This is a genomic window from Marmoricola sp. URHB0036, from assembly GCF_000426045.1.
Classification (GTDB): Bacteria; Actinomycetota; Actinomycetes; order Propionibacteriales; family Nocardioidaceae; genus Marmoricola.
Genome location: NZ_AUEP01000007.1, coordinates 167,868 through 257,995 on the forward strand (window position 1 = coordinate 167,868; position 90,128 = coordinate 257,995).

The window sequence follows — 90,128 nt, forward strand, 5'->3', positions numbered from 1 at the left end:
AGCCTCACGCCATGGACACCATCGGCTGGGGCGTGCTGGGGCCGGGCCGGATCGCCCGCTCGTTCGCGAGCGACCTGCTCGCCGTACCCGAGGGGCGGCTGGTGGCCACCGGTTCCCGCGACGAGCAGCGGGCCGCGGACTTCGCCGCCGAGTTCGGCGGGCGGTCCCACGGCTCCTACGAGGCGCTGGTCGCCGACCCCGAGGTCGACGTCGTGTACGTCGCCACCCCCCACGTGCTCCACGACGAGCACACCCGTCTCGCCCTGGCGGCCGGGAAGGCGGTGCTGTGCGAGAAGCCGATGACGCTCGACGCCGCGTCCACGACCGCGCTGTTCGCCGAGGCTGCCGACCGTGGGCTGTTCCTGATGGAGGCCATGTGGATGGCCTGCCACCCGACGATCCGGACGTTGCTCCGCCTGCTGGCCAGCGGCGACTACGGGAGCCCCCGGCAGGTGCACGCCGCCATCGGGTTCGTGGTCCCCGGTGCCACCGACGGGGGCGAGCAGTCGGGCCGGCTGCTCGACCCGGCGCTCGGAGGCGGAGCCCTGCTCGACATGGGCATCTACCCGCTGACCTTCGCCCACCTGGTGCTCGGGGAGCCGGAGCGGCTCACGGCCGTGGCCAACCTCTCGGCCCTGGGCATCGACCTCGACGTCTCCGTCGCCGGGCTCTACCCGGGAGGCGCCACGGCTGCCCTGACGGCGACCCTCACCTCACATCCCTCGGTGACCGCCACCGTGGCCACCGAGTCGGGCTGGTTCGACCTGCCGAGCCGCTTCTACACCCCCCAGCGCCTCCGGTGGACGTCGTACGCCGAACCCGCGGGAAGCAGCGAGTGGATCGAGCCCGACGAGCCGGTGATCGGGTTGGGCTACGGCAACGAGATCCAGGAGGCCCACCGGTGCCTCCGCGCCGGAGCGCTCACCAGCACGCTCGTCCCGCCCGGGCAGACGATCTCCCTGATGGGGCAGATGGACACCATCCTCGAGGAGATCGGCGTCTCCTACCGCAGGTAAGGTCCAACCGTGAGTCGAAGCTCTCGGAAACGCAGCACCTCCGACCTGGTCGTCGTCGCCAACCGCATGCCCGTCGACCGGGTGGTGGACGACGACGGCGAAGTCACCTGGCGGCGCTCCCCCGGTGGTCTCGTCTCCGCCCTCGAGCCGGTGATGCGGGCCAACAACGGCGCCTGGATCGGCTGGCCCGGCGACACCGGCTCCGACATCGAGCCCTTCGAGGACGACGGCCTGACCCTGGTCCCGGTCACCATGTCCGAGCAGGAGCACAACGAGTTCTACGAGGGCTTCTCCAACGCCACCCTGTGGCCGCTGTACCACGACCTCGTCGCCAAGCCGTCCTTCCACCGCGAGTGGTGGGAGTCCTACGTGACCGTCAACCAGCGGTTCGCGGACGCCGCCGCGAAGTTCGCCGCCAAGGACGCGATCGTCTGGGTGCAGGACTACCAGCTCCAGCTCGTCCCGGCGATGCTGCGCGAGCTGCGTCCCGACCTCCGCATCGGCTTCTACCTGCACATCCCGTTCCCGCCGGCCGAGCTGTTCTCCCAGCTGCCGTGGCGGCGCCAGATCCTCGAGGGCCTGCTCGGGGCCGACCTGGTCGGGTTCCAGCTCTCCGGCGCGGCACAGAACTTCGTCCGTCTCGTCCGGCAGCGGGTCGGGCACAAGACCCACCGCGACGCGGTCTACCTCCCGGACGGCCGCGTCGTGCAGGCCCGTGCCTTCCCGATCTCCATTGATTTCGCCGGCTTCGAGGAGCTGGCTCGGTCGGAAGGTGTCACAGCCCGCGCCGAGGAGATCAGGCGCGACCTCGGCAACCCGACCAAGCTGTTCCTCGGCATCGACCGGCTCGACTACACCAAGGGCATCTACGCACGGCTGCGTGCCTTCAGCGAGCTGATCGCCGACGGCGAGTTCAGCGTCGAGGACGCGATGTTCGTCCAGGTCGCGACGCCGTCTCGTGAGCGGGTCGACCAGTACCGCCTCCTGCGCGACGACATCGACCGACTGGTCGGCCGGATCAACGGCGACCTCGGGCGCATCGGCCGGCCGGCGATCTCCTACCTGCACTCCTCCTTCCCGCGCGAGGAGATGGCCGCGCTCTACCGCGCCGCCGACATCATGGTCGTGACGCCGTTCCGCGACGGGATGAACCTGGTCGCCAAGGAGTACGTCGCCTGCCGCTACGACAGCGACGGTGCGCTGGTGCTCTCGGAGTTCGCCGGCGCCTCCAACGAGCTGCGCCAGGCCTACCTGGTCAACCCCTACGACATCAACGGCATGAAGGCCCGGATGCTCGAGGCCTACCGGGCCGACCCCAAGGACCTGTCGCGCCGGATGCGGGCGATGCGCAAGACGGTCGCGGAGAACGACGTCTCCCACTGGGCCTCGGCGTTCCTCGACGCGCTCTCCGCCGTACAGCCGACGCACTCGAAGAGCACCCGGCCGGCACGGCGCTCATAGCTACTTGGCGGCGCTCCCCGATCAGGTGATCCCCGAGGTCCGGATCGACTCGTGGCGACTCGGCTTCTCGCCCTCGCCCTCCTCGATCGACCGGGTCTCGGCGCGGGTGCCTCCGGGTGCCATCAGCTCGGTGATCTCCTGGGCGAGCGCGGTGCCGAGGGTGCCCCAGCCCTCCTTGTAGCCGTAGACGGCACGCAGCGAGCGGGCCTCGTAGTCGCCGCTGAAGATGTCCACGTCGTCGGGGGTGATCAGGCCCGGGTGCGCGACGCCGATCGCTTCGGAGACCTTGACCAGCTCCTTGCGGAAGGTGCGGACGTACTGCGCACAGCGCTCCGCCTTCGACGCCGGGTCGAGGCCGTGCGCGAGCCACGGGTCCTGCGTCGCCACCCCGGTCGGGCAACGGTCGGTGTGGCACTTCTGCGACTGGATGCAGCCGATCGACATCATCGCCTCACGGGCGACGTTGACCATGTCGGCGCCGAGCGCGAAGGCCACGACGGCGTTGTCGGGCAGACCCAGCTTGCCGGAGCCGATGAAGACGACGTCGTCGGTCAGGCCGGCCTCGGCGAAGGTGCCGTAGACCCGGGAGAAGCCCATCCGGAACGGCAGCGCGATCGAGTCGGCGAAGACCGGCGGAGACGCGCCGGTGCCGCCCTCGCCCCCGTCGACGGTGACGAAGTCGACGCCCCGCTCGCCCTTGCCCATCAACCGGGTCAGCTCGTGCCAGAAGGTCATCTCCCCGACCGCGCTCTTGATCCCGACCGGCAGTCCGGTCTCGGTGGCCACCAGCTCCACGAAGTCGAGCAGGCTGTCCACGTCGCTGAAGGCGGTGTGGCGCGACGGGCTGGCGCAGTCCTGGCCCATCGGGATCCCGCGGATCTCGCTGATCTCCCTGGTCACCTTGGCGGCCGGCAGCAGGCCGCCGAGTCCCGGCTTCGCGCCCTGCGAGAGCTTGACCTCGATCGCACGGACCGGCGCCGAGTCGACGACCTCCTTGAGCTTGCTCAGCGAGAAGTTGCCGTCCTCGTCGCGGCAGCCGAAGTACGCCGTACCGATCTGCAGCACGATGTCGCCGCCCTGGCGGTGGTGCGGGGAGAGGCCCCCCTCGCCGGTGTTGTGCATGCAGCCGGCCAGCTGCGCACCCTTGTTGAGCGCTGCGATGGCGTTGCCCGACATCGAGCCGAAGCTCATCCCCGAGATGTTGATCAGCGAGTCGGGACGGAACGCCTTCGCCCGGCCCCGGGGGCCGCCGACGACCTTGGCGGCCGGCAGGCCGACCTTCTCCGCGTGGTCGTGGGGCAGTGACGCCGCGAAGGTGCGGTGCTTGATGATCGCGTAGCCCGGAGTGTGCTCGGTGTCGTTGTCGGTGCCGAAGCCGGAGTAGTTGTTCTCCTGCTTCGACGACGCGTAGATCCAGGACCGCTGGTCGCGGCTGAACGGTCGTTCCTCGTCGTTGCCGGTGACGATGTACTGGCGCAGCTCCGGGCCGATGGTCTCCAGCCAGTAGCGGGCGTGGGCGATCACCGGGTAGTTGCGCATCAGCGCGTGCCGCTTCTGCATCAGGTCCCGCGCTGCGACCGCACCGACCGCGAGCCCGACCCCGCCGACCACCCGGGAGAGTTTCATGAGGCATGCCTACTCCTGGCCGGGTGTCGTGTCCATGCATCGGACCTCGACTCGCACGATGTGCCCCCGGAGGGTCGAGAGGGTAATTTTCGCCCCATGGACTTGATCCCCAAGCCGGACCAGGTCGCGTCCGCCGCCAGCAACGTGGCTCACAAGCTGCTCTATGGAGGCCTGGCCGACCTCCGCCCGATGCCGCGGACCCTCATCGACGACGGCCCCCTGCGCGAGGTCTACCACTACCGCCCGCAGAAGAAGACCCGCGAGACCGGCGACCCGGTGCTGCTCGTCACCCCTCTCGCCGCGCCGGCACTCTGCTTCGACCTGCGCCGCGGCTGCTCGCTCGTCGAGCACTTCGTGCAGAAGGGCCGCCCCACCTACCTCGTCGAGTACGGCGAGATCTCCTTCAAGAACCGCCGGCTCGGCATGGAGCACTGGGTCGAGGAGGTCGTCCCGGAGGCCATCAAGACGGTCAGCGAACACGCCGGCAACCGACCGGTGCACGTGATCGGCTGGAGCCTCGGAGGCATCTTCGCCGCGCTCGCGGCCGCCGACCGACCGGACCTGCCGATCGCCTCACTGACCGTCGTCGGCTCGCCGTTCGACGTCAAGCAGGTGCCGATGGTCGCGCCCCTGCGCCCGATCCTGCGGCTGACCGACGGCGGCATCGTCACCCAGCTCTACCGGATGCTGGGCGGTGCCCCGAAGCCGCTCGTACGACGGGCCTTCCAGCTCAGCTCGGGCACCAAGATGATCACCAAGCCGATCGCGATCCTGCAGAACCTCGACGACAGCGAGTGGCTGGCCCAGATCGAGGCGGTCGACCGGTTCACCGACAACATGATCGCCTACCCCGGGCGGTCCTTCGGCCAGCTCTACCACCGGATGCTGAAGCACAACCAGCTGCTCGGCGGCAAGGTCGACCTGTCGGGCCACGAGATCGACGTCGCCAACATCAAGGTGCCGGTGCTGATCTTCGCCGGCAACACCGACGGCATCGCGCCGGTGAACTCCGTCAAGGCCATGGTCAAGCTGCTGACCAACGCCCACGAGGTGCGCTTCGAGATCGTCCCTGGGGGACATCTCGGCATGCTCACCGGGCGGGCCGCACGCGGGACCACCTGGGTGGTGATGGACGAGTGGATCGAGCAGTACTCCACGCCCGACGACCGCTCGGCCCGCACCACACGCAAAGCTCCCAAGAAGCCGGTGGCACCGCGGCCGCCGGCCAAGAAGAAGCCGACGCCCCGCACCCGGAAGCCGGCTGAGGAGGTCGCGCCCGACCGCTCGGCGATCGGGTCCAACCGCGAGCGCCGGTTCGCGTCCGCCTCCTCGAGGAACCTCGCCCGCAAGCCTTGAGGCTGTCCCTCCCGCACACTCCCGAGCAGGCGCTGCGCCTCGTCGCCGCGGTGCTCACGGTGGTGCTCGTCGTGTTGCTGGGTGGGCTCGGCACCCAGGACCCGGAGGGCCCGACGTACCACCACTACGTCGCGATGGGTGACTCGTTCACGGCCGCGCCGTACGTCCCGCTCAACGACGTCGCCTACGGCTGCAACCGCTCGAGCAACAACTACCCGCACCTGGTGGCGCGGGCCCTGCACATCGACGACCTCCAGGACAGGTCCTGCACCGGCGCCCAGACGGTCGACCTCTACGACCGCCGCCAGCGCACCGCCGACGGCCAGTCGGTGGCGCCGCAGCTCACCGCCCTCTCCCCCGACACCGACCTCGTCACCGTCGGCATCGGCGCCAACAACGGCCGGCTCTACGCCAAACTGGCCACCACCTGCCGCAAGATGACCAAGATCTGTCCGTTGTACGACGAGCGCGACTCGCTGCGGGCCACCGTCGATGCCCTGGGCCCGGAGCTCGTCCAGACCCTCGACCAGGTCAAGGAACGCGCCCCGAAGGCCCGCGTGCTGCTGATCAGCTACCCCAAGCTGCTGCCGCAGACCGGCGACTGCCTGCGCCTGCCGCGGATGCGACCGCAGGACCGGGCCACCTTCCGCTCGATCAACCTCCGGCTGCGCTACGAGATGCGCGACTCGGCCAAGGCCGCCGGAGTCGAGTTCGTCGACTTCTACCAGGCCTCGATCGGCCACGACGTGTGTGCCCGACACCCCTGGGTGCAGGGTCGCGTCGGCAGCCGTCACCGTGGCGCCGCGCTGCACCCGCTCGAGTCCGGACAGGCAGCTCTGGCCCGGCTGGTCGAGCACACGCTGAGCACCGAGAAGCCGATGACCGGCGAGGGCTCCTGAAGCGTCCGGCACCAGCCCGGACGGCTATCGGCCGAAGAACCCGGTCTCGAGGTCATGGATGATCGCGTCCAGCGGATGCCCACTCACGATGAGCGGCCCGCGCCACGGTGCCGTGAGGGAGAACAACAGCGCCATGCTCAGGCCCACGACCATGGCCAGACCCACGACGAGCACGGAGGTTCGCAGGCGACTCCGGAAGGTGAGCGCACCTGCGTTGGCGATGAGCGCCAGGCCACTCGCCACCAGGGTGCCGACGTAGAGGGCGGGAACCTGTCGCGAGGCGGCCGCGATGCGAGCCCGACGCGCGCTCGTGACCGCATCCAGGGAGGTCAGGAGCTCCGAGCTCGGTGGGCTGCCGAGCTCGGGTTGGGCCGCCTGTGCACGCACCACCTGCTCGAGCCTGGCAATCGCCCGGGTGGTGGCCGGGTCGTCACCACCTTCCTCGTCCTGGTCTGCCCACTCACGGGTGCGCGTCTTCTGCAGGTAGTGCTCGAGGGCCGAGTGGATGGATCCCTGGTCGACTCCCTGGCTGGTCGCTGCCCAAGCCAGACGCGAGGCAGCCGACGCCTCGTCACTCACCAGGCTCTCCGCCGAGCGCAGGTAGCTGGCCTCGCCAGCCAGCGTGAGGCCAGCGAAGATCGCGAACGCGGCCCCGAGTGCCGGCATCAGCGGCGCGGCGATCTGCGACACGTGCTCCGCATCACTCGCCGGCACCAGCGCACGGACAGCGAGTCGCCCGCCTGCGGCGACGATCAGTGCCAGCGCGAGCCAGCCCGCGACCAGGACGCCCGCCGGCAACGAGCTCATCCAGCTCACCTGTCTGCCGGCTTCGCGTCACCGCGGGCATCGCAGGGGGGCACGGCATCAGCGTGCGCGATCTGCATCTCCTGTTGGACCACCTGCAAGGCTCGCTCCATGGCCACCGGGCGAAGACCCCCGATGCCGTCGTGGAACGGGTTGTTCAGCAGGCCGAGCAGCAGCAGCATCGAGGTGACGACCGAGACCACCGTGCCCATCAGCATTGCCTGGACCACGGCTCTTTCTCCACTGTCGGCGAAGAACAGCATGTACACGAAGATGAGGCCGGACGTGAAGATCAACACCACCCACAGGGGCGCAGGGATCACGCCCACCGCTCCGTGCACGCGGTCGTTGCGCGCCGCCTCCCGAGCCTGCCGTTGGCTCATCCACGTGTCGTACGCCGACTGCTCGGTGGGCGTCCGCGGTTCGACGGTCTGCAACGTGCGGAACATCTGCCCTGCCCAGGGGTTGAGGTCCTCACCCAGCGTGCCGTTCTCCATCCGGTCCCATTGCACGCCGACCACCGATCGGGCGTAGCAGACCAGCTGACCGGTGAGCTCGCGGTCCGCGGGCGCGGGGAAGAACTGAGCGGTCTCCACCTGCTGCGAGACGATCAGCGCTTCGTCCTCCGCACCCGACCTCGCCGCGTCATAGCTGTCGAACGCCAGGAACACCACGAATCCGCCGAGTACGGCGAACCCGGTGGCCAGCACACCGAACACGCCTGCCGCGCGGTCGCCGTCGTTGAAGAAGCTGCCTTCGGGTGCGCGGCGTCGCACCACCAACATGGCCGTGATTGCCACCGCGGACACGCCGATGACGATGAGGACGTCCAGGAACAGGTTCATCCGGCGAGGCGGCGTCGTTCTGGGTCGAACGACTCGACTCTGTCCCTGCTCGTCATGGTCGGCTCCAAGCCGCGATCGGCGCCTGCGGCCACCCGACGGTCGCAGGCACAGATCGGCGCTACCTCCCCCGGGAGGGGTGAACCGTCCCGGGCGTGCGTGCGGCCCGCTCCGCAGGCCGAGCACAGCCGTCCAACCCACTACATTCAGCGCATGTCCCAGCCCCTGCCCATGCGCGTCCGCGCCGGCTACGGCCTCGGTTCGGTCGCGACCGGCACCTTCGGCACCGTCCCGGGGCTGATGCTCCTGCCCTACCTGACCGACACCCTCGGCATCGCTGCCGTGCTCGCCGGGTTCATCGTGTTCCTGCCGAAGGCGTGGGACGTGGTGCTCAACCCGGTCGCCGGACGGATCAGTGACCGGTCGACCGACCCGCGTGGCCCGAGGCGGCCCTTCCTGTTGAAGGGTGGGCTCACGCTCGCGGTGTTCTTCGCGCTGCTGTTCGCGGCACCCGACCTCGGCTCGAAGGCCGTCGACGCGGTGTGGGTGCTGGTGATGTTCGTGGCGTGCGCGACGGCGTACGCCTTCTTCCAGGTGCCCTACGTCGCCATGCCGGCCGAGATCACCGACTCCTACGACGAGCGCACGCGGCTGATGACCTGGCGGGTGGCGATCCTCGCCCTCGCCATCATGATCAGCGGCGCGAGCGCACCCGCGATCCGCGACGCGCTCGGTGGCCGGGCCGGCTACCGGGTGATGGGCGTCGTCATCTCGGTGCTGCTGGTGATCGGCGTGGTCGGGGCCTACGTCGGCACCCGGTCGGCACCGATCGGCAGGGTGGCGCCGGGTGCCGGCACCCTGCGCGAGCAGCTGCGCATCGTGGCAGGAGCCCGCGACTTCCGGCTGCTGCTCAGCACCTTCGTGATGCAGGCGCTCGCGACGGGCGCGATGCTGGCCGGCGTCGCCTACGTCTCGCGGTGGGTGCTGGTCGACAAGGGAGCGGCCACCATCCTCTTCGTCTGCTTCGTCGGGCCGGCGCTGCTGCTGACGCCTGCGTGGAGCGCGCTCGGCCAGCGGATCGGCAAGAAGAAGGGGTACGTCGCCTCCTCGCTCGTGCTCGCCACCGCTGCCGTGCTGCTGATCTGGTCGCGGTCGGCGCCCAGCTGGTGGGTGTACGCCGCCACCGCGCTCGTCGGGCTCGGGTACGCCGGGATCCAGGTCTTCCCGATGGCGATGCTGCCCGACGCGGCGGCAGTCGACGCCCGTCGTACCGGGGAGAACAGGGCGGGCGTCTACACCGGTGTCTGGACCGCCGGCGAGACCCTCGGCCTCGCCCTCGGACCGGGGATCTATGCGCTCGTGCTCGCCCTCGGCAGCTACCACTCGGGGACCGACCTCGACGACTTCGCGGCCCACGCGGCGTCCCAGCCGGACTCCGCGCTGACCGCCATCGTGCTCGGTTTCTCGCTGCTGCCGGCGGTGTTGATCGTGGCGAGCCTGGCGTTCCTGTCGCGCTATCGGCTCGATGCCGAGACCGTCCGCGAGATCGAAGGAGTCACCGCATGACTCAGCCCACGAAGAGCGATGTCCTCGCCCGGTTGAAGGAGCTCCAGGCCGGCGACGTGCCGGTCACCGGTGGTCGCACCCTGGCCTACGTCTACGACTCCGGGCTCGAGGAGGCCGACCGGGTGGGGCGCGAGGCGGTGGCGGCGTACGCCGGCTCCAACGGGCTCGACCCGACCGCGTTCCCGAGCCTGCTGACGATGGAGAACGAGCTGGTCGGCTTCGCTGCCTCGCTGCTCGACGGTCCGGCCACGACCGTGGGCACCGTGACCAGCGGCGGCACCGAGTCGGTGCTGCTCGCCGTGCAGGGTGCTCGCGACTCCCGACCCGACGTCGAGCACCCGCGGATGGTGCTGCCGGTGACGGCGCACGCTGCCTTCCACAAGGCGGCGCACTACTTCGGGGTCGAGCCGGTCATGGTCGGCGTCGACGAGGAGTTCCGGGCCCGGCCCGAGGCCATGGCGGCCGCCATCGACGAGCAGACCGTGCTCGTGGTGGCCAGCGCACCGTCGTACGCCCACGGGGTGGTCGACCCCGTGACCGAGATCGCCGCTGCGGCCGCCGCGCGTGGCGTCCGCTGCCACGTCGACGCGTGCATCGGTGGCTGGGTGCTGCCGTACTCCGCCCGGCTCGGTCGCCCCGTCAGGCCCTGGACCTTCGCCGTGGAAGGCGTCACCAGCATCTCGGTGGACCTGCACAAGTACGCCTACGCCCCCAAGGGCACCTCGATCCTGCTGCACCGCACACCCGCGCTGCGACGGCCGCAGTTCTTCGCGAGCGCCCAGTGGCCGGGCTACACGATGCTCAACCCGACGATGCAGTCGACGAAGTCGGGAGGACCCCTGGCAGGCGCATGGGCCGTGGTGAACACGATCGGCGACGACGGTTACCTCGCGCTCACCGAGAAGGTGCTCGACGGCGTCGACCGGCTGGTCGAGGGGATCGGTCGGATCGACGGGCTGCGGGTCGTCGTACGTCCTGAGTCGACGCTGGTCGCGTTCGCCACCGACGACAGCTGCGACGTCTTCACGATCACCGACGCGATGACGCGGGCCGGCTGGTACGTGCAGCCCCAGCTCTCCTTCGAGGGCGGCCGGCCGACCATCCACCTGTCGCTGAGCGCCGCGACCGCCGACCACGTCGAGGAGTTCCTCGAGGCGCTGGGCGCCGCCGTACGTGACGCGGCGGCGCAGGGCCCGATCGCCATCGACCCCGGCATCGTGGAGTTCGTGCAGGCACTCGACGCCGCCACCCTGAGCGACGACGACTTCGACGGGCTGCTGGCGGCAGTGGGCATGGCAGGAGGCGACGACGGCAGCCCGGGAGCCGGACTTCCGGAGTCGATGGCGGAGATCAACGCGCTGCTCGACCTCGCCGCCCCGGACCTGCGCGAGGCGCTGCTGTCGGCGTTCCTGGATCGGCTGCAGCGACCAGCCAGGTGAGGCGCGCCCTAGGGTGGGCGCATGGGCGCGCTCGCCGGACTCGTGGAGAAGGGGCTGGTCGCTCCCGACTGGGCGGAGGCACTGGCTCCGGTCGACGAGCAGATCAGCCTGATGGGGCAGTTCCTGCGCGAGGAGATCGCGGCCGGTCGCGGGTACCTCCCGCACGGTGACCACGTGCTGCGGGCGTTCAGTCGCCCCCTGAGCGAGGTCAAGGTGCTGGTCGTCGGACAGGACCCCTACCCCACGCCCGGACATCCGGTGGGACTGAGCTTCTCGGTCGCGCCCGGGGTGGCGCCACCGAAGAGCCTGGTGAACATCTTCACCGAGCTGGTCGACGATCTCGGCGCACCCCGTCCGACGAGTGGTGACCTCACCCCGTGGGCCGACGCCGGGGTGATGATGCTCAACCGCTGCCTCACCGTCGCTCCCGGGAGACCCGCGTCGCACCGCGGGCGGGGCTGGGAGCTGGTCACCGACCAGGCCATCCGCACGCTCGCGCTGCGCGTCAAGGAGGGTGTGCCGCTCACCGCGATCCTCTGGGGGCGCGACGCCCAGTCGCTCAAGTCCGAGCTGACGCCGATCCCCTGGATCGAGTCGGTGCACCCCAGCCCGCTGTCCGCGCACCGCGGCTTCTTCGGGTCACGACCGTTCAGCCGGGTCAACCGGATGCTCGAGGAGCAGGGCGGCACGCCGGTCGACTGGTGCCTCCCGTGACTGGAAAATAGTTGTTGCTTCAAGTAAAGTGGTACCCATGACCGACACCCGGATGCCCGCCCTCTACATCGGGCACGGCGCCCCGCCCCTGCTCGACGACCCGCTGTGGTCCAGCCAGCTGCGCTCGCTCGCGGCCGACCTCCCCCGCCCGAAGGCGATCCTGATCGTGAGCGCCCACTGGGAGTCGGCGCCGCTGATGCTCTCCGCCTCGGGCCCCGGCGTGGGACTGGTCTACGACTTCGGCGGGTTCGAGGAGCGGTACTACCGGATGACCTACGCGACCCCCGAGGCCAACGAGCTCGCTGCCCGGGTCGCCGCGATGATGCCGGACACCGAACCGGTGCACCAGCACCCGTCGCGCGGGCTCGACCACGGCGCCTGGGTGCCGCTGAAGATCATGTATCCCGACGCCGACATCCCCGTGCTCCAGATGTCCCTGCCGACGCAGGACCCCTACAAGCTGCTCACCCTGGGCAGCCGGCTGCGCGAGCTGCGCGACGAGGGCGTGCTGATCATCGGCTCGGGCTTCCTGACCCACGGGCTGCCCTTCCTGACCGAGTTCCGCATCGACGCGAAGGCCCCCGGTTGGTCGGTCGACTTCGACCTCTGGGCAGCCGATGCCCTGGCCCGCGGCGACGTGGCCGCCCTGGCGTCGTACAAGAGCCAGGCGCCGGGCATGCCCTACGCCCACCCGACCGTCGAGCACTACACCCCGCTGTTCGTGACGCTCGGTGCGGCCAGCGACCCCGAGGCCCCCGGCGAGCAGCTCTTCGACGGGTACTGGATGGGGCTGTCGAAGCGGAGCCTGCGGGTGGCGTGACCCATCGGCGGTTTGGCCGGGCGCCCGGCTGAACTTCAAGTGGAGGGGTGAAATTGCCACCCTCCAGTGACGGTTTGGCCGGGCGCCCGGCCAAACGGCAACCGTGCGGCGAGTACCTACCGAATCCCGAGCTTCCGCATCATCGCCAACCCCTTGAGGGTCTGGTCGACGTGCTTCTCGAAGGGCTCGTCGGCGGGGGCGTTGAGGACCTGCTTCTTGAGTACGGCGAGGTTGATGCCGTCGGTGTACTTGAGCAGGCCCTGGTCGCCGTGCCGGGCGCCGACGCCGGACTGCTTGACGCCACCGGAGGGCGAGCCCTTGGCGGCGTACGCCGTCGCGAGGATGTCGTTGACGTTGACGTTGCCGGCCTCGATCCGGCGGGCCACGTCGGTCGCCTTCTTGAGGTCACCGCCCCAGACGCTGGCGTTCAGGCCGTAGTCGGTGTCGTTGGCCAGGGCGACCGCCTCGTCGATCGTGGAGTAGCGGTGCAGCGCGACCACCGGCCCGAACGTCTCGCACTCGCCGGCGAGCATGTCCTTGGTGACGCCCTCGAGGATGGTCGGCTCGTAGAACGCCGGGCCGAGGTCGGGCCGCTCGCGCCCGCCGACCAGCACCGTGGCGCCCTTCTCCACAGCGTCGGCGACGTGCGAGGCGACCCGGTCCTTCTGGTCGACCGAGACCAGCGAGCCGACCTCCGGCTCATAGTCGTACGACGCACCGAGCCGGAGCGCCTTGGTGGCAGCGACGAAGCGGTTCTTGAAGTCGTCGTAGATCGAGTCGTGGATGTACATCCGCTCGATGTGCATGCAGATCTGTCCGGTGTTGCCGAACCCGCCGAACAGGGCGCCCGTCACGACCTCGTCGAGGTTGGCGTCGGGCAGCACGATCATCGGGTTCTTGCCGCCGAGCTCGAGGCAGCAGCCGATCAGGTTCTGGCCGGCCCGCTCGCCGATGAAGCGACCGGTCGCGGTCGACCCGGTGAACATCACGTAGTTGGCGTTGTCGATCAGCGTCGGGCCGACGTCGGGACCCTCGCCGCACACCACCTGGAACAGTCCCTCGGGCAGGCCGGCCTCGTAGAGCAGCGAGATGCCGTAGAGGGGTGAGAGCGCGGTCTTGTTGTCGGGCTTGAGCACCACGCCGTTGCCGGCCATCAGCGCCGGGATGGCGTCGGAGAGGCCGGTGGCGAACGGGAAGTTCCAGGGCGCGATGATCGCGACGACACCCTTGGGCTGACGGACCTCGGTCGAGTTGCTGACGACCGGCACCGGCCCACCGCGGGTCACCGGCTTGAGCAGCTTGGCGGCCCGCTTGAGGTAGTGCGAGGTCACCATCGCCGGGTCGCAGGTCTCGTCGAAGGCCATCCGCCGGGCCTTGCCCGACTCGGCCTGGATCAGGTCGACGATCGTGGTGTTGTGCTCGAGCAGCAGCTGGTGGAACTTCTTGAACACCCGGAGCCGCTTCTTGACCGGCCACTGCGACCAGTCCTTCTGCGCCGCACGCGCTCGCTCGAAGGCGGTCTCGATGTCGGCCGGGCTCGACTGCGGGAGGGTGGTGATCACCTCGCCGGTGTAGACCTCGGTCAGCTTCCAGACGCCGCCACCGGTCGAGACGACCCGGGCGGTGATCCGGTCGAGCAGCTCGTCGGTGAGGGTGGCGGGGCGGGTCAAGGTGCTCATCTGGACTCCTGTGCTCAGCCGTTGAGGATCAGGTCGGCGGCCTTCTCGCCGATCATGATCGCGGGCGCATTGGTGTTGCCGCCGGTGATCGACGGCATGATCGAGGCGTCGACCACGCGGAGCCGGTCGACGCCCCTGACCTTGAGGTCCGGTCCGACCACGGCCCTGTCGTCGACGCCCATCCGGCAGGTGCCGACACCGTGGTAGACCGACGTGGCGCGGTTGAGGATCTCGCGGCGCAGGTCCTGGCCGGTGTGCTGCTTGCCGGGGTGGATCTCGTCCTTGACGGTCCCGCCGAACGCCGCGCCTCCCATGATCTCGCGGACCATCTCGGAACCCTCGGCGAGCACCTCGAGGTCGGCCGGGTCGGAGAGATAGCGGTAGTCGATTAGGGGCGCGTCCATCGGGTCACCAGACGCCAGGCGCAGCGTGCCGCGGCTCTTCGGGTAGATCAGCGTCGCCAGCACGGTCAGCGCCGGGCGCGGGTCGACGTCGTGACGGATCGGCTCGTCCTGGTTGGGCGAGACGTAGGACCACGGCAGCAGGTGCAGCTGGAGGTCGGGTACGTCGGTCGCCTGCGACGTACGCACGAAGCCGACCGACTCGAAGACCGAGTTGGCGAGGAACGTCTTGCCCGGCCGGAGCAGCTCCTTGGCCACGCCCTTGGCGAAGAACCACGCGTTGCCGCGCATCGTCGAGCTCGTCACGTGGAAGGTCAGGGCGTGGAACATGTGGTCGTGCAGGTTGTCGCCCACCGGGAGGTCGGCGATCGTGGTGATGCCGTTCTCGGTCAAGTGGTCGGCGTGGCCGATGCCCGACAGCATCAGCAGCTGGGGAGACCCAACGAAGCCGGCCGAGAGGATGACCTCCTTGCCGGCCCGCACGATGCGGGTCGTGCCGTCCTTGTCGACGACCGCGACGCCCACCGCGACGCCGTTCTCGATGACGATCTTGGTGACCAGCACCTCCGACTGCAGCTGCAGCGAGGGCACGTCGAGGTTGTGGATGTAGCCGCGCGAGGCGCTGTAGCGCAGGCCGTCAGCAGTGTTCTGCTGCATCCGGGCGATGCCCTCCTGCTGCTCGGCGTTGTAGTCGTCGAGCACCTTCACGCCCAGCGCGTCGGAGGTGGCCTGGATGAACTGGAGGGTCCCCTCCTGGGGCATCTTGTTGCGGCCAATCTTGATCGGACCGCCGGCGCCGCGGTAGTCGTTGGCGCCGTCCTCGAAGTCCTCCATCCGCTTGTAGGCCGCGTTGACCGAGTCGGCGTCCCAGCCGGTGTTGCCCTCGGCCGCCCACGAGTCGTAGTTGGCGCGGTTGCCGCGGACGTAGACCATCCCGTTGATCGAGCTCGAGCCGCCGACGACCTTGCCGCGCGGCACCGGCATCCGGCGGTTGAGGAGGTGCTCCTGCGGGGTGGAGTAGTAGCCCCAGTCGACGCGCGCCTTGATCTTCGGCTCGGCGTGCATCGGGCCGATCATCCCCGGCTTCTTGACCAGGAACTGCTCGTCGCTCTTGCCCGCCTCGAGCACGATCACGCTCGCACCCGTCTGGGCCAGACGGCCCGCGACCGCGGCGCCCGAGCTGCCGGACCCGACCACCACGTAGTCGGCCTCGTTCAAGTACGGCGCCTGCTTGGCCATGCTCACCTCGTCGTCAAAGCGTCTGGGCACACCGCGGACGTGTGCCGCGCGCCACAACTATAACCTGTTCTAGTTTGGCCGACCAGATGGTCGAGGCGCGAGGATGGGAGCCATGGAGCTGCTCTCGATCCAGTCCTCGGTCGCCTTCGGCCACGTCGGCAACAGCGCCGCCGTCTTCCCGCTCCAGCGCCTCGGCATCGAGGCCTGGCCCGTGAACACGGTGCACTTCTCCAACCACACCGGGTACGGCGAGTGGCGCGGACCGCTGCTCTCCGCCGACGACCTGCGCGCCGTCATCCAGGGTGTCGAGGAGCGGGGGGCCCTCGCCCGCGTGGCCGCGGTGCTCAGCGGCTACCAGGGCGCCGAGGAGGTCGGCCAGGTGGTCCTCGACACCGTGGCCCGGGTCAAGGAGCTCAACCCGGCGGCGATCTACTGCTGCGACCCGGTGATGGGCGACGTCGGGCGAGGCATGTTCGTCCGGCCGGGGATCCCCGAGTTCATGCGGGACCGCGTCGTACCGGCCGCCGACGTGATCACCCCCAACCACTTCGAGCTCGACTTCCTCTCCGGCCGCGAGACGAGCACCGTGGCCGAGCTGCTCGACGCCGTCGACGCCGTACGCGCCACCGGACCTCGGACCGTGCTGGTCACCAGCGTGCTCACCGACGAGACCCCGGACGGCTCGGTCGACGTGGTCGCGGTCTCCGACGAGGGCGCCTGGTCGAGCCGCACGCCGCTGCTGCCGATCACGCCCAACGGCTGTGGCGACGTGACGGCCGCGGTCTTCCTGGCCCACTTGCTGCGCACCGGCTCCGCCGAGACCGCCCTGCAGCGCGTCAGCTCGACCGTCTTCGGGATCCTCGAGAAGACCATCGAGGCCGGCACCCGCGAGATCCAGCTCGTCGCGGCCCAGGACGTGATCGCCGAGCCGCCGGCCCGCTTCGAGCCGACCCGGCTGCGGTGAGCCCCGGTTTCACTGGGAGAAGTACCGCGTCGTGGCCCGGAGCTCGTGCCGCGTCAGCCGTCGCTCCTCGGCCGGCGTCAGTCGCCAGGCGGGCGGCAGTGCGACCCGGCACTCGTGGCGCCGGCAGTCGGAGTAGTCCCGGTAGAGGTCCTTCATGCCGGCGAGCACGGGCGCGTACCTCGGCACTCGGGAGAGGTTCATCAGCTCGAGGGGGTCGGTCTTGAGGTCGTAGAGCTCGACCTCCCCGGTCGAGTAGCGAGTGAGCTTCCAGCGACCCAGTCGCAGACCGCGGGTGTTCAGCGGCGACAGTCCGAGCCGGTGGCGTGCGGCGTACTTTCCCTCGGGCATCATCCCCTCGGTCACCACCGCGCGGTCCCACCCGGTGTCACCGTGGGCGATCAAGCGGTTCAGGGCAATGCCGTCGGCGCCGGGCATCCGCACTCCGGCGTACGACGCCAGGGTGGGTGCCATGTCGACCGTGGTCACCGGGTCGTAGCGCCGGCCCACCGGTACGCCGGGACCGGCGATGATCAGGGGCACGCGGAGGGACGGCTCGTGCAGGTTGATCTTGCCCTGTCGCTTGCGGTGCTCCCCGAGGTAGTAGCCGTTGTCGGAGGTGAACACGATGACGGTGTTCTGCAGCTGCCCGCTGGCGCTGAGCCGCGAGATGGTGTGGCCGATCTGGACGTCGAGCACGAACAGCGACTCGGCCCGCTGCCGGGTCACCTCGGCCTCGGCAGCGCGCTCGGCCAGGCTGAGCTCGGGCAGCTTCCGGAGGTAGCGCGGCTTGTCGCTGACGTCCTCCTCAGCCGAACCCGTCAAGGGCGTCCCGGAGCCGTGGGTGATCTGGCGGTCGAAGCGCCCCTTGACCCAGTCCGGACGCGCCGGGGTGACCCACGTGGTCGTGTGGCCGTCGCTGCGCAGGCTCGGTCGCGGGTCGTCGGGCTCGACCGGCGAGCCGTGGTGCGGCGCGATCGGCGTCCACCAGATGAACCAGGGCGCCGTGCCCCGGCCGAGCTCGGTCAGCAGTCGCCGCGTCTGCGACGCCGTCACGCCGGTGGAGTAGCGGCCCGGGAACGACTTGATGCTGCCGTTCACGTTCTCGGCCAGGTGGAAGTAGTCGTAGGTGTTTCCGCCGTAGGTCTCCCCCGGCTGCCACACGTGGTCGGAGCCGGCCAGCCACTGCGTCCACCCGGGTGGCTCGTAGTGCAGCGACGACCCACCCGTGCTGCGCAGCGGCTGCTGCCCGTACCCGTTGAGGTACTTGCCGACGAGAGCCGTCCGGTAGCCCGCCTTCTGCAGCACGGTGGCGATCGTGCGCCGGTCGTGGAACGACGCGAACCCGAACGGATCCTGTGTCGAGTACACGTGGTGGTTGTGGGCGTACTCCCCCGTGAGGAAGCTGGCGCGCGACGGGCAGCAGAGCGGGTACGGCGCGAAGGAGTTCTCGAAGGTCAGCCCGCGTCGCTGCAGCAGCCGTCGTACGTTCGGCATCCAGCGCAGGTCGTCCCACCGCATGTCGTCGGCCTCGATGACCAGGACGTTGGGCCGCGGCTGCTTCGGCTCCCGCACGGTCGGCGGCTCGGGCGTGATCAGGGTCTGGCGCGGATGCGGACGGTGCGGCGACGCGTCAGGACGGCTCGTCCCGCACGCCGACAGGAGGAAGGCCAGGACGCAGACAGCGGCCAGCACCGCGCACCCCCGTCGACCCACGAGCCGGTGACAGGAGTCGAACCCGCGACATCCTCCTTACAAGGGAGGCGCTCTACCAACTGAGCTACACCGGCAGGATCGCCCAGCCATGACTGGCCCGGCGACCGAAGCTCAATCCTAGGTGACTCAGTCCGTGGTGCTCAGGTCGAGCCGGATGTACGGCGCGACCGAGAGCTCGCCCGCGACGGTCACGGTCACCGGCTGGATGCCGACCGGGCGACCGTCCTTGTAGGTGACGAAGGTGAACTCGGCGTCGCGGCGCAGCTTGCTGCCGAGGGCGATGGCGTAGGCCGCCCCGCCGGTCGTGCCGTTGGTGTAGGAGTAGCCGACCTTCCCGTTCTCACCGACCACGCGGGTGGGTCCGACCTGACGGTGCAGGTGACCGGCGAGCACCAGGTCGGTGCAGCCGCGGGCCAGCGCCGTACGACCGAGGTTGGCGTCGTGCACGATCAGCGTGGCGATGCGCTCACCCTGCTTGTCCAGCTCGCAGACGTCGTCGCCGATCCGCTGCTCCACCTCGTCGAAGCTCAGGCCGGTCGCGTCGCGCCAGCTCCCGAGTCCGCTCGAGCGCGGGTCGTCGACGCCGGTGATCCGGACGTCCGCGAAGGGCGTGATCGCCTTCCCGGTCAGGTGGGTCCAGCCGAGCGAGGACAGGTGTCGCTTCACGAAGCTGCCGTTGTCGTGGTTGCCCTCGATGAAGATGCGATGGTCGTAGCCGTCGAAGGACTTGTCCAGCGAGTCGAGGCTGAACTCCTCCCAGGTCTCGCCGGTCGAGGTGTCGTCGCCCGCGTCCAGCACCACCGTCGCCCTGGCCTCGTCGGCCACCTTGCGGACCACGGGGTCCATGCCGATGTTGTCGTGCCGGTCACTGACCTCCACCGCGACCGTCTCGCCCTCGCCCGGCTGGTGCAGCAGACCCTTGATCGAGGGCACCTTGTCCTTGATGCCGGTGAAGAAGACCTTGCTCCGGTCGTAGCTGTCGAACGCGCTGGCGATCAGGCGGCGGGTGTCCGAGGTCAGCAGCCCGCCCTGGACCTGCCAGTCCTGGAGGTCCTGGGGGACGGGTACGTCGGGCAGGGCATCCTGCACCGGGAGCCAGACGTCGCTCGACGCCCGCTCGTGCTCGGGGCGCCACGGCTGCGTCACCAGCAGGGCCACGGCGCCGAGGAGGGCGGCCGCGATCGCTGCGGTGCGCACCTCGGCCCGCCAGTCGGGAGTCCGCACCCGGCGCCACAGCTCCCTGCGGCGACGACGGCCGACGAGCAGCCACACGCCGATGGGCACCAGCCCGATCCCGGCCGCTCGCAAGGCCGAGTCGCGAGCCAGCCCGATCACCTCCGAGGTGACCCGCCGCTCCTCGGCACCGGGACGGGCAGCCATCGCGGCGTACCGCTGCACGAGCTCGCCGGTGCTGTTGGCCGTCGTCTTCTCCAGCACCACCACGACGCCGATGCGGCCGCCGGTCCTCGTGCGCAGGTCCGGCACGTAGGGACCCATGTCGACGCGCACCCACCCGTCGAGAGTCGGGTGCACGACGGCGTCGTGGCTGGCGACCACGACGTCGGAGCTGGAGTGCGTGAAACCGATGACCCAGGCGGGGACGGCCACCACCAGCCACGCGAGCACGTAGCCGAGCGCGCGCAGGACGCGATGAGACATCAGCGAGTCGAGCGCTTTTCCTGGGCCCGCTTCTGGGCGACCGAGTAGAGGGTGACGCTGGCCGCGACGCCGGCATTGAGGGACTCGAGCGTGCTGGCCATCGGGATGGAGACCAGCAGGTCGCAGGTGTCGGCGACGAGCCGCGAGAGGCCCTTGCCCTCGGAGCCGACCACGATCACCAGCGGTCCCTCGGCCAGGTCGAGGTCGGGCAGGGAGACCTCACCGTCGGCGGCCAGACCGACGACCATGCAGCCCGCTTCCTGGTAGGCCTTCAGCTGCCGCGTCAGGTTGACCACCTGCGCCACCGGGACACGAGCGGCGGCACCGGCGGAGGTCTTCCACGCGCTGGCGGTCATCCCGGCAGCCCGTCGCTCGGGGATGACCACACCGTGGGCGCCGAACCCGGCGGCAGAACGTACGACGGCACCGAGGTTGCGCGGGTCGGTGACCGAGTCGAGCGCCACGATCAACGGCTTCTCCCCGTTGGCGGCGGCACCGTCGAGGAAGTCCATGGCGTCGGCGTACTCGTAGGCCGGGATGCGCGCCGCCAGTCCCTGGTGCACGGCTCCGGTCGTCATCCGGTCGAGCTCGACCTTGGGCACCTCGAGCAACGAGATGCCCTTGTCGGCCGCGGTCGCGAACACCTCCTTGAGGCGGCCGTCACGCTCGGCCCCCTCGGCGACGTACACCGAGGTGATCGGCAGCCCGGCCCGCAACGCCTCGACCACCGAGTTGCGCCCGGCGATCCACTCGGAGTCGCTGCCCTTGCCACCGGCCCGACGCGGCCGGGTCGAGGTCGCCTTCTCGGCACGCTTCGCCTGCTTGTGGGCCTTGTGGTACGGCCGGTCCTTGGCCTTCGGCGTCGGTCCCTTGCCCTCGAGCCCGCGCTTCACCCGGCCGCCGGAACCCGCGGTGGGGTTGCCCTTGCCGGTCTTCTTGATCGCGCCGCGGCGCTGCGAGTTACCGGGCATGTCGGACTCCTTTACTGACCGGGTGGGCAGAACGGTGAGTGGAGGGGTGATGTTTCAACCCACCACTGGCGGTTTGGCCGGGCGCCCGGCCGAACTGCGCGCCGCTCATACGCTCCACCTCGGGCCCTCGGGGGTGTCCTCGATCTCGATACCGGCCGCCTTGATCTGGTCGCGGATGGCATCGGCCGCCGCGAAGTCCTTGTCGGCCCGGGCTGCTGCCCGCTGCTCCAGCAGTCCCTTGACGAGCACGTCGACGACGCCGTGCAGGTCGTCGGCGCCACCGGTGGCCCAGTGCGGGTCCGCCGGGTCGAGGCCCAGGATCCCGAGCATCGCGCGCACGGAGGCGGCGTTGCCTCGCAGCGCGTCCGACTCCCCCTCGGAGAGCAGCTTGTTGCCCTCGCGCACGGTGTCGAAGATCGCCGCCACAGCCGCTGGTGTACCGAGGTCGTCGTCCATCGCATCGACGAAGTCGGCCCTGAAGATGCCGTCGTCGGGAACCCCGCCGAGCACCTCGCCGGCGCGCTCGAGGTAGGCCTCGATGCGGCGGAACCCCGAGGCCGCCTCCTCGAGCGCCTCGAAGCTGAACTCCACCATCGAGCGGTAGTGCGCGGCGACCATGTAGTAACGCAGCTCGATCCCGCGCACCCGCTCGAGCACGTTGGGGACCAGCAGCGAGTTGCCGAGCGACTTGCTCATCTTCTCGCCGCTGGTGGTGATCCACGCGTTGTGCAGCCAGTACGACGCGAACGGGTGCCCGGCCGCCCGAGACTGGGCCTGCTCGTTCTCGTGGTGGGGGAAACGCAGGTCGACGCCGCCGCCGTGGACGTCGAAGGCGCTGCCGAGGTACTTCTCCGCCATCGCCGAGCACTCGATGTGCCAGCCCGGTCGGCCGCGTCCCCAGGGAGAGGGCCACGACGCCGTGGTCGGCTCGGACTCCTTGTGGCCCTTCCAGAGCGCGAAGTCGCGCGGGTCGCGCTTGCCCCGGGGATCGGCGTCCTCGGCGGCCTCCATGTCCTCGACCTTCTGCCGGGTCAGCTCGCCGTACGACGGCCACGACCGCACGTCGAAGTAGACGTCCCCCGAGCCGTCCTCGGCCGCATAGGCGTGACCGCGCTCGATGAGCAGGGCGATCAGCTCGAGCATCTCGGGCACGTGACCCGTGGCGGCCGGTTCGTAGGTCGGCGGGAGCACGTTGAGCGAGTCGTAGGCCTGGTCGAGCTCGCGCTTCATCGCGTAGGCGAGGTTGTACCAGGGACGGTCCTGCTCGGCGGCCTTGATCAGGATCTTGTCGTCGATGTCGGTGATGTTGCGGATGAAGGTGACGTCGTACCCGCTCGCGACCAGCCACCGGCGCAGCACGTCGAAGTTCACCGCCGACCGGACGTGACCCACGTGCGGCTCGGACTGCACCGTGAGACCGCACACGTAGATGCCAGCCTTGCCCTCCTCGAGGGGGACGAAGTCACGGACGCCGCGCGCAGCGGTGTCGTAGAGGCGGAGAGGCACTCGCCAATCGTAGGGGGCGCCCGGGGGTGCCACGGACACCGGGCAGTTCGGGCGGCGCGCTGGGGAAATGTGACAAAACGCTACTTGTGTGACGCAAAGCAACTAGAGTGATCACGTGCCTGCAGCGCCCTCCTCCTCGCTTCGACCGCACGTCCTCGCAGTCGGCTTCCTCCTCCTCGTCGTGACCGGCGCGGTCCTCACCGACCCGGTCACCCCGGAGCGTGCTCGGCTGGCGGCCTCCTCCACCGCCAGCCAGCACGCGTTCCGCTCGTTCAGCACCGATGCCAACTTCGCGGCCGGCGCCAACGAGGGCACCCGCGTTGCCGGCGGCGCCGTGCTCATCAACAAGACGCTGGGCACGCTCAGCTCGGCCGGCCGGACGTGGGCCTGGTCCCGCTGGACCTCCCCCTGGGTCAGCACCAGCCACCCGTTCACGCAGCTGATCCCGAGCTGGAACGTGTCCACCCCACCGAACACCGCGGTGCAGGTGCAGGCCCGCATCAAGACCACCACCGGCGCCGTCGGCACCTTCAAGACGGTCGCCGCCTGGGCGACCCGCGACGACCAGTTCCACCGCACCAGCGCGGGACCGCAGAGCGGGCCACTCGTCCGGCTCGACACCGACACCCTCAAGGCGGCCTCGGGCGTCTCCTTCGTCGCCTATCAGCTGCGCGTGCTGCCGCTGCGGGTTCCCGGCACCACCGCGACCCCGGTCGTCCAGTCCGTGCAGGCCGTGGCCAGCCGACCGGCGACGGCGGCCCAGCCGACCAGCGCCCGGCTGTTCGGGGCCAGGGAGCTCGCGGTGCCGAGGTACTCGCAGATGACCCACCGCGGCCAGTACCCGAAGTACGGCGGGGGCGGCGAGGCCTGGTGCTCACCGACGTCGCTCTCGATGATCCTCGGCTACTACAAGCGACTGCCCACCAAGGCCAACTACGCCTGGGTCAACAAGTCCTACGCCGACCCGTGGGTCGACCACGTCGCCCGGGTCGTCTACGACTACGGCTACTCCGGCACCGGCAACTGGCCCTTCAACACGGCCTACGCCGCCAACCTGACCGGCAGCGCCTTCGTCACCCGGCTGGCCAGCCTGCGCGGCGCCGAGCGGTTCATCCACGCCGGTATCCCGCTGGCGGCCTCGATCTCCTTCGGCCGGGGTGGGCTGGACGGTGCACCGATCGGCTCGACGGCCGGACACCTCGTGGTGATCACCGGCTTCACGGCGGCCGGCAACGTCGTGGTCAACGACCCGGCGGCGCCCACGAACGCGTCGGTCCGTCGGGTCTACGACCGCGGCCAGTTCGAGCGGGCCTGGCAGACCAAGTCGGCCGGCACCGTCTACGTCGTCCGCGACGCCGCCCATCCCCTCCCGGCCCGGGCCGGCAGCACGTCCTGGTGACCAGGACCGGTCAGGCTCCGTAGCCGCCGTCGACGTCCAGCTTCTGCCCGCTGATGAAGCCGGCTCGGGCCGAGGCCAGGAAGCAGACCGCCTCGGCGACGTCGTGCGCGATGCCGAACCGGCGCAGCGGGATGTTGGCCCGGGCCGCGTCGAGCGCCCTGTCGTCGAGATCGCCGCTCTCGATCAGCCGCTGGGCCATCCCATCGGTGAGCATCCCGGGTCCGACACAGTTCGCGCGCACGCCGTAGCGCCCTTCCTCGACCGCCAACGCGCGCACCAGCGCCTCGACCGCGGCCTTCGGCACCGACGAGAGGCCGTCGCGCACCGGGAAGCGCGTGGTGGCGGCCGTGGTGACCGCGACGATGCTGCCCTCGACCGCCCGGAGGTGTGCGAGCGCCGGCTGGCTGACGTTGAAGAAACCGCCCGCGTCCTCGCCCACCTGGCGGGTCATCAGCTCGGGGTCGATACCGCTCAGGTGGGTCATCGGCACGTGCGGCCCGGCCGCGTGCACCAGCGTGTGCAGACCCCCGTGCCGCTCGGCGACGTCACCGACGACCCGCTCACAGGCGTGCGGGTCGGAGGTGTCCAACCGGTGCCGGCTCACCTGCACGCCGTACGACGTCGCCTCCTCGGCCAGCGACTCAGCCGATGCCTCGTTGCCGCGCCAGGTGAAGGCCACGTTGCTGCCCCGCCGAGCCAGCAGGCGTACGACGGCCCGGCCGATCCCCCCGCTCCCCCCGGTCACCAGCGCAGCACCGTCCCAACCGGAGAAGTCGTCCATGCCCACAGGCTAGGGCCCGACGGTTCAGAACTTGACGCCCTCGACGCCGAACCACCAGCGCGCCCCGGTCCACCACAGCACCACGATCGCGGTGAACAACAGGCCGCCCGCGACCGGCAGCGCCCACCCGGGGAGCCGCTTGGTGTGCACGAACACGACCTTGGCCGCGAACGCGCCGTAGAACGCGCAGCCGGCCACCGAGTGGATGAACGTCCTGGCCCGGAACGGATCGGGCGAGAAGCCGAGGCCGTAGAGACACATCCACGCCACCGGCAGCGACAGCAGGAAGGCCAATGACCCGGACACGCGATGGAAGGTTCCCAGCCACACCGGGACCCGACGGGCGCCCAGCTTGCCGTAGAGCCACAGCGCCGTGACCAGCTGCACCAGCGCGAGCACCAGCACGACGGAGGCAGTCCAGGACTTGAAGGCGCCCGGGCCGGAGAATCCCCAGGACGGCAGCGCCGCGAAGTCGGGGCTGTGCACGCGGCCGTAGACACCGAGCGCCACTGCTACGCCTGCGCCGAGGAGCAGCGCCCCGAACAACACTCCTCGGCGGGAGGCGACCTGTTCGGCCATGCCCTGCTCCTTCGTGGCCCTGCGCCTTCGTGGAGGGACTCCCGTCGGGCTCAGACTACTTCGCGTCGAAGGGGATGTTGTGCCATCCGGTGGCGCCGTTCGGCACCACGTCCGCCTTCACGGGGGTCTGGGTGTAGCCGGAGCTGTCGGTGGCGCGCACGAAGATCCGGTGCTCGCCGGCGGCGACGTCGGCGGTGCCGGACCACTGCACCCAGGTGTCCGCGCCCGGGACCCGTCCCAGCTCGGCCTCCTGCCACGGACCGCCGTCGAGCTGGAACTCCACCTTCTCGATGCCGGTGTGCTGCGCCCAGGCGCTCCCCCCGACGCGCAGCGTCCCCGCCCGCACGGTCGCTCCGTTGCGGGGCACGTCGATGCGCGACTCGGTCTTGACCGGCCCCTTCTCCGACCAGCCGCGGTCGGTCCAGTACGCCGAGAACTTGTCGAAGCTGGTCACCTCGAGATCCACGATCCACTTGCACGCCGAGACGTAGCCGTAGAGCCCGGGAACCACCATCCGCACCGGGAACCCGTGCTGCACCGGCAGCGGTTGGCCGTTCATCGCGACGGCCAGCATCGCGTTGCGCTTCGGGTCGGTGAGCGCTGCCAGCGGTGTACCGCAGTCCCAGCCGTCGTGCGAGGTCTGCCGGACGGCGTTGGCTCCCGCCTTCACACCGGCCTCGGCCAGCAGCTCCCGGACGAGTACGCCGGACCACCACGCGTTGCCGATCAGGTCACCACCCACCTCGTTGGACACGCAGCACAGGGTGACCCAGCCCTCGGTCAGTTGACGGTCCAGGAGGTCCTGGTAGCTGAACGTCAGCTCGCGATCCACCATCCCGTGGATGCGCAGCTGCCAGTCCTCGGGCGAGATCGAGGGCGGCGCGAGCGCGGTGTGGATGATGTAGAAGTCGTTGTTCGGCGTACGCCACGGCGCGATGCCGGCCACTCCGACCGTCGCGCCGACAGGGACGGTGCCGTGCTTGACGGGCAGGCGCAGCAACCGGCGCGCTTGCTCGACCCGACGGCGGCCGCTGCCCGCGACGCGGGCGGCCACGGTGACCACGGCGACACCACCGACGACGAGGGCACCGCGCACCAGGAAGTCACGTCGCCGCGAGTCGAGCTCGGCGGTGTGCGGGGTCTCGCCGAGCAGCGGTGCGGTGAGCAGCCGGAGCGTCACGATCCAGGTGATCAGGCCGACGATGAGGGCGAGCGGGGCCCCGATCCCCGGGTGCGGCAGGCGCAGCACGGCCAGCAGCCCGACCACGGTCAGGGCGAAGAACACCAGGTCCGGGAGCAGCGGGAACCGGCGCATCCACGAGGCGGCGTAGGCACAGATCGCGAGCACGACGAGCGTGGTGCCACCGATCAGCAACGGCTTGTCGGCGTGCCTGACGAGGTGCACCAGGAAGACCGCGATCGGTCCGGGTGTGAAGTCCCTGACCGCGGTGCCGACCGCCTCGACCGGGCTGGACTCGGCGCGCAACGCCATGGTGGCGGCCTGGCTCATGGCCAGGCCGGCGGCTCCGGCGACGAACCCTGCGAAAGCGAACCAGCCGCGGGAGACGGGTTCCGGGTGCGGGCGAGGAGCCTCGAGTGGTTCTCGCGGCAGCTGCCCGGTCGGGCTTCCGGGCGTGGGATCGGCCCTGTTCGTTCCCGGGCTCACCTCCCCATCGTGGCGCATCGGGGCAACCAGCACACGCCGTGAGCCGATCCGTCACGGATCCGTCACATGTTCGGTCGCCGATCGGTCATGATCGCTGGGTGACCCAGCGCATCGGCATCGGCACCGACGTCCACCGCCTCGCACCCGGTCGTCCGATGCGGGTGGCCGGACTCGACTGGCCCGACGAGGAGCTCGGGCTCGAGGGCCACTCGGACGGCGACGTCGTGCTGCACGCCATCTGCGACGCCCTGCTCTCGGCAGCTGCCCTCGGGGACCTCGGCAGCAACTTCGGTACGTCGGAACCGCAGTGGGCCGGCGCCGCCAGCGACGACCTCCTGGCCGAGACACTGACCCGCCTGCGCGCCGCCGGGTGGGAGGTCGGCAACGTGGCCTGCCAGCTGGTCGGCAACGTCCCCCGCTTCGGACCGCGCCGCGAGGAGGCCGAGCGAGGTATCTCCGAGCGGCACGGCATCGACGTCTCGATCAGCGCCACCACCACCGACGGGCTCGGCCTGACCGGTCGCGGCGAGGGCCTGGCCGCCGTGGCCACCGCACTCGTGACCCGCAGGGGCTGATCGACACGGCGTCAGGTGCCACCATGGCGGCATGCAGCCTGCTGCTGGTTCCCTGCTGATCGCCTCCGCGACGTTGGTCGACCCCAACTTCGCGCGCTGCGTGCTGGTCATCCTGGAGTCCAACGACGACGGCAGCCTGGGCGTGATCCTCAACCAGCCGTCGGAGACCCCGGTCGACGAGGTGCTGGACCAGTGGCGCGACGTCGTCAACCCTCCCGGCGTGTTCTTCCGCGGCGGCCCGGTCGAGCTCAACGCCGCCCTGGCCATCGGGTCGGTGGTCTCGCCCGACGACCCCCCGCTGGGCTGGCGCCAGGTGTCCGGGGCGCTCGGGATGGTCGACCTCGACGGCTCCCCCGACGACCTCCTCGGTCGGCTGGGCGGGCTGCGCATCTATGCCGGGTACGCCGGCTGGGGGTCCGGCCAGCTCGACGCCGAGATCGCGGAGGGCAGCTGGCACGTCGTACCCGCCCGGCCCGGCGACCTGTTCAGCGACCGGCCCGACCGGCTGTGGCGCGACATCCTGCGCCGGCAGCCACCGCCGCTCTCGATGCTGGCCACGCTGCCCGAGGACTCCAGTCTCAACTGAGTCGTTCCTGCGCCCACCGGCGCGAGCGATCCGGCAGAATCGGCCCGTCGCCGACCCGGAGAGGCAGATGCAGACCCACGACGGACACCAGCTGAGCGTGACGACGTACGGCCCGGACGACGCACCGCTCACCGTCCTGCTGGCGCACTGCTGGACGCTGAACCAGCAGGGCTGGCACTACCAGGTCCGCGACCTGCAACGCGAGTTCGGCCACGGCATCCGCATCATCACCTGGGACCACCGCGGCCACGGGGACTCCACCCCGGTGCCCCGGTCGCACGCCACCGTCGACCTGCTGGCACGTGACATGGCCGACCTCGTCGACGACCTGGCCCCGACGGGGCCACTCGTCCTGGCCGGGCACTCGATCGGCGGGATGACCCTGATGGCGCTCGCCGACGCCCGCCCCGAGATCTTCCAGCGGGTGGTCGGGGTGGCCTTGGTGTCGACCTCGTCCGGCGCCCTCGACACCGTCACGCTCGGACTGCCGGAGACCGGACAGCTGCTGCGCGCGCAGATCCCGCGGATGCTGGCCCTGCGGTCCCGCACGCTGTCCCGGCGACAGCGACGCCGGGCTCCGATCGTGGAACGGCTGGTGATGCGCCGGTTCGTGTTCGGCCGGCCGTTGCGTCTCGCCGACGCCGCGCTGGCGGTCGACGGGTTGATCAACTCGCCGGGTGACACCGTCGTCGGCTTCTACAAGGACTTCATGACCCACGAGCGCACCGACGCCCTGAAGGTCCTCGACGGGATCCCCACGCACGTGCTGGTCGGCACCCGGGACGTCCTGACACCGCCGTCGCACGCCCGCCGGATCGCCGACCACGTCGAGGGTGCCGTGCTCACCGTGGTGCCCGACGCCGGCCACATGCTCCCCCTCGAGCGCGACCAGCTCGTCTCCGGCGTCCTGATCCGGCTGATCCGAGCCGCCCTGTGACGGCCCGGGCGGCAGCGGTCCTGCTCGCGGCGGGATCGGGCACGCGGGTGGGCGCGGAGACCAACAAGGTGCTCCTCCCCCTCGACGGGATCCCTGTCCTCGCCCGCTCGGTGCGGACCGTGCTGGACGTCGATGGCGTGCACCGGGTCGTGCTCGTCGTACGCCCGGAGGACCGGGAGGAGGTCTCCAGCGCCGTCGCCCCCCACCTCGGGGCCCACGACCTCTGGCTGGTGGACGGCGGTGCGCACCGGCACGACTCGGAGTGGCAGGCGCTGCAGGTGCTGGCGGCCGACATCGAGAACGACGAGCTGGACGTCGTCGCCATCCACGACGCCGCACGACCGCTCGTCGAGGCATCCCAGTGGCGTGCCGTGATCGACGCCGCGGTCGAGCACGGCGGCGCCATCCCGGTCGTCGAGTCCCCGCAGCTCTCCCGCGCCGACGGCTCGTTGGCGCCCCGGGGGCTGGTCAGCGTGCAGACGCCGCAGGCCTTCCGCGCCCGCGACCTGCTCGAGGCCTACCGCCGGGCGGAGGCCGACGGCTTCCTCGGCACCGACACCGCCGCCTGCCTGGAGCGCTACACGGGGGTGCGGATCGCAGGAGTGCCGAGCACGCCGGCCAACCTGAAGGTGACCTTTCCCGAGGACCTCGGTCTCGCCGAGGCGTTGCTCAACCTGCTCCGCTGAGCGCGACCAGCACCTCGAGGTCGCCCTCCGACACGATCCGGCGTCCCAGCGCCGGGGCCGGCAGGTGACGCACCGGGAAGCGCTGCGAGAGCTGCGCCACCAGGGCGGGGAGGTCATCGGTGTCGAGGTGGTCGAGTGCGGCCACCACGGCAGCCGGCAGCACCACCGGCGAGGTGACGCAGACGAGGCCCTCGCGGTCGACGGTCGCGCCGAGCCGGGTCCCGTCGTACTCCTTGACGGTGTCGGTCACCGGTCGCACCCCGACCACCACGGCGCCGGTCCGATCGCACTCCGCAACCGCCTCCTCGATGAACGCGGCCGGGGTGAGCGGGCACAGCGGGTCGTGGATGACCAGCGCCCGGTCGGCGTCCTGCACCGCCTCGAAGGAGACCAGGTAGTCGAACAGCTCGACCTCGGCGCTGCTCAGCGCCCAGGACGCGGCCGCCACCAACGACTCCCCGTGGACCAGCGCGTAGGGCAGCGATCCCCGCGCGTCGGTGGGGACGATGCCCAACGGGTGTTGCTCCATGGTGGCCCCCTGTTCGACTGACGGTTCGGTCGGCGGTTCGGTCGGCGGTTCGGTCGGCGGTTCGGTCGGCGGTTCGGCCGGCGGTTCGGCCGGCGGTTCGGTCGGCGGTTCGGCCGGCGGTTCGGCCGGGCGCCCGGCCGAGTTCTCAGTGAGCGGGTGGAATTTCACCCCTCCACTGACAGTTTGGCCGGGCGCCCGGCCAAACCGCAGGTCCGGACATGCATCGAGCCCCCGGAGCGAATCACGGGGGCTCGACGGAGACTGCGGAACAGTCGGGTCAGGAGGCCAGAACCTCATCGAGGATGGTCTCGGCCTTGTCCTCGTTGGTGTGCTCGGCCAGGGCCAGTTCGGAGACCAGGATCTGGCGAGCCTTCGCCAGCATCCGCTTCTCACCGGCGGACAGACCGCGGTCACGCTCGCGGCGCCACAGGTCGCGGACGACCTCGGCCACCTTCATCACGTCACCGGAGTGCAGCTTCTCGAGGTTGGCCTTGTAGCGACGCGACCAGTTGGTCGGTTCGTCTGGTACGACGGCCCGCAGCACGTCGAAGACGCGGTCCAGGCCCTCCTTGTCGACGACGTCGCGGACACCGACGAGATCGAGATTGCACGCGGGCACCCGGACGACCAGGTCCTGCTGGGCAACGATGCGGAGAACGAGGTACTGCTTCTCTTCGCCCTTGATGGTGCGCATCTCGATGTCTTCGATGACTGCGGCCCCGTGATTCGGATAGACGACCGTTTCGCCGACAGTGAATGTCATATGTTGTGAACCCCTTTCGAGGTGACCAGTCTAACACGGTTGACGGGGCCCCCTATCCAGTGTTTGTGCAGGTCAGAGCCCTAATCCGGGCTTGACAAACCCGGTTTTCATGTGCCGCGAGGGGGTTCTCGCGGCACGGACCGGTGCCCGAAACGTTCCCGCCGCCGGGCCGCGATGCTCAATACTTCGGTCCATGACAGCGCAGGCCACCCGGAAGGCGACCCGGAAAGCACCGCGGGCTCCGGGACAGATCCGTTCCTTGCTGCGAGCGGTCCATCCGCGGCAGGCGCTGGCCTTCGCCGTGGTGGTCGGCACCTTGGTCGCACTCACCGGCCGACCCGGTCGCGAGATCGCGGTCAGCGCCGTGACGGTGCTCGTCGCGCAGCTGATCATGGGCCTGCTCAACGATCTGCTCGACCTCGACCGCGACCGCATGGGCGGGGCGAAGAACAAGCCGATCGCGGAGGGGATCATCCCGCCCGGCAACGCCAGCTTCGCCATCGCCGTACTCCTGCTGCTGGTGATCCCGCTCTCGCTGCAGAACGGCACCCAGGCGGGGCTCTACGTGCTGGCGACCCTGGTCGTGGGCGCCGTGCACAACCGCTGGCTGCACACGACGGCGCTGTCCTGGGTGGGCTGGGCGGTCACGTTCGCGCTGCTCACCTTCTTCGTCACCTACGGCGGCTGGGGCCGCGACGTGGACGGGTCGGCGCCGCTGACCACCTTCGTGGTGCTGTGCGCCCTCCTGGGCGTGTGCGTGCACTTCCTGACCTCGCTCCCGGACCTCGTGGTGGACAACCAGGCAGGCACCAAGAACCTCCCGCTGCGCGTCGCGTTGCGCACCGGCGCCCCCCGGCTGCTGGTGGTGGCGATCGCCGTGACCGTCGTGGTGGTGGTCGCGATCGTCTGGACCACGGCCCAGGCCGGAGCCATCGCCTCGTGAGCGATAGGCTCGTGCCCGCTGGTCGACCCTCGAGAGGAAGAGCATCGTCATGTTGACGTCCACCCGTCGTCGCCTTGCCGCCGGCGCCATGGTGCTGCTGGTCCCGGTGCTCGGAGCCTGCGGCTTCAGCGAGCAGACCGATCAGGTCTACCAACCCGCCGTCGGCACGGACGACCGCTCCGGCAACGTCGACATCCTCGGCGCCGTGGTGGTCAGCTCGCTCAACGGCGAGGGCACCTTCGTCGCCTCGCTGGTCAACAACAACCAGGACAAGGACGACACCCTGGTGACCATGACCGGAGACGGCCTCGACGTCTCGTTGACGGCCCCGATCAAGGTGCCGGCCGGCGACCTGGTGAACCTCGCGGACAGCGGCGCGGTGAGCGTCACCGGCGAGACCGTGCAACCGGGCAAGTTCGCCCGCCTCACGCTCACCTTCGAGAGTGGCCAGAAGACCGAGTTGAACGTGCCGGTCGTGCCCTACTCGGGTGACTACGACGACGTGCGGCTGGCCAGCCCCAAGAGCACCCCCGCTCCCTGACCGGCATGAGCGACCCCCGCACCCTGATCCTGCTCCGCCACGGCGAGAGCGACTGGAACGCCAAGAACCTGTTCACCGGTTGGGTCGACGTGCCGCTCACCGAGAAGGGCCGCGCCGAGGCCGTCGCCGGTGGCGAGCAGCTCGTCGAGGCCGGCCTGCTCCCAGACGTCGTGCACACCTCGCTGCTGCGCCGCGCCATCACGACGGCCCACCTCTCGCTGGACGCCGCCGACCGGCACTGGATCCCCGTACGCCGCTCCTGGAGGCTCAACGAGCGGCACTACGGAGCACTCCAGGGCAAGGACAAGAAGCAGACCCTCGAGCAGTACGGCGAGGAGCAGTTCATGACCTGGCGCCGGTCCTTCGACGTGCCGCCGCCTCCGATCGATGACGACGACGAGTGGTCGCAGGCCGGTGACGTGCGGTACGCCGACCTCGGCGCCGTGCTGCCCCGCACCGAGTGCCTCAAGGACGTCATCGAGCGGATGCTCCCCTACTGGGAGTCCTCGATCGTGCCCGACCTCGCGGGGGGCGACACGGTGCTGATCGCGGCGCACGGCAACAGCCTGCGCGCGATCGTGAAGCACCTCGACGGCATCAGCGACGAAGACATCGCCGGCCTGAACATCCCGACCGGACAGCCGCTCGTCTACCAGCTCGACGCCGAGATGCGCCCGCTCGAGCGCGGTGGTCGCTACCTCGACCCGGAGGCCGCCGCGGCCGCCGCCGAGGCCGTCGCCAACCAGGGCCGCTAGCGGAACTGGTGTGGGCGGCGCAGGAGCGCCGGCAGGTTGGCCGCACCCGGGGCAGCGTCAGTCGTGGCCATCCAGTCGCCGGAGTTGGTCATCTGGCAGCGCTGCAGTGAGAGGCAGCCGCAGCCGATGCACGAGTCCAGCCCGTCGCGCAGCCGCTCCAGCGCGGCGATCTGGTCGTCCAGCCGTCCCCGCCAGTGCCGCGTGATCCGCTGCCAGTCGGCGCGGTTCGGGACCCGTCCCGCGGGCAGTCGGTCGAGCTCCTCGCGCACCTCGTCGAGGGTCAGCCCGATGTTGGAGGCGGCCCGGATGAAGGCCAGCCGACGGAGCACGTTGCGCTCGAACTGGCGGCGTCCACCTGGCGTCCTGGTGGCCGAGATCAGTCCCTCGGACTCGTAGAACCGGAGCGCCGACGCGGCGTACCCACTGCGCTTGGAGACGTCCCCCATCGACAGCAGCTCACGCGAATCCATCGACACCCCTTGATCTCAAGTTAACTTTAACTTTAACACTGGGACGCATGACGACAACAACTCCTCCCACAGCACTGATCACCGGCGGCTCGTCCGGACTCGGCCTGGCCCTCGCTCGCGCGCTCGACGACGCAGGCTGGATCGTGGTCACCGACGCCCGCGACGCCGATCGCCTCCGTACCGCCCTCGAGGGCACCACCGTCCACGGCGTGCCCGGCGACATCGCCGAGGCCAACCACCGCGCCGACCTCGTCGACGTGGTGTCCGGACTCGGCGGGCTCGACCTGCTGGTGCTCAACTCCAGCACGCTCGGACCGCTACCGATGCGACCGCTCGCTCAGTACGAGCCGCTCGAGTTCGGCGAGGTCTTCCGCGCCAACGCCGGAGCCCCGGGCTCGCTGATGGTCGCCCTCACCGGACAGCTCCAGCAGCGCGCCGGCATGGTGATCGGCATCTCCTCGGACGCCGCGGTGCAGCACTACGAGACCTGGGGCGGGTACGGCGCGTCGAAGGCCGCCCTCGACCACCTGGTGCTCACCTTCGGGGCCGAGACCGGGCTGGCGACGTACGCCGTCGACCCGGGCGACATGCGCACCCCGATGCAACAGGCGGCGTTCCCGGACGAGGACATCTCCGACCGCCCGCTCCCCGAGGCAGTGGTGCCGAGACTGCTCGCGCTGGTCGACCGACGCCCGCCGTCGGGTCGCTACCTCGCCGCCGAGATCGCCCCGTCGACCACACGGCTGGAGGTGGCCGGGGCATGACCATCCTGAGCGAACACTCGCACGTCCGGTTCCACAACGCCGCGGAGTCGACCGCGCCGGCGCCACCCGAGATGCGCGGGGACTCCCGCGACGACGTACGCCTGCTGGTCGCGCGACCGAGCGGCATCGCGCACCACCGGTTCGCGGACCTGCCGGACCAGCTCGAGCCGGGCGACCTGGTGGTCGTCAACGACTCGGCGACGGTGAATGCCGAGGTCGACGCGGTCCGCCGCGGCGCCCCCATCGTGCTGCACGCGGCCGGTCGCCTCGACGACGACACCTGGGTGGTGGAGCTGCGCACCGCTCCTGACGCCGCCCAGCCGATCCTGGACGCCGACCCCGGCGAGACCGTGGGAGTGGGCGAGCTGCCGGTGACGCTGCTGGCGCCGTACCCCCGCGAGGACTCGTCGCCGACCGGGACCGGCAACCGGCTGTGGCGTGCTCGCGTCGAGGGCGACCTCCGCACGCTCCTGGACCGGCACGGTCGACCGATCGCCTACGGCTACCTGGACGACCGCTACCCGCTCTCGGCGTACCAGTCGGTGTTCAGCCGGCGTCCCGGCAGCGCGGAGATGGCCTCGGCCGGGCGGCCGTTCACCGACGCACTGGTCACGGACCTGGTCACGCGAGGGATTGCCGTGGCGCCGGTGACCCTGCACACCGGCGTCTCCTCCCAGGAGGCCGGCGAGGGACCGCAGCCCGAGTGGTTCCACGTGCCGGCCACGACCGCGCGGCTGGTGGCTCACACCCGTGCGCACGGCGGCCGGGTGGTCGCGACCGGCACCACCGTCACCCGCGCGCTCGAGTCGGCGGTCGTCGACGGGACGATCCGGGAGTCGTGGGGTTGGACCGACCGCGTGGTCACCCCGGCGCACCCTGCGGTGGTGGTGGACGGACTGATCACCGGCTGGCACGACGCCGAGGCCTCACACCTGCTGCTGGTCGAGGCGATCGCCGGCACCGAGCTCGCGCAGGCGGCGTACGACGGAGCGGTGGCCGGCGGCTACCGCTGGCACGAGTTCGGCGACTCGGCGCTGTTCCTGCCGTAGTCGCCGGCGAGCACCCTCAGGCGTACTGCGGGTGCTCGCCGGTGACCAGGAAGACCACGCGTCGCGCGATGGACACGGCGTGGTCCGCGATGCGCTCGTAGTAGCGGCCGAGGAGGGCGATGTCGACGGCCGGCTCGACGCCGTACTTCCAGTCCGAGCCGAGCAGCTCGCGGAAGGAGTTGCGCCGGAGCTTGTCCATCTCCTGGTCGACCTCCTCGAGCTCCTCGGCAGCGGCGACGTCGGAGTGGGCGATCACGTGCTCGACCTTGCCGATCATCACCTCGGCGACCGCGGCCATCCGGGCGATCATCGGGACGACCTGGTCGGGCACGGCGACGTCGGGGACGCGGAGGCGGGCGATCTTGGCGATGTGCACGGCGAGGTCGCCCATCCGCTCGAACTCGCTGACCATCCGCAGTGACGCGACCAGCATCCGCAGGTCGCCGGCGACGGGGTTCTGGAGCGAGAGCAGCTCGAAGCTGTGCTCCTCGAGCTTCTCGCGGAGGTTGTCGATCTGGACGTCGTTGCTGATGACCTGCTCGGCCCGTTGGGCGTCACCCTCGAGCAGGGCGGCCGTGCCCTCGGAGACGGCCTCGCGGACGAGACGGGCCATGGTCACGAGGTCGTCCCGGATCGAGTCGAGCTGGTCGGCGTAGGCATCGCGCATGTCCGTCAACCTACGGCGGCCAGGTGAAGTGTTGGCGTCGTTGCGTGAATCGAAGGTGAACAGTCCCGTAAGGACCAGTCCGAGAAGCCAACCTTGGGTGAAACCCTGCGTACGATCGAAGGCGTGAGCCCGACAGTCCAGGCCCTCCTCTTCGCGCTGCTCGGAGCAGTGCTGGGCGGTGGCGCCGTGCTGGCGTTCCGGGTGAGCGAACGGCAGATGCGCCCCGTCGAGGCGCCCGAGCCCGCCCTTCCTCCGGGCGTCGCGGCCGTGCTCTCCGTGCTGCGCAGCTCGGCCCTGGTCGTCGACGGTAGCGAGGCCGTGCTCAAGGCGTCCGCACCTGCCATCGCCATGGGCCTCGTGCGCGGTCACGAGATCACCGTGCGCGAGCTGGCAGAGCTGGTCCGGCAGGTACGCCGCGACGGGCAGATCCGCGAGACCGAGCTCCTCGTGCAGCGCCAGGGGATGCCGCCGCGCCACGTGACCGCCCGCGTCGCGCCGCTGAGCAGCCAGCTCGTCCTGGCCCTCGTCGAGGACCGCACCCGCGAGCGCCGCGTCGAGTCGATCCGCCGCGACTTCGTGGCCAACGTCAGCCACGAGCTGAAGACCCCGGTCGGCGCGATCAAGCTGCTCTCCGATGCCGTCATCGACGCCGCCGACGACCCCGAGGCCGTGCAGCGGTTCGCCGGGCGGATGCACACCGAGAGCGAGCGCCTCGCCCGGCTGGTGCAGCAGATCATCGAGCTCTCCCGGCTCCAGGGCGACGACCCGCTCGACGAGCCGGTCGCCGTCGAGGCCGACAAGATCATCGCCCGCGCCATCGACGAGAGCCTCACCGATGCCGCCGCCAGACAGATCGAGCTCGTCCAGGACGGCACCGAGGGACTGGTGCTCCTGGGCAACCGCGAGCAGGTGGCGGTGGCCGTCGGCAACCTGGTGGCGAACGCCGTGGCCTACTCCCCCGAGGGTTCCTCGGTCGTGGTCGGCGCCACCGGGCACGACACCGCCGTCGACATCACGGTCACCGACCGCGGCATCGGCATCCCGGCCCACGAGCTCGACCGCATCTTCGAGCGCTTCTACCGCGTCGACCCGGCCCGCCACCGCTCCACCGGTGGCACGGGCCTCGGCCTGTCCATCGTCAAGCACGTCGCGGCCTCCCACGGCGGCGAGGTGCGGGTGTGGTCGGTCGAGGGCCAGGGGTCGACGTTCACCCTGACCCTGCCCCGCAAGCCCGGGCCGCTGCCCAGCTCGGCCCACCACCCCGGCGCAGCCGGGTCACATGCCATCAATGAGGAGACCGCGTGAGTCGCGTACTGGTCGTCGAGGACGAGGAGAGCTACAGCGATGCCCTCGCCTACATGCTCCGCAAGGAAGGGTTCGAGGTGGCCATCGCCGCCACCGGCCACGAGGCGCTGGCGGAGTTCGACCGCGCCGGCGCGGACATCGTGCTGCTCGACCTGATGCTGCCCGGCATCCCCGGCACCGAGGTCTGCCGCCAGATCCGGCAGACCTCCAACGTCCCGGTGATCATGGTCAGCGCCAAGGACGACGAGGTCGACAAGGTGGTCGGCCTCGAGCTCGGCGCCGACGACTACGTCACCAAGCCGTACTCGCCGCGCGAGCTGGTCGCCCGCATCCGGGCGGTCCTGCGACGCGGCGCCGAGCCCGACCTGGCACCGCTGACCCTCGAGGTCGGCAACGTCCGGATGGACGTCGAGCGCCACATCGTGACCGTCGGCGGCGCGGAGGTGCGGCTGCCGCTCAAGGAGTTCGAGCTGCTCGAGATGTTCCTGCGCAACCCCGGCCGGGTGCTCACCCGCGGCCAGCTCATCGACCGGGTGTGGGGGTCCGACTACGTCGGGGACACCAAGACCCTCGACGTGCACGTGAAGCGGCTGCGGGCCAAGCTCGAGGACAACCCGGCCGAGCCCAAGCTGCTCACCACGGTCCGCGGGCTCGGTTACAAGCTCGACCTCTGAGCTCCCAGGGGGGCGCGGCTGGATCTCGACGTACGCCGACCGAAAACCGCGTGCTGCTTGTCGGTACCGGTCCCTAGGCTCGGTGCGTGACACCGAAGACCGCACCCTCGTGGCTGCCCTTGGCCGCCGTGTCCTGCACGCTCCTCTTCTGGGCGTCCGCGTTCGTGGCCATCCGCCACCTCGGCGACGACTTCTCCGCCGGTGCGCTCTCCCTCGGTCGCCTGCTCGTCGGCGCTGCGTGCCTGGCCGTGATGGCACTGTCCCGCGGGGTGCCGCGACCCAGCCGTCGCGACTGGGTGTCGATCGTCGCGATCGGGGTGCTCTGGTTCGGGCTCTACAACGTCGCGCTCAACCAGGGCGAGCGCTCCGTCGACGCCGGCACCGCCGCGATGCTGATCCAGGTCTCGCCGGTGCTGATCGCCCTGCTCGCCGCGATCTTCCTCGACGAGCGGTTCACGCTCCACCTCGGGATCGGCCTGGCGCTGGCGTTCAGCGGTGTCGCCCTGATCTCGCTGTCGACGTCGTCGGGCAGCAACAGCGACCTGGTCGGCGTCCTGCTCTGCCTGGTCAGCGCCGTCGCCTACTCGATCAGCCTGATCCTCCAGAAGCCGCTGGTCGGCCGGCTGGCCGCCGTCCACGTCACCTGGCTGGCCTGCACGATCGGCGCGATCAGCTGCCTGCCGTTCGCCGGCGACCTCGTCCGCGAGGCCAAGGACGCGCCCGCCTCGTCGCTGTGGTGGCTGGTCTACCTCGGGGTGTTCCCGACGGCGATCGCGTTCACGACCTACGCCTTCGCGCTCAAGCACATGACGGCCGGCAACCTCGGCGTGACGACCTACCTCGTCCCGCCGATCACCATCGTGCTCGGGCTGATCTTCCTGTCCGAGGCTCCGCCCACGATGGCGTACGCCGGCGGCGTGCTCGCACTGATCGGTGTCGCGGTCGCTCGACGCAAGCCGCGGCCGAAGGCTCCCGACCCGGCGCACCCCGAGGCCGCAGCGCTGCGATGACGGAATCCCCGGTCAACCGGGGATTCATGCACCCCTACTCGCCCTCGGGGGTGCCCAGCTCATCAAGCGCCAGCGGCCCCCGGAAGGCCTCGAGGTTGCGGATGGGTTCTCCCCGGGAGATCCGCCACTCCCACTCCTTGCGGATCGAGGAGGCGAAGCCGAGCTCGAGGATCGTGTTGAACGAGCCGTCGGCGTACTCCAGCACCGCGCCGAGCAGCCGGTCGATCTCCTCGCTGGTGGCCGAGGACAGCGGCAGCCGGGCATCGAGGTAGATGTCGCCCATCCCGTCGAGCCCGAAGGAGACGGCGTACATCTTCATGTTGCGCTCGAGCATCCAGCGGTAGACGCCCTCGAAGTTCTCGTCCGGCTTGCGGCACACGAAGGCGTGCACCTCGAGGGCGTGCCGGCCGACGTCGAAGCGGCACGGCGTCTGCAGCTTCTTCTCCCCCGGGAGCTCGACCATCAGCGAGGTCGGCGAGATCGCCTTGTACTCGAGCTCGCCGTCGTCGAACACCTGACGCAGGGCGGCCAGCGCCTGTGCGCGTTCGGGGCTCAGGGCATCGGAGGGGTCGTCGTTCACGGTCCCGATGATGTCAGGGCCGCACACACGCCTCAGAGGGCGATGCCGCTGAGGTCGGCGCGCATCTTCTGCTGGGCGGTCGCGTAGACACCGAGCATCACCTCGGCCGTCCGGTCCCAGCCGAACTGCCGGGCGTGGGACTCGGCCCCTGCGGCCAGCCGTACCCGCAGGCCCGGCTCGAACAGGACGCGCTCGAACGCGGCGGCGTACGACGCCGGCTCGTGGTCGGCGACCAGCAGCCCGGAGCTCTCGTCGCGCACTGCGGTGGTGAGGCCGCCCACCGACGCGGCGACCACGGGTGTCCCGGTGGCTTGGGCCTCGATGGCGACCAGCCCGAAGCTCTCGTTGTACGACGGCACGCAGACCAGGCTGGACGCGGCGTACCAGTCCACCAGGTCCTCCTGGGCGACCGGCGGCACGAAGCGGACCGACGAGGAGATGCCGAGCTCCTCGGCCAGGCGCACCAGCGAGTCGGGGCTGTCGAGCCCGGAGCCGGACGGGCCACCCACGACTGCCACGGTCAGCGACGAGCGCAGCTCCGGGCGCTCCGAGAGCAGCACCGCCACGGCGCGCAACATCACGTCGGGCGCCTTGAGCGGCTGGATGCGGCCGACGAAGGTGATCACCTGGCCGGAGTCGGGCAGACCGAGCCGCTTGCGTGCGGCGGCCATGCCGGGGTTGCGGAACATGGAGAGGTCGACACCGGGGTGCACGACCTCGACGCGACCGGGGTCGGCGTCGTAGAGGTCGATGAGCTGCCTGGCCTCGTCATCGGTGTTGGCCACCAGCATGTCGGCGGCGGCGACCACCTGCTCCTCGCCGATCAGTCGGGTCAGCGGCTCCGGGGTGTCGCCCAGGGCCAGCGCGGCGTTCTTCACCTTGGCCATCGTGTGCATCGTGTGCACCAGGGGCACGCCCCAGCGGTCACGGGCCAGCGCACCGACCTGGCCGCTCAGCCAGTAGTGGCTGTGCACGAGGTCGTAGTAGCCGGGCGGGTGGTAGGCCTCGGTGCGCAGCACCTCTCGGGCGAAGACGCACAGCTGGGCGGGCAGCTCGTTCTTGGTCAGGCCCTCGTAGGGACCGGCCGCCACGTGGTGCACGCGGATGCCGTCACTGACGTCGACGACCGGGGCCAGCGAGCTACCGGTCGCGCGGGTGAACACGTCGACCTCGACCTCGCGCGCCGCCAGCCGACGGGCCAGCTCGAGGACGTAGACGTTCATGCCGCCTGCGTCACCGGTGCCGGGCTGGTCGAGCGGGGAGGTGTGCAGGCTGATCATCGCGACCCGGCGCAGGTCACTCACCTGGGCCGGCGCGCCGTCGTACGACGAAGAGAACGCCATCCATACCTCCGAAGGACCCAACCACCGGAGGTTCCGGTCCATTCCGCTGCCTATCATGGCCGCCGCAGCCCCTATCCCAACAGGAGGCCCCATGCCCCGCACCGCCGTCGTCACCGGAGCCAGCAGCGGCATCGGCGCCGCCACGGCCCGCGCGCTCGCCGGCGACGGGTTCCACGTGGTCTGCGCGGCCCGGCGCCAGGACCGGATCGAGGAGCTGGCCGCGGAGATCGGGGGTGCGGCGGTGGTGTGCGACGTCACCGACGACGACTCCGTGCGGGCGCTCGCCGCAGCCGTGGACAGCGTGGACGTGCTGGTCAACAACGCGGGGGGTGCCGTCGACGCGGCCACGGTCGAGGACGCCGACGTCGCGGACTGGGCGCGGATGTTCGACCTGAACGCCCTCGGCATGGTCCGGGTCACCCAGGCCCTGCTCCCGGCCCTGCGAGCCGACGGTGGCGGGCTGGTGGTCAACATGGGCTCAACCGCGGGCCGGGTCGCCTACGAGGGCGGTGGGGGCTACACCGCGGCCAAGCACGCCGTGGCGGTGCTGACCAGGACGCTGCGCCTGGAGCTGGTGGCCGAACCGCTGCGGTTCACCGAGATCGCCCCGGGGATGGTCAGGACCGACGAGTTCGCGCTGAACCGGTTCGGTGGCGACACCGAGCGCGCCGACGCCGTCTACGAGGGTGTCGCCGAGCCACTGGTCGCCGAGGACATCGCCGAGATGGTCCGCTGGGTGGCCTCGTTGCCCGCGCACGTCAACATCGACGAGCTCGTCTGCCGCCCGCGTGCCCAGGCCGCGCAGCACAAGGTGTACCGCGAGACGTAGGGCTCAGCCGCGACGCCACCAGCTCTTTCGAGCGGGCTCCGGTTCGCGTCGGGCGGCCCCGGCCTGCGGCTGGCGCTTCTTCGGCGGGCGACGCACGCGCAGCAGCGGTCTGCCGGCCACCTGCTGGACCTCTTGGCGCCAGAACTCGCGCTCGTCGATCCACTGCGTCAGCACGTCAAGCCAGGGCTCGGTCTCGTCGAAGGTCGCGTAGAGCTTGTTCATCGTCACCGCGAACGGGCGCAGGTCCTGCGTGGTGGCCTGCCACACCGCCGCCGCGACGCCAGGAGTGTGCGGGGCACGGTAGTCGTCGAAGACGACGACTCCACCCGGCTTGAGCAGGGTTCGGGCTGCCGCGATGTCCTCGACCACGTGCTCGTAGAGGTGCGAGGCGTCGATGTGCACGAAGCGATGGGTCCCGTGCGGGGCGCGGTCGACGATCGAGGCGCTGGGACCGCGCACGACCACGGGGAGCGTGTCGTGGACGGTGAGGTAGTACTTCTCGAACGCCTCCTGCGAGAGCTCGGCGTACTGGTCCTCGTTCTCGGCCCGGTTCTCCTCGGCCGTGGCCTCCTGCTCGAACAGGTCCACCACGGTGAACGTCTCCCCCGGTCGCTGGTGCCAGCCGATCAGCGCCGCGCTCTTGCCGAGGTAGACACCGAGCTCGGCCAGGTCCCCGCCGCCGAGACGCGCCTCGGTCTGCCGCAGGAGCTGGTCGAAGACCTCCATGTCCATCCGCATGAACCAGCCGGGGATGTCGTCGATCTGCCGGTACGGCGGCCTGGGGTCCTGGGGAGTCTGGGCGGGTGTCTCCGTCATGGAGGGATGGTGTCAGAGACGGGCTACGGGCGGTTGAACACCGTCCCCCTGGTGGGCGGTGGTGGCTCGAACGGCTTGAGCGCGAAGCAGCTGGCGACGTAGGCCCCCGAGTCGCTCGGCCACTGCGAGGCCGACCCGGGATAGGCGCGCCCGGCGACACCGCCCTTCGTGGCGGAGACCGAGTCGAGCAGCGTCTGGCAGACCTTGTCGAGCCTGGCGTACTCGGCGTCGCTGAGCGCGACGTACGCCCCGCGGGCGCCGGTGCGCACGGCCCGCTTGCCGTTGACCTGGCCGTTCTCGATGGCGGTGTTCAGGATCATCTCGCCGATGTCCTCGGCCTGGTGGCGACGACTGCAGGGCAGGTAGGTGCCCGGCGTGTTCAGGCACACCCGCGCGGTGATCGGCACCTTGCTGGTCGTGATGTCGGCGAAGCGGAGGGTCCCGGGCCGGTCCTGCTCGAAGGTGCAGACGAACTTCTTCTGGCCCTGGGCCCACAGGTCGGCCGGGAACGGGTCCCATGCCACGTGCAGCCCGCCGTTGACGTTCAGCGACGGGCCGAGCTGCACCGGCAGCCCCCCTGCCTTCCGTTGCGCCTGCCCGTAGGGGGTGCCCGCCATGCACAGGTCGTTCACCTGGTCGCGCACCTTGCGGTACAGCTCGGACTTCTGGTCGAGCAGGTCGGCGTAGTCCTTGATCCGGGCGGTCAGCTGCGGCGAGACCTCGACGACGTTGTAGAGCTCGAGCGAGTGCGGCGAGGAGCAGTCGATCTCGTCGGTGAACGCCGCGTCGTCGCGCATGGCGTCGCCGAGGGTGGAGTCGCCTCCGGCGTACTTGTCCACCCAGGCGTCGAACGCCTTGGCGCCCAACGCGTCGGGGAGCTGCTGGTCGCCCCAGCAGGTGTCGGCCGTCAACGTCTTGACGGGCTGGTCGGCCGTCGACTCGCGCTTGGGCGCGGTGGCCTCGCTGCTGCAGGCGGTGAGACCGATCAGGAGGGCCGCGGCCGCGATCGTTCCGGCGACGCGTGTGGACATGGGCTCAGCGTCGCAGATAGGTCCGAATCCCCCGGACGACGGCGGCTGCGTAGCGCGCCCGGCCCGGGGCGGAGGTCATCCGGCGCGCGTCGGTCGCGTTGCGCATGTTGCCGATCTCGATCATCGCGACGGGGACGTCGGACATGTTCAGCGTGCCGAGGTCGCTGCGGACGTCCAGGCCGCTGCCGCCGCCGATGTAGTTCGACCGCGGGACCCCGCCACGGGTCAGCGACGTGCGCAGCACCTTGGCCAGCCGCAAGGACGCCGTGGCGATGTCGGTCGTCCAGGGCTTGCGGCGCGTCGGCGCGATCACGTGGAAGCCGTGGTCGGACGACGGCGCCCCGTCGGCGTGCAGCGACACCGTCAGGCGGGCGCCGACCCTCCTCCCGAACCGGCCGCGGGCATCGACGCACGGACCCCACTTCGTGACGCTGTTGGTCACCCGCGTCATCCGGACCCTGGCGCCGAGCGCCTCGAGCCGGCGCTTCACGGCCTGTGAGAGCCGGAAGTTCACGGTCGCCTCGGGTACGCCGCTGTTGGTGGCCGCACCGGTGGTGTTGCACGGCTTGGTGAAGCCGCCGGCCTGGACGGGGCGGTTGATCTCCCGGGTGTGCCGGCTGTTGCCGAGCTGGTGCCCGGGGTCCAGCGCGATGACCAGCCCGTGCAGGGGCTTCGCTGCGGCCCGGGCACTGCCGGCCTGGACAGCGGGGGTCGATCCCGTCGAGTCGGCCACGCTGGTCGCGGTGAGCGCGGGCAGCGTCGTACCCGCCACCGTCACGGCGACGAGCACGGCCAGCATGCGTGGCAAAACGGACACGCAGGCCACGATAGACTCGACGGCGCGCCTCTCGGCGCCGAACCCCATTTCCCCGACACCTGTCTGCCAGCGCGCCCGCGGGCGGGCAGACGGAAGGCCACAGGCATGAGCACCGCCGACCAGACCAACTCCCAGCGGCAGGTCCGCGCCGACCTGCGCAACGTCGCCATCGTTGCCCACGTCGACCACGGCAAGACGACGCTGGTCGACAAGATGCTGTGGCAGGGCGGCGCCTTCGGCGAGCACCAGCACGTCGACGAACGAGCGATGGACTCGGGCGACCTCGAGCGCGAGAAGGGCATCACCATCCTCGCGAAGAACACCGCGATCCACTACGCCGGCCCGTCCGCCGGCGGCAAGCCGATGACGATCAACATCATCGACACCCCGGGCCACGCCGACTTCGGAGGCGAGGTCGAGCGCGGGCTGTCGATGGTCGACGGCATCGTCCTCCTGGTCGACGCCTCCGAGGGGCCGCTGCCACAGACCCGGTTCGTGCTGCGCAAGGCGCTGAACGCCGACATGCCCGTCGTGCTGGTCGTCAACAAGGTCGACCGCGGCGACGCCCGCATCGCCGAGGTCGTGGACGAGACCTACGAGCTGTTCATGGACCTGCTCGACGAGTCGCACAGCCAGGACGCACTCGACTTCCCCGTCGTCTATGCCTCGGCCAAGGCCGGCCGGGCGTCGCTGGAGATGCCCGAGAACGGCGGCCTGCCGGACTCCGAGGACCTCGAGCCGCTGTTCAGGACGATCCTCGAGACGATCCCGGCGCCCGTCTACACCGAGGGCGCACCGCTGCAGGCCCACGTCACCAACCTCGACGCCTCGCCGTTCCTCGGCCGGCTCGCACTGGTCCGGGTCCGCGAGGGCACGCTGCGGAAGAACCAGACCGTGGCCTGGATGAAGACCGACGGCAGCAAGCAGAACGTCAAGATCACCGAGCTGCTGGTCACCGAGGCACTCGAGCGCAAGCCGGGCGAGTCGGCCGGTCCCGGCGACATCGTCGCGATCGCCGGCATCCCCGACATCATGATCGGCGAGACCCTGGCCGACGCCGAGAACCCGGTGGCGCTGCCGCTCATCAAGGTCGACGAGCCGGCGATCTCGATGACGATCGGCATCAACACCTCCCCGCTCGCGGGCCGCGGCCCGACCAAGAACACCAAGGTCACCGCGCGGCTGGTCAAGGACCGCCTCGACAAGGAGCTGGTCGGCAACGTCTCGCTCAAGATCCTGGACACCGAGCGCCCCGACGCCTGGGAGGTCCAGGGCCGTGGCGAGCTGGCGCTGGCGATCCTGGTGGAGCAGATGCGGCGCGAGGGCTTCGAGCTGACCGTCGGCAAGCCGCAGGTGGTCACGCGCGAGGTCAACGGCAAGGTGCACGAGCCGGTCGAACGGCTCACCATCGACGCACCCGAGGAGTACCTCGGCACGATCACGCAGCTGATGGCCGTCCGCAAGGGCCGGATGGAGCAGATGACCAACCACGGCACCGGGTGGGTGCGGATGGAGTTCCTGGTGCCGGCGCGCGGACTGATCGGCTTCCGCACCGAGTTCCTGACGGACACCCGCGGCACCGGCATCGCCCACCACGTCTTCGAGGGCTACGAGCCGTGGGCCGGCGAGATCAAGTCGCGCTCGCAGGGCTCACTGGTCGCCGACCGGTCGGGCGCCGTGACGGCGTACGCCATGACCAACCTGCAGGAGCGCGGCGTCCTCTTCGTGGAGCCGACGACCGAGGTCTACGAGGGAATGATCGTCGGCGAGAACTCGCGGGCCGACGACATGGACGTGAACATCACCAAGGAGAAGAAGCAGACCAACATCCGGTCCGCCACCTCCGACAACTTCGAGAAGCTGATCCCGCCGAAGAGGCTCTCCCTCGAGCAGTCGCTGGAGTTCTGCCGCGAGGACGAGTGCGTCGAGGTCACCCCCGACGCCGTACGCATCCGCAAGGTGCACCTCGACGCCCACGACCGGGCCAAGAGTGCTGCTCGGGCTCGGAAGGGCTGAGGCGGTACGGCGAGCTCGTCACTCGCCCAGCACCAGCCGCGCCAGCTCGCGGAGGTCCTCGGTCAGCTGGTGCTCGTGCACCAGCGTCTGGATGCTCAGGTAGCTGAATCGGTAGACGTAGCGGTCCGGGCGCGGCTCGTCGCCGCCGACGGCGCGGAAGTCGATGCGCTGCACCAGGCGGCGTACGGCGGGGGCGCGCGGGTCGGTGGAGTCGAGGTCGACGGCGCCCTCCTTGGTCATCCCGGCGAAACCTCCGCTGCGGGTGACCTGGACGACCAGGCCCGGGCTCGGCGTCGGGGTCGGTCCGCCGGTCGATGACCCCGCTCCGGTGACGCCGACGGTGTCCCAGGCGTCCTGCACGGCGCCGGAGTGCTCGCCGGCGGCCGAGACCGTGGCCGCGGCGAAGGTGGCGAAGTCGCTGTCGGCCGACAGGCCGGAGGTGAGGGCGGCGTACCAGATCCGGCCGGCGCCGCTCCAGGACTCGCCGCCGATCGCGCGGGCCGCCAGCACGAACGCACGGTTGGGGATGCCGCTGTTGAGGTGTACGCCGCCGTTGTCGTCGGTCGTGTCGACGTAGTCCGCCATCGAGCCGACCTGGGGGTCCTGGCCGATCTGCGGGTCGTCGTACGCCGTGCCGGGGTCGGACATCGAGCGCAGCGCCCGGCCTTTGATGCCGGGCAGGAAGATGCCCTCCCCGACCAGCCAGTCGGCGCCGGCAGCATCCTGGCCGAGGTGGCGCTGCTTGATGCAGGCGCCGAAGACGTCGGACATCGACTCGTTGAGCGCACCGGACTGGCCCTGATAGGTCAGGTCGGCCGTGAACTGCGTGACCGCGTGCGACAGCTCGTGCCCGAGCACGTCGATGGGCTTGGTGAACCGGTCGAAGACCCGGCCGTCCCCGTCGCCGAAGACCAGCTGGGTGCCGTCCCAGAAGGCGTTGTCGTAGTCCTGCTCGTAGTGCACCGTGGCGACCACGGTGGCCCCGCGGTCGTCGTACGACGAACGCCCGAAGTCGCTGAACAGGGCCAGCGACTCGGTGATGCCCGTCGCGGCCTCGTCGACGGTGACGTCCCCGCTGTCGGGCTGCCCGGCCGCACGGACCAGCCGACCGGGCAGGGTCGAGCCGTTGGCAGCGTCGTGGATCTCCCAGGCGCCGCTGCCAGCCGCTGCCGGGGCCACGGTGGGCCGGGCTCTCAGCTGCTCGTCGATGACCTGGGTACGGCGGCCGCACGCGGCCAGGTCCTCGTCAGGCGCCTGCGCCAGGCGCTCCAGCAGATATCCCGGGATGAAGTGACAACGCATGAGTGCCACGTTCCCCCGGGAACGCGGCCATCACAAGGTCAGCGGCGGCGGGTGACCGACGCCAGGGCCGGCCGGGCGTCGAGGATGTAGACGAACGCCGCCACGGTGCCCGCGAGCAGGAGCAGCAGGCTGGGGAGCAGCAGGTCGCAGGCCACCGCGAGGCCGAGGATCAGCAGCCACGCGGGCTTGGTCATCTTGCCCGCCGCCGGGAACGCGTCCGTGGGCCGCGTGGCGGCGTCGATGAAGGCAAAGACCTTCACCGCCAGGAGCGCATAGAAGACGATGCGCATGACTTCGCTCTCCAACCCGAACACGTTCACGCAGACCAGAGTACCGGCGGGACGCAGCATCCGGGCGCACCATCCGGACGCAGCAACGGGCCCCCGGGAAACCCGGGGGCCCGTCGGCCCGACTCTGGCGAAGGGAGGGGTCACCAGAGGTCGGACTACTCGTCACCCGTCGGTGACGAGCGTTCGATCAGGCCGAGGCGCTGGTGGCCGAGGCCTGCGTCGCGGTGGTCTTCTTGGCGGTGCTCTTCTTGGCAGCGGTCTTCTTCGCGGTGGTCGCGCCACCCTTGGCGCCGCCCTGCGCGGTCGCCTTCTTGGCGGCCGGCTTGGACTGGTTGCCCGCAGCCTTGGTCGCGGCGGCGTTGGAGGCCGGGGCGTTCCTGGCCGCGCCCTTCTTGGCAGCCTGACGACGCGCCACGGTGGACTTGGCCGGAGCCTTGCGTACGGCGGTGACAGCCTTCACGCCGTCCTTGCGGATGGCGGCCACGAGCTTCTCGCCACGGTCGGCGAGGTCGCCGTAGGCCTTGGTCAGCTCGGTGACGGCCTCCTCGACCTGCGCCTGGACCTTGGCCGGAAGGGCCTTGGCGTCCTTCTGCAGCTCGGTGACCCGGGCCTCGAACTTGGCCTGCGCGTCCTTGGCGTCCTTCTGGAGCTCGTCGATGCGGGCGTTGACCAGCGTGACGGCCTGGCCCTGGAGGGCCTTGGGGTCGCGCTCGATCTTGCTGACGCGGGACTGGACGCCGGTGAGGCGCTCCTGCGCCTGCTTCTGCGCCTCGGCGGTGTAGCCACGAGCGAGCTCGTAGGCGATCTCGGTCGCGCCGGCAACGGCGTACAGCGGCTTGACGGCCTCGGCCTTCAGCTGCTCGACATTGAACTGGGTCTTAGCCATGTCAATCTCCTTCGATGATGATGGTGGTGGTGTCGAGCCCCGGTTCCTCGATGAGAGGTGCGGGCTCGGATGCTGCTGTGTCGTGCACGTTCTCGGCGACCGTCCTGAACGACTGGTAGACGTCGAGGAGGGACTGCTTCTGCCGCTCGCTGAGCACCGGGTCCCCGAGGATGGCCAGCTCCACGGAGCGGACCTGACCGTCGTCAGGGTTCAAGATCCCCGCCTGCACGTAGAGCTGCTCGGCAGAGATCCGGAGTGCCTTGGCGAGCTGTTGCAGCACCTCGGCGGACGGCCTGCGCAGACCACGTTCGATCTGGCTCAGGTAGGGGTTGGACACGCCGGTCTGCTCCGCCAGCTGCCGCAGCGAGAGCTGGGCATTGACGCGCTGCTCGCGGAGGTACTCCCCGAGCGACTCGACGGTCTTCCCGACCTTGATCTTGGCCATGGCTCCATGGTGCTAACTCCTGCAAGCAAAAGCAACCGAGAACACGGTGAAGGTGGTCACAAAACCCATATCTCACGATGTAAACACGTCGTTTGAGGTGCTAGCCAGCAGCAAACGCGGAGGTCAGAGGGCTATCGGCACCGATCGTCAGGACGAGCTCGGGGCGACGGCCCGGATCTCACCCACCGGTCGCCCGCCGCCGAGCAGCACCGCCTCGCCCGTGCGCCGCACCGCGTCACCGTCCACACCGGGCTCAGCCGTCACGCCGAGCCCCTCGAGCAACGCCGCCATCACCACCGGCCGCGCGCGGGCCGCGCCGTCGTCGGTCTTCGTCGCGAAGGCGCGGCCGTCGGGCAGGGCGACCGCGTAGCAGGACTCGGCGCCGGCCTTCCCGATGGCGCCCGGGACGGCCCGGAGCAGGGCGAGCTCGTCGCGCCGGGTGCCCGACACGTACTCGGGATGCGACCGGATGGCGGAGGCGATGGCGAAGGCCGGCCCCGTCGACGCCCGGGCGAGGCGGGCGAAGGCGCGCGCCAGACCGGTCAACGACGTCGACAGCAGCGGGGCGCCGCACCCGTCGGTCGCCACGTGCTCGACCGCCTCCCCCGTCGTGCGGGCGAAGGTCCCGGCGATCGCCTGCTGGAGAGGATGGTCGGCAGCGAGATAGGTCTCGGTGGGCCAGCCGTTGACGACACAGGTCGCGAGCATGGCTGCGTGCTTGCCCGAGCAGTTCATCAGCACCGGCGCCTGGGACTGCCCGGCCCGGATCAGCTCCTCACGCCGGTCGTCGTCCAGGGGCCAGTCCGGCGGCGTCTGGAGCGCCCCCTCGTCGAGACCGGCCGAGTCGAGGATCCGGCGTACGCCCTCGACGTGGAACGCCTCTCCCGAGTGCGAGGCGCAGGCCAGCGCCAGCAGCTCGCCGTCCAGCGAGAGGCCGGCCTCGAGCATGCCCAGGGCCTGGACCGGCTTGTTGCACGACCGCGGCAGCATTGGGCTCTCGACGTCACCGGCGGCAGCCAGCACGGTGCCGTCGCGGTCCAGCACCACCCAGGAGCCGTAGTGGTGCCCCTCGACGAAGCCGGAGCGGACGATCTCTGCGATGACGACGGGGGCTGTCATGCGTCGGACGCTATCGGGCGCCCGTTCTGGCACCATTGCCCGGTGCCCGCACCGCAACACTGTCCGAGCGCCCGCGAGCTGGACGACCTCGAGCTGCTGCTGTCGGGCGCGCTTGCCCCGCTCGCGAACTTCGGCGACGTCTCCGACCCCGGGGTCACGCTGCTCCTCCCGCCGGAGCTGGCCGACGCCGGCGAGGTCGAGCTGGTGGACCCCGAGGGGCTCCCGCTGGCGCTGTGGACGCCGGAGCGGCTGACCCCGCTCGCGACGCCGGCCTACGGTCCGTTCCGGCGCCTGCACCTGACCCCGGCCGAGGCGCGCCGGCAGTACGACGGAGCGCTGCTCGTCCCCGTCGCCGCTCCGCTCACCGACCAGGACCTGGCACTGGTAGAGGAGACCGCGGCCGGCCGCCGCGTCGTGCTCCTCGCGCTCAGTGGCACCGGCACCCCTCAGGGCGTCTCCCCCGTCGGCCTGATCCGCGCGAGCCTCGCCGCCGCCCAGCTGCTCCCGGACGCCTCGGTCGTGGCGGCACCGCTCCCGTCCCACGGTGTGCCGGCCTACGACCACGAGCTGGGCCAGCAAGTGGCGGCCAACTACGCGACCGGCGACGTCCTCGCGGTGCCCGGCGAGGGCGAGTGGCCCGAGGAGATCGCGACCATCGTCGACCAGGACCAGCCCGGCGACGACGAGCGCGGCTTCGTGGTCTTCTTCACCGGTCTCTCCGGCAGCGGCAAGTCGACCCTGGCCCGCGCCCTGCACGACCTGATCCTCGAGGACGGCCGGCGCACCGCGACCAGCCTGGACGGCGACGTCGTACGACGGAACCTGAGCAAGGGGCTGACCTTCTCCAAGGAGGACCGCGAGACCAACATCCGCCGGATCGGCTGGGTGGCGGCCGAGATCGCGCGGCACCACGGCATCGCCATCTGCTCGCCGATCGCGCCGTTCGACACCACCCGCAAGCAGGTGCGCCAGATGGTCGAGGACGCCGGCGCCCGCTTCGTCCTCGTGCACGTCTCGACCCCGCTGGAGGAGTGCGAGCGACGTGACCGCAAGGGCCTCTACGCCAAGGCGCGAGCGGGCGAGATCCCCGAGTTCACCGGCATCTCCAGCCCGTACGACGAGCCGACCGACGCGGCCGTCCACATCGACACCACCGGCCGCACCATCGAGGACTGTCTCGAGGACCTGCTTCCGGTCCTGCCATTTCATGCGGAGGACCCAGCGTGAACGACCTCCTCACCACCTCCGCCCTCTCCGTGCTCGTGGTGGCCTTCGGGGTCGGCATCGTCGTCGGCCTGACCGGCATGGGCGGAGGTGCGCTGATGACCCCGGCGCTGATCCTGCTGGGCGTCAACCCGACCGCGGCGGTCGCCAACGACCTGGTCGCCGCCAGCATCAACAAGTCGGTCGGGGCCACGGTCCACTGGCGTCGCGGCTCGCCCAACCTCCGGCTGGCCGGCCTGCTGATGGTCGGCTCGGTGCCGTTCGCGTTCGCCGGCGGGTTCATCGTCAAGAGCGTGGGCGACGCCGCCGCGCAGCAGGACTTCCTGACCACGATGATCGGCTACGCCCTGCTCTTCACCGCCGGGACCTACACGCTGCGGATGTACCTCCAGCTGCGCTACGTCACCGGCGGCAACGTGGTCAGTGACGACGAGCCACGGATCCGCGTCGTGCCCACCGTCCTGGTCGGTGCCGTGGGCGGCCTGCTCGTCGGCATCACCTCGGTCGGCTCCGGCTCGCTGATCATGGTGGCGCTGCTGCTGATCTACCCGACCCTGTCCGCCGTACGCCTCGTCGGGACCGACCTCGTCCAGGCGGTGCCGCTCGTCCTCGCTGCCGCCGTCGGCCACGTGGTCACCGAAGGTGTCACCTGGCCCGTGCTGATCCCGCTCATCCTGGGCGGGACGCCCGGCACCTTCCTCGGGGCGAAGATGGCGGCCTGGGTGTCGCAGTCGGTGATCAGGCGCGGCATCGTGATCGTGCTCTCGATCACTGGACTGAAGATGCTCGGGGTGCCGCCGGAGTGGGTCGGCATCATCGGAGCCGGCTTGCTGCTGCTCGGACCGCTCGTGTGGGGGTTCGTGCGCCAACGTCGAGGCATACCCGCTTTCGACAACAACGCTGCCGCGTGGCGGCTCCCGGACTAGACCGCGAGACCCCCTCCCGTATCGCAAACGGGCCACCAGAGTTCATTACTCCTACAGTGGGCATTCGATCGCTCCCTGTCGGTGAGCATCGATTGAAATCGGGGGATTCCAATGACGACCTCTTTGGTGGCAGCCACCAGAGTCAGCGCGCCAGCACGTGGCGGTTTGCGCTACATCCCAACTGTCGCATTCGGCACGGACCTCGTCCTGGTCACCTTCAGCGTCTTCGCTGCGATCCTCGGCCGCGAGTCCATCCCGTTCGCCCAGCTCGGCACCACCGACGTCGGCAGCACCCTCACCATTGCCGGGCCGGTCATGATCGTCGGCTGGGTCACGGCGATCTTCCTGCTCGGCGGCTACCGCCCGCAGGTCTTCGGCGCCGGCCTCGACGAGTACAAGCACATGGTCTACGCCTCGCTGTGGACCGCGGCCGCCGTCGGCATCGGCTGCTACCTGCTGCGCTTCCAGCTCTCGCGCGGGTTCTTCGTCCTCTGCTTCCTGATCGGCATCCCCGTGCTCGTGCTCGGTCGCTGGATGCTGCGCCGCAGCATCCACCGTGCCCGTGCCCACGGCGCCCTCCAGCACCGGGTCGTGATCGCCGGCAACGAGGGTCACGTCGACGAGATCGCCAGCGTGCTGCGTCGTGAGAAGTGGCTCGGCTACAACGTCGTCGGCGCCCTGCTGCCCGACCCGGGCGAGCGCTCCATGACCCACTCGGGCATCCCGCTGCTCGGTTCTGCCCGTTCCATCGCCGAGATCGCCATCGACGCCGAGGCCGACGTGGTCTTCCTCGCCGGGGGTGCGGTCGACTCGGCCACCGACATGCGCCGGCTGGCCTGGGACCTCGAGCACGAGGACGTCGCCGTGGTCATCGCGCCGAGCGTCACCGACGTGTCCAGCGAGCGCATCAGCGTCCGTCCGGTCGGCGGCATGCCGCTGATCCACCTCGAGAAGCCCCGCTCGGCCGAGGCCGTACGCCGCGCCAAGCGGACCTTCGACATCATCGGCTCGCTCTGCCTGCTGTTCTTCTTCTCGCCGGTCTTCGCGTTCTCCGCCTACAAGGTGTGGCGCTTCGACCGCGGTCCGATCCTGTTCCGCCAGACCCGCGTCGGTCGCGACGGCAAGACGTTCTACTGCTGGAAGTTCCGCACCATGGTGACCAACGCCGAGGAGCTCCTGATCGACCTGCACAAGCAGCAGGGCTACGAGGGTGGCCTGTTCAAGATGGAGAACGACCCGCGCATCACGCCTCCCGGCCGGTGGCTGCGTCGGCTCTCCCTCGACGAGCTGCCCCAGCTGGTCAACGTCCTCGTCGGCGACATGAGCCTGGTCGGTCCCCGTCCGCCGCTGCGCCACGAGGTGGCCCAGTACGACGACGACATGGCTCGCCGGCTCCGCGTGCGCCCCGGCATGACCGGCCTGTGGCAGGTCTCCGGCCGCTCCGAGCTGTCGTGGTCCGAGGCCATCCGCCTCGACCTCTACTACGTGGACAACTGGTCGATGTTCCAGGACCTCACCATCCTGGCCCGCACCTGGGGTGCCGTCTTCGGCTCCCGCGGCGCCTACTGAGCCCGAGCGCTCCACGCAGGGCCGGCGCTCGCTGCCCCATCTAGGCTGGCCGCCGGACACTTGGCTGAATGTCTACCGATTCTCGGTACGATGGCGGCTGCTGTCCTGACGAGAGGTTCACCCGCCCGATGACGCAGTCCCACGCCGACTACCGGCTCAGCCAGCTCGACCAGCTGGAGGCCGAGTCCATCCACATCTTCCGCGAGGTCGCGGCCGAGTTCGAGAAGCCGGTCCTGATGTTCTCGGGCGGCAAGGACTCCATCGTGATGCTCCGGCTCGCCGAGAAGGCCTTCTACCCGGCCAAGATCCCGTTCCCCGTCCTCCAGGTCGACACCGGCTACGACTTCCCCGAGGTGCTGGAGACCCGCGACAACTGGGTCAACCGGCTCGGCGTACGACTGATCGTGGCCAGCGTCGAGGAGGCCCTGGCCAACGGCATCGTGGTCGACGACGGCAAGACCAGCCGCAACCGCCACCAGATCGGCACCCTGCTGCACGCCATCGAGGAGAACGGCTTCACCGCGGCGTTCGGTGGCGGGCGCCGGGACGAGGAGAAGGCCCGCGCCAAGGAGCGCGTCTACTCCCACCGCGACGACTTCGGGCAGTGGGACCCCAAGATGCAGCGCCCCGAGCTGTGGAGCCTCTACAACGGGCGCATCCACGGTGGCGAGCACATGCGGATCTTCCCGCTGTCGAACTGGACGGAGCTCGACATCTGGCACTACCTGGCCCAGGAGAAGGTGGAGATCCCGTCGATCTACTTCTCCCACCAGCGCCGGGTGTTCAAGCGCGACAACATGTGGCTCTCCGAGAGCGACTTCAACCCGACCAAGTCCGGCGAGGAGGTCGTCGAGAAGACCGTGCGCTTCCGCACCGTCGGCGACCTGACCCTGACCGGGTGCGTGGAGTCCGAGGCTGACACGATCGAGAAGATCATCGAGGAGGTCGCCATCGCCAAGGTGACCGAGCGCGGTGCCACCCGAGGTGACGACCGGTTCTCCGAGGCTGCCATGGAGGACCGCAAGAAGGAGGGCTACTTCTGATGGCCACCCCAGAGAACGCTCCAGGCAAGAGCTCCGACAACCCCTCGCTCGACGAGCTCGGTGTCGGGCAGATGGACCTGCTGCGCTTCGCCACCGCCGGCTCGGTCGACGACGGCAAGTCCACGCTCATCGGGCGGCTGCTGCTCGACTCCAAGGCGATCTTCGAGGACCAGCTCGAGGCCGTGGAGGCGACCAGCCAGTCCAAGGGCTACGACTACACCGACCTCGCCCTGCTGACCGACGGCCTGCGGTCCGAGCGGGAGCAGGGCATCACCATCGATGTGGCGTACCGCTACTTCGCCACCCCGCAGCGCAAGTTCATCATCGCCGACACCCCGGGCCACGTGCAGTACACCCGCAACATGGTCACCGGCGCCTCCACCGCCGACCTCGGCCTGGTGCTCGTCGACGCCCGCCAGGGCCTCACCGAGCAGTCGCGCCGCCACGCGGTGATCCTGTCGCTGCTGCGGGTGCCGCACCTCGTGCTGGCCGTCAACAAGATGGACCTCGTCGACTACGACAAGTCCGTCTACGACCGGATCCACCGCGAGTTCACGGCCTTCGCGACCAAGCTGAACATCCCCGACCTCGAGGTCATCCCGATCTCCGCGCTCAACGGCGACAACGTCGTCACCCGGTCGGAGAACATGCCCTGGTACAACGGCTCCTCGCTGATGCACCACCTCGAGAACGTCCACGTCGCCTCCGACCGCGACCTGATGGACCCGCGCCTGCCGGTGCAGTACGTCGTGCGGCCGAAGTCCGACCAGTTCCACGACTACCGCGGGTACGCCGGCCAGATCGCCGGTGGCGTGCTCAAGCCGGGCGACGAGGTCGTCGTACTCCCCAGCGGGCTGACCAGCACGATCGAGGGCATCGACCTGTTCGACCGCGAGATCGACGAGGCGTTCCCGCCCATGTCGGTGACGGTGCGCCTGACCGACGATGTCGACGTGAGTCGCGGCGACATGATCGCCCGGGTCAAGAACGCCCCGAAGCCGAGCCAGGACATCGACGCGATGATCTGCTGGATGACCAACGAGCCGCTGCGCCCGCGCCAGAAGCTGGCCATCAAGCACACCACCCGCACCGGCCGGGCGCTGATCAAGGACATCCAGTACCGCCTCGACGTCAACTCGCTGCACCGCGACCAGGAGACCAAGGAGCTCGGCCTCAACGAGATCGGTCGGGTGCAGCTGCGCACCACCGTGCCGTTGCTGTGCGACCCCTACTCGAAGAACCGCACCACGGGGTCCTTCATCCTGATCGACGAGGCCACCGGGGTCACCGTCGGCGCCGGGATGATCAACAGCAGCGACTGAGTCGCCGGCAGGTGCTCCGCGTCAGTCGGAGCGCCCGTAGTCGTCCTCGTAGCGGCAGATGTCGTCCTCGCCGGTGTAGGCACCGAGCTGCACCTCCACGATGACCAGCTCCTCGTCGCCCTGGTTGCCGAGTCGGTGCTTCGCCCCGAGGGGTACGTCGATCGACTCGTCGTGCCTGACGACGGACTCGACGCCGTTGATCTCGCAGGTGGCCTCGCCCTGGATGACCACCCAGTGCTCGGAACGGTGCTCGTGGCTCTGCAGCGACAGCCGGGAGCCGGGGTTCACGTGGATGCGCTTGATCTTGTAGCCGTCGGCGACGTCGATGACGTGCCACGAGCCCCACGGGCGCTGCTCGGAGTCGATGGCCATGGGCGTCAAGATATGCGATGCCGCGTGGCTCATCGCGAGGTGGTGACGCTCAGGGCCCGGTCCACGACGTCGGCCCAGAGCCGGGAGCCGGCTTCGGTCGGCCGCGAGTCGGCCGTGACGAAGCTCAGGCCGGGGTCCGACCGCTCGAACGCGGCGTAGACGTCGATGACGGGGTCGCCGTACTCCGCGGCGAACCTGGTGAGCCGCTTCACCCCTCGGCGCTGCTGCTGCTCCTCGTCCAGCACCGACGGGTTCTGGAGCACGACGGCCGTCGGGACGTCGCCCCATCGTGCTCCGACAGCGTCGAGGGTCAGGGTGGCGGTCCGTGCCAGCTCCCGCGGGGAACGGTCGTGACCGATGTCGAGCAGCACGATGTCGGGTAGCGGCACCCCGTCGAGGTGGTCGGCGTAGTCGGGGTCGACCCCGTGGTAGCTGAGGTTCCAGACCTCGAGGCGGGGTCCGGTCTCGCCGTACGACGTGGGCGCCTCGGCGAACTGGCCGCTGCTCTCGTCCCAGGCGTGCAGCGCGACCCGGTGCTGCTCGCCGAGGTCCTGGGCGACGAGGTCGACCCAGGCGCCCGGCCCGGCACCGGTGGAGTCCCCGATCACCAGGACGGTGCCGGCACTCCGGGCGGCGGCACGGAACGGACGCAGCGGGGGCGGCGTCATCGGCGACTCGGGGGCCGCCACCTGCACCGAGGGCGAGGGCGAGGACGGCGAGCTGCCGAGGGAGGCATCGACCGTGTCCGAGCTTGCATCGTGGACGTCCCAGGCCACCCAACCGGTGTAGACGGCGACCGCGAAGAACACCGCGAACGCGGTGTACTCCCAGGGGCCGAGGGATCGAAGACGTGGCCGCACGCTGGCAAAGTACCCACGTCCGAGGTGGCTACGAGTGCCGTTCGGCAGGTTTCGAGACCGCGAATGCGCAGGTCAGCGGAGGGAATGCGCGGTTGGCACCGATTGGTCTACTTCTTGGTGGTGACGTACGGCGAGTACGCGTAGGCGCTCCAGCCCACGGCGTTCTTGGCACGCACGACGACCCGCGTCTTGGTGTTCTTGGGCAGACCGGTGAGGGTCGCCTTCCGCACCGTGGGACCGACACTGAGGGTCTTGGTGCCGTTGAGCAGCTGGTAGCCGGTGATCGCGCTGCCGCCGGTGGCTGGAGCCGTCCAGGTCACGGTGATGCTGCCGGAGCCGGGTGTGGTCGCGGTGATCGTCGGCGCCGAGGGCACCGTGACCGGGGCCTTCGGCACGACCGCAGGAGCGGGCACCGCCGCGGAGCTCCCGTCGGGCGAGAGGGTCTTGACCGAGAAGGTGTAGCTGGTGCCGTTGGTCAGCGCGGTGGCGGCGTACGAGCGCGCGGTCGGGCCCACCGTGGTGGTCACGGCGCCTGGCTGGCGGGTGACCTCGAATCCGGTGATGTCGGCGTCGGTGGTCGGCAGCTGCCAGGCCAGCGTCGCGGCGGCGTTGCCCGCGGTGGCGGTCACCGAGGTCGGTGCGGGAGCGGGGAGCTTGTCGATGGTGATCGCCGTGACCGAGCCGTCCAGCTGGATCGGGAACGAGGCCGCCTGCGTCTGGCTGACCGGGCCCGACTGCTCGGAGGGCCGGTAGACCTGGACGCTGGAGGTCTTGCCCAGCTGCACCGTCGTGCTCGTGGGCGTCACGGGCGTGGGCTGCTTGGTCACCGGGTCGTAGATCTGGATGTCACGCCACATCAGCACGACGTACTGGCCGTTGCGCTTCTGGGTGACGATGTACTTGCCGTCGCCGGGGAACCCGGTGACCTGGATCGGCAGCGCCTGCGGCGTGAAGGCCGGGCCGGGGTCGCTGAGCAGACCCAGCAGGTTCTTCATCGCGGTGTACGCCGGCTTCGGGGTGAAGTCGCGGTGCAGCAGGCCGAAGTGGGCCTCGGGGTCGGTCAGTCCGGGATCGTCGAACTCGTCGAGCAGCTCGTAGGTGTAGACCCGCTTCTCACCGCGGAGGTAGTGCTCGAGCAGCACCCGCGGGGTGTAGACGCCGGCCACGTCCTCCGGCACCGGGAGGTGGCCGTTCGTGGTGTTGAGCGCGTTGTGGTAGCCCGCCTCGGTGGTGACCAGCGGCTTGGTGGTCGGGATCGACCCGCGGATGGCGGAGGTGATCTGGCTGACCTCGTTGGAGGGCTTGTAGCCACCCGGGTACATGTGGCCGTTGGCGTAGTCGGCGTACATGGAGAGGTCACCGGCCGGGACGTAGTTCCACTTGAACGCGAGGGCGGGTGAGAGCACGGGCAGGGCCGCGGTGGCCGGGTTGGCCTTGGCGGCCTGGTAGAGCTCCCGCTGGCGCGTCAGCAGGTTGACCGGCCACAGCGGGTCGCCGGAGAGGTCGCACTCGTTGCTGCCCTCGAGGCTCTCCACCGACCCGGCCGGCAGCAGGTTCGCGACGGTGTCGACGTACGCCGCGGCACTGTCGGTGCTCGAGGGGTTGCCCATGATCAGGTTGAACTTGATGCCCTTGTCGGCGACCGTCTTGATCCCGGCGTACTCGCGCGCGTCGTTGGTGCGCAGGTCGTCACGGACGTGGCGCACGCCGAGGTCGCCGAGCGCGTTCGCGACGGCAGTGGCGTCCCGGTACGGCGTGTCCAGGAACGGCAGGTGGATGCCGACGCCGTAGGCATCGACCAGCGAGTCCGCCTGCACCGCCGGGAGCGGAGCGATGTCCGCGGCCGCGGCGCTGGAGCCGCCGTGGGCAGGCGTCAACAGGGCAGCCGAGAGCATGCCGAGAGTGACGCCGGCAGCGGCAAGGGTTCGTCGCATGCTCCAATGATCGGCACATTTGTCCGGTTTCAATCATCGAACGCCCACTCGTCTCGCCACGTGGGAGCCGACAGTAGACCGGGATTAGACCAGACCTAACCCCCGGCTTTGTGAATCGTTGGAGTCTCGGTTAAAGGGGGTGGCAGTGGGCACGGCGCAGACGGGGCGGTTCGACTACCTCGACGGCATCCGCGCGCTCGCGATCGGCGCCGTCCTCTCCCTGCACTGGCTCTCCTGGTACTCGCCCTTCCTGCACGGCGGGTCCATCGGTGTGGATGTGTTCTTCGTGCTCAGCGGCTTCATCATCACCACGATGCTGTGGCGCTCGGGCGCTCCGCGCTCGCTGGGCGCCGGTTGGTGGGTGTTCGTCCGGCGTCGGGTGATCCGCCTCTACCCCGCCCTCCTCGGGTTGGTCCTCGGCTCGATCGTGCTCTACGCCGTCGTCCCGTCAGCGCCGCTCGACCCGGGCGAGGTGGCGCGACGTGGCGTGTTCTCGCTGTCCCAGCTCTCCGCCCTCTGGGCCGCCGGCCAGAGCGGCAGCTTCTGGCTGCCGGCACTGCACCCGTTCGGGCAGACGTGGTCGCTGGCCATCGAGTGGTACTTCTACCTGCTCTGGCCGGTCGTCGTGCTCGCCGCGCGGGCGCGGGGCGTGCGCCCCGGACGGCTGGCCGTCGGCAGCCTGGTCGCTGCGGTGCCGCTCTACCTCGTGGCCCTGCCACTGAGCGACTTCTGGTTCTACTTCGGCCCGTCGGCCCGCTTCGCCGAGCTGCTCGTCGGCGCGTCGCTCGCGCTGTGGTTCCAGGCCGGTGGCGCCCCGACGGGCACGGGCCGAGTCATGGGCAGGGTCCCCTCGTCCGCCCCCTGGGCCGCGCTGGTGGCCCTCGGCGCCATCACGGTGTTCGCGCCGGCCGCGCACAGCCCTCTCTACCGCTACGTCGAGGTGCCGGTCGCGGCGCTGGCGACCCTGGTGCTCATCTTCACCGGCTACGGAAACGTTGGCGGGCCGGTCCACCGGCTGTTGAGCCACCCGTGGCTGGCTGCCATCGGGCGCTGCAGCTACAGCCTCTACCTGTGGCACATCGTGCCGATGCTGCTGCTCGAGAGGGCCGACCTCGGCCTGTCGCGACCGGTCCTCGGACTGCTCACGGTGGCGGCGACGGCTGCCCTCACCGCTGCCAGCTACCGGTTCCTGGAGCGGCCGTTCCTGCGTCCGCGCAGCGACGTCCTGAGTCCGACACCGACAGCAGACCAACCGGCGCCGCTGGACCCCTCAGACCGCCAGGCGGCGTAGCTCGAGGACCTGCCGCTCCCCGAGGGCGGTCAGGAGGTCCTCGGCCGCCGTGCGGGACGGCGTCAGGCCGATCTTGGCCGCGACCTGCGCGCGCTGTCCGGCGCCCTGGGAGCCGTGGGACTCGAGGTCTTCGAGGAACTGAGCGAACGGCTCGCGAGGCCCGACGAGCTCGCCCGGTGCCCAGTCGAGGACATCGGCCGGGAGCAGCTGACGGGTGTAGCTGTCGCGGTCGGGGACCAGGAAGGCCATCGGTCGGCCGAGGAGCAGGTAGTCGACCCAGACACTGGAGTAGTCGGTGACCAGGCCACGCGCGGCGCCGAGGACGCCGTACAGGCTCGCGCCTTCCCGCACGAGGTCGGCGTCGGTGATCGTGACGGCGCCCTCCCAGCGCCGCTCCTCGGCGTCCATGGGGTGCGGCTTGATGACCAGCTGGAGCCCCCGCGCGCGCAACCCGGCCAGGAGGGCCCGGATCTGCTCGTGCCCGTCCTCGGCGCCCTCCGCGAGCTCGGACTGCTCCCGCATCGCGCCCACCGCCCGGGTCCGGCGGAACGTCGGCATCCAGACCACGAAGTCAGCGGTGACGCCAAGGCGGGCCAGCCGCTCGGCGTCCACCGGGCGCCACAGCTGGTCGGTACGCGGGTTGCCGGTGAGCAGCACGTGGTCCTCGCGTACGCCGAATGCGGCGGCCTGGTAGCCGGAGAAGAGGGCGGTGCTCCCGACGAACCAGGTGCTGGAGATCTGCCCGCCGACACCGTTCTCCGGCCGGACGTCCTTCGGGCCGTCGCCGTGCCAGAGGTTGACGATCGGCTTGCGAGCGGTGGGCCGCGGGCTGCCGTAGAGGCCGTGGGTGAAGAACACCACCTCGGCCCGCAGGTAGGCGACCAGCCCGCGGAGGCTGGCCTTCGGCACCAGCACCATCCCCTGCTCGGCGAGCTCGAGCACCTCGGCCGGAGCCGGACCCGACTCACGGAGCCAGACCACCCGGCCGGCGTACCGCCGCAGAAGCGCCCGCGCCACCTCGAACGCGTTGCCCTCGGTCTCCGGGTAGGCCGAGACGACGACCGACCGCGACTGCGGGACGACCCCGGAGAGGACGGTCAGGGTGACGCGGAGCAGCCGGAGGACGGTGGCGACGGCGAGGTCCCGCAGGTTCATGAAGCCTCGACCGGCGCCGGCAGCTCGTCGGAGTGGGGCACGGTGTCGCGGAAGCGGGCGATCGAGGTGCTCGCGGCGTACCCGGCGACACCACCCACCAGGTGCCCGATGCCCCACGCGGCGGCGACCCAGACCGTCCCGTGCGAGGCCAGCGTGGCGGCCAGGCCGAGCATCACGATCGTGCTCAGCACCTGCACCCCGATCATCGCGGGCAGGTGGCTGGCGAGGCGGAGCCGGATCGCGCCCCAGTAGTTGAAGGCGGCGCCGACGGTCGCGAACGACAGCACGCGCAGCGTCCAGGTGCCCTGGTCGACGTAGTGCGGGCCGAAGATCTGCAGGAAGTACGGCGCCAGCGGGTACATCAGCACCGCCCCGGCGGCCGAGCAGACGATCAGGGTCAGGCCCGACTTGCGGACGAGCTGGCGTCGGCCGCTCGTCGCCCGCTCGCTCTCGGCGTACCCCGCGTTGGCCACCGCCAGGATCACGGCGTGCAGGAGGGTGACGATCTGGAAGCTGATGAAGTACGCCGCCCCGTCGGCCGACCCCCGGGCGTTGATCACCAGCAGCGGGAACACCAGCAGCGGCAGCACCGTGAGCACGTAGGTGACGTAGCCCGCGCCAGCGAACCGACGGGCGTCGAGCAGCGTCCGCGACGGTGACAACGACCGACGGCCCGGCACGTGGCGGAAGATGACCCACAGGCTGGCGGCCGCGCAGACCGCGATGCCGCCGCCCACGGAGGCGTACAGCCCCAGCGCACCCAGGCCGGCCAGCGCGAAGGGCAGCGCGCACTTGATGACGCCGAGCATGATGCCGTTGAGCCGGAGGTAGTCGCGGACCCGGTTGACGGCCAGGAAGACGCTGTCGGAGAGCACGTTGACCGCTGTGCCGCCGACCAGGAGGCAGTAGATGCCGATCGCCACCGGCGAGCCCAGCACGGAGGTCAAGCTCGGGGAGGTGACGGGTAGCAGCAGGCAGTAGACGAGGGCGAAGCCGGCCCCGGCGACACCGACGACGACGGCCGCGGTGGTCACGTCGGCGGCCTTCCGGTCGCTGGTCGGCATCGTCTTGAGGATCGCGATGTTCAACCCCAGCTGGGCAAACAGCGCCAGCGAGTCGGCGGCAGCGACCAGCGAGCCGGCCAGTCCGACGTCCGAGGGGCTGGCCACGTGGGCCGCGATGACCCAGAACACCGCTCCGCCGCCGGCCATCAGCACGGTGGTCAGGAAGATCAGCGCCGAGTTGACCATCAGCTGGTCGGACCGGGCGGACCGGAGCCTGGCGATCACGGCGCTCATCGGTAGATCCGGCTCTTCGGGGAGCTGTAGACGAGGTCGAGGCGTCGGGCCAGCTCCTGCTGCGGGTAGACGTAGTTGATCAGGTCGCCGGTGTAGAAGATGGTGGAGCGGCCCTCGTCGAGGATCTGCCGGTCGACGTACACGAAGGCGTCGCGGGTCAGCAGCGTCGGGTAGAGCCGGTCCGCGATCGGCGCGGCGTTGTCGGTGGCGGCCAGCATCTTCACCATCACGTTGCGGTTGCCGATGATCTTGGAGTGGTACTGCGTGGCCGCGTCGGTCCGCGCCAGCCAGTCGATGGCCTGTGTCTCGGAGTCCGAGGTGTAGAAGCGGTCGTAGTAGCTGCCGGAGCTGGCCAGCGCGAGCCGCTGCTGCTGACCGCCGATGAGCGCGGGCAGCACCCCGCCGAGGATCAGCAGCACCACGACCGGGATCGCCACCACGAGCGTCCCGGCTCTGGACCCCAGTCGGCGCAGCACCATCCACAGTCCCGCGGCCATCAAAGGAGCGACCACGAGCAGCGTCTGCTGGAAGGCGCGGAGGACGCCGTAGTCGACGGACAGGTTCGGCACCAGCACGATCAGTCCCAGGGCCGCCACCGCACCGACGGACAGGAAGGCGACCTCGCGCGGCGGGCGCGGTGGGTCACCGGCGCCCCGACGGCGCCAGAGCAGCCAGACCAGGCCGAGCAGCAGGAACACCTGCAGCAGCCCGGCGCAGGCGACCTTGGCGGCAGCGTTGACGTGGACCGGGTCGGCTCCCAGCGAGTCCAGCAGCTTCCCGACCGGGGTCAGCGGCGCCCGCCCGGCCGGCACGATCTCCGGTCGCAGCTCGGCCCGGCCGGGGTGCCGGATCAGCAGGTCCTGCGGGGCGATCTTCTGGTTGCGGTAGGTCATCGTCTTGCCGACGTAGCTGTTCAGCCGGTCGCGGGGCGTGGTGCTGTCCTTGGCGAACAACCGGTAGGAGGTGTCTGAGGAGCCCGGGCCGTCCTGGCCGTTGCCGGTGATGGCGGCCACCGTCTGCTTGAGAACGGCGGAGGCGTGGCCGCCGGTGTGGGTGACCGGTCCGGCCCAGAGCAGGCTGGCCGCGACCAGGAAGCCGATCACGACCGGGTTGAGCAGCACCAGCCCGAAGGTCGAGCGGGCGGCGGTGCGGGCGGTGCCCTCCTGCCCACGGAACCGGTGTCGCACGGCCTGGAGGACCACCATCGCGACCACGGCGGTCACCAGGCCCATCAGCATCACGTACGTCGTCGAGTAGTGCGACAGCACGACGCCGAGTCCGAAGAGGGCCACCATCGGCCGCTGCCACGGCGTACGACGGTCGGTGGCCACCAGCAGCACCAAGGCCAGGAAGAAGAAGGCCATCTCCTGACGCACCAGGTAGGGCATGTCGACGAAGAAGGTGGGGAAGGCGAGCGTGAACGTCGTGGCCACCAGGGCGAGCCGACGTGAGAGGAAGCGCCGGGAGTACAGGAAGGTGAGCACCGGTACGACGGCGAAGACCAGCTGCAGCAGGACCTTGAACACAACCTCGCCGGAGAGCCCGGTGGTCTGGGTGAGCACGGTCGGCAGGATGTTCACGCTCAGGCAGGCGTTGTAGGCGTTCTCGAGGGCGCCCATCTGCCACCGCTGGGCGCCGTCGGTCAGCCGGAAGGCGAGGAACTCGGCCTGGATGTCGTGCCCCGTGATCGTCCAGCCCCGCAGCGAGGTCGCGAGCAGCAGGCTGGTGGCGACCAGGAACAGCGACCGGACGTCGCGCCACAGGCTGCCCTCGCGGGTGACCATGAGCGCGAGCAGCGCGGCAGCGGCCAGAGCCTGGCCGACGAGGGCGAACCCGGCACCCGCGTCGTTGTTGAGGCGTACGGCGCCGACAACGGCCAGCAGCACCGCGCCGACAGCCAGGGACTGCACCAGCTCGAAGCGGGCCGTCAGGGCTCGACGGACGACGTCGACGACCGGGAACGAGCCGACGAGCGGGGTGCCCGGACGCCAGGCGAGCAGGGCGAGGTCGAGGACGAGCCAGGTGACCGCCAGCGCAGCCGGTGCCAGCGGGTGGTCGACCCCGACGACGGGCAGCGCGAAGTTGACCACGAAACCGACGACGATCAGGGCCAGCATGCTGGCGCCGAACGAGTAGCAGAGCCGGGCGGCCGGGCTGTCGGTCAGCAACGGCGCCCGGCGGAACAGCACCAGGGTGGGGAACCCGACGAGCAGCCCGAGGGCGAGCAGCGGCCGCACGACCGGCACGTCGAGCTCGAGACCCACGACGAGCGCGGCGACGAGCAGCGGCACCGCAGCCCAGAACCGCTGGAGGGGGTGGGTCGCGAAGAGCTCCTTGGGGACTCGACCGATCCTCGCGAGGGACATGCCGCCGTGGCGGTGGCGGGCGGACACCTCAGACATGGCTCGCCTCGTCGGCGGGCGCGGGTGTGCCCCAGCGCGACAGCGGAAGGTCGGTGAGCTCGGGCCACTGCAGGATGACCCGCTCGTGACGCGCGACCATCTCCTCGAGCAGGGCCTGGGGGTTCTCGAAGTCCTTCGGCTCGAGCGGCTCGTGCAACCGGACGTAGGGTCCCTGCTCGTCGAGGACGTAGCTCATCACCACGACCTGGACACCGGCGTCGGCGGCGATCCTGGCTGCCCCGAAGGAGCCGAGGACGTCGCGTCCGACGAACCGGAGCGGCGTACGGCCGGGGACGTCGGAGGCCACGGCCACGATCGCGCCCTGGTTGAGCAGGTCGATGATGCCCTGGGTGCCGACCTCGGCGCTGACCCGGACGCCGCCACCCGTGCAGGCGACTTTCATGTGTTGCTTGAGCCAGCGCGGGGCGTCGTCGCGGACCATGTACGGGTAGACGACCATGTGCGGTGGGGCACCCAGACGGGACAGCGAGGCGAAGGCCCCCTCGTAGGTGCCGTGGTGCACGAAGTTGAGCATCACGCCACGGCCACCGCTCCGCGCGGCCTCGAGGTGCTCCAGGCCCTCCACCCGCATCCGGGTGATCAGCTCGGGGTGCCAGCGCAGCTCGCCTCGCCAGATCTGGGCCTTCACGTAGGCCCGGGCAGCGGCGTCGAGGTCGGCGTCCGGTCGGGCGCGCTCGAGCAGGAACCGCATCTGCTCGCGCGCCTCGGCCCGCACCGACGGGCGCCACCAGGCAGCCCGGAAGCGTACGGCGACGACGACCGGAAGCAGCACCCGAGGGATGTGCCGGCGGATCGACTCCACGAGGTCGGCCAGGCTGGCCATCACGCATCCACCTTCCTGAGGCCGGGTCGGGCGGCCTGGTCGAGCACGCGCAGCGTGCGGTCCTCCTGGCGGCTCCAGTCCCACCGCGCCCGGGCCGCCTCGCGCCCGGCCGCGCCCAGGGCAGCGGCGCGGGCGGGATCAGTCAGTACGACGGCGAGGGCGTCGGCGAGCGCACCGGCATCGCCGGGCGGCACCAGCAGGCCGTCGACCTCGTCGCGGACCACGAACGGGATGCCTCCCGTCGCCGAGCCCACCACCGGGCAACCGGTCGCCATCGCCTCGACCAGGGTCATGCCGAAGGACTCCGACTCGGTCAGCGACGGCAGCACCGTCACCCCGGCGCGCTGGTAGTACGCAGGCAGCTCGTCGTGCTCGACCCGGCCGTGCCACTCGATCGCGTCAGCCACACCGAGCGCCTCGGCCCTTTGCCGAAGTGCGGGCACGTCGTCACCGTCGCCGACGATGTCGAGGCGTACGTCGGGCACGGTCTCGCGCAGCCGGCCCAGGGAGTCCACGAGCACGTGCAGTCCCTTCCACCGGGAGGTGCGCTCGACGCGACCGACGTAGAGGACGCCCGGCCCGCGGGGGGCGTCGTGGATCGGGGGCCGGAAGAGGTCGGTGTCCACGCCCGGCGGCACCAGCCGAGCCCGGCCGGTCGCGTGCGCCAGCGAGACCGGCGAGACCGCGACCAGGTCGGTGCAGCGGGCGAAGACTCGCGGCAGGACGTGTCGTTCGTACGCGCGGAGCAGCGCATCGGCGGGGTGGCCGCCCTTGACCATCGAGCCCGAGTGGTAGGTCATCACGACCGGCACCGGTGAGCGCAGGGCCGCGACGTCGGCCAGTCCGGGGACCGGCGCGTGGGCGTTCACGACGTCGACGTCGAGGCGGGTCAGCAGGCGGCGTACCTGCCACCACCAGAGCGGGTTCACCGGGGTGTTCGACAGGGTCAGCCAGGTGCCGAGCCGGATCACGGGGATGCCGTGGAAGGTCTCGTGACGGCTCCGCGTCGAGGTGCCGGTCGTGATCACGGTGACGTCGTAGCGACCCGACTGCTGGAGCACCTGCGCCAGCCAGCCGACGTAGCCCTCCAGGCCACCCACATCAGGTGGGAAGCGAGGCGTGACGAGCGCGACCTTGAGCCGGGTCATGGTCGCCGGCCCGGGCAGTGCGCGCGGAGCTGCTGACCCTGCGCGGGCAGGCTGACCGAGACGGTGTAGCCCTTGCGGGGGCGGACGAGCGCCTGCGTGACCAGGGCAGAGGCACCCGAGGCGACGCGCACGGACCCCACAGCCCGGGAAGACCTCACGCCCTTGGCAACGGGGTCGACGACGACCCGGTAGGCCACCGGCTGCTCCTTGGGCAGGTGGCTGCCGACGACGAACCGCACCACTGCCTTGCCGGACTGCGCCGTGCACACGGCCTGGCCGTTGGGCGCCGCCGAGCGGGCGAAGTACAGCTCGACGTACGGCTCGGGCTGCCGGCTGGTGGACAGCTCCACCTGGTCACGGAAGGCGGGGACGACGAGGGCGGCCAGGGCCACGAGAGCCAGCGCGAGCCCGGTCACCGGCAGCACCCGCTGGAACCAGCGCGTGGAGGTGGGGGTCTCGGGCGTGTCCACGGAGTCCTTCTCGGGAGTGCGACGGGTTGCTGGGCACCGGGCGCGTCCCGGTGTCTCAACAGGTGGGCACCCAGACAACGCAGGCGGGGCACCGGAAGTTACGTGCGGCGGCAGAAGGCGAGCGGCATACTTCGGCGCACCCCGTCCGAGCGACCCCGAGGACCGATGTGACAGCCCCCGGCCCCCCACGTGCTGCCCGGGTCCTGCACGTCGCGCACTACTCCCTGCCGCACATCGGCGGCCTCGAGACCGTGGTGGCTGCGGAGACCAGGCGGCTCGCCGCGCGCGGCTGGGAGGTGGCCCTGCTGAGCAGTGCGTGGGGTGCGCGGGCCGGCCGCTCGGTCGAGGACGGGGTGCGCGTGGTCCGGGTGCGAGCCTGGAGCGGACTGGAACCACGGTTCGGGGTGCCGTTCCCGGTGTTCTCCCCCTGGCTGCTGGTCGCGATGTTCCGGGAGGTACGCCGAGCCGACGTCGTGCACGTGCACGACCCGCTCTACCTGACCAGCTGGGTGGCGGCGTTCTGGTGCCTGGTGCTGCGCACGCCGTACGTCGTGCACCGGCACGTGGGCTTCGTGCACCACTCCTCGCTCGTCGTACGGCTGGTGCAGCGGGTGGTGCTCGGCTCGTTCGCGCGGATCGTGCTGCGTGGCGCCGCGGTCGTCGTACCCATCGACGAGTTCATCGCCGCGGGGACGCGGAGGTCACTGGGCGACTCCGTGCGCGTCGAGGTGGTCGGCAACGGGGTCGACACCGAGCTTTTCCGACCGGCAGCACCGGGCGAGCAGGAGCGGCTGCGCACCGAGCTCGGCCTGCCGGTCGACCAGCCGCTCGCGCTCTTCGTCGGCCGCTTCGTGCCCAAGAAGGGCTTCGCCCAGGTCGCGGCTGCTGCGAGTGACGACTACGGAACCGTCTTCGCCGGCGGCGACCGCCCGGTGGGGGTCGATGACGAGCGACTGCACTTCCTCGGCGGTCGTCCGGCCGCCGAGATGCCCGCCGTCTACCGGTGCGCCGACGCGATGGTGGTCGCCTCGGTCGGCGAGTGCCCGCTCACCGTGCTGGAGGCGATGAGCAGCGGACTACCGGTGCTCGCCAACGACGACCCGGCCCTGCACTCGCCGTGGACGTCAGGCCCGGGCGTGCGGTTCGTCGACATCTCCTCCGGCGACCTGCGACCGGCGCTCGAGGACCTGGTGGCCGATCGGGCGTCGATGCGCTCAGCTGGCGCACAGGCCCGTGCCTTCGTCGAGGGCGCCTTCTCCTGGGACGCACACGTGGACCGCCTCGAGTCGCTGTACGACGAGCTCCGCGCCTCCCCACACGACCGGTGAGCGTCTCGGCCACCTGGAGCCGCCTGCGCGTCTCCGGTTCGAGCCCTCTGGTTCAGCATGCGGACACCGGCGTACTTGCGCGTAACCAAGCAGGTGCTTGCCCCGTTCTGAGAGACAACTCGCCGGCCCAGACCCAGCCGGCATTGACCGTGGGGGTTAAGCAAATGTCCCTGGCTTCGCAGTACCGCATCGCGGCCATCGTCCCGTGCCACAACGAGGAGGCCGCGGTCGGCAAGGTCGTGACCGACCTCCAGGCCGCCGTTCCCGGGATCACGGTCTACGTCTACGACAACTGCAGCACCGACCGCACGATCGAGCGCGCGATGGGCGCCGGCGCCGTCGTCTGCCGAGAGCCGCTCAAGGGCAAGGGCAACGTCGTACGACGGGCGTTCGCCGACATCGACGCCGACATCTACCTGCTCATCGACGGTGACGACACCTACGACGCCGCCGCCGCTCCGCGGATGATCCAGCAGCTCGTCGACGAGAACCTCGACCACGTGGTCGGCGTCCGTCGCGAGGTCGAGGGCCTGAGCGGCGGCACGGCGTACCGCCCCAACCACGCCACCGGCAACAAGGTCCTCAACCGGATCGTGGCCGGCATCTTCGGCGACAGCATGGGCGACATGCTCAGCGGCTACCGGATCTTCTCGCGCCGCTTCGTGAAGAGCTTCCCGGCCGTCTCGCGCGAGTTCGAGATCGAGACCGAGCTGACCGTGCACTCCCTGGCGCTGCGCATCCCGTCGACGACGGTGGTCGTCGACTTCAAGGACCGCGCCGAGGGCAGCGAGTCCAAGCTGCGCACCTACCGCGACGGATGGCGCATCCTCGGCAAGATCATCAGCCTGACCCGCCACGAACGCCCGATGTACTTCTTCGGACTGCTCGCAGGACTCTCCGGCCTCGTTGCTGTGGCCCTGGGCACGCCCGTGCTGGTGACCTACCTGCAGACCCAGATGGTTCCGCAGTTCCCGTCGCTGTTCGTCGCCTCGTTCCTGCTGGTGATCAGCTGCCTGGGCCTGATGTCGGGACTCGTGCTCGACGGGATCCGCAAGTCCCGCCACGAGGCAAGCCGGCTCTCCTACATGCGCCACCCCGCGATCCGCGACGCCTACGTGCGTGACCCCGCTCCGAGCGTGGCCACGGTGATGCAGCAGCTGCGCGTCGAGCAGTCAGCCGCCGGCGTACGCCGGGCCTCCTAGCTCGCGACTCCTCGCGGGGAGGTCACTCGGAGGCGAGCATGGTCGCGCCGAGGCCGACCATCATCACGCCACCGGTGACGCCGAGCTTGTCCAGGCGCGTCGGCTTGCGCGCGAACCAGTCGCGGGCCTTCGAGGCCAGCAGCGCCCACATGCTGTCGGAGGCGATGGCCATCGCGCCGAACGCGACGCCGAGCACTGTCATCTGCAGCCCGACGTGACCGGAGTCCGCCTGCACGAACTGAGGCAGGAAGGCCACGAAGAACACCAGCGTCTTGGGGTTGGTGAGCCCGACGACGAAGCCGGTGCGTAACGCGCGACCGCGGCCGCGTCGCGTCGGAGCGGCTGGTGCGTCCAGGGCCGACCGGGCAGCTCGGCGGTGCCGGATGGCCTGGATGCCGAGGAAGATGACGTACGACGCACCGACCACCTTGACCACGGTGTACGCCACGGTGCTGGCCGTGACCACCGCGGCCAGCCCGACGGCGATCAGCACGACCTGGACCATGATCCCGATGCCGTTGCCGGCCACCGAGAGCAGCGCGTCGCGCCGGCCGACGGTCAGCGCGCGGCCGATCGTGAACAACAGGCTGGGTCCGGGGACCTGGATGAAGAGGATGGACGCCACGAGGAAGGCGATCCAGTGACTGCTGGTGGGCACCCGCTGATTGTCCACCCCGCAACCGGCTCGGCGCACCGGGATATCGGAGTCAGGTCCGGCGGCGGATCACCAGGAAGTTGTCGTCCTGCACGGGACGGACGTAGTCGTCGCCCGCAGCCGCGAGGTGCTCGTGGATCGCGTCGGCCACTCCGGGGTAGCGGGTCGAGTAGTCGTCGAAGGTGAGCAACCCGCCGGGCGAGAGCAGTGGCGCGTAGAGCTCGAGCTCCTCCCTGACCGCGTCATAGCTGTGCTCGCCGTCGATGTACATCATCCGGACACCGTTCACGGCGGCCGCCACCTCACCGACCGCCTCGGTCGAGGACATCGCGTGCGTCACCACCCGGTCAGTGAGTCCGGCGGCAGCGATGTTGCGGTGGAAGTTCGGCTCGAGGTCGGACCGGTCCTCGGCGCCCACGACGTACATCGACTCGTTGCCCGGGTTTCCCCGGAAGGTGTCGATCGCGTGCACCACGCCGTTCTCGGAGTCGGCACAGCCCTGCGCCAGTGCGATCGTCGAGCGCCCCTGCCACGAGCCGATCTCGATGACGTCGCCGGCCACGCTGCCGGCATACGAGAGCCAGTAGAGGTACATCGCCCGTCGCAGCGTGATCATCCCCGGCGTTGCCGCGACCCTGTGCAGCAGGTCCGTCGTGAGGGCGGAGTGCCCGTGCACGAACGTCGCGTCGTCCATCCGCTTCTCGATGGTCACGCCGGCCAGCCCCCCGGCCGTCACCACCACCTTGCGCAGGCGGGCCTGCAGCGGGCTGTCCATGGGCGAGGAACGGTCGACCGGCGCCTTCGTCATGGGCGCGAGATTAGTGCCTGCTCCGGTGCTCCCGCCAAGCGTCCATACGAAGTGGTCGCCATAGCAGCCGCTACGTATGACGTTGCTCGGGACGTCATACGAAGTGGTCGCCATAGCAGCCAGTTCGTATGACGTCCCGGCCTCAGCGAAGGGGGCGCACGTGCAGGCCGACCTCGGGGTCGACCACGACTTCCTGACCGGCCGGGAGGCCCTCGACCTCGAGGATGGCGTCGATCGGGACGTTGCGCTTGATCAGGGCCAGCGCGATGGGGCCGGCCTCGTGGTGGCGGGCGGAGCTGCCGACGAAGCCGACCTCCTTCTCGCCGTGGAGCACCGCAGCGCCGCGGGTGGGCAGCCGGTTGTCGGAGCCGTCGAGGTGCAGCAGGGTCAGGCGTCGCGGAGGGCGGCCCAGGGTGTGCACCCGGGCGACCGTCTCCTGGCCGCGGTAGCAGCCCTTGTCGAGGTGCACCGCCGACGGGATCCAGCCGACCTCGTTGGGGATGGTGCGGTGGTCGGTGTCCTGGCCGAAACGAGGTTCGCCGCGACCGATGCGCAGCGCCTCGAAGGCCCACATGCCACAGGCCGGGCCGGCCGCCTCGGCGTACTTCTCGAGGTCGGCGCGGGGGAACACGTCGTACTTGCCCTCACCGTCGGGTCCGGGACGCCAGGCCACGGCCAGCTCGTCGGTCAGGTCCTCGACCTCGACGCGCATCATGAAGCGCATCCGGTCGAGCCACTCCGCCAGCGGCGCCGCGGCACCGGGCTCGGTGTGCGCGGTGAACGCCTCGCCGTCGTCGACGCCGTACATCGCGTGCTCGACATGGCCGTTGGGCGAGAGCACCAGCGCGATCGTGGGTACGCCGGGCTGCAGCGACTCGAAGTGTTGCGTGGTCAGGGAGTGCAACCACGGGAGTCGGTCGGGGCCGCTGACCCGGATCACCCCGCGGTGGGACAGGTCGACGAAGCCCTCGCCACCCACCAGGGTGCGCTGCTCGCCGTTGAACGACCCGTAGTGCGCGGCCACCGGCGCGTCGATGCCGTCGCCGCTCACCGCTCCGGGCAGGCCGAGCAAGGGGCTCGGGGCCGCAGTCGGAGCAGGGCCTGTCGCGTCAGTCACCCCACCATTGTCGCGCAGCGGTGGTGACAGCGGCTCAGGCGCCCGTCGCGGCGGTCGTCGGGAGGTACTCCTCGACCAACGCGGTCGTCTGCGACTCCACCGGCAGGCCGCGCAGGGCGGGGGTCATGGCGTCCAGGGTCCGGCGTACGCCGGCCACGCCGTCACCCGCGTGACGAGCCCGGATCAGACCGCGCCACAGCTCCTGGTTGGCCGGGTCGAACCGGAGTCCGGCCTCCGCCGCCGCTGCGGCACCGCCCGGGTCGTCGTCGCCGCCGAGCAGGTCGACCAGCCGCAGGGCCGAGGCGACCACCACCCGGCGCATGACGCGTTCGAGGTCGCCGTGTGCGACCCAGGCGTAGCGACCCTCCGGTACGCCGGCGAAGGACTCGCCGCGGATCAGCTGGAGACCGCGGCGCAGCAGCTCCACCTCCTCGCCGCGCGAGCTCGCCGACCGCGCGCGCAGGAACAGGGACCGTACGGCGTCCCAGTCGCACACCACGCCCTCGCTCAGGGAGAGTCGACCCTCGGCGTCCTCGCGCAGGAACGAGTTGCCGTGCACGTCGTCACCGAGCCACTCGCGAGCGCGCTCGACGACGGCGGCGCTCACGTCAGGCGTGACCCCCCGCGGCCAGAGCACCCCGGCCAGCACCTTCGGGTGCACGCCCTCGGGGTGCAGCGCGAGGTAGATGACGAGCTCGGCCAGCTGGTCGGTGCGTGCCTCCTCGACGGTGGGTACGCCGGTGACGGCGATCGTGCCGAGCACCCCCACCCGCCGTGGTGCCGTCGTCCAGGCGGCGTCGTCGACCGGTCGCGCGGGCGCGGGGATGTGCACCTGCCCACCGTCGTCGGGCCGGTCGGGCTGGCGCGCTGCCGCGAAGAGAGCGGCGATCCCCTCGACCTGCTCGTGCCCGATGCGGTTGGCCGTGACGGTGATGCCGAGGGCGTCGACGCGCAGGTGGCCGTTGCTGTCGACGTGCAGGGTCCAGCGGGCGGCGCGGTGGCCGCCGGCGACCAGCACGGACAGCGACTGGCGCTCCGGTCCGGTCAGACCGAGCAGCCGGTCCTCGAGCTCCTCGGTGACGGGCTCGCCGACCACGACGAGCCGCGACGGTTGCGTCGTACGACGACCCAGCCGACCGGTGAGCACGTCCGCCCGGACCGGCTCGAGCGACTGCTCCAGCACGCTCACCTCCGCGGCCAGGTCGTCGACGATGCGGATGCGCTCGTCGCCGATGCCCGACAGCCCGGCGGGCAGACCGGCCGCGGTGACACGCATCTCGGTCGCCCACGAGGCGGTACCGCTCTGGAGCGCGATCGCGGCCGCGACCTCGCTGGCCACGTGCGGATCACCGTCGAGCGCGACCACACCACCGGCCGACTCGAGGTCGACGAGCACGTCGCAGCCCTGGCGGTCGACGCCGAGGCTGACCAGGGCGGGGTACGGGATCGTCTCGCCGTCCAGCGCCTCGGTGTCGTCGAACTGGCTCCTGACCCAGGTCGCACCGTCGTCCTCGGTGCGCCACTCCCCGACCGGATCGACCGAGGCCGGAGCGAGCATCAGGCTGACGCTGTCGTCGTCCACGCGCACGGCGTACACCGGCGGGAGCGGGGCCGACGCCTGACGGCAGGCCGCCATCAGGTCACGCAGGGCACGGTCGAGGAACGCCGCCCGCGACGGAGTGGCCGCTCCCCGGAGCTCGGCCTCGACCTCACCGTCACCCGCGCTCGCGCCGATGCGCCGGCGCCGCTCGAAGGCCAGCGCCGCCAGCGCGGTCGCGGCCAGCAGGCCGGTGCCGAGGAGTCCGCCCGGACTCTCCTGGACACCCTGCTCGGAGACGGCGGTGTCGGTCGTGGTGCCCGTACCGACGCGGTGCTCGTCGCTCGGGGTGGCCGAGGAGGGCGGGGCGGTCATCCGGTGCACGCCGACGGCGTCGTCCGGGACGACGAGGTTCCAGCCCGGCTGGATCAGCCTGGCCAGCTCCAGCTTGCGACCGTCGGGCTGCACCAGGCCCTTGTTGAGCTCGTAGATCTCGCGGTAGCGGCGACCGTCGCCGAGCACGCGCTCGGCAATGTCCCAGAGGTTGTCGTGGTAGCCGTCCTTGGGTGCCGCCACGGTGTAGACCTTGTGCCCGACGAGGTGCTCCTGCGCGGTGACCTCGTGGGCCGCCCTCCGCTCGGCACGGGTCTCGGGCGCCGCCTGGTCCGAGCTCTGTACGACGGCAGCGGCCGCGACCTCCGACCCGGTGTGCTCGACGGGTGCCGTCGCCGACGCCGCCGGTCCCGAGATGACCTCGGCCAGCAACAAGGCACCCACCAGGGCCCGGGCCAGCTTCTGGACCGGACCGCCCAGCGGTACGGGCTGGGCGAGACCGCCTCGCCGGGCGGCCGACACCTCGACCGCGACGCAGACCACGAAGAAGAGCCAGGCCAGCCAGACCACGAACAGCAGCACGTTCAGCAGCGTGGTGAAGGTGAGCTGGCTGGTGAGCGTCTCCTTGGTCGGGAGCGAGGTGGGGAACGGGTCGGTCCCTGCGAGAAGCCACAGCAGCACCGGCACCCCGACGACCAGCCCGAGCAGCGCGAGTGCGGACAAGGCGCGACCGCCTCTGCCCGTCTCCGCGGCAGGGTCGTCCTGGCGCTGGAAGCGTCCGGGGTCCGGGATCGTCTCGTTGCTCATGGCGTTGCTCCTTGGGGACCGATGTCCGGTACCGCCTCGGCCGAGGCACGCACCGGGAACCGGACGTCGAAGAGGTTCAGGATGAAGGTCTTGCTGACGTCGTTGAGCGAGACCGAGACCCGGTCGGCCTGGATGTCCGCGGTCCAGTTGCCACCGCCGTACCCCAGGTCGCCGAGGTAGCCGGAGATCCGCTGCCGGGCCAGCTGCTTGTCGATGGTGGGCGGTCCTTCGTTGTTGCTGCGGCGCAGCGCGGTGACGTCGATGCTGTCCGCGCCGATGCGGGCCGCCTGCTCGGCGTCGTCGGCGATGCGCATCCGCTTGTTGATGGCCAGCCCGCCGTCGATCACCAGACCGGCGCACAGGAACAGCACGATCGCGAAGCCGATCACGAACACCGTGGCCGACCCCCGCTCGTCCCGCCTGGTGGTGGTCGAGCAGCGAGCGCAGCGAGCGATCAGTCGAGACCTCATCGGGTGCTCCGGTAGGTGTCGATCGGGGCGTGACCTTCGGCGGTCACGGCGATGGAGCCCGGGATGCCCAGAAGTCCGAGGTCCTTGTAGCTGACGGTGCAGTCCAGACGGACGACGGCGGTGCCGCCGGAGACGAAGTCGCCCGAGAGGCCGGTCGGCTGGCAGTCGCGGGTCGAGCGCAGCCCGTCGTGGATCGCCGTGCGCACGGCGTCCTCGGCGTCGCCGCGGGTGTGTGCCTGCGAGGCGGCCCGGGCAGCGTCACGGGCGGTGGAGTCGGCGTCGGCGCGGGCGCTGACGTAGCGGCCGCCGGCGACGACGAAGAGCGTGAACATGAACAGGACGGGGATCAGTACGACGATCTCGACCGCCATCGACCCGCGCTCGTCCCGACGGCGCGGTCGAGCACTGGAGTCCCTCACGGCGCGGCGTCCTGCACGAAGCGTTCGACCGGACCCTCGACGGTCTCGCTGACCCGCGGGATCGGCAGGAACGGGAGGATCTGGCTGGCCTGGCCACTGACGGTGACCCGCGCCTGCTCGGCGCCGACCCGCGGTTCGACCCGGGCGTCGTCGAGGACGCCTCGCCCGATCTGGCGCACGATGCGCTCCCCCACGGCCTGGGCCTGACCGGCGTTGCCGGTCACGCGGGCCGTCCGTGCGGCCTCCCGGGCGGCACCGGACGCCACCTGGCCACCGAGGTAGACCAGGGAGAACTGGACCGCGAACAGGATCGTGAACATCAAGATGGGCATGTAGAGCACCAGCTCGATGGCGGACGCACCGCTCTCACCCCGCACGCGAGAGCGCGCGGGGAGGTTCACTGGCTGTTGATCTTGCTGCCTACGTCGCTGGCCTTGTTGGTCAGCGCGCCGCGCAGGATGCCGGCGACGGCGATGCAGATCCCGACCACGATCGCGGCGATGATGACCCATTCGACGGCGGATGCGCCCTCCTCGCGACGAGTGCGCGCGAGGCGGCCTTCGAGCATGAGCACGCAGAACCCGAGCGGGGTCAGCGGATTCACGAAGTTCGTCATGGCCGAACTACCTCCCATAAGTGGACGTCGGGTGTCATACCCATCTCGGACGGCGGGCAACCGGATCAGAACCCGAGAATCTGGGAGATGGGCGGATAGATCAGGAACAGCAGGAAGCCCACGCAGAGCAGCAGCTGGGCGATGAGCATCGACTGCGAGCGGGCGGCCGCACGACCCTCGGCGTCGGCCAGCTCACGCTGGCGCATCGAGGCCGCGCGGGCCGACAGCGACTCGCGCACCTTGGCGCCGTCCTCGGCCACCAGCGCCAGCGCGGCGGCCAGGTCGCGCAGCTCCTCGACGGCCATCTCCTGACCGAGCTGGCCGAGCGCCGACCACGGGGTGATGCCCTGGAGTCGGGCGTTCTGGAGGGTCTCGCGGATGCGCACCATCGCCCAGCCGTTGCTGAGGCTGACCGCCGACTGGAGCGCCTCGGGTACGCCGCGTCCGCCAGCCAGGTTCATCGAGACCAGGTCGAGGAAGGAGCTGACCACGTGGCGGAAGTCGCGGCGGCGCTCCTTGGCGGTGCCCTGGAGCTGCAGTGTCGGCAGCGCTGCGCCGACGAGCCCACCGAGCAGGGCCAGCCAGACCGGCGAGGAGACGCTGGCGCCGAAGAAGTAGATGGCGGGGGCGAACATCACCGTCGGCGCGAACAGACCGGCGACACCGGCCAGGACGCTCATGCCGAGGTGTCCCTCGACGGTCCCCCCGGTCACCGCGAGGTCGGCGCGGACCCCCGCGGGCAGGTTCCAGCCACGGGCCTCGAAGACGGCGCGCACCTGGGCACCGATCTTGCGGATCCGCAACGACTCGCGCTCGTCGTCCTCGTCGCCACCCAGCCTGGCCGTGCGCTGGGTCCGGGCCCGGGCCGCGTCGAGGCGGGCCAGCTCGGAGGCGCCGCTGGCCCGACCGGTGTCGAACTGCAGCACGAGGAGGAGTACGCCGAGCCCGGCGCACGCCCCGACGAGCATCACCGTGGTCATCGCGAACGCTCCCTGCCGGTGTAGCTGGTCGAGAACAGGAACCGCTCGGGCACCTCGAAGGCGGCCAGGCGGCGCATCCACGCGAACCCGGCGGCGAAGCAGCCGAGGATGAGCAGCAGCACCACCTGGCCGACGGCACCCGAGTAGGGCTCGACGTAGTCACGGTTGAACAGGGTCAGCCCGAGCACGAACGTCACCGTGATCCCCATGACGATCTGCACGCTGCGGCGGGTGCTTGCCCGGCCGGCGTTGACGCGACGTCGCATCTCCAGCTCGTCGCGGGCGGAGTGCGCCAACGAGGTCAGCACGTCGCGCAGTCCCGGCCCACGCAGCTGCGAGTTCAGCATCAGGGCAGCCACGATCAGGTCGGCACTCGGGTCGTCGAGGTCGTCGGCGAACTGCTGGAGCGCCACCGGCAGCGGCGTACGCACCCGGAGGTGGTCGGACAGGGTCGCCAGCTCGTGCCGGATCGCAGGTGCGGCGGCGGTGGCGGTGGCCGGGATGGCCTGCTCGAGACCGACGGCTCCGGCGATGGTGTCGCGCAGCGACTCGGTCCAGGCGGCCAGACCCTCGAGCCGGGCGATGGCGACGCGCTCGGAGCGCGCGCCACCGAACAGCGCCGGTGCGAAGAAGACCAGGAGCCCGGTGGCTCCGGCCAGCACCACCCAGCGGGTGAACAGCAGGACCAGCAGTCCGGCGCCGACGGCCAGCGGCAGCCGGGTGCCGAGGCGCTTGAGCATCGGCAGCAGCGACGAGGGCTCGACCGGCTTGTCCTGGTCGACGTCGACCGGGCGCAACGAGTAGACGAGCAGGGCCAGCCCGCCACCGATGACGGCACCGAGCAGGACCATCAGGAGCTGGGGGCCGCTCATTCGGGGTCCCCGCGGAAGTGTGGTCCATGCGAGCGGAGCGAGCCGCTGCCGCAGTTTCGTGGGGTGAACTTCATACCGAGACCTGGGAGTGGTCGGGCCGGTAGCCGACGGCGAGCAGCTCGTCGAGCGCCTGGATGGGAGCGGCGGGTACGGCGACGCCGTCCGGCCCCTCGGCGAAGATCTCGCTGGAGAGGACGCGCCCGTCGACCCCGTTGACCTCGCGCACCGAGGTGACCAGCCGGCGCAGGCCACCACCGGAGGCGTACTCGTTGCGGCGCTCGACGAAGATCACGAAGTCGATCGCGCCCGCGATCAGCATCATGGTCGCGTCGGAGGGCAGTCGTTCCGCTGACTGGATGGCGTAGGTGCAGATGCGGTTGAACACCTCGAGCGAGGAGTTCGCGTGGATGGTCGAGAGCGAGCCGTCGTTGCCCTGGCTCATCGCGTTGAGCATGGTGACGATCTCGTCACCGAGCACCTCACCGACGATGACGCGGCTCGGGTTCATGCGCAGCGAGCGGCGTACCAGCTCACTCATCTGGATGGCGCCCTGGCCCTCGGAGTTGGGCAGCCGCTCCTCGAGCGCCACCACGTTGGGGTGGAGGTCCTCGAACTCACCGAGTCCGAGCTCCAGTGCGCGCTCGACGGTGATCAGGCGCTCGGACGGGGGGATCTCGTTGGCCAGTGCCCGCAGCAGCGTCGTCTTCCCGGCGTTGGTGGCACCGGCGATCATGATGTTCTTCCGGGCGGCCACGGCGGCCGAGAGGAAGCCGGCCAGCTCGGGGCTCATCGAGCCGTTCTCGACGAGCATGTCGAGGCTGGCCCGCTGGATGCGGGCACGACGGATCGACAGCGCGGGCCGCTGGGTCACCCCCATCACGGCGGACAGGCGACTGCCGTCGGGCAGCCGCAGGTCGAGCTGGGGGTTGGCGGTGTCGAAGGGGCGGCTGGTGATCGAGGAGTAGGCACCGAGCACCTGGACGAGCTCGACCAGCTCCTCGTCGCTCTCGGCGACCGGAGGGAAGCGCTTCTCCTCGCCGTTGGCGTAGCCGACGAAGACGTTGTCGAAGCCGTTGATGTCGATGTTCTCGACCTCGGGGTCGTCGAGCAGTGGCTGGAGGCGGCCGACGCCGTACAGCGCGGCGTGGATGCCCTCGGCCAGCTCGGCCTCCTCGGTCACCGACGGAGGCGTCCGGCCGGCGGCGATCTCCCGCCCGGCGTGGGCCTCGAGGACGCGGGCGATGACAGCGCGGGCGAACTGGCGTTCGTCCTCGGCGCTCATCGTGGGCAGCCCGTTGGCGTCGTCCTCACGGCGCTGGGTGGAGAGCGACTCCGCCACTTCCTTGCGCAGGTCGCGCAGCAGCTGCTGGTCCATGGCGGTCACGCCTCCTGATCCCGGGGCGGCGCGTAGCAGGACATGGGGTGAGGAGTCATGGCCTTGTCACCGGGCCGTCTGACGGACGCGGCCCGTCATCGTGGTCAGCTCGTTGATCCGCTGGCTGAGGTCCCAGAGCGACCGCACCAGCACCGAGCGGCGGATGTTGCGGCCCGACTCGGTGCGGAGGGCGTCGGCCGCCTTGCGGTCCTCGGCGATGATGCCGAGACCACGCACGGGCAGGCCGGCCGAGGCCATCAGCTGCTCGGCGTCGGACAGGCCGCGGGTGTCACTCGCGGGCGCCACCATGGCGATGCCGGTGGGGGTGGCGTCGATCGAACCGAGGTGCAGCGAGCCCTGCAGGCCACGAAGTCGCTCGCGCACGTGGGCGATGTCCTCGAGCTCACCACGGCTGACCATCACGACGGCGTCGGCCTGGTCGATGATCGCCATCGCAGGCGAGCCGGGGGTGAGGCGGCCGCAGTCGGCGAGCACGTCGTACCCAGCGGCGCGGCGCAGGGTCAGCGCGATGTGCTGCCACGCCGGCCCGAGTCCGAGCACCTGTCCCGGGGTGTTCACCCCGACGAGGGTGCGCATGCCGCCGGCGGTGGTCTGCAGGTGGTCCTCGAGGGCGGCGTTCTGGCCCGAACGCACGGCGGCGCCGAGCGAGAGCAGTCCGGTCGAGGGGTTCAACGGGTCACCGTTCTCGGCGCGGTAGCGCAGCCCGGTGTCGCCGCCGGCCGGGTCGAGATCGGCGACCACGGCCCGGTTGGGCCACAGCTGCGCGAGACCGGCGACGGTGACGCTGACCCCCGGGGACCCCTTGGCCGAGGCGAAGGCGATCAGGGCCATCAGCGCCTGCCCGAGGAGAGGTCGGTGATCTCGGCGTCGCCGATGCCGACCCCGCGGCCGATCAGCGCGATGCCGAGGTCGTCGGTGCCGGTCGCGCCGACGATCTGGTCGACCACGCTCTGCGGGACGAGGATGGTCGCGACCGAGGCCCGGGCGTCACCGCCGAAGCTGGACGCCTTGGCCTTGCTGACGTCGAGCACCAGGCCGGTGGACAGGGGCACCGACGGGTTCTGCGCGTCGCCGATGCGGACCAGGCGTACGGCGTCGCCGCTCCGCAGGCCGGGCGGGTACTTGCCCGAGGTCAGGGGTACGCCGACCTGGGCCTGGTCAGCCGCCAGGGGCGGGTTGGTGCGCAGCAGGTTGGTCTGCAACAGCTGACCCGGGTACATCGTCTGGCGGGCGTAGTAGTTCAGCACCTTGCTCTTCTGGTCGGCCGGGATCGCACCGAGGTTGTCGCCGGAGACGTTGCGCGACTCGAGCATGTCGGCGGTGATCTGCTGACCGGTCGAGATCTGCTGGGAGACGACGAGGACCGGTTCGCGGGAGTCCATCCGCACAGCGAGCAGCCCGGCGAGCGCGGCACCCCCGACGATCAGCAGGACAGCCAGTGCGGTCAGGGCCGGGCGTCGCCGCCGAGGCGGGGCCGGCACCGACGGACGGGCCGCCGACGCACCCCGCGCCGTGCGCGCGGACCGCGGCTTCCGGCCCGCGCCGGCTGCAGTGCTCTTGCCCCGGGCTTGGTCGGTCGTCTGAGACATGCGTGCTCCGTGGAATCGATGGGCAAACCAGTGGGCACGGATCTCGCTTCCGCTCCCCCCGACCTACATTCCCCGGGCGGAACCGGACCAAACAGACTCCTGCAACCAATAACCTCGTGCCATGCGGCTGCTCGTGACGATCGAGTCGGCCCGAGACACCGCACCAGGACACCAGGCGACCTCGGGACACGACGTGGTCCTCGACTATGCCCCGGAGACCCGGGTCGGCGACCTGACCGCCGCGCTGACCCGCACCGGCAGCGAGATCCCGGCCAACGTCGTCGCGCTGCCGGGCGCGGCCGCGGTGCCGGCCCTGACCGGGTCCATCGACCTCTACCTCGGCGACGAGGTGCTCGACCCGGAGCAGACGGTCGACGCGAGCCCGATCCGCCACGGGGTCTGCCTCGGCCTGGGCTGTCCGTCCTCCCAGCGCGGACCCGAGCCGCGGGGGCTGGTCGAGGTCCGCATCTCCTCGGGACCAGGAGCGGGTCACATCCACCGGCTCGGCATCGGCCGGGCGAGCCTCGGCCACGGTCGCCACTGCACGATCCGGATACCCGAGCTCGCCGACGATCCCGGACTGGCCGACGTGGAGGAAGGCCTGGTCCTCGACGTCGCCACCGACGGCCGCGTCACGATCACCCCCGCCGACGAGCTGGTCAGCAGGGAGATGCCGGTGCCGCTGCGCCGGGAGCCGGTCACCGCGCCGATCGTGCTGGAGGCCAGCTCGATCAACGAGGAGCAGAAGCGTCGCCTGCTGCGCCGGCGCAAGACCGTGACCGAGTTCCAGCTCGGTGAACGGATCGACCCCGGGAGCGCCGTACCACTCGCGCACCTGGACCGCCGGCCGCTCGAGGGCCCGACCCCGTGGGAGCCCGAGGAGAGTCTCGGCATCGGCCCGGTGCTGCTCGACCGGGTGTCGATCACCGAGCCGGACGCCTCGTTGAGCCCGAGCGCATCCGGTCCCACGCTCGACTACAACCGACCGCCGCGGCTGCACCCGGCGGCGCAGCCGAACGAGTTCAGCCTCCCGCAGGAGCCGCGGCGTCCCGACAAGATGCCGTTCCCGCTGGTGATGCTGCTGATGCCGGTGTTCATGAGCGGCGTCGCGTTCGCCTTCAGCCAGAACCCCTACTCGCTCATCATGGCGGCCGGCATGCCGGCGATGATGATGGCGAACGCCACGGGCTCGCGGCGTCAGATGAAGAAGCGGTACGACGAGCAGGTCGACGACTACCACAAGCGCCGGGTGACCATCGAGACCGCAGCGGTCACCTCGCTGGTCGGCGAGCGTGGCCGCCGTCGTCGCAACTTCCCCGACCCCGCGACGGTGCTGCTGTTCGCGACCGGTCCTCGGGCGCGGCTCTGGGAGCGCCGACCCTGGGACCGCGACTTCCTGCACCTGCGCGTCGGCACCGACGACCTCCCCTCGGACGTCACCATCAAGGACCCGACGCGCGACGCCCACGAAGGACCGCTGCTGTGGACCGCCCCGGACGTGCCCGTGACCATCCCGCTGCGCGAGGTCGGGGTGGCCGGGATCGCCGGCAGTCCCGAGGAGTGCCGTTCGGTGGCCATGTGGGCCACGGCGCAGGTCGCCGCCCTGCACAGCCCGTCGGACGCGATCGTGGCCGTCCTGCTCGGCAGCAGCCCCAGCCGTGACTGGGACTGGGTGAAGTGGCTGCCGCACGCGCGCACCGACGAGGGTCACCCGCGACCGGTCCGGCTGGCCAGTGACGAGGACACCAGGTCGGCGATGATCTCGGAGCTGATGGGCGAGCTCGAGGCCCGGCGGGAGCTCGACGAGAAGCAGGTCGCGCGCGCGACCCGGTGGATCGTGGTGCTCGACGGAGCTCGCGAGATCCGGATGACGCCCGGCATGGTCTCGCTGCTCAAGGACGGCCCGGCGGTGGGCCTCTACTTCGTCTGCCTCGACCGCACGGTCCGCGAGCTGCCCGAGGAGTGCCGCACCGTCGCCTCCTTCACCGACGGGCAGCTGAACCTCGAGACGACCGAGCAACGCCACGTCGACGCGATCCGCCCCGACCTGGTGAGCGGTCTCTGGCTCGAGCGCCTGGCCCGCGCGCTCGCCCCGATCCGCGACGTCTCGACCGAGGACCTCGCCTCCACCCTGCCCGGGGCCAGCCGGCTGCTCGACGTGCTCGGGCTGCACGCGCCCGACGCCGGCCAGCTGGTACGCCGGTGGCAGGGCAAGGGGCGCACCACCCGGGCCGTCATCGGTGAGTCGACCGACGGTCTCTTCGCCGTCGACATCCGCGCCGACGGCCCGCACGGCCTGGTCGCCGGTACGACGGGATCCGGGAAGTCCGAGCTGCTGCAGACCCTGATCGCCTCCCTGGCAGTGGGCAACCGGCCCGACGAGTTCAACTTCGTGCTCGTCGACTACAAGGGCGGCGCCGCCTTCAAGGACTGCAACCACCTGCCCCACACGGTCGGCATGGTCACCGACCTCGACGGTCACCTGACCACCCGGGCCCTGGAGTCGCTGGGTGCCGAGCTGCGTCGTCGCGAGCACCAGCTGGCCGCGGCCGACGCCAAGGACATCGAGGACTACACGGCCGGACGCCAGCCCGGCACTCCGTCCGATCTTGGGCCGATGCCGCGGCTGCTGATCGTGATCGACGAGTTCGCTGCGCTGGCGGCCGAGCTGCCCGACTTCGTGACCGGGCTGGTCGACGTGGCCCGACGCGGTCGCTCGCTCGGCGTACACCTCATCCTCGCGACGCAGCGTCCGGCCGGCGTGGTCAGCGCCGAGATCAAGTCCAACACCAACCTGCGCATCGCCCTGCGGGTGACCGACACCGCCGACTCCGACGACGTGATCGAGTCACCGGCCGCTGCGCAGATCCCCAAGGTCTTCCCCGGCCGCGCCTACGCCCGTCTCGGCCACTCCTCGCTGGTCCCGTTCCAGAGCTCGCGCGTCGGTGGCCGTCCGGGCGGTGGTGCGGGGGCGAGCGTGCGGGTGACCGAGATCGACTGGGAGGACCTCCCCCTGATCGGCCGCGTCGCCGGTGGACCGGCGGACGAGGACGACGACGTCAGCATCCCCACCGACCTGGCCTCGCTGGTCGGCGCCATCAACGCCGCCAACGACGAGCTCGGCCTCCCCGAGATGCGCAAGCCGTGGCTGCCGGCGCTGCCCGAGATGATCGGTGTCGACCAGCTCGCCGATGAGGGCTCGGGCGCCGTGCCGCCGATCCCGTTCGGGCTGGCCGACCTGCCCCGCGACCAGCTCCAGGTCGTCGAGTCGTGGGACCTGGTGGCGGGCTCGCACCTGATGATCGCGGGGCAGTCGCGCTCCGGTCGCAGCAACAGCCTGCGCGTCCTCGCCGGCGGCATCGCCCGGCTCTGCTCGCCCGAGGACGTGCACCTGTACGGCATCGACGCCGGCAACAACGCACTGCTGCCGCTGATGGCGCTCCCCCACGTCGGCGCGGTCGTGACGCGCACCCAGACCGACCGGATGTACCGGCTGGTCGCGTTCCTGCAGAAGGAGCTGGCCGAGCGGCAGCAGTCGCTCGCGGAGCAGGGGTACGCCGACATCGGCGAGCAGCGGGACGGTGCCGCACCCGAGGAACGGTTGCCGTACCTCGTCGTGCTCCTCGACCGGTGGGAGGGCTTCGTGCAGGCCTTCGAGTCGGTCGACGGCGGCGTACTCCTCGAACGCATCACCGCGTTGCTCCAGGAAGGTGCGGGCGTCGGCATCCGGATGGTGATGACCGCCGACCGCAGCGGTCTCGTCGGCCGGATCAGCACCCTGGTCGAGGACCGGATCGCGCTGTCGATGAGCGACCCCGGCGACTTCGCCAACATCGGCATCCCGGCGCGCGAGGTGCCCGCCTCGATGCCGCCGGGCCGCTCCTTCCGCGCCGGCGAACGGCCGCGCGAGGTGCAGTGGGCGCTGCTCGACGTCAGCGGGGTCGGCACCGACCAGGTGCGCGTGCTCCAGGAGCTCGGACGCGCGGCCAGCGACCGGTACGCCGATCTCCCCCGCTCACGGCGGCCGCAGCGCGTCGACGACCTGCCGGCCGCGATCTCGGTCAAGGAGGCCCGCGACCTCGAGCCGGTCAGCGTCAGCCGTGGGTTCGTGCCGGTCGGTGTCGGCGGGGACAGCCTGGCCCTGCAGGGCTTCGACCCCGAGATCGGCGGCAACGGGTTCATGATCACCGGCCCGCCCCGGTCGGGGAAGAGCACCGCCCTCCAGTTCATGCTGTCCCACGCGCGTCGTACACCGGTGACCGCGATCGTGCCGCGCCGCTCCCCGCTGCTCGTCGACACCCCTCCCGGCGTCACGCTGTTCACCGGCTCGGAGGCGCTCGAGCAGATCACCGAGCACCTCGACCGGGCCCGCGGCGACCAGGTGATCGCGGTCGACGACTTCGAGGTGATCGGCGCCGACAGCCCCCTTGGCCAGCTGCTCGCCGAGCGCTTCGCCCGGATGCGTGACACCGGCAGCACGATGATCATCACCGGCGCCATCGACGACATGCTCAGCGTCTACCGCGGCCTGCCCAACGAGATGAAGCGCGGACGCAGCGGCCTGCTGCTCGCACCCCGTGCCTCCAACGACGGCGACGTGCTCAACGTGCGCCTGCCCCGGTCTGCGTCCGGCGCGATGCCGGTGGGCCGCGGCGTGCTCACCAGCCCGCTGGGCTGGACCTGGGTGCAGGTCCCGCGGATGTAGCTCGCGGACATGACGAAGGGAGAGAGCCGCGTCGGCTCTCCCCCTCGTCGTGTGCGATGGAGCGCGTCAGCGGGGCGACTGCACCGGCGTCAGGTGCGGGTGCTGGTCGGCCTCCTTGGCACCTTCGGCCATCTTGTTGTGCTGGAAGGCGACGTCGGTGCCGGCCGTGGCCAGCGCCTGGCAGAGCTTGGTCAGCGAGGGCTTGAACCCGTTGTGCCAGGCGTCGTTGAACTCGTGGGCACCCTTGCTCCGCCACTCCTCGTTGGCCTGCGTGAGCTTGCCGTCGAGCTGGTTGATCATGGTGTCCGCGTCCTGCATGGAGTTCTTGAGCTGGTCGTACAGCGCCGCCAGATCCGGGATGTTTGCTCCAACTGCCATGAGTCGAGCCTCCTTCGAATGAGTCCGTCCCCCAACGGTCGTGCGTCGAAGGATCTGTTGTGTGTCGTGTGCTGCTCGGAAGTGGTCCTCCCTGCACCCGACTACCTACCTTGCGCGGACAGGGCCCAAACCTGTTCGGGCGAAATTGCCCCATTGACCTCGCGAGTTTGCTGCGGCCGCGATCGGGGAAGGTGAGCACGGACAGCACGCACCAGGCAGCGGGGAGGCACCCATGGCGGGCGACGGCCAAGGAGACCAGGCAGCGGAGGAAGAGCCCAACCTCTACCTCGTCACCCTCCAGCAGTGCCGCGACTCGTTGATCCCCGGCGCCCGCGACGCGGTGTACGCCGGCCAGGGCGACCCCGGCTCGAGCATCGCCGGCGCCGTCAACGGCGGCGGTTGGGAGTGCACCAGCGCCGGCGAGTGGGTCACCGAGCTGCTCGAGCACACGCGCACCGTGCTGCCCGCGTTCGACGACGCCATCCGCGACGTCGGCGCGGCGATCTCGGCCGAGCGCGCCGCCCATGGCGGCAAGGACACCGTGCCGAAGGACCATCCGCACGGCCTGGCCTGGAGCCGCTCCTGGCACAACATCCAGCGGATGAACCAGTACTGACTCAGTCCTCGCGGCAGTCGGCGCAGGTGCCGAACACGGTGAGGTGCCCGTAGTCAGGGCTGAAGTCGTAGGTCGCCGCCAGCTCCCCCAGCGCCGCCTCCATCTCGCCGCGTCCGACCGAGATCATCTTCTTGCAGCCGCGGCAGACGAAGTGGGCGTGCTCGTGGCCCGTGGCGGAGTGGTACGTCGGTGCCCGGTCGGTCAGGTGGGCGTGGCGGATCAGCCCGAGCTCGTTGAGCAGCTCCAGGGTGCGGTAGATCGTGGAGAGGTTGATCGACTCGGAGTGCAGCCGCACCTCGGCGTACACCTCGTCGGGGGTGGCGTGACCCAGCTTCTCGACGGCCGCGAGCACCAGCTCCCGCTGGGGGGTGAGCCGGTGGCCGCTCGCGCGCAGCCGCTCCTGCCAGCTCTCGGTGCTCGCGGACACGGCTACTGCCTCTTCAGCTGTGCGTGCGTGTGCGGCTGCAGCTCCTGGCCCATGGCCGCCATGTCGAAGGCGTAGAGCAGGTCGCCGTTGACATAGCCGTAGAGGCGCTTGCCACCGACGTACTCCTTGGCGGTGGCGGTGCGTACGACGGCATCGGTGGTGATCTCGAAGCGGGGCTGCTCGGGGTGGATCTCGCCGTACCAGGTCTCCACGAAGCCGGTGTTGTGCGCCAGCACGACCTCGATCGTGCCCTGGTCGTCGGGGCACCGGATGAAGCCGGTCTCCTGCGCCGCCTCGCGGACGTGGTTGCCCTGCTCGTCGATGATCCACGCGCGGGCCAGGTAGTGGATGAACGGTCGGCCGTCCTGCTGGAAGATCAGCTCCTGGCCGAACTGGAAGGGATCGATCGTGGGGTACTCGCCGTGCCCGTTGCCCGCCCACGTGCCCAGCAGCCACGCCAGCCGGGCGCAGTTGGGATGGATGTTCTCGGGGATCTCGAAGGGCATCCGGGTCAGCTCTCCTGGGAGTCGGCGGCGTGGGTCGGGTCCATCTGGCTCTTCATGCGGCGCAGGCCGTAGAGCGCGAGGACTCCGACGCCCAGCACCGCCACGGCCACCACCACGACGAAGAAGGCTTCCATGTTTCGCAGTCTAGGGTCGAACCATGCGCTCTCTTGTGATCAAGTGCACCTCCGGCGCGGAGGATCCCGAGCGCTGCAACCAGGCGTTCACCGTCGCGGCGGCCGGTGTCGCGGCCGGCGCGCAGGTCTCCCTCTGGCTGACCGGCGAGGCCGCCTGGTTCGGCGTACCGGGACGGGCCGAGGAGTTCCACCTCGAGCTCGCCACCCCCCTCGCCGAGCTCCGCGACCTCGTCCTGACCGGCGGCACCCTGACGGTCTGCGGCCAGTGCGCCCAACGCCGGGGCCTCGTCCAGGCCGACCTGCTGGAGGGCACCCGCCTCGCCGGCGCCGCCACCTTCACCGAGGAAGCCCTCGCCGACACCGCCCAGGCCCTCGTCTACTAGCAAAGGTGGTCGAGCCACGAGCGGAAAGTCGAGACCACCCCCAACCCAAGGTGGTCGAGCAGCCGCCAGCCCAAGGTGGTCGAGCAGCGAGCGCCAGCGAGCGGATAGTCGAGACCACCCCCAACCCAAGGTGGTCGAGCAGCGAGCGCCAGCGAGCGGATAGT

87 protein-coding genes and 1 tRNA gene are annotated in these 90,128 nt (G+C 70.6%); 35 read left to right on the top strand and 53 right to left on the bottom strand.

Annotation, left to right across the window (positions count from 1 at the left end; translation table 11 throughout):
* Positions 1-11 precede the first annotated feature (11 nt).
* Both H976_RS0109095 and H976_RS0109100 read left to right on the top strand, forming a co-directional pair.
* A complete protein-coding gene (locus H976_RS0109095) occupies positions 12-1,016 on the top strand; it encodes a Gfo/Idh/MocA family protein (protein ID WP_027861280.1) in 1,005 nt (334 codons plus the stop codon).
* Positions 1,017-1,025: 9 nt separating this feature from the next.
* A complete protein-coding gene (locus H976_RS0109100) occupies positions 1,026-2,477 on the top strand; it encodes a trehalose-6-phosphate synthase (protein ID WP_255337294.1) in 1,452 nt (483 codons plus the stop codon).
* A 21-nt stretch (positions 2,478-2,498) separates the two neighbouring features.
* On the opposite strand, the gene H976_RS25415 is transcribed toward H976_RS0109100, so the two are convergent.
* Positions 2,499-4,103, bottom strand: coding sequence for an FMN-binding glutamate synthase family protein (locus tag H976_RS25415; RefSeq protein WP_081682784.1), 1,605 nt, complete (start codon positions 4,101-4,103; stop codon positions 2,499-2,501).
* A 96-nt stretch (positions 4,104-4,199) separates the two neighbouring features.
* On the opposite strand from H976_RS25415, the gene H976_RS25420 reads away from it, so the two are divergent.
* Complete coding sequence (locus tag H976_RS25420) at positions 4,200-5,459, top strand: alpha/beta fold hydrolase (RefSeq protein WP_081682785.1); 1,260 nt, start codon at positions 4,200-4,202, stop codon at positions 5,457-5,459.
* Positions 5,456-6,358, top strand: coding sequence for an SGNH/GDSL hydrolase family protein (locus H976_RS0109115; RefSeq protein WP_027861282.1), 903 nt, complete (start codon positions 5,456-5,458; stop codon positions 6,356-6,358). Before H976_RS25420 ends, H976_RS0109115 begins: the two co-directional genes overlap by 4 nt.
* 24 nt (positions 6,359-6,382) lie before the next feature.
* Here the strand turns inward: H976_RS0109115 and H976_RS25425 are convergent, their stop codons facing one another.
* Positions 6,383-7,165 carry a DUF4239 domain-containing protein gene (locus H976_RS25425; RefSeq protein ID WP_051276545.1) on the bottom strand — a complete coding sequence of 261 codons (783 nt, stop codon included), beginning with the start codon at positions 7,163-7,165 and terminating at the stop codon, positions 6,383-6,385.
* A gap of 5 nt (positions 7,166-7,170) precedes the next feature.
* Positions 7,171-8,007, bottom strand: a complete 837-nt coding sequence (locus H976_RS0109125) for a DUF4239 domain-containing protein (RefSeq protein WP_027861283.1) — start codon at positions 8,005-8,007, stop codon at positions 7,171-7,173.
* 210 nt (positions 8,008-8,217) lie between these two features.
* Between H976_RS0109125 and H976_RS25430 the strand changes: the two genes are divergently transcribed.
* Genes H976_RS25430 through H976_RS0109145 form a run of 4 tightly spaced genes read left to right on the top strand, consistent with a single transcriptional unit; the run spans position 8,218 to position 12,543 of the window.
* Positions 8,218-9,570, top strand: coding sequence for an MFS transporter (locus tag H976_RS25430; RefSeq protein ID WP_036225481.1), 1,353 nt, complete (start codon positions 8,218-8,220; stop codon positions 9,568-9,570).
* Positions 9,567-11,009: an aminotransferase class V-fold PLP-dependent enzyme gene (locus H976_RS0109135; RefSeq protein ID WP_027861284.1), complete on the top strand. Its 1,443-nt coding sequence runs from the start codon at positions 9,567-9,569 to the stop codon at positions 11,007-11,009. Before H976_RS25430 ends, H976_RS0109135 begins: the two co-directional genes overlap by 4 nt.
* Before the next feature lie 21 nt (positions 11,010-11,030).
* The gene (locus tag H976_RS0109140) at positions 11,031-11,723 is read left to right on the top strand and encodes a uracil-DNA glycosylase (protein ID WP_027861285.1); all 693 of its coding nucleotides are present in this window, start codon (positions 11,031-11,033) and stop codon (positions 11,721-11,723) included.
* A 37-nt stretch (positions 11,724-11,760) separates the two neighbouring features.
* Positions 11,761-12,543: a dioxygenase gene (locus H976_RS0109145; protein ID WP_027861286.1), complete on the top strand. Its 783-nt coding sequence runs from the start codon at positions 11,761-11,763 to the stop codon at positions 12,541-12,543.
* Positions 12,544-12,659: 116 nt separating this feature from the next.
* On the opposite strand, the gene H976_RS0109150 is transcribed toward H976_RS0109145, so the two are convergent.
* Positions 12,660-14,222 carry a succinic semialdehyde dehydrogenase gene (locus tag H976_RS0109150; protein ID WP_036225483.1) on the bottom strand — a complete coding sequence of 521 codons (1,563 nt, stop codon included), beginning with the start codon at positions 14,220-14,222 and terminating at the stop codon, positions 12,660-12,662.
* Positions 14,223-14,236: 14 nt separating this feature from the next.
* Complete coding sequence (locus H976_RS0109155; RefSeq protein ID WP_027861288.1) at positions 14,237-15,862, bottom strand: GMC family oxidoreductase; 1,626 nt, start codon at positions 15,860-15,862, stop codon at positions 14,237-14,239.
* A 112-nt stretch (positions 15,863-15,974) separates the two neighbouring features.
* Here H976_RS0109155 and pdxY point away from each other — a divergent pair, with 112 nt between their 5' ends.
* Positions 15,975-16,826, top strand: coding sequence for a pyridoxal kinase PdxY (gene pdxY / locus H976_RS0109160; RefSeq protein WP_027861289.1), 852 nt, complete (start codon positions 15,975-15,977; stop codon positions 16,824-16,826).
* 9 nt (positions 16,827-16,835) lie between these two features.
* On the opposite strand, the gene H976_RS25435 is transcribed toward pdxY, so the two are convergent.
* From H976_RS25435 to cysS, 5 genes are all read right to left on the bottom strand, one after another.
* Positions 16,836-18,518, bottom strand: coding sequence for a sulfatase (locus tag H976_RS25435; protein ID WP_036225485.1), 1,683 nt, complete (start codon positions 18,516-18,518; stop codon positions 16,836-16,838).
* A 22-nt stretch (positions 18,519-18,540) separates the two neighbouring features.
* A tRNA-Thr gene (locus H976_RS0109170) sits at positions 18,541-18,613 on the bottom strand.
* Between the two features lie 52 nt (positions 18,614-18,665).
* Complete coding sequence (locus H976_RS0109175) at positions 18,666-20,198, bottom strand: metallophosphoesterase (RefSeq protein WP_051276547.1); 1,533 nt, start codon at positions 20,196-20,198, stop codon at positions 18,666-18,668.
* Positions 20,198-21,169, bottom strand: a complete 972-nt coding sequence (gene rlmB / locus H976_RS0109180; protein ID WP_027861291.1) for a 23S rRNA (guanosine(2251)-2'-O)-methyltransferase RlmB — start codon at positions 21,167-21,169, stop codon at positions 20,198-20,200. The genes H976_RS0109175 and rlmB overlap by 1 nt, the downstream gene beginning before the upstream one ends.
* Before the next feature lie 105 nt (positions 21,170-21,274).
* Positions 21,275-22,675, bottom strand: a complete 1,401-nt coding sequence (cysS, locus tag H976_RS0109185) for a cysteine--tRNA ligase (RefSeq protein WP_027861292.1) — start codon at positions 22,673-22,675, stop codon at positions 21,275-21,277.
* A 115-nt stretch (positions 22,676-22,790) separates the two neighbouring features.
* Here cysS and H976_RS0109190 point away from each other — a divergent pair, with 115 nt between their 5' ends.
* Positions 22,791-24,074, top strand: a complete 1,284-nt coding sequence (locus H976_RS0109190; RefSeq protein WP_051276550.1) for a C39 family peptidase — start codon at positions 22,791-22,793, stop codon at positions 24,072-24,074.
* 10 nt (positions 24,075-24,084) lie between these two features.
* Here H976_RS0109190 and H976_RS0109195 read toward each other — a convergent pair whose 3' ends face one another.
* Genes H976_RS0109195 through H976_RS0109205 form a run of 3 tightly spaced genes read right to left on the bottom strand, consistent with a single transcriptional unit; the run spans position 24,085 to position 27,100 of the window.
* Positions 24,085-24,855, bottom strand: a complete 771-nt coding sequence (locus H976_RS0109195; protein ID WP_027861294.1) for an SDR family NAD(P)-dependent oxidoreductase — start codon at positions 24,853-24,855, stop codon at positions 24,085-24,087.
* 24 nt (positions 24,856-24,879) lie between these two features.
* Positions 24,880-25,434 carry a DUF6529 family protein gene (locus H976_RS25440; RefSeq protein WP_051276552.1) on the bottom strand — a complete coding sequence of 185 codons (555 nt, stop codon included), beginning with the start codon at positions 25,432-25,434 and terminating at the stop codon, positions 24,880-24,882.
* Between the two features lie 55 nt (positions 25,435-25,489).
* Positions 25,490-27,100: a molybdopterin-dependent oxidoreductase gene (locus H976_RS0109205; protein ID WP_231388841.1), complete on the bottom strand. Its 1,611-nt coding sequence runs from the start codon at positions 27,098-27,100 to the stop codon at positions 25,490-25,492.
* A gap of 98 nt (positions 27,101-27,198) precedes the next feature.
* Here H976_RS0109205 and ispF point away from each other — a divergent pair, with 98 nt between their 5' ends.
* The 4 genes from ispF (at position 27,199) to H976_RS0109225 (ending at position 29,884) form a co-directional block, all read left to right on the top strand.
* The gene (ispF, locus tag H976_RS0109210) at positions 27,199-27,675 is read left to right on the top strand and encodes a 2-C-methyl-D-erythritol 2,4-cyclodiphosphate synthase (protein WP_196804023.1); all 477 of its coding nucleotides are present in this window, start codon (positions 27,199-27,201) and stop codon (positions 27,673-27,675) included.
* Between the two features lie 31 nt (positions 27,676-27,706).
* A complete protein-coding gene (locus H976_RS0109215; protein WP_027861297.1) occupies positions 27,707-28,261 on the top strand; it encodes a YqgE/AlgH family protein in 555 nt (184 codons plus the stop codon).
* A gap of 67 nt (positions 28,262-28,328) precedes the next feature.
* Complete coding sequence (locus H976_RS0109220) at positions 28,329-29,198, top strand: alpha/beta fold hydrolase (protein ID WP_051276554.1); 870 nt, start codon at positions 28,329-28,331, stop codon at positions 29,196-29,198.
* A complete protein-coding gene (locus H976_RS0109225) occupies positions 29,195-29,884 on the top strand; it encodes a 2-C-methyl-D-erythritol 4-phosphate cytidylyltransferase (protein ID WP_036225489.1) in 690 nt (229 codons plus the stop codon). The genes H976_RS0109220 and H976_RS0109225 overlap by 4 nt, the downstream gene beginning before the upstream one ends.
* Here H976_RS0109225 and H976_RS29920 read toward each other — a convergent pair.
* Both H976_RS29920 and H976_RS0109235 read right to left on the bottom strand, forming a co-directional pair.
* Complete coding sequence (locus H976_RS29920; protein WP_051276604.1) at positions 29,868-30,413, bottom strand: 2-C-methyl-D-erythritol 4-phosphate cytidylyltransferase; 546 nt, start codon at positions 30,411-30,413, stop codon at positions 29,868-29,870. The two genes, H976_RS0109225 and H976_RS29920, sit on opposite strands and share 17 nt — an antisense overlap.
* 277 nt (positions 30,414-30,690) lie before the next feature.
* Entirely contained in the window at positions 30,691-31,176 is a 486-nt protein-coding gene (locus H976_RS0109235) for a CarD family transcriptional regulator (RefSeq protein WP_027861301.1), read from the bottom strand.
* Between the two features lie 193 nt (positions 31,177-31,369).
* On the opposite strand from H976_RS0109235, the gene H976_RS25450 reads away from it, so the two are divergent.
* From H976_RS25450 to H976_RS0109250, 3 genes are read left to right on the top strand one after another with little or no spacing between them, the layout of a single operon-like run.
* Positions 31,370-32,119: a UbiA family prenyltransferase gene (locus tag H976_RS25450; RefSeq protein WP_196804024.1), complete on the top strand. Its 750-nt coding sequence runs from the start codon at positions 31,370-31,372 to the stop codon at positions 32,117-32,119.
* A gap of 49 nt (positions 32,120-32,168) precedes the next feature.
* A complete protein-coding gene (locus H976_RS0109245) occupies positions 32,169-32,660 on the top strand; it encodes a hypothetical protein (protein ID WP_155918116.1) in 492 nt (163 codons plus the stop codon).
* Between the two features lie 5 nt (positions 32,661-32,665).
* Entirely contained in the window at positions 32,666-33,415 is a 750-nt protein-coding gene (locus tag H976_RS0109250; RefSeq protein ID WP_027861303.1) for a phosphoglyceromutase, read from the top strand.
* Here the strand turns inward: H976_RS0109250 and soxR are convergent.
* The gene (gene soxR, locus H976_RS0109255; RefSeq protein WP_027861304.1) at positions 33,412-33,885 is read right to left on the bottom strand and encodes a redox-sensitive transcriptional activator SoxR; all 474 of its coding nucleotides are present in this window, start codon (positions 33,883-33,885) and stop codon (positions 33,412-33,414) included. The genes H976_RS0109250 and soxR overlap by 4 nt on opposite strands.
* A gap of 47 nt (positions 33,886-33,932) precedes the next feature.
* Between soxR and H976_RS0109260 the strand changes: the two genes are divergently transcribed.
* Together H976_RS0109260 and H976_RS0109265 are read left to right on the top strand one after the other, a co-directional pair.
* The gene (locus H976_RS0109260; RefSeq protein ID WP_027861305.1) at positions 33,933-34,649 is read left to right on the top strand and encodes an SDR family oxidoreductase; all 717 of its coding nucleotides are present in this window, start codon (positions 33,933-33,935) and stop codon (positions 34,647-34,649) included.
* On the top strand, positions 34,646-35,698 hold the full coding sequence (locus H976_RS0109265; RefSeq protein WP_027861306.1) for an S-adenosylmethionine:tRNA ribosyltransferase-isomerase: 1,053 nt from the start codon (positions 34,646-34,648) through the stop codon (positions 35,696-35,698). Before H976_RS0109260 ends, H976_RS0109265 begins: the two co-directional genes overlap by 4 nt.
* 16 nt (positions 35,699-35,714) lie before the next feature.
* Here the strand turns inward: H976_RS0109265 and phoU are convergent, their stop codons facing one another.
* Positions 35,715-36,365: a phosphate signaling complex protein PhoU gene (gene phoU, locus H976_RS0109270; RefSeq protein ID WP_027861307.1), complete on the bottom strand. Its 651-nt coding sequence runs from the start codon at positions 36,363-36,365 to the stop codon at positions 35,715-35,717.
* Positions 36,366-36,488: 123 nt separating this feature from the next.
* Here phoU and H976_RS0109275 point away from each other — a divergent pair, with 123 nt between their 5' ends.
* The 3 genes from H976_RS0109275 to H976_RS25455 all read left to right on the top strand — a co-directional run bounded on the left by H976_RS0109275 (position 36,489) and on the right by H976_RS25455 (position 39,354).
* A complete protein-coding gene (locus H976_RS0109275; RefSeq protein ID WP_027861308.1) occupies positions 36,489-37,670 on the top strand; it encodes a cell wall metabolism sensor histidine kinase WalK in 1,182 nt (393 codons plus the stop codon).
* The gene (locus H976_RS0109280; protein WP_027861309.1) at positions 37,667-38,344 is read left to right on the top strand and encodes a response regulator transcription factor; all 678 of its coding nucleotides are present in this window, start codon (positions 37,667-37,669) and stop codon (positions 38,342-38,344) included. The genes H976_RS0109275 and H976_RS0109280 overlap by 4 nt, the downstream gene beginning before the upstream one ends.
* An 86-nt stretch (positions 38,345-38,430) precedes the next feature.
* Entirely contained in the window at positions 38,431-39,354 is a 924-nt protein-coding gene (locus tag H976_RS25455) for a DMT family transporter (protein ID WP_036225498.1), read from the top strand.
* Positions 39,355-39,388: 34 nt separating this feature from the next.
* On the opposite strand, the gene H976_RS25460 is transcribed toward H976_RS25455, so the two are convergent.
* Positions 39,389-39,934 (bottom strand): YbjN domain-containing protein, encoded by a 546-nt coding sequence (locus H976_RS25460; RefSeq protein ID WP_369759015.1) that lies wholly within the window; start codon positions 39,932-39,934, stop codon positions 39,389-39,391.
* Positions 39,935-39,966: 32 nt separating this feature from the next.
* Positions 39,967-41,277 (bottom strand): D-inositol-3-phosphate glycosyltransferase, encoded by a 1,311-nt coding sequence (gene mshA / locus H976_RS0109295; RefSeq protein ID WP_051276558.1) that lies wholly within the window; start codon positions 41,275-41,277, stop codon positions 39,967-39,969.
* 91 nt (positions 41,278-41,368) lie between these two features.
* On the opposite strand from mshA, the gene H976_RS0109300 reads away from it, so the two are divergent.
* The gene (locus tag H976_RS0109300) at positions 41,369-42,106 is read left to right on the top strand and encodes an SDR family NAD(P)-dependent oxidoreductase (RefSeq protein ID WP_027861311.1); all 738 of its coding nucleotides are present in this window, start codon (positions 41,369-41,371) and stop codon (positions 42,104-42,106) included.
* Between the two features lie 3 nt (positions 42,107-42,109).
* Here H976_RS0109300 and H976_RS25465 read toward each other — a convergent pair whose 3' ends face one another.
* Genes H976_RS25465 through H976_RS0109315 form a run of 3 tightly spaced genes read right to left on the bottom strand, consistent with a single transcriptional unit; the run spans position 42,110 to position 44,770 of the window.
* Complete coding sequence (locus H976_RS25465) at positions 42,110-42,922, bottom strand: class I SAM-dependent methyltransferase (RefSeq protein WP_081682790.1); 813 nt, start codon at positions 42,920-42,922, stop codon at positions 42,110-42,112.
* Positions 42,923-42,945: 23 nt separating this feature from the next.
* Positions 42,946-43,953, bottom strand: a complete 1,008-nt coding sequence (locus H976_RS0109310) for a hypothetical protein (protein ID WP_027861312.1) — start codon at positions 43,951-43,953, stop codon at positions 42,946-42,948.
* A 4-nt stretch (positions 43,954-43,957) separates the two neighbouring features.
* Positions 43,958-44,770 (bottom strand): N-acetylmuramoyl-L-alanine amidase, encoded by an 813-nt coding sequence (locus tag H976_RS0109315; RefSeq protein ID WP_231388842.1) that lies wholly within the window; start codon positions 44,768-44,770, stop codon positions 43,958-43,960.
* Between the two features lie 105 nt (positions 44,771-44,875).
* Between H976_RS0109315 and typA the strand changes: the two genes are divergently transcribed.
* Positions 44,876-46,786 (top strand): translational GTPase TypA, encoded by a 1,911-nt coding sequence (gene typA, locus H976_RS0109320; protein WP_051276560.1) that lies wholly within the window; start codon positions 44,876-44,878, stop codon positions 46,784-46,786.
* Positions 46,787-46,804: 18 nt separating this feature from the next.
* Here typA and H976_RS0109325 read toward each other — a convergent pair whose 3' ends face one another.
* The 5 genes from H976_RS0109325 to H976_RS0109345 all read right to left on the bottom strand — a co-directional run bounded on the left by H976_RS0109325 (position 46,805) and on the right by H976_RS0109345 (position 50,828).
* A complete protein-coding gene (locus tag H976_RS0109325; RefSeq protein WP_027861315.1) occupies positions 46,805-48,088 on the bottom strand; it encodes a protealysin inhibitor emfourin in 1,284 nt (427 codons plus the stop codon).
* Between the two features lie 38 nt (positions 48,089-48,126).
* Positions 48,127-48,408, bottom strand: coding sequence for a DUF2516 family protein (locus tag H976_RS25470; protein ID WP_196804025.1), 282 nt, complete (start codon positions 48,406-48,408; stop codon positions 48,127-48,129).
* Positions 48,409-48,565: 157 nt separating this feature from the next.
* The gene (locus H976_RS28680; protein ID WP_051276563.1) at positions 48,566-49,264 is read right to left on the bottom strand and encodes a hypothetical protein; all 699 of its coding nucleotides are present in this window, start codon (positions 49,262-49,264) and stop codon (positions 48,566-48,568) included.
* A gap of 1 nt (position 49,265) precedes the next feature.
* The gene (locus tag H976_RS25480) at positions 49,266-49,709 is read right to left on the bottom strand and encodes a helix-turn-helix domain-containing protein (protein WP_051276565.1); all 444 of its coding nucleotides are present in this window, start codon (positions 49,707-49,709) and stop codon (positions 49,266-49,268) included.
* Positions 49,710-49,856: 147 nt separating this feature from the next.
* The gene (locus tag H976_RS0109345; RefSeq protein ID WP_027861316.1) at positions 49,857-50,828 is read right to left on the bottom strand and encodes an asparaginase; all 972 of its coding nucleotides are present in this window, start codon (positions 50,826-50,828) and stop codon (positions 49,857-49,859) included.
* Positions 50,829-50,870: 42 nt separating this feature from the next.
* Between H976_RS0109345 and cysC the strand changes: the two genes are divergently transcribed.
* The 5 genes from cysC (at position 50,871) to H976_RS0109370 (ending at position 56,912) form a co-directional block, all read left to right on the top strand.
* Complete coding sequence (gene cysC / locus H976_RS25485; RefSeq protein ID WP_051276567.1) at positions 50,871-52,055, top strand: adenylyl-sulfate kinase; 1,185 nt, start codon at positions 50,871-50,873, stop codon at positions 52,053-52,055.
* Positions 52,052-52,978: a sulfite exporter TauE/SafE family protein gene (locus H976_RS0109355; RefSeq protein WP_027861317.1), complete on the top strand. Its 927-nt coding sequence runs from the start codon at positions 52,052-52,054 to the stop codon at positions 52,976-52,978. The genes cysC and H976_RS0109355 overlap by 4 nt, the downstream gene beginning before the upstream one ends.
* 165 nt (positions 52,979-53,143) lie before the next feature.
* Positions 53,144-54,547 (top strand): sugar transferase, encoded by a 1,404-nt coding sequence (locus H976_RS0109360; protein ID WP_027861318.1) that lies wholly within the window; start codon positions 53,144-53,146, stop codon positions 54,545-54,547.
* Between the two features lie 128 nt (positions 54,548-54,675).
* On the top strand, positions 54,676-55,590 hold the full coding sequence (cysD, locus tag H976_RS0109365) for a sulfate adenylyltransferase subunit CysD (protein ID WP_027861319.1): 915 nt from the start codon (positions 54,676-54,678) through the stop codon (positions 55,588-55,590).
* Between the two features lie 71 nt (positions 55,591-55,661).
* A complete protein-coding gene (locus H976_RS0109370; RefSeq protein WP_027861320.1) occupies positions 55,662-56,912 on the top strand; it encodes a sulfate adenylyltransferase subunit 1 in 1,251 nt (416 codons plus the stop codon).
* Between the two features lie 21 nt (positions 56,913-56,933).
* On the opposite strand, the gene H976_RS0109375 is transcribed toward H976_RS0109370, so the two are convergent.
* From H976_RS0109375 to H976_RS0109385, 3 genes are all read right to left on the bottom strand, one after another.
* The gene (locus H976_RS0109375) at positions 56,934-57,284 is read right to left on the bottom strand and encodes a phosphomannose isomerase type II C-terminal cupin domain (protein ID WP_027861321.1); all 351 of its coding nucleotides are present in this window, start codon (positions 57,282-57,284) and stop codon (positions 56,934-56,936) included.
* 29 nt (positions 57,285-57,313) lie between these two features.
* Positions 57,314-58,144, bottom strand: coding sequence for an SGNH/GDSL hydrolase family protein (locus H976_RS0109380; RefSeq protein WP_155918118.1), 831 nt, complete (start codon positions 58,142-58,144; stop codon positions 57,314-57,316).
* 107 nt (positions 58,145-58,251) lie between these two features.
* Positions 58,252-60,078, bottom strand: a complete 1,827-nt coding sequence (locus tag H976_RS0109385; RefSeq protein ID WP_081682793.1) for a fibronectin type III domain-containing protein — start codon at positions 60,076-60,078, stop codon at positions 58,252-58,254.
* Between the two features lie 145 nt (positions 60,079-60,223).
* Here H976_RS0109385 and H976_RS0109390 point away from each other — a divergent pair, with 145 nt between their 5' ends.
* Positions 60,224-61,369, top strand: coding sequence for an acyltransferase (locus tag H976_RS0109390; RefSeq protein ID WP_027861324.1), 1,146 nt, complete (start codon positions 60,224-60,226; stop codon positions 61,367-61,369).
* Here H976_RS0109390 and H976_RS0109395 read toward each other — a convergent pair.
* The 6 genes from H976_RS0109395 to H976_RS0109420 are packed head-to-tail and all read right to left on the bottom strand — an operon-like array spanning position 61,349 to position 68,686.
* Positions 61,349-62,524, bottom strand: a complete 1,176-nt coding sequence (locus H976_RS0109395) for a CDP-glycerol glycerophosphotransferase family protein (RefSeq protein ID WP_027861325.1) — start codon at positions 62,522-62,524, stop codon at positions 61,349-61,351. The two genes, H976_RS0109390 and H976_RS0109395, sit on opposite strands and share 21 nt — an antisense overlap.
* Complete coding sequence (locus H976_RS0109400) at positions 62,521-63,822, bottom strand: lipopolysaccharide biosynthesis protein (RefSeq protein ID WP_027861326.1); 1,302 nt, start codon at positions 63,820-63,822, stop codon at positions 62,521-62,523. The genes H976_RS0109395 and H976_RS0109400 overlap by 4 nt, the downstream gene beginning before the upstream one ends.
* The gene (locus H976_RS0109405; RefSeq protein WP_027861327.1) at positions 63,819-66,224 is read right to left on the bottom strand and encodes a DUF2206 domain-containing protein; all 2,406 of its coding nucleotides are present in this window, start codon (positions 66,222-66,224) and stop codon (positions 63,819-63,821) included. Before H976_RS0109405 ends, H976_RS0109400 begins: the two co-directional genes overlap by 4 nt.
* Entirely contained in the window at positions 66,217-67,068 is an 852-nt protein-coding gene (locus tag H976_RS0109410) for a lysophospholipid acyltransferase family protein (RefSeq protein ID WP_027861328.1), read from the bottom strand. The genes H976_RS0109405 and H976_RS0109410 overlap by 8 nt, the downstream gene beginning before the upstream one ends.
* On the bottom strand, positions 67,068-68,216 hold the full coding sequence (locus H976_RS25490) for a glycosyltransferase family 4 protein (RefSeq protein ID WP_036225516.1): 1,149 nt from the start codon (positions 68,214-68,216) through the stop codon (positions 67,068-67,070). Before H976_RS25490 ends, H976_RS0109410 begins: the two co-directional genes overlap by 1 nt.
* Positions 68,213-68,686: a hypothetical protein gene (locus H976_RS0109420; RefSeq protein WP_027861329.1), complete on the bottom strand. Its 474-nt coding sequence runs from the start codon at positions 68,684-68,686 to the stop codon at positions 68,213-68,215. The genes H976_RS25490 and H976_RS0109420 overlap by 4 nt, the downstream gene beginning before the upstream one ends.
* A gap of 167 nt (positions 68,687-68,853) precedes the next feature.
* Here H976_RS0109420 and H976_RS25495 point away from each other — a divergent pair, with 167 nt between their 5' ends.
* Positions 68,854-70,014, top strand: a complete 1,161-nt coding sequence (locus H976_RS25495) for a glycosyltransferase family 4 protein (protein ID WP_051276569.1) — start codon at positions 68,854-68,856, stop codon at positions 70,012-70,014.
* Positions 70,015-70,178: 164 nt separating this feature from the next.
* The gene (locus tag H976_RS25500) at positions 70,179-71,216 is read left to right on the top strand and encodes a glycosyltransferase (protein WP_081682796.1); all 1,038 of its coding nucleotides are present in this window, start codon (positions 70,179-70,181) and stop codon (positions 71,214-71,216) included.
* Between the two features lie 22 nt (positions 71,217-71,238).
* Here the strand turns inward: H976_RS25500 and H976_RS0109435 are convergent, their stop codons facing one another.
* The 13 genes from H976_RS0109435 to H976_RS25525 all read right to left on the bottom strand — a co-directional run bounded on the left by H976_RS0109435 (position 71,239) and on the right by H976_RS25525 (position 82,815).
* Positions 71,239-71,874, bottom strand: a complete 636-nt coding sequence (locus H976_RS0109435; protein ID WP_027861330.1) for a LysE family translocator — start codon at positions 71,872-71,874, stop codon at positions 71,239-71,241.
* A gap of 49 nt (positions 71,875-71,923) precedes the next feature.
* The gene (locus H976_RS28685; RefSeq protein WP_027861331.1) at positions 71,924-72,679 is read right to left on the bottom strand and encodes a class I SAM-dependent methyltransferase; all 756 of its coding nucleotides are present in this window, start codon (positions 72,677-72,679) and stop codon (positions 71,924-71,926) included.
* A 142-nt stretch (positions 72,680-72,821) separates the two neighbouring features.
* A complete protein-coding gene (locus H976_RS0109445) occupies positions 72,822-73,796 on the bottom strand; it encodes a folate-binding protein YgfZ (RefSeq protein ID WP_196804026.1) in 975 nt (324 codons plus the stop codon).
* Between the two features lie 34 nt (positions 73,797-73,830).
* A complete protein-coding gene (locus H976_RS25510; RefSeq protein WP_051276571.1) occupies positions 73,831-76,473 on the bottom strand; it encodes a hypothetical protein in 2,643 nt (880 codons plus the stop codon).
* Positions 76,470-76,943 (bottom strand): TadE/TadG family type IV pilus assembly protein, encoded by a 474-nt coding sequence (locus H976_RS28690; protein WP_081682798.1) that lies wholly within the window; start codon positions 76,941-76,943, stop codon positions 76,470-76,472. The genes H976_RS25510 and H976_RS28690 overlap by 4 nt, the downstream gene beginning before the upstream one ends.
* Entirely contained in the window at positions 76,940-77,362 is a 423-nt protein-coding gene (locus tag H976_RS0109460) for a TadE/TadG family type IV pilus assembly protein (protein WP_027861333.1), read from the bottom strand. Before H976_RS0109460 ends, H976_RS28690 begins: the two co-directional genes overlap by 4 nt.
* Positions 77,359-77,763 carry a TadE/TadG family type IV pilus assembly protein gene (locus H976_RS0109465; RefSeq protein ID WP_027861334.1) on the bottom strand — a complete coding sequence of 135 codons (405 nt, stop codon included), beginning with the start codon at positions 77,761-77,763 and terminating at the stop codon, positions 77,359-77,361. Before H976_RS0109465 ends, H976_RS0109460 begins: the two co-directional genes overlap by 4 nt.
* Positions 77,760-77,978, bottom strand: a complete 219-nt coding sequence (locus H976_RS30625; protein ID WP_051276577.1) for a Flp family type IVb pilin — start codon at positions 77,976-77,978, stop codon at positions 77,760-77,762. The genes H976_RS0109465 and H976_RS30625 overlap by 4 nt, the downstream gene beginning before the upstream one ends.
* 65 nt (positions 77,979-78,043) lie before the next feature.
* Positions 78,044-78,958 (bottom strand): type II secretion system F family protein, encoded by a 915-nt coding sequence (locus H976_RS0109475; protein WP_027861336.1) that lies wholly within the window; start codon positions 78,956-78,958, stop codon positions 78,044-78,046.
* The gene (locus tag H976_RS0109480) at positions 78,955-79,830 is read right to left on the bottom strand and encodes a type II secretion system F family protein (RefSeq protein ID WP_027861337.1); all 876 of its coding nucleotides are present in this window, start codon (positions 79,828-79,830) and stop codon (positions 78,955-78,957) included. The genes H976_RS0109475 and H976_RS0109480 overlap by 4 nt, the downstream gene beginning before the upstream one ends.
* Positions 79,831-79,900: 70 nt before the next feature.
* The gene (locus tag H976_RS0109485; RefSeq protein WP_027861338.1) at positions 79,901-81,205 is read right to left on the bottom strand and encodes a CpaF family protein; all 1,305 of its coding nucleotides are present in this window, start codon (positions 81,203-81,205) and stop codon (positions 79,901-79,903) included.
* 66 nt (positions 81,206-81,271) lie between these two features.
* The gene (locus H976_RS28695) at positions 81,272-82,057 is read right to left on the bottom strand and encodes a hypothetical protein (RefSeq protein WP_051276579.1); all 786 of its coding nucleotides are present in this window, start codon (positions 82,055-82,057) and stop codon (positions 81,272-81,274) included.
* Positions 82,057-82,815 carry an SAF domain-containing protein gene (locus H976_RS25525; RefSeq protein ID WP_051276581.1) on the bottom strand — a complete coding sequence of 253 codons (759 nt, stop codon included), beginning with the start codon at positions 82,813-82,815 and terminating at the stop codon, positions 82,057-82,059. Before H976_RS25525 ends, H976_RS28695 begins: the two co-directional genes overlap by 1 nt.
* A 121-nt stretch (positions 82,816-82,936) precedes the next feature.
* On the opposite strand from H976_RS25525, the gene H976_RS0109500 reads away from it, so the two are divergent.
* Positions 82,937-87,520 (top strand): FtsK/SpoIIIE domain-containing protein, encoded by a 4,584-nt coding sequence (locus H976_RS0109500; protein WP_027861339.1) that lies wholly within the window; start codon positions 82,937-82,939, stop codon positions 87,518-87,520.
* A gap of 66 nt (positions 87,521-87,586) precedes the next feature.
* Here the strand turns inward: H976_RS0109500 and H976_RS25530 are convergent, their stop codons facing one another.
* A complete protein-coding gene (locus H976_RS25530) occupies positions 87,587-87,898 on the bottom strand; it encodes a WXG100 family type VII secretion target (protein WP_051276583.1) in 312 nt (103 codons plus the stop codon).
* 232 nt (positions 87,899-88,130) lie between these two features.
* Between H976_RS25530 and H976_RS0109510 the strand changes: the two genes are divergently transcribed.
* Positions 88,131-88,514: a hypothetical protein gene (locus tag H976_RS0109510; protein ID WP_027861340.1), complete on the top strand. Its 384-nt coding sequence runs from the start codon at positions 88,131-88,133 to the stop codon at positions 88,512-88,514.
* Position 88,515: 1 nt separating this feature from the next.
* Here the strand turns inward: H976_RS0109510 and H976_RS0109515 are convergent, their stop codons facing one another.
* From H976_RS0109515 to H976_RS30875, 3 genes are read right to left on the bottom strand one after another with little or no spacing between them, the layout of a single operon-like run.
* Positions 88,516-88,941 (bottom strand): Fur family transcriptional regulator, encoded by a 426-nt coding sequence (locus H976_RS0109515; protein WP_027861341.1) that lies wholly within the window; start codon positions 88,939-88,941, stop codon positions 88,516-88,518.
* 2 nt (positions 88,942-88,943) lie between these two features.
* Complete coding sequence (locus H976_RS0109520; protein ID WP_027861342.1) at positions 88,944-89,447, bottom strand: FABP family protein; 504 nt, start codon at positions 89,445-89,447, stop codon at positions 88,944-88,946.
* A 5-nt stretch (positions 89,448-89,452) separates the two neighbouring features.
* Positions 89,453-89,581: a hypothetical protein gene (locus tag H976_RS30875; RefSeq protein ID WP_255337295.1), complete on the bottom strand. Its 129-nt coding sequence runs from the start codon at positions 89,579-89,581 to the stop codon at positions 89,453-89,455.
* 23 nt (positions 89,582-89,604) lie between these two features.
* On the opposite strand from H976_RS30875, the gene H976_RS0109530 reads away from it, so the two are divergent.
* Positions 89,605-89,964 carry a DsrE family protein gene (locus H976_RS0109530; RefSeq protein ID WP_036225522.1) on the top strand — a complete coding sequence of 120 codons (360 nt, stop codon included), beginning with the start codon at positions 89,605-89,607 and terminating at the stop codon, positions 89,962-89,964.
* Positions 89,965-90,128 lie beyond the last annotated feature (164 nt).

Coding starts and splice junctions, on each gene's coding strand:
- H976_RS0109095 (WP_027861280.1), top strand. CDS start 12: ATGGACACCATCGGCTGGGGCGTGCTGGGGCCGGGCCGGATCGCCCGC.
- H976_RS25415 (WP_081682784.1), bottom strand. CDS start 4,103: ATGAAACTCTCCCGGGTGGTCGGCGGGGTCGGGCTCGCGGTCGGTGCG.
- H976_RS25420 (WP_081682785.1), top strand. CDS start 4,200: ATGGACTTGATCCCCAAGCCGGACCAGGTCGCGTCCGCCGCCAGCAAC.
- H976_RS25425 (WP_051276545.1), bottom strand. CDS start 7,165: ATGAGCTCGTTGCCGGCGGGCGTCCTGGTCGCGGGCTGGCTCGCGCTG.
- H976_RS0109125 (WP_027861283.1), bottom strand. CDS start 8,007: ATGAACCTGTTCCTGGACGTCCTCATCGTCATCGGCGTGTCCGCGGTG.
- H976_RS25430 (WP_036225481.1), top strand. CDS start 8,218: ATGTCCCAGCCCCTGCCCATGCGCGTCCGCGCCGGCTACGGCCTCGGT.
- H976_RS0109135 (WP_027861284.1), top strand. CDS start 9,567: ATGACTCAGCCCACGAAGAGCGATGTCCTCGCCCGGTTGAAGGAGCTC.
- H976_RS0109140 (WP_027861285.1), top strand. CDS start 11,031: ATGGGCGCGCTCGCCGGACTCGTGGAGAAGGGGCTGGTCGCTCCCGAC.
- H976_RS0109145 (WP_027861286.1), top strand. CDS start 11,761: ATGACCGACACCCGGATGCCCGCCCTCTACATCGGGCACGGCGCCCCG.
- H976_RS0109150 (WP_036225483.1), bottom strand. CDS start 14,222: ATGAGCACCTTGACCCGCCCCGCCACCCTCACCGACGAGCTGCTCGAC.
- H976_RS0109155 (WP_027861288.1), bottom strand. CDS start 15,862: ATGGCCAAGCAGGCGCCGTACTTGAACGAGGCCGACTACGTGGTGGTC.
- pdxY (WP_027861289.1), top strand. CDS start 15,975: ATGGAGCTGCTCTCGATCCAGTCCTCGGTCGCCTTCGGCCACGTCGGC.
- H976_RS0109175 (WP_051276547.1), bottom strand. CDS start 20,198: ATGTCTCATCGCGTCCTGCGCGCGCTCGGCTACGTGCTCGCGTGGCTG.
- rlmB (WP_027861291.1), bottom strand. CDS start 21,169: ATGCCCGGTAACTCGCAGCGCCGCGGCGCGATCAAGAAGACCGGCAAG.
- H976_RS0109195 (WP_027861294.1), bottom strand. CDS start 24,855: ATGGACGACTTCTCCGGTTGGGACGGTGCTGCGCTGGTGACCGGGGGG.
- H976_RS25440 (WP_051276552.1), bottom strand. CDS start 25,434: ATGGCCGAACAGGTCGCCTCCCGCCGAGGAGTGTTGTTCGGGGCGCTG.
- H976_RS0109215 (WP_027861297.1), top strand. CDS start 27,707: ATGCAGCCTGCTGCTGGTTCCCTGCTGATCGCCTCCGCGACGTTGGTC.
- H976_RS0109220 (WP_051276554.1), top strand. CDS start 28,329: ATGCAGACCCACGACGGACACCAGCTGAGCGTGACGACGTACGGCCCG.
- H976_RS29920 (WP_051276604.1), bottom strand. CDS start 30,413: ATGGAGCAACACCCGTTGGGCATCGTCCCCACCGACGCGCGGGGATCG.
- H976_RS0109235 (WP_027861301.1), bottom strand. CDS start 31,176: ATGACATTCACTGTCGGCGAAACGGTCGTCTATCCGAATCACGGGGCC.
- H976_RS25450 (WP_196804024.1), top strand. CDS start 31,370: ATGACAGCGCAGGCCACCCGGAAGGCGACCCGGAAAGCACCGCGGGCT.
- H976_RS0109245 (WP_155918116.1), top strand. CDS start 32,169: ATGTTGACGTCCACCCGTCGTCGCCTTGCCGCCGGCGCCATGGTGCTG.
- H976_RS0109250 (WP_027861303.1), top strand. CDS start 32,666: ATGAGCGACCCCCGCACCCTGATCCTGCTCCGCCACGGCGAGAGCGAC.
- soxR (WP_027861304.1), bottom strand. CDS start 33,885: ATGGATTCGCGTGAGCTGCTGTCGATGGGGGACGTCTCCAAGCGCAGT.
- H976_RS0109260 (WP_027861305.1), top strand. CDS start 33,933: ATGACGACAACAACTCCTCCCACAGCACTGATCACCGGCGGCTCGTCC.
- H976_RS0109265 (WP_027861306.1), top strand. CDS start 34,646: ATGACCATCCTGAGCGAACACTCGCACGTCCGGTTCCACAACGCCGCG.
- phoU (WP_027861307.1), bottom strand. CDS start 36,365: ATGCGCGATGCCTACGCCGACCAGCTCGACTCGATCCGGGACGACCTC.
- mshA (WP_051276558.1), bottom strand. CDS start 41,277: ATGGCGTTCTCTTCGTCGTACGACGGCGCGCCGGCCCAGGTGAGTGAC.
- H976_RS0109300 (WP_027861311.1), top strand. CDS start 41,369: ATGCCCCGCACCGCCGTCGTCACCGGAGCCAGCAGCGGCATCGGCGCC.
- H976_RS25465 (WP_081682790.1), bottom strand. CDS start 42,922: ATGACGGAGACACCCGCCCAGACTCCCCAGGACCCCAGGCCGCCGTAC.
- H976_RS0109310 (WP_027861312.1), bottom strand. CDS start 43,953: ATGTCCACACGCGTCGCCGGAACGATCGCGGCCGCGGCCCTCCTGATC.
- typA (WP_051276560.1), top strand. CDS start 44,876: ATGAGCACCGCCGACCAGACCAACTCCCAGCGGCAGGTCCGCGCCGAC.
- H976_RS0109325 (WP_027861315.1), bottom strand. CDS start 48,088: ATGCGTTGTCACTTCATCCCGGGATATCTGCTGGAGCGCCTGGCGCAG.
- H976_RS28680 (WP_051276563.1), bottom strand. CDS start 49,264: ATGGCTAAGACCCAGTTCAATGTCGAGCAGCTGAAGGCCGAGGCCGTC.
- H976_RS25480 (WP_051276565.1), bottom strand. CDS start 49,709: ATGGCCAAGATCAAGGTCGGGAAGACCGTCGAGTCGCTCGGGGAGTAC.
- H976_RS0109345 (WP_027861316.1), bottom strand. CDS start 50,828: ATGACAGCCCCCGTCGTCATCGCAGAGATCGTCCGCTCCGGCTTCGTC.
- cysD (WP_027861319.1), top strand. CDS start 54,676: ATGACGCAGTCCCACGCCGACTACCGGCTCAGCCAGCTCGACCAGCTG.
- H976_RS0109370 (WP_027861320.1), top strand. CDS start 55,662: ATGGACCTGCTGCGCTTCGCCACCGCCGGCTCGGTCGACGACGGCAAG.
- H976_RS0109375 (WP_027861321.1), bottom strand. CDS start 57,284: ATGGCCATCGACTCCGAGCAGCGCCCGTGGGGCTCGTGGCACGTCATC.
- H976_RS0109385 (WP_081682793.1), bottom strand. CDS start 60,078: ATGCGACGAACCCTTGCCGCTGCCGGCGTCACTCTCGGCATGCTCTCG.
- H976_RS0109395 (WP_027861325.1), bottom strand. CDS start 62,524: ATGAACCTGCGGGACCTCGCCGTCGCCACCGTCCTCCGGCTGCTCCGC.
- H976_RS0109400 (WP_027861326.1), bottom strand. CDS start 63,822: ATGAGCGCCGTGATCGCCAGGCTCCGGTCCGCCCGGTCCGACCAGCTG.
- H976_RS0109405 (WP_027861327.1), bottom strand. CDS start 66,224: ATGTCTGAGGTGTCCGCCCGCCACCGCCACGGCGGCATGTCCCTCGCG.
- H976_RS0109410 (WP_027861328.1), bottom strand. CDS start 67,068: ATGGCCAGCCTGGCCGACCTCGTGGAGTCGATCCGCCGGCACATCCCT.
- H976_RS25490 (WP_036225516.1), bottom strand. CDS start 68,216: ATGACCCGGCTCAAGGTCGCGCTCGTCACGCCTCGCTTCCCACCTGAT.
- H976_RS25500 (WP_081682796.1), top strand. CDS start 70,179: ATGTCCCTGGCTTCGCAGTACCGCATCGCGGCCATCGTCCCGTGCCAC.
- H976_RS28685 (WP_027861331.1), bottom strand. CDS start 72,679: ATGACGAAGGCGCCGGTCGACCGTTCCTCGCCCATGGACAGCCCGCTG.
- H976_RS25510 (WP_051276571.1), bottom strand. CDS start 76,473: ATGAGCAACGAGACGATCCCGGACCCCGGACGCTTCCAGCGCCAGGAC.
- H976_RS28690 (WP_081682798.1), bottom strand. CDS start 76,943: ATGAGGTCTCGACTGATCGCTCGCTGCGCTCGCTGCTCGACCACCACC.
- H976_RS30625 (WP_051276577.1), bottom strand. CDS start 77,978: ATGACGAACTTCGTGAATCCGCTGACCCCGCTCGGGTTCTGCGTGCTC.
- H976_RS0109475 (WP_027861336.1), bottom strand. CDS start 78,958: ATGACCACGGTGATGCTCGTCGGGGCGTGCGCCGGGCTCGGCGTACTC.
- H976_RS0109480 (WP_027861337.1), bottom strand. CDS start 79,830: ATGAGCGGCCCCCAGCTCCTGATGGTCCTGCTCGGTGCCGTCATCGGT.
- H976_RS0109485 (WP_027861338.1), bottom strand. CDS start 81,205: ATGGACCAGCAGCTGCTGCGCGACCTGCGCAAGGAAGTGGCGGAGTCG.
- H976_RS28695 (WP_051276579.1), bottom strand. CDS start 82,057: ATGGCCCTGATCGCCTTCGCCTCGGCCAAGGGGTCCCCGGGGGTCAGC.
- H976_RS25525 (WP_051276581.1), bottom strand. CDS start 82,815: ATGTCTCAGACGACCGACCAAGCCCGGGGCAAGAGCACTGCAGCCGGC.
- H976_RS0109500 (WP_027861339.1), top strand. CDS start 82,937: ATGCGGCTGCTCGTGACGATCGAGTCGGCCCGAGACACCGCACCAGGA.
- H976_RS25530 (WP_051276583.1), bottom strand. CDS start 87,898: ATGGCAGTTGGAGCAAACATCCCGGATCTGGCGGCGCTGTACGACCAG.
- H976_RS0109510 (WP_027861340.1), top strand. CDS start 88,131: ATGGCGGGCGACGGCCAAGGAGACCAGGCAGCGGAGGAAGAGCCCAAC.
- H976_RS0109520 (WP_027861342.1), bottom strand. CDS start 89,447: ATGCCCTTCGAGATCCCCGAGAACATCCATCCCAACTGCGCCCGGCTG.
- H976_RS30875 (WP_255337295.1), bottom strand. CDS start 89,581: ATGGAAGCCTTCTTCGTCGTGGTGGTGGCCGTGGCGGTGCTGGGCGTC.
- H976_RS0109530 (WP_036225522.1), top strand. CDS start 89,605: ATGCGCTCTCTTGTGATCAAGTGCACCTCCGGCGCGGAGGATCCCGAG.